The sequence below is a fragment of the Rhizobium sp. BIGb0125 genome, assembly GCF_024810055.1.
Classification (GTDB): domain Bacteria; phylum Pseudomonadota; class Alphaproteobacteria; order Rhizobiales; family Rhizobiaceae; genus Agrobacterium.
The window spans coordinates 115,343-230,685 of sequence record NZ_JANUDV010000001.1 but is presented as its reverse complement, the minus strand read 5'-3'; the positions used below and the strand labels follow the sequence as shown (position 1 = coordinate 230,685).

Genomic DNA, 115,343 nt, shown 5'->3' with positions numbered 1-115,343 from the left:
GCCCGCCGCGTTCTGGTGGTCGGTGATTTTCTAGCCAGCGGCATGGGTGACGAGCTTACCAAAACCTTTGCTTCATCACCGGCAATTGCCGTTGATGTCAGAGCAAATGGTTCGTCCGGCCTTGTCCGTACAGACTATTATGACTGGCTGTCCAACCTTCCGAATTTCATTCAGGAGGTCAAACCTGCCGCCGTCGTTATCATGCTCGGTTCCAATGACCGGCAGCTGATGATGATTGGCGACCTCAGGGAAAAATACGGCACCGATCTGTGGTTCAAGGAGTATGAGCGGCGCATCGATGCGCTGGCAACGATTGTCTCGCGGCAGAAGATACCACTTTTGTGGGTCGGCCTGCCCGCCTTCCAGTCCCCATCGCTCACCACAGATTTTGTCGGCTTCAACCGCCTGTATCGCAACCACACCGAAAAACACGGTGGCGAATTCGTGGATGTCTGGGACGGGTTTGTCGATGAAGGTGGCAAGTTCATCATCACCGGTTACGACGTCAACGGACAGCAGGCCCGCCTGCGTGAGGCGGACGGCATCGGCATGACGCAGGCCGGCAAACGCAAGCTCGCCTTCTATGTCGAGAAGTTCCTGCGTCGCCACGTCGATACCGCCGCCCCAGAACAGGATTTGAACGCAAGCAATCTGCCCGCTCTCACGTCCCTGCCTGCGCTTGGCATTGATGCCGGGCAAGTTAGAACGCAGCCGATCAGCTTGACCGACCCGGAACTGGACGGTGGCAATGCATTGCTGGGAGACAGGCCGGCACCGGCCACCATTCGCGAAACACCACGCGAACTGCTGATCAAGCGCGGTGAAATGGCCGATGCGCCGTTGGGCCGCGTCGACGATTATCGTATGCCAACGCCCGATACCGGCACTACGGAATAATATCCGGCCGCAAAAAGCAGGCCTGCAGTTCATCACATAATATTAAAACAGGAACGTTCCTGAAACGCTTTGGTTAAGCTTGGGGCAGAGCAACATTGCTTTGCCCAGATGATGGATATGAGGAGTAAACATCATGGCCCACCAAGGTGGCACGCATGACCAGCACAGCAAAGCTGGCCAGAAATCCGGAAAAGGCGGCAGCGACAAAACCCGCAGCGCATCATCCGGGGCAGCAACAGAAAACAAGACCGGAATGAAAGACAGCCCTCGCGACCAGTCGATGAAGGGCGGTCAGCAGGATCATAAAAACAAACACTGATCTTGGATTTGTCATGATCCCCGTGTTGATTCGGGGATCATTTCCTCAAACAAAAGGCGACCGAATGGCCGCCTTTTTTTAATGTTTTTAGCGCGGCAAAACCGTCGATCCCATCAACGCTTCGTCAATCGCATGTGCTGCCTGACGACCTTCACGGATCGCCCATACAACCAATGACTGGCCACGACGCACGTCGCCGGCCGCCCACAGCTTGTCGACCGAGGTCTTGTAGTCGGTTTCATTTGCAACAACGTTGGTCGAACCACGGCGGTCAGTGTTGAGCGTCAGCTTGCCGTCCATTTCCTTCAGAACGCTGTCGGTGAACGGACCGGAGAAACCGATGGCGATGAATGCCAGATCGGCCTTGATGATGAATTCGGTGCCCGCAATCGGCTTGCGCTTGTCATCAACCTGGCAGCATTTCACGCCCGTCAGAACACCATCTTCGTCACCGACAAATTCTAGGGTCGCAACCTGGAACTCACGCACCGCACCTTCAGCCTGCGAAGACGATGTGCGCATCTTTGTTGCCCAGTATGGCCAAACAGCGAGCTTGTCTTCCTTTTCAGGCGGCATCGGACGAATGTCGAGCTGCGTTACCTTCACAGCACCCTGACGGAATGCAGTGCCAACGCAGTCAGACGCCGTATCGCCACCACCAACAACAACGACATGCTTGCCCCCAGCCAGGATCGGGTCGGAAGGCCAGCCAACGCTATCGATGTTTTCACGGCCGACACGACGGTTCTGCTGCACCAGATAAGGCATAGCATCATGAACGCCATGGAAATCCGTACCGCCAATACCGGCCGGACGTGGGGTTTCGGAGCCACCGCAATACAGAACTGCGTCATGACCAGCGATCAGCTTTTCAACGGTCAGATCAACACCGATGTTGACGCCGTAATGGAAGGTCACGCCCTCACCCTTGATCTGCTCAACGCGACGATCGATGAAGTTCTTCTCCATCTTGAAGTCAGGAATACCGTAGCGCAGCAGACCACCAGCCTTGGATTCACGCTCGTAAACGTGAACTTCGTGGCCAGCGCGGCCGAGCTGCTGGGCAGCGGCCAGACCGGATGGGCCGGAACCGATAATCGCAACTTTCTTGCCGGTGTGAACGGTCGCAGGCTTTGGCACGATGAAGCCAAGCTCATAGGCCTTGTCGGCAATCGCCTGTTCAACGGTCTTGATCGCAACCGGTGTATCTTCAAGGTTCAGTGTGCACGCCTCCTCACAAGGCGCGGGACAGACGCGACCGGTGAATTCCGGGAAGTTGTTGGTGGAGTGCAGGTTACGGATCGCCTGTTCCCAACCGCCATTATAGACCAGATCGTTCCAGTCTGGGATCTGGTTGTGTACTGGGCAGCCCGTCGGGCCATGACAGTAGGGAATACCACAGTCCATGCAGCGTGCCGCCTGCTTCTGCACTTCGGCATCCGACATTGGAATGGTGAATTCACGGAAATGGCGAATACGATCCGACGCAGGCTGATACTTGCCCACCTGACGGTCGATTTCCAGAAAGCCTGTAACCTTACCCACTTTATATCCTCACATCAAAGCAGGGCGCCTGTCGGGCCCCAATACCAGTAAGCGAAACCAACGACCGCCCCCAGTATGATAAACTCAAATCTGACTTCGCCACTTGCAAGATAGGTTGCCGCGGGTGCGGCAACTGCAACGATTAGCGAAACCAGTCGGTGTAATGTCTTCACGCGGCGGATTACTCCGCCGCCACGCCTAGCCGCATCCGTTCCATGTCCTCAAGCGCACGACGGTATTCAACCGGCATGACCTTGCGGAACTTCGGACGGAACTCGGTCCAGCGGTCAAGAATGTCCTTGGCACGAGCCGAGTTGGTGTAGTGGAAGTGGTTCGAGATCAGCTGGTAAAGACGCTCCTCGTCGTGACGTGTCATGTCCTCGGAAACGTCCACACGTCCCTTGTGCATGAGGTCGCCGCCGTGGTGATGCAGCTTTTCCAGCATGTCGTCTTCTTCCGGAACAGGCTCCAACTCAACCATCGCCATGTTGCAGCGGGTTGCAAAATCACCGGTCTCATCCAGCACGTAAGCGACACCTCCCGACATGCCGGCTGCAAAGTTGCGGCCGGTTTCACCGAGCACAACAACGATACCACCGGTCATGTATTCGCAGCCATGGTCACCCACGCCCTCGACAACGGCGACCGCACCGGAGTTTCGAACAGCGAAACGCTCACCGGCTACACCGCGGAAATAACACTCGCCGGTGATCGCACCATAGAGAACGGTGTTACCGACGATGATCGAGTTTTCCGCAACGATACGGGCATTTTCCGGCGGACGAACGATGATGCGTCCACCCGACAGGCCCTTGCCGACATAGTCGTTACCATCACCCACCAGATCAAAAGTGATGCCGCGTGCAAGGAAGGCACCGAAGGACTGGCCGGCCGTCCCCTTGAGGGTGACGTGGATGGTATCGTCCTTGAGACCCTTGTGACCCCAACGCTTGGCAAGCGCGCCCGACAGCATGGCGCCGGCAGAACGGTCAACGTTCTTGATCGGCACTTCAAAGACAACCGGCTCGCGGTTTTCCAGCGACGGGGCAGACTTCTCGATCAGCTTGCGGTCGAGAATGTCGTCAATCGGGTGGTGCTGGCGTGCTGTCCAGAATGTCTCCGCTTTCGGTGCATCGACTTTATGGAAGATACGGCTGAAATCGAGACCCTTGGCCTTCCAGTGTGCCAGCATCTCATCCTTTTCGAGCATTTCGGAAGCGCCGATGATCTCATCCAGCTTGGCAACGCCGAGCGAAGCGAGAATTTCGCGCACCTCTTCAGCTACGAAGAAGAAGTAGTTGATGACGTGTTCCGGCGAACCCTTGAAGCGCTTGCGCAGAACAGGATCCTGCGTTGCAACGCCGACCGGGCAGGTGTTGAGATGGCACTTGCGCATCATGATGCAGCCGGCCGCAATCAGCGGCGCCGTTGCAAAACCGAACTCGTCTGCACCCAGCAGCGCGCCGATGATGACGTCGCGGCCGGTCTTCAGACCACCATCCACCTGCAGGGCGATACGCGAACGAAGGCCGTTCAGCACCAGCGTCTGCTGGGTTTCGGCAAGACCGATTTCCCATGGCGAACCGGCATGCTTGAGCGATGTCAGCGGCGATGCACCGGTACCACCGTCAAAGCCGGAAACAGTGATATGGTCCGCACGCGCCTTGGCGACACCGGCAGCAACCGTACCAACACCCACTTCCGACACCAGCTTGACGGAAACATCGGCTTCCGGATTGACGTTCTTCAGATCGTAGATCAGTTGTGCCAAATCTTCGATCGAATAAATGTCATGGTGCGGCGGCGGCGAAATCAGACCAACGCCCGGTGTGGAGTGACGGGTCTTAGCGACCGTTGCGTCGACCTTGTGGCCTGGCAACTGACCGCCTTCGCCAGGCTTTGCGCCCTGTGCGACCTTGATCTGCAGCATGTCGGCATTGACGAGATATTCCGTCGTCACGCCAAAACGACCTGAGGCGATCTGCTTGATGGCAGAACGTTCCGGGTTCGGCTGGCCGTTGAGCAGCGGCGTGTAACGATCCGCCTCTTCACCACCCTCACCGGTGTTCGACTTGCCGCCGATCTTGTTCATGGCAATGGCAAGCGTGGTATGTGCTTCACGGCTGATCGAACCGAAGGACATCGCACCCGTCGAGAAACGCTTGACGATTTCGACGGCAGGCTCAACCTCGTCAACCGAGATCGGCTTGCGGCCCAAAGCCTCGGCAGTCTTGACCTTGAACAGACCACGAATGGTGTTCATGCGCAGCGCCGTGTCATTCACCATCTCGGCAAATTCGCGGTAACGATCCTGGCTGTTGCCACGAACCGCGTGCTGCAGGGTCGCAACCGCATCCGGGCTCCAGGCATGGCTTTCACCACGCATACGGAAGGCATATTCGCCACCGATATCGAGCGTGTTGGCAAGGATCGGGTCCTTGCCAAAAGCCGCTGCGTGGCGCGAAACGGTTTCCTGCGCAATTTCCGTCAGGCCAACACCTTCGATAGTCGTGGCCGTGCCGAAGAAATATTGCTCGATGAACTCGGACGACAGGCCGATGGCATCGAAAATCTGCGCGCCGCAATAGGACTGGTAGGTGGAAATGCCCATTTTGGACATGACCTTAAGAATGCCCTTACCAACAGCCTTGATGTAGCGATAAACCACTTCATCATCAGACACTTCCTTCGGGAACGCGCCGTGCTTGTGCATGTCCAGCAGCGTATCGAAGGCGAGGTACGGGTTGATGGCTTCCGCGCCGTAACCGGCCAGAAGGCAGAAGTGGTGAATTTCACGCGGCTCACCGGTTTCAACCACAAGGCCAACCGAGGTGCGCAGACCCTTGCGGATCAGGTGATGGTGTACGGCAGCGGTCGCGAGCAGCGCTGGAATGGCAACACGGTCCGGTCCGAGCTGACGGTCTGACAGAACGATGATGTTGTAACCGCCACGCACGGCAGATTCTGCACGTTCGCACAGACGGTCAAGCATGTCCGGCATGCCTTCGGCGCCGCGCTCCACATCATAGGTGAAGTCGAGTGTCTTGGTGTCGAAACGGTCTTCCGTGTGGCCAATCGAGCGGATCTTTTCCAGATCGCCATTGGTCAGGATCGGCTGGCGTACTTCCAGACGCTTGGCACGGGCAGCCCCGGCATGGTCAAGAATGTTCGGGCGTGGACCAATGAAGGACACAAGGCTCATCACCAGCTCTTCGCGGATCGGGTCGATCGGCGGGTTGGTAACCTGCGCAAAGTTCTGCTTGAAATAGGTGTAAAGCAGCTTGGACTTTTCCGACATCGCAGAAATCGGCGTGTCCGTGCCCATCGAACCGACAGCTTCCTGACCCGTCGTTGCCATTGGCGACATCAACAGCTTGGTGTCTTCAATGGTGTAACCAAAGGCCTGCTGGCGATCGAGCAGCGACACATCGCGACGCAGCGCACGTGGCTCCACCGGCTTCAAATCTTCAAGGATCAGCTGTGTGCGATCCAGCCATGTGCGGTAAGGATGTTTTGCAGCAAGCTCGTGCTTCACTTCCTCGTCGGAAATGATTCGGCCCTTCTCCATATCGATCAACAGCATCTTGCCAGGCTGCAAACGCCACTTCTTGACGATACGCTCTTCCGGAACCGGCAGCGTCCCGGCTTCCGATGCCATGATGATACGATCATCATCAGTAACCAGATATCGGGCAGGACGCAGACCATTACGGTCAAGCGTTGCACCGATCTGCTTGCCATCTGTAAAGGCAACGGCAGCCGGGCCATCCCATGGCTCCATCAGGGCAGCGTGATATTCGTAAAATGCCTTACGCTCAGGTGACATCGACTGGTTACCAGCCCAGGCCTCCGGGATCAGCATCATAACGGCATGTGCCATGGAGTAACCGCCGCGCACCAGGAATTCCAGCGCGTTGTCGAAGCAGGCGGTATCCGACTGGCCTTCATAGGAAATCGGCCACAGCTTGGAAATGTGCTCGCCAAACAGCTCGGATGAAACCGAAGCCTGACGTGCAGCCATCCAGTTGACGTTGCCACGCAGCGTGTTGATTTCGCCGTTATGCGCCACCATGCGGTACGGGTGCGCCAGCTTCCAGGACGGGAAGGTGTTGGTCGAGAAACGCTGGTGAACAAGCGCCACGGCCGATTCAAAGCGCGGATCCGACAGATCCTTGTAATAGGCACCAACCTGGTAGGCGAGGAACATGCCCTTGTAGACGATGGTCGAGGACGACAGCGATACAGGATAGAAATCCTGCGCTTCCTTGCCGCCACGCTCATCATAGATGCGGTTGGAAATAACCTTGCGGATCAGGAAGAGCTGGCGCTCGAACTCGGCATTGGTGGCGGCGTCGCGCCCTGCACCGATGAAAACCTGCACGTGATGTGGTTCGGTCGCCGCAATATCCGCTGCCTTGGACAACGAAGCATTGTCGACAGGCACGTCACGGAAACCGAGGAATTGCTGGCCCTCTTCACCGATGACGTCGATGATGACCTTCTTGTAGTGTTCGATACGCTCGGCATCGGTCGGCATGAAGATGTGGCCAACCGCATATTCGCCAGCCTTCGGCAGCGTAATGCCCTGCTTTGCCATTTCCTCACGGAAAAAGCGGTCCGGGATCTGCACCAGAATGCCAGCGCCATCGCCCATCAGCGGGTCTGCACCAACCGCACCGCGGTGGGTCAGGTTTTCAAGAATGAACAGGCCATCTTTGACGATCTGGTGAGACTTCTGGCCCTTCATATGCGCGACGAAGCCGACGCCGCAGGCATCATGCTCATTGCGTGGATCGTAAAGACCCTGACGCTCGGGAATACCACGTGCAAAGCTCTTCTGAGCGACGACGGACGCGGCCCCGGCCGCGGTGGGACAGTCAGTCGTCATGCTTGCGGCAGCAAATTCGCTTTCCGGCTTGTTGGTCATTTTGGTCCCTCCTGCAAAACATTGCATAAAACGGCGGTAAAAGCCGGACTGACGAAGCCCCCTTTTTCAAGGAACCTCACAACCGGCTTATTCAATTTAGGACAGCAAGACTGTCTCAATTCTCGGTAATTTTGACAGAAACCCCCGCCGTTCGCAAGTGCGTGCTAACAAAATATAAACATGAGTTTCGCAGTGAAATTACGACAACATGCGGGAGCGAGAAATTTTGTTACGCAATACAGCGCTTGTGCGTTGCTTTCATTGCCCGATTTGCCAACATCGCCCCAACGCCATAAAAGATTCACACAGATCATTTCTTCTGGCTGCAATCCGCATCATCTCATCTGAAAGCGTAGATACATGTTTTTTGCTTCCGATAACTGGGCCGGCGCTCACCCCGCCATCAACGAACGGCTCATGAAAGAATCGACCCGCTTTGCGGCCGCTTACGGCACCAGCGAGCTCGACAAAGCCATTGAGCAAAAGTTCAACGAAATATTTGAACGGGAAGTTGCCGTATTTTTTGTTGGCACCGGAACGGCCGCCAATTCCCTGGCACTGGCCAGCGTTGCCCGCCCCGGCGGCATCGCCTTCTGTCACTCTGAAGCCCATGTCATCGAAGATGAATGTGGCGCGCCGGTCTATTTCTCCAATGCCTCGCGCTTGATGCCGGTTGCCGGTCCGGCTGGCAAAATGCTGCCAGACAATCTGAGCGCTGCCATTCGCCGCTTCCCACCCGGTTCCATCCATCAGGGCCAGCCAATGGCTGTGACCGTCACCCAAGCAACCGAGGTTGGAACGGTTTATTCACTGGATGAAATCGATGCTATTTCGGCGATTGCCAAGCAGCATAACCTGCCGCTGCATATGGATGGCGCACGTTTTGCCAATGCGCTGATGACGCTCGGCACCAACCCGGCAGAAATGACCTGGAAGCGCGGCGTTGACATCCTGTCGTTCGGCGCCACCAAAAACGGCTGCTGGTGTGCGGAAGCCATCGTTTATATGGATCCGAAAATGGCAAAAGACCTGCCGTTCATGCGCAAGCGTTCGGCACAGCTGTTCTCCAAAACCCGCTTCATCGCCGCACAATTCGACGCATATTTTAAGGACGGCCTTTGGCTGGCACTGGCCGGTCACGCCAATGCCATGGCAAACCGCTTGCGCACCGGCATCGAAGCCTCCAACAGCGCCCGCCTTGCATGGTCTACACAGTCGAATGAGTTGTTTGTGGTCCTGCAAAAGGAAACCGCGCTTGCCGCGAAACAACAAGGCGCGCATTTTTATGACTGGGCTGTCCCGCATGACATGGCCGAGCCAGTACAGGAAAACGAAACGCTGATCCGTCTAGTCACCAGCTTTGCAACCAGCGAAACCGATGTCGACAGCTTCCTAGCGATTTGCGGCGCCGCCTGATTATCCCAGACCTCGATCAACATCACCCCATGCGCTTAGGGCGTATGGGGTGCAATCGCCACCTTGGCAACAACACGTGCAGCCAGCGCCTCAACCAACTCCGGGCTGGCACCCTTTCGCGGCACCAGCACAAACTCCACATCTTCCAACGCTGGCAGACTGCCCTGGGTGATTTCACGCAAGGCCGCAGGTGTCATGCTGCGTGGCTGCACCAGCACACCCATGCCGGCTTGGGCCGCCGCGACCAACCCGCTCAAACTGCCGCAGGTACAGACAATCCGCCAAGCAATGCCTTTGCGATCCAGTGCTTCCTGCGCCACCTTCCGCGTTATGCTCGGCTGCGGAAAGGCAATAAGCGGCACAACACCGTCATGGGCTTTGAGAATTTCCGGATCACGTGCCAGCCACACCAGCGGTTCGCGATAGAGGAAACGTCCAAGTCGATCGCCCAGCCGGCGCTTGGCCAAGACGACATCCAGATCACCATTATCCTGCATCTGGTAGAGGACGCCACTCAAGGCAACCGTCAACTCAAGGTCGACCAGCGGGTAAAGCCGGATGAAGTCTTCCAGAATAACCGTCAGGCGGTTAGCGACAAAATCCTCGGAAACACCAAGTCGCAACCGCCCCCGCAGCCGATTTGCGGTAAAAAGCGACGAAACCTTGCCATTAATATCCAGCATGGAGCGTGCATAACCGAGCAGCGCTTCTCCTTCTGCCGTTAACCGAACCTGATGGGTATTGCGCTCAATGAGCCGTTGGCCAAGAAAGCTCTCAAGCCTTTGAATATGCTGACTGACGGTTGATTGACCGATACCAAGCTGCTCGCCAGCCAGCGTGAAACTTCCGGTCTGCTCCAGCGTTACAAAACTGGCGAGATGATGAAGATTGAGCATCGTTATCACAAATCACAATAACTGTTAGTCTTTGCATCCTGCTTCACGATAAGCGATATGTAAATTGAATTCCCTAAGAGACAAAGACCATGAGCCGATTTCTGCCTGACCGCTTCACTCTGATGCTGATCTGCACCGTCATTTTGGCCAGCCTCTTGCCGATCAGCGGCGAGCCCGCTGAATATTTCGGCCTGGCGACCAAGCTGGCAATTGCACTGCTGTTTTTCCTGCACGGCGCGCGATTGGCACGCGATGTGGTGATTGCCGGTATTCTGCATTGGCGCCTGCATCTCGCCATTCTTCTGGTAACCTTCGGGCTTTTCCCGCTGATTGGCGTAGGGCTTGGCTATATTCCCGAAAGCATCTTGCCAGCGCCGCTTTATATGGGCGTGCTGTTTCTATGCGTTCTGCCGTCTACCGTGCAGTCCTCCATTGCCTTTACATCCATGGCAGGCGGCAATGTTCCGGCAGCCATCTGCTCAGCATCAGCATCCAACATTTTCGGTATGTTTCTGACACCACTCTTGGTCGGCCTGCTGTTTACGGTCGGTGGTCATGGTGGCGGCTTTTCGCTTGATGCGTTCGGGCAAATCTTCCTTCAGCTGCTTTTGCCTTTCATAGCAGGCCAAGCCCTGCAGCCGTGGATCGGCGACTGGATCCGGTCGCGCAAGAAGCTGCTTGCGCCTGTTGATCGCGGCTCAATTCTGATGGTGGTTTATCTCGCCTTCAGTGAAGCGGTAATCGAAGGCATCTGGCAGCAGTTCACATTGCGCGACATCGGCGTCGTCGTTGCCATCAACATTGTTCTGCTGGCCGTCATATTGTGCGTGACCATGTTTGGCAGCCGCCTGCTGGGCTTCAACAAACAGGACGAAATCACCATCACCTTCTGCGGATCGAAAAAGAGCCTGGCAAGCGGTGTGCCTATGGCAGGCGCGATCTTTGCCGGCCAAAGCATCGGCGCCATCGTTCTGCCGATCATGTTGTTTCACCAGATCCAACTGATGGCTTGCGCGGTGATTGCGCAGCGTTATGCGAGAGCGGCAAAGGCTGCACAAGCGGAACCTGCAAACGCAAAAACGGCCCTCACTTGAGGGCCGTCCTGAATAGTACAAGTATATATGAAGCTTAGTTGACCTGTGTCGGCGTAATCTGCGCCTCGATGGTCTTTGCACCTTCAGCAGCATCCGAAACGATCGCAATCCGGCGCGGTTTCATTGTCTCTGGAAGATTACGCAGGAGGTCGATGTGGAGCAGACCGTTCTTCAACGAAGCAGATTGCACTTCCACATAATCGGCCAACTGGAAGCGACGCTCAAAGGCGCGCTTGGCAATGCCACGATACAGGAACTCGCCTTCATTCGCCTTGTCCTGCTCCGACTTCTCAGCCTTGACGGTCAGCACATGGGCACGCGCCTCAATGCTCAGCTCGTTTTCATCAAAGCCGGCAACAGCCATCGTTATACGATAGGTGTTATCGCCAGTGCGTTCGATGTTGTAAGGCGGATAGCTCTGCGCCTGTTCCGGCTGCCCAACATTATCAAGCAGATTGAAGAGACGGTCAAAACCGACAGTGGAGCGGTAGAGTGGCGAAAAATCCAAATGACGCATGGTGTCCTCCTTGAGAAGCGACTGTTTGCGGTTAAGGCTTTCATCCCGTATTGGCGATGAGGAAGCCGGGTCACGGCCCCGTTCTGGCGACCGTGACAAACAGATGGGAACAGTTTTGCCGCACTTCAAGAGGCAACGATAAAGTGAAGATTGTCGCTTGGTGACCTATCGTCGTTCACCTTCAACAGACATATCGAAATGCACGACATTGGAATAAATCGGTGTCCCGACATCCATGTCATAACGCGACCGAAAAACGTCCCCGCTCACATCAAAAGCAATCGACTTGCCGTTCCAGCGGGTCAATTTGACATTGAAACTTTCGCTACGCTGGTGACCCTTCGCGGATAGCTGACCGGTTACCGTTGCCGTGTCCGGCCCCGTCTGCTTGATAGCATTGGAGCGAAAGGTGATGGCATTGAAATTCGCCGCATCGAACACGGCCGTCGATTTCAGGAACGTATCAATCCGCTTTTCTCCCGCCTCCACACTGTCTGGCACCAGCGTGAAAGAAACCGTCGAATGTTGCAGATCGCCCGCCTCAAGTGTGAAGGAACCGGAGAATTTGCCAAATACACCCTTGATGCCGCCACCGCCAACCTGCGCCACCGAAAAGGCAATACGCGAGGACGGAGTTACAGTGTACTTGCCGGCGACCTCGCTCAACTCAGGGGCATTTGCCGCCCAGACCTGACCACTTGTGTTAGCGAGCAACAAAGCCGATGCGAATAAAAGTCCAGACCTGCTCATGAGCGTTTCTCCAAAGGCGGTGAACGACGGCGCCCCAGCATGCGCATCAACACATCATCACCACGCCAGAGGTGGTGATAAAATGCGGCCAGCGCATGAAGCACGATAAGACACAACAGCGTGTAGGCCAGCGTTGCATGAACCTCTGACCACAGGGTTTCTGCACCTTCCGACTGCGCAAGCGGCAGATGCGGCACCACAAAGAGATCAAACATAAATGTTGGAATTCCAAGCGGCGACACGGACGCAATGACCCATCCCGCAAGCGGTACAAGCACGCCAAGCACCAGAAGCAATTTATGTGTGATCGATGACAGCAATCGCTCCAGGGCAGACAGGGTGGCAACCGGCGCAACTTTCACCGACATGCACCACTGCACAGCCCGAACAAGAGCAAGTGCCAACACCAGCATGCCAAAAGATTTGTGCCACTGGAAAAGCGAAAACTGCAACGTCGGATCAATATCCGGCCTGGTCATGATGTAGCCAAGGGTCAGCAATGCAAGGATCAACAGTGCGATCAACCAATGCAGCAGGATAGCAAAAAATCCATAGGCATTCCCGGAACCACGTAACATCTGGAACCTCCCGGCTGGTACCAAAATCCTCCTTCGCCAGACATTAGGCAAGCAGCGAAAATATCACGTTGTCGCGATTGTCGGCGCCACAGAACGATGCCTTGCAACCGGCTTTGAAACTGAACTTAAAATGAACAGCCAGTTCCAAATCGGTTCATATTTCAGCCTTTAGAAAACAGCCATCGGGGGCAACTCCGCTGACTGAAGAGTACAACGTCCCTTCTTCTTCAGTCCTGTTGGCCGGGACCGTGACTGCGCACAACCGACGGTTCCGGCATTTTTTCTTTGACGAGATAAGCCACTCGACCTATCCCATTATTATCCACCAGGGAATCGGCCGGAAAAGGTAATGGACGACGTTATTTTACACGCCACACCCGGCAATCCATTGCCCGAGAATTACACGGCCGGATATTTCACCGGACACCGTAACAAAAAACTGCGCTACGCGGTTTTTCGCTGCCAACAATCGGTTGCCAAGGGTACCATCGTTCTGCTGCACGGCAGAAACGAGTGCATCGAAAAATATTACGAGACCATCATCAACCTGACAGCGATGGGCTTCTGGGTTGCGACGTTCGACATGCGCGGTCAGGGCGGATCGGATCGACTGATCAAAAATCCCGACGCCGGTCACGTCCATCGGTTCCGGGACTATGAGCAGGATGTCTCGCTGTTCATGGAACAGATCGTGCTGCCCGACACGCGCCTGCCATTTTATATGGTTGCACATTCCACCGGCGCGCTGATCGCCCTGTCCATGGCACCCAACCTGTCCAACCGCATCGAGCGCATGGCCTTGTGTTCGCCGTTCATCCAGCTGTCAGGGCAATCCATGCCAAGCCCTGCCGTTTTTACAATCGCAGCGACGTTGAGCCTAATTGGCCTTGGACGGATGAGACTGGGCAAGGACCAGCGTGAACGCAACTTCATTGGCAATCCGCTGACATCAGATGAACTGCGTTTTGCCCGCAATCTGACCCTGATGCAGAAAATGCCGGAATTGTTTGTTGGTTCGCCAACCGCTCGCTGGGTTTATGAGACCATGAAAGCGGCAAGTCGCGTCACAAAGCAGGAACACCTGACTCATATTCACGTGCCAACCTTGCTGCTGGCGCCGGTTCTGGACCCGATCACGCCCTATGGTGCGCAGGAAGAACTGTCACGCAATTTCCGTGCAGCGCAACTCATCCCTGTGACCGGCGCCCGGCACGAACTGCTGCACGAGCGCGATATCTTCAGAAGTCAGGCGCTTGCGGCCATAGAGGCATTTTTCTCACCGGAAGAGTAACCCTATCGGCACAATCGGCCCTTCAAAGGCCGGACAATATCTCCAATGCCTGCGCATGAACAGCTTTGCTGCCTGCCGCGATGATCCGACCCGCCGCTTCTGGTCTGCCGCCATCCCAGGTCGTTATCACGCCACCAGCCTGCTCGATGATTGGAATAAGCGCGCCGACATCATAGGGCTTGAGCGAGCTTTCAATCACCAGATCGATATGACCGGCTGCGAGCAACGCATAGGCGTAACAATCGACACCGTAGCGGAACAGACGCACCTTATCCTGCACCCTGTTGTAACGTGGTGCTTCCTCGGCATCGAAAATATGCGGTGATGTCGTGAACAATGTCGCGGCGGAAATGTCTTTGCAATCACGGGTCTTGATCTGACGGGTACCATCAGGGCCGCTGTACCAGGAGGCTTTGCCATCGGCGAAATAACGTTCGCCGGTAAAAGGCTGATCCATAACACCCATGACGGAGCGACCGTTGCTCTGCAGACCAATCAAGGTCCCCCAGACAGGAACGCCGGAAATGAAAGCGCGGGTACCGTCAATCGGATCAATCACCCAGACATGCTCGCGATCCAGACCGACGCTGCCATGTTCTTCGCCGAGAATACCGTGGTCCGGATAGGCCTTGCCGATAAGCGCTCGGATCGCCTGTTCTGCCGCCTGATCACCCTCGGTGACCGGATCATAACCTCCGTCCTGCTTGTTGGTGACATCGATGCCGGTACGAAAGCGCGGCAACGTCTCTGCTTTGGCAGCATCCGCGAGAGAAAAGAAAAAATCCCGATCCGGCAGCATGACATCTCCACTTGGCAAAACAATAGCTTCAGCCTTGTAAAGCACTGCCGGAAAAGAGGAACAGCTTTTGTAATTTTTTCGGAAAAATCATTTTGGTGAGCGCTTAGCGACCCCTCCACCAAAAGAGCCCTGCAATGCAAAACCAGCACACCATAGGTACAAATTGCATCCTTTTACATCGTAAAGCCGCATCTTCTGCCTAGGCTCAAGCAAATGGCACATTTATTAAGCAAAAATAAAAATGATTGACAATTGTGCATTATGACGTATCTTTTCCATACAGTCTTTGACTGTAAATACCCTCCTTGGGTGTTTCCTCCCTAGACTCAGCCGCGCCACGAGCGCGGTTTTTTTTTGCTCGAAACAAAGAAAAAATTCACCAAGCAACAGAAAGTAAAGAGAATTATTCGGCAGCCAAAGCCGAGTCGCCGCAGAATTCGGTGACGAAATCACCCATCTGGCGCATGAACACTGCAAGCACCGCAGAAAGTGCCGCAAAATCACTTCGTTTGAGAAGCGTCTTTTCATCCACATATAGTGCGCGGTTTATTTCAATCTGCAAGGCATGCAGAGAGCGCACGGGCCGCCCGTAATGTTCGGTGATAAAGCCGCCAGCATATGGCTTGTTGCATACGGCAACAAAACCGAGCTCTTCCAGGAAGTGCAGTGCGGCACGTGATATTTCGGGAGAAGCGCTGGTGCCATAGCGATCACCAATAATCACATCAGGTCGGACATTGGACCCGGCAACCCGGATGTTACCAGGCATCGAATGGCAATCGATCAGCACCGCCATGCCGAATTGCGAATGCGTGCGCGAAATCAGCCGGCGCAGGCAGGTGTGATACGGCTTGTAAATGCCCTCCACCCGCAGCAATCCCTCTTCCACGGGTATACGGTGGTTATAGATTTCCATGTTTTCCGCAACGATGCGCGGCACAGTGCCCAGCCCACCGGAGACCCGCATGGAGCCAATATTCGCATAAGGCGGCAACGAGCCCTCGAACATGCGCGGATCCAGTTCATATGGCTCGCGGTTCACATCCAGATAGGCGCGCGGAAAATTGGCAATCAGGAACGGCGCACCAAGTTCAGGCGCAGCAGAAAAAAGCTCATCAACGAAATGGTCTTCAGATCGCCTGATTTCTGACGAATCAAGGCGAGACGATTCGAGAAATGAAACAGGGTAGCAACGTCCACTATGAGGTGAATTATAGACGAACGGGATTCTGTGCGTATCCGGCTCGCGGACTTCGAACAGCTCATATTCACCCGTTATCCAGTCCATTCGATGATATTTACCATGTCACAAATATGCCAATAAACATATGTTGCCAGTTGCATGGCCACAAGTCCATACTGGCGCAACCATAACCGGATTCCTCAAACGCCATTCACGGGATATTTACCCAGAGCAGGCTATAATTGGGATACGGTATTCTCAATTTTACAGGCAGTTACGGTCACCTACATGAGTCAGAAAATTCTTCTCGCAGAAGACGACAACGATATGCGCCGCTTTCTGGTAAAAGCGCTTGAGAAAGCCGGTTACCAGGTATCTTCTTTTGACAACGGCGCAAGCGCATATGATCGGCTTCGTGAAGAGCCCTTCTCTCTGCTGCTGACCGACATTGTCATGCCGGAAATGGATGGCATCGAACTGGCGCGCCGCGCCACCGAGCTGGATCCAGACCTCAAGGTTATGTTCATCACCGGTTTTGCAGCGGTCGCTCTCAACGCCGATTCGAAGGCTCCGAAGGATGCAAAGGTGCTTTCCAAGCCTTTCCACCTGCGTGACCTTGTGGATGAAGTCAACAAACTCCTTGTGGCATAAGGCTTTCTAAAAACCTTTCACAAAACCGCAAAAAAGCAGTTGACGCGTCAATCGGTTTTGTGATCTATGCGCCACATCGGATGGGCGTGTAGCTCAGCGGGAGAGCACTACGTTGACATCGTAGGGGTCACAGGTTCAATCCCTGTCACGCCCACCATCCAAATTCCTTAAGTATCAAGGCCTTGCAGAACACTGCGAGGCCTTTTTACATTGTGCTGTTAGGTTCGATGAACCTGTCGAGACACCTCTTTCCGGTCTCCCACACAGCGTCATTTCGAAGCCCATGCACCCGCCACAAAATGCAGCGGGCACCGGTCCGGTTTGCTGTCACAATTCGATCACGCTGATGCTTTAGTCGGGCGCGGTGGCACCGGACGCGGATTACCATCGTCATCGACGGATACCATCACAAAAACCGCTTCGGTGACCTTCTCACGCGAATCCTGATAGTGCCTGCGTGTCCAGGCCTCGATCTTGAGTGTGATCGATGTACGGCCAACTTTCACGATGTCAGTATAGACACACAGCGTATCGCCAATCTTTACCGGCTTCTTGAAAACAATCTCGTGCACGGCAACTGTTACTGTGCGCCCACCTGCCACATCATTGGCACGAACAAAGGCCGCAAGGTCCATTTGCGACATGACCCAGCCACCGAAAATATCACCGGCCGGATTGGCATCCGCCGGCATGGCGAGTGTGCGCAGCGTCATTTCCATTGTGTCAGGAGGATTACCGTCCATCTTATGCATACCTTCATTCAAGAGCCTCCCACCCCTTGCTTAACAAAAGCAAGGGACTGCCGCCAAGAGCAAGCTGCCCCACCGTGCTGCAACCCTGTTATGCAAGGGTGCTGCGTCAGACACATTTGGTGAATTTCCATAGGTTTCATAATGCGACATAGACGGATCATTAACCATGATCGGCCAGTATACTTCATATATGAGGTGCTAAATGGCGTACGACTGGACTGGCAATAACGTCATGCAGAAGCGTGACGACAGGTTTCTTGCAGCATGCATCATTTCCGCTTTGTTTTTGACTGCGGTCACGATTGGCGCGCTTTTGCGAGAGCCAATCCCTGCACGACAGGACAACCCTTATCTTCTGACAACAGACAAATGGCAGTTGCGGCTGTAATCCGCTTTACCTCAGTGGCCATTTCCGTTGGTCGGCAGTGCCTCAAGATGCACGACCGTCGGAGCAAACTTGTTGAGGAATGTTTCAGAGCGCCCGAAATAGATCACCGCACTGTCTTTCAGCGTTAACAACGCGTCGGCAAGCAGGTTCTGTGTATCGGGCTCCAGCCCTTCCAAAATATCATCGAGAATGAGCCAGCGCGGCTGCAAGAGAATGGCATTCGCCACCCGCAGGCACATCTGGGCATCCGTATCTAGCTTCTTGTCCCAACGGGCATTTTCGTCAAGACGCGGCACCAGCTCATCCAGCCCACAGAGGGTCAAGACCTCGGAGCACTCCTCGTCGTTGAAGACTGCCGGAGAATGTGGGTAGGACAGAATCTCCCGCAGTGGGGCGACCGGAATGTAACCGCGTTGCGGCATCAGCAGCGCGTCTTCAAGCGGCGGCACGGAAATGCGTCCCTGTCCCCACAGCCACAGCCCGCCCATGGCAGCAAACAACAGACGCCGGTTCACGCCCTGATCGCCATTGACCAGCAAATGCTCGCCAGCTTGCAACTCGACAAACTCTTCCTTTAGACGAAAACCGCGCACCACCTGTTTCGCACCGGCTTCGCCGCAAATCATCACATTGGACAGGATAATCGACTTGGCGGCGGGATCGACTTCGAAGTCGATCGTCGCGCCTTGCTTTTCCACGGCGTCCATTTGCAAAAGCGCATTACGGAATGCCGAGACACGCAGCAGTGTCGCCTTCCAGCTGGCAATGGCACCAAAATTATCGATGTACCAGCGCAGGGCATTGTTGACCTGGTTGAAGGCACCAACCGCCATCATCAATCCGCCAAAGGTCAGATTGCCGGAGAAATACACCGGAGCGGCAATCAGGATTGGCGCGACAATCGCCAGCCAACCGTACCCCGAGGACACCCAGGTCAAATGCGTTAGAGCCATCGCTAGACCACGGATCACGGAAAGTACGGAATTGATGTCAACACCAAGCCTAGCCCGTTCGTTTCGCTCCCCCCGCGCCAGTGTAATTGCGGTCATGTTCTCATTGGCGCGCATCAGCGAAAACCGCAGCTCCGCCTCTTTCGAGTAACGTTCGGCATTCAGCCCGACCAGACGATGACCGACAAGATTGCTCAGCAGCGAGGCAGAACCGGCATAGAACATCGCTGCCCAGACCATGTAACCCGGTATTGCCACCTGCGATCCACCGATGGTCAGATAGAAACCGCTTGATAGACCCCACAAAACACCGATGAAGCTAACCAACAATATGGTGGAATTGACCAGACCAATGGCAAGTGACGTACTGCTTTCCGCCAGGTTTCGTGAATCCTCATGCAGACGCTGATCGGGATTAACAGCAATACTGCCAAAACCAGCCAGCTTGGCAGCCCGACCCGGCTTGAGCCACTGGTTAACCATGTCCTTGCTCAGACCTTCGCGCATATAGAGCGCGGTCATCTGATTAAGCCAGGTTTGAAACACGTTCAGCAACAATAAAGTGCCGGCTATAATGGTGAAAATCTTTAACTGGTGGATGAACCCGTCCATATCTCGTCGCTCAAGCGAGTTATAAAACGGTGCATACCACTCATTCAATCGAACCTGCCCGTAAGCAGTCACCAAGATGATGAACAGAAGCGCGAAGATAAGAGCAAGAAGCCTGTTTCGGACCGGCGAAATCCAGAACGCATTACCCATCATTCTCAACTGGTCCATAAAACCAAGTTCAAAATTCAATGGAGCTGCTGGATCAGGTTTCAAGTCAACCTGGCGGGTATATTCCATGCGTATCGTCCAAACAATAAGGCACAGCAGACGGCCAACTCATCGAGACTCAGCAACGCAAGCCGCCTGACCTATTTACCGTAAGCCCAAAAGATAAGGAACTGCTTACTCTTCGCTGCCCCGTAAAAACCATGACAAAGCCTGTATAATCCGCCTTGCTTTATTTACGTGCATTGCACAAAATCCTGATAATAACAGAGGGGGCGGCTAAGTCCGCAATAACCGGCTTGGCCGGAAAAAGGATAATATGTCTATTAAGGCAAGTATTTATCATCTCACCCATTACATCTATGACAAACCGGTCCGGCTCGGGCCTCAGATCATCAGGTTAAAACCGGCAGTTCATTCCCGCACCCGGGTTATCAGCCATGCACTGAAGGTCACACCTGCAAATCACTTCGTGAATTTGCAGCAGGACCCCTACGGCAATTACCTCGCCCGTTTTGTGTTTCCCGAACCGGTTACGGAGTTTAAAATAGAGGTCGATCTGGTGGCAGATATGACTGTCTATAACCCGTTCGACTTCTTTGTTGAGGAAGAGGCCCAAAAATGGCCTTTCGATTATCCCGAGACACTGCGCGAAGACCTGTCGATCTACATGAAGCCGGAACCCACCGGCCCTTACCTCTCCGCCTACATGCAGACTATCGATCGGTCTCCCGGCCAGCCAACGGTGGATATGGTTGTCGGCCTCAATGCGCGCCTGCAGCAAGAAACCGGTTACGTCATTCGCATGGAGCCAGGCGTCCAAACGCCAGAAGAAACTCTGCAGACCAAAATGGGCTCATGCCGCGACAGCAGTTGGCTTCTGGTGCAGATATTACGGCACTTGGGTTTTGCGGCCCGATTCGTATCTGGCTACCTCATTCAGTTGGCGCCTGATTTGAAGGCACTCGACGGCCCCTCCGGCACCGAAGTTGATTTCACTGACCTGCACGCATGGGCAGAAGTCTATCTGCCTGGTGCTGGCTGGGTTGGACTGGACCCGACATCCGGCCTTTTGACGGGTGAAAGCCATATTCCGCTGGCAGCCACACCGCATTACCGAAACGCCGCACCAATTTCCGGCGGTTATTACGGACAGGCCAACACCGAATTTGCCTTTGATATGCAAGTACGTCGTGTGGCGGAACATCCCCGCATTACCAAGCCGTTTTCCGACGAAAGCTGGGACAGGCTGAATGCTGTTGGCGAGGAGGTCGATACCCTCTTAAAAGAGCAGGACGTTCGCCTGACGATGGGCGGCGAACCGACCTTCGTTTCAATCGATGACTTTGAAGCGGAAGAATGGAACACCGGCGCTGTTGGCCCGACCAAACGGGAAAAGGCCGATATCCTTATCCGCAAACTCCGCGAACGTTTCGCCCCCGGCGGGTTCCTGCATTACGGCCAGGGTAAATGGTATCCCGGTGAAAGCCTGCCGCGCTGGACATTTTCGCTTTATTGGCGAAAGGACGGCAAACCGATCTGGCAGAACCCGGCACTGGTGGCACAGGAAGGCGCAGAAACCGGCGTGACGGCGACCGACGCGGAAAATCTCCTGAACACGATTGCGACAAATCTCGGCATTCCCAATGACATGGTTTTGCCAGCCTACGAGGATCCGGCAGAGTGGATTGTCAAGGAAGGCAATCTGCCCGAAAACGTCGATCCGTCGAACTCAAAACTGAAGGACCCGGAAGAGCGAAGCCGCATTGCACGGGTTTTCGAGCGCGGACTGACCACCCCAACCGGCTACATCCTGCCGGTGCAGGCTTGGAATGCCAAGGCATCAACACAACGGTGGATCAGTGAAAAATGGAAAACAAGGCGCGGCCGGGTTTTCCTCGTTCCCGGCGACAGCCCGGTCGGATATCGTCTGCCGCTTGGCACACTGCCTTACGTCCCCCCTGCAGCCTATCCTTACATTCACGAGGCAGACCCATCCGTTCCAAGAGGGCCATTGCCGGAGGTTACGGAACCAACCGGCCGCGTCATGCCGGAAGCATCATTTCATGCGGATGAGACGGTATCGCAGGACCGCATCGAACAGTCGATCGGTGAGCTTGGCGGCGCAGTGCGCACCGCAATGTCTGTAGAGCCGCGCGACGGCCGTCTTTGTGTATTCATGCCGCCGGTCGAGCGTATTGAAGACTATCTGGAACTGATCGCCGCGGCAGAAAGCGCGGCCAGCACGCTTGGCCTGCCCGTCCACATAGAAGGCTATGCACCACCCCATGACGAGCGGATAAATGTTATTCGCGTGGCACCCGATCCGGGCGTCATCGAGGTTAACATTCACCCGGCATCGAGTTGGCAAGAATGCGTCGATATCACCTCAGCCATCTATGACGATGCCCGCCAGTCGCGTCTGGGTGCCGACAAGTTCATGATCGACGGTCGTCACACTGGCACCGGCGGTGGAAACCATGTGGTCGTTGGTGGTGCAAACCCCAATGACAGCCCGTTTCTGCGCCGCCCGGATCTGTTGAAAAGTCTGATCCTCCACTGGCAGCGCCACCCGTCGTTATCCTACCTGTTTTCGGGCCTTTTCATTGGCCCCACAAGTCAGGCCCCACGTATAGATGAAGCGCGGCACGACAGCCTTTATGAGCTGGAAATTGCTATGGCGCAGGTGCCAGCCACCGGCGAAGGCGTACCTCCCCTGCCTTGGCTTGTCGACCGGCTGTTCCGCAACCTGCTGACCGACGTTACCGGCAATACGCACCGAGCCGAGATCTGCATCGATAAGCTGTTTTCGCCGGATGGTCCGACGGGCCGTCTGGGACTTGTCGAGTTTCGTGGTTTTGAAATGCCGCCAAATGCCCGCATGTCGCTGGCACAACAGCTTCTGGTGCGTGCACTGATTGCCCGCTTCTGGAAAAATCCAGCAAGTGGCAAGTTCGTCCGTTGGGGTACTGCTCTGGCGGATCGTTTCATGCTGCCACACTTCATCTGGCAAGACTTCATGGATGTGCTGGCCGATCTGAAGGCCAACGGTTTTGATATCCAGCCTGAATGGTTCAAGGCACAGCTTGAATTCCGTTTCCCGTTCTTCGGTGAAGTGGAATATGAAGGTGCGAAATTGGAACTGCGTCAGGCGCTGGAACCCTGGCACGTGATGGGTGAGCAGGGGGCAATTGGCGGCACTGTGCGTTATGTCGATTCCTCCGTCGAACGTCTGCAAGTCCGTCTGGAAACAGCAAATCCGGAGCGTTACACCGTTGCCTGCAACGGTCGGGCTGTGCCGTTGAAGCAGACAGAGGAATCAGGTGTTGCCGTTGCCGGTGTTCGCTTCAAGGCCTGGCAGCCATCATCAGGTCTTCACCCGGTATTGCCCGTCAACGCGCCATTGACCTTTGACATTTATGATACATGGTCAGGTAGATCGATTGGTGGCTGCATCTATCATGTTGCCCATCCCGGTGGCCGAAACTATGACACGTTCCCGGTCAATGGTAACGAGGCGGAGGCACGCAGACTTGCGCGTTTCGAACCTTGGGGCCATACCGCAGGAAATTATCCCTTGAGGCCGGAAACGGTTTCACCGGAATTTCCACTGACACTCGATTTACGTCGCCCTCTGGGAGTTTGAATTGGCAAGAACGCCGGCATCGCAGCGCAAAAAGCAAACAGACAAACATTCATTGTTTGCCTATAGCGCTTTGCCGGGCATTGCCGATGAAATGCTGGATACCAACGGCAATATTCGCCCCGTCTGGCAGCACATGGTATCGGCGCTGTCGCGCATGCCCGAAAGGGAACTGCACGACCGTTTTGCCAGAACCGACCGTTATCTGCGCGATGCTGGCGTCTTTTACCGTGACTACGGATCTGGCGCCAATATCGAACGCAGTTGGCCGATTTCACATATTCCGGTCCTCATCGATGGCAAGGAATGGGAAAGCGTTTCACGCGGTCTCATTCAGCGCGCCAACCTGCTGGAAGCAGTCGTCGCTGACATCTACGGAGAGAACCGTCTGGTGCAGGAAGGTTATATTCCACCTGCCCTGATTGCATCCAATCCGGAATTCTTGCGCCCCCTCGTCGGCACAAAACCGGAAGGTGGCCATTATCTGCACTTTTGTTCCTTCGAAATCGGCCGTGGTCCGGATGGCAACTGGTGGGTGCTGGCTGATCGCACACAGGCTCCATCAGGAGCCGGTTTTGCATTGGAAAACCGCGTGGCAACAACCCGCGCCTTCTCCGATATCTATGCAGAAACCCATGTGCATCGGCTGGCCTCGTTCTTCGGTGCTTTCCGCGACACGCTACAGGCACACCGCAAACACCCGGAAGAACGAATTGCGGTTTTGACCCCCGGCCCTGCCAACGAGACCTATTTCGAACACGCCTATATCGCCCGTTACCTCGGTTTCATGCTGTTGGAAGGTGAAGACCTGACGGTGGTCAACGGCCGTGTGATGGTACGCACAGTTGCCGGCCTGAAACCGATTGGCGTGTTGTGGCGGCGCCTGGATGCCTCTTATTCAGACCCGCTGGAACTGGACCAGAATTCGCGAATCGGCACACCGGGTCTGGTGCAGGCACTGCGTGATGGCTCTGTGACCATCGTCAACGCACTGGGTTCGGGCATTCTCGAAACACGTGCCCTGCTGTCGTTCCTGCCGACCATCAGCCGCCATATGCTCGGTGAAGACCTGCTATTGCCCTCTATTGCTACGTGGTGGTGCGGCCAGAAACAGGAGCGTGAACACGTCGCCCGTAACATCGAAAAAATGGTGATCGGCCCTGCCTATTCCCGCATGCCGTTCTTTGATGATAACGGCCAGTCGGTTCTGGGCGCCACCTTGCGCGACACGGCAAAGGATTCCATCGGCGAATGGCTTGCCACCGATGGCAATAAGCTGGTCGGTCAGGAAGTCGTGACGCTGTCCACCACCCCTGCCTTTGTTGACGGCAAGCTGGTACCGCGGCCGATGAGCCTGCGTGTTTTTGCTGCCCGCACACAAAATGGCTGGCAGATCATGCCGGGTGGCTTTGCCCGTATCGGCAGCAGCCCTGACGTGACAGCCATTGCCATGCAAAATGGTGGCACGGCAGCGGACGTGTGGATCGTCAGCGACAAGCCTGTTGAGCGCACGACACTGCTGCCAGCCGAGGAAACATTCAGCCGCAACATGCCAGGCAGCCTGCCAAGCCGTGCGGCAGACAATTTGTTCTGGCTTGGTCGTTACATTGAACGGGCTGAAGGGGCGTTGCGTATCCTTCGCGCCTGGAATGCGCGTTACGCAGAATCTGCCGATCCGCGCCAACCGCTGCTGGCCCATGTCACGAAATATCTCGCCACCACGGATATCGAAATGAGCGAGGCGGTACCCGCCAGCCTGATTGCCAACATCAACAGCGCCATATATTCGGCCAGCAACATCCGTGACCGTTTTTCACCGGATGGCTGGCTGGCGCTGAACGATCTCGCCAAGACAGCGCGTCGCTTCCACGACAATATTGGCCATGGCGATGACGCCACCCATGCCATGACCATTTTGCTGCGCAAACTCGCAGGCTTTGCCGGTCTGGTGCATGAAAACATGTATCGTTTCACCGGCTGGCGTTTCCTGACCATCGGTCGTTATCTTGAACGTGGTCTGCACATGACCCGCCTGCTAGGCCACATGACAGGTCCGGATGCACCGGATGGTAGTTTCGACATGCTGCTGGAAATCGGCGACAGCGTCATGACCCACCGCCGCCGTTATAACGTCAATACCGCCGGCCTGACGGTGACCGACCTTCTGGCGCTTGATCCGCTCAATCCGCGTTCCATCCTTTTCCAACTGAACGAAATCCGCACCGAAGTCGAACAGTTGCCCAACGCTCTGGTCAACAGCCAGATGTCGCCCTTCTACCGCGACGCCATGCGCATTCATTCCGGTCTTGCCGTCATGACGGCGGAGAAACTCGACGTGGCGCTTTACCGTCAGTTGGAAAAAGACCTCGAACGCCTGTCCGATCTTCTTGCCCAAACCTACCTTGGTTGATGTGTCATGCTTTATGATCTTTCCATGCACATGGGCTATGTCTACGACGCCCCGGCAAGCGGCGCCCGCCACATCATTCGTGTCATGCCGTTGTCGCTACCGAACCGCCAGCGGCTAATCGCCGGCTCACTGGCCGTAAGCCCGACACCGGATGAAAGAACGTCTTTCTCGGATTTTTTCCAGCAGACGGCAACATCTGTCTATCTGCGCGCCGCCCATGAAAAATTCGACATTCGCATGCAGGCCCGCGTGCAGGTGGAAACACAGCCGCAGCAAGCCGATCTGTCACCGCTGCTGGCACGTCTGCCGGATGACATTTTCAACCACTGGTCACTGGATGCATCATCCCCGCATCATCTGATTGGCACCAGTCCGCGCATTCCGCAGGATGAGGCCATCCATGCCTATGCGCTCGAGACTGTCAAACCTGGTATGACGGTGCAGGAAATTGCCAAGGTGCTGTGCAAGCGCATCCACACAGACTTTACCTATGACCCCAAGGCAACGACAGTCGACACCACCCCGAGCGAGGCCTTCGAGCTGAAGCGTGGTGTGTGTCAGGATTTTTCGCATGTGCTGATTATGGCGCTACGCAGCCTTGGCATTCCCGCAGGATATGTCAGCGGATTCCTCAGAACCATTCCTCCCCCCGGCAAGGAGCGGCTGGAAGGCGCAGACGCCATGCATGCCTGGGTGCGGATCTGGTGTGGCACGGTCACCGGCTACATCGAACTTGATCCCACCAACAATATTTATGCCGGCCATGACCACATCGTGGTTGGTTACGGACGCGATTACTCTGATGTATCGCCGGTTATTGGTGTTCTAAAAAGCTACGGCAACCAACAAACTGTACAGGCTGTTGACGTTATTCCGATCGCGGCCGTTTAAGTGTGTTTTTACAAGTCACGCCTGCATTATTTCATGCCAATAACAGCTTATTTTTGCACCAAAATGAGTATCTCTAAAATTTAACCTAACAACTTAAGCCTTCACGAAGACAGCTTGAATTATTTATGCCTCACTAATTAAGGGGCTGAACCATGACTGTGTTCTCGAAAACAATGCCAGTGCTCAATAAGCTGATTGCCAACAAAGATGGTAACTTCGGCATCCTGACTGCCATTCTCATTCCGGTGACGATTGCCACCGCGGGTGTTGCCCTTGAAATGACCAATGCCATGCAGACGAAGGCGGGCTTGCAGAGCGCTGTAGACGCCGCAACCCTCGCAGCCGCCACCGCTTTCATGCACGAAAACGAAAACCTCTCGCCAGAGCAGGCCTCCAAGCAGGCACTGGAATTTATCGCTGACGAAGCGACGAAACGCCTGTCCCCTGACGCCACTGACGAACAGAAAAAGAAGCAAAAAGAGGAGCTGATGAAAAGCTCCAGCGTCACCGCGAAGGTGGACGAAAGTGTTTCCGGCAAAAACTTTCAGATCACTGCAAATATGAGCTACGGCATGCAGCTCAACCCGCTGATCTCACTGATTTCATCCAAGACCGTCACCATCGGCGTTACCAGCACCGCAGTCAGCAGCATCAACAAGGGTTCGCCGTTGTCGATGTATCTGGTTCTCGACCGTTCGGGTTCAATGTCGTTCAAGACGGATACCATCGACAAATCAAAGTCGTCCTGCGCCAACTATACCGAAAGCAACTGGGGACAGAGCGAATCCAAGGTAACGTCTAGCCCTTGCTACATCAACAAGATAGCGTCGCTGAAAACCGCCGTCAGCTATCTCGTCGATACGCTCAACAAGGCTGACTACAGCTATGTCAAGAATGGCTCGCCTGAATCGAAGCTCGTTCGCACTGGCGCCATCGGCTACAGCGACACGACATATTCAGCACAAGCCATGAACTGGGGCACGACGAAAGCAAATGATTACGTCAAGGCCATCCCAGCCTATCCGACAGGCGGCACAAACGCGTACACCGCACTGAATAATGCCTATACAGCGTTGAGAAAATCGACTGCGACTGAAGCAGCAGCTCACAAGGGCAATGGCAGCACGTCGTTTGAACGTTACATTGTGTTTATGACCGACGGCGAAATGTCGAGCACTACCATCGACACCAACGTGCGCACCATGTGCCAGACGATCAAAAACGACGGCATCAAGATCTTCTCGGTTGCCTTCATGGCCCCGACCAAGGGTAAGTCTTTGCTGCAGACATGTGCATCGAGTGCCGAAAATTACTACGCACCTGAAAACATGGAAGAAATCGTTGAGGCATTCGGCGAAATCGCTCGCAAGATGAACGACGAGACCAGCCGCCTTACCAACTGATACAACAAAAAGCACGAACCACCTTACGGCAGCGGCATCTCCGCTGCCGTTTTCGTTTTGATCATTTATCAAAACGCAAATTGCGGGCTCGTGCCGACAAGCAGTTATACTTTTGACATAATAAAATAATCATCGCGAACTGCATTCTTCGCAAAAACGATTATTGCAACGGTTCCGTATCGGTGCATAAATTGCTTGGACTAAGTGTAAGCCAGATCGACAGAATCAGACCCTCCCTCCCTCTCAAGGTGCTGACCAAATAATGATCAATAACCTCTCGCCGGCCGATCTTCCTCTCCCCACTCCGCGCAGTTCCGATCCGGAAATTCTTGCTTCGGAAATCATTGAACGCCTGACATACAGAATCGGCAAAGACGTCAAGGTTGCCAAGCCGCATGACTGGCTGACCGCAACCATTCTCGTTGTCCGTGACCGTGTAATCGACAGGTGGATGGAGTCCACCCGCAAGGTATACAAAACTGGCAACAAGCGCGTTTATTACCTGTCGCTTGAGTTCTTGATTGGCCGCTTGATGCGCGATGCAATTTCGAACCTTGGCCTGATGCAGGAAATTCGTGATGCCCTGACATCGCTTGGTGTCGACATGGACGTCATAGCGGGGCTCGAGCCGGACGCCGCGCTTGGCAATGGCGGTCTTGGACGCCTTGCTGCCTGCTTCATGGAATCCATGGCAACAGTTGAAATCCCGGCCTATGGTTACGGCATCCGTTACGTTCACGGCCTGTTTCGCCAGCAGATGGCGGATGGCTGGCAGGTCGAGCTGCCGGAAACATGGCTCGCCCACGGCAATCCCTGGGAGTTTGAACGCCGCGAAAGTTCCTATGAAATCGGCTTCGGCGGCGCTGTCGAAACCATTGGCGGTTATGATGACGCCCAACGTTTTGTCTGGAAACCGGCCGAGCGTGTTATCGCCATGGCCTACGACACCCCGGTCGTTGGCTGGCGCGGCAAGCGCGTCAATACGCTGCGCCTGTGGTCGGCCCAGCCGATCGACCCTATTCTTCTCGATGCGTTCAACGCTGGCGATCACATTGGCGCCCTGCGTGAAAGCAACAAGGCTGAAAGCCTGACACGCGTTCTCTATCCGGCAGATGCAAATCCGGCCGGTCAAGAACTGCGTCTGCGGCAGGAATTTTTCTTCTCGTCTGCATCCCTGCAGGACATTCTACGCCGACATCTCCAGCAGTACCCGGATTTTACCAGCCTGCCGGACAAGGTCTCCATCCAGCTCAACGACACCCACCCGGCAATTTCGATTGCCGAAATGATGCGTCTGCTGACCGACATTCACGGCCTGGACTTCGATGATGCCTGGGAACTGACCCGCAACACATTCTCATACACCAACCACACCCTGCTGCCGGAAGCTCTGGAAAGCTGGCCTGTGCCGTTGCTCGAGCGTCTCTTGCCGCGCCATATGCAGATCATTTATGCAATCAACGCCAAAATCCTGTTCACCGCGCGCAAGGAAAAGAAGGTCGAAGATCAGCAAATCCGCTCGATCTCTGTGATCGATGAAAATGGCGAACGGCGCGTGCGCATGGGCAATCTTGCCTTCATCGGCTCACATTCCGTCAACGGTGTTTCGGCATTGCACACGGAGTTGATGAAGGAAACGGTATTTGCCGACCTGCATCGGCTTTACCCAGATCGTATCAACAACAAGACCAACGGCATTACCCCGCGGCGCTGGTTGATGCAGTGTAACCCGGGCCTCACCGGGTTGGTGCGTGAAGCTATTGGCGACGACTTCCTTGATGATGCCGAGAAACTGAAGGCACTGGATGGGTTCGCTCAGGACAGTGCATTCCGCGACAAATTTGCCGAGGTCAAGCGCCTGAACAAGGTGCGTCTCGCCAATCTCGTTGCGCAGCGCATGGGCATTCGTGTCGACCCTTCGGCGATGTTCGACATCCAGATCAAGCGTATCCATGAATACAAACGCCAGCTTCTCAACCTCATCGAGGCTGTTGCACTGTATGATCAGATTCGCTCCCATCCGGAGTTGGATTGGGCGCCACGCGTAAAATTTTTCGCGGGCAAGGCAGCACCAAGCTACCACAATGCCAAGCTGATCATCAAACTCGCCAACGACATTGCCCGTGTCATCAACAATGATCCGTCCGTGCGCGGTTTGCTGAAAGTTGTTTTCATTCCGAATTACAATGTTTCGCTGGCAGAAATCATGGTCCCCGCCGCAGATCTGTCGGAGCAGATTTCGACCGCTGGCATGGAAGCATCCGGTACCGGCAACATGAAGTTCGCACTCAACGGCGCGCTGACCATCGGCACGCTTGACGGTGCAAATGTCGAAATGCTGGAACATGTTGGCGACGAAAACATTGTTATCTTCGGAAAGACAGCTGAAGAAGTCGCTCAGGCCCGCGCGGATGGTCACAATCCACGCGCCATCATCGAAAGTTCGCGTGAATTGTCACAAGCCCTCTCGGCAATTGCCTCCGGTGTGTTCTCTCCGGATGACCGTTCACGGTTCGCAGGTCTGATGGATGGCATTTACAACAATGACTGGTTCATGGTTGCTGCGGATTTCGATTCTTACGCCAAGGCCCAGCGTGATGTTGACGCCATCTGGAGCGACCCGGCTTCCTGGTACTCCAAAACCATCTACAATACCGCGCGTATGGGCTGGTTCTCTTCCGACAGAACAATACGGCAATATGCCTCAGAAATCTGGAGAGCTTGATGAAAAAACCGCTCGATACGCCTGATCAAAAACAGAAGAGTGAAATATCTCAAGCAGAAATCGAGGCGATAACGGGCGGTCTGCATTCCAACCCCTTTGCAATTCTCGGCGTGCATCAAGTCGCGGACGGCTTCGTTGCGCGCTGTTTTATTCCTGGCGCGGAAGCGGTAACGGCTCTGACGATTGACGGCAACGTGGTGGGTGAATTGACTTGCCGCGATCCGGCCGGTTTCTTCGAAGGCCCGGTCAGCCTGACGTCGAGGAAAGCTCTGAGATACCGTGCACTGCGAGGTGATGCAGAGTGGGCAGTCACCGACCCCTACAGCTTCGGTCCTGTACTTGGTCCGATGGATGATTATCTGGTCCGTGAAGGATCGCATCTGCGCTTGTTCGATAAGATGGGAGCACACCCGCTCAAGTTCGAAGGGGTCGAAGGATTTCATTTCGCCGTCTGGGCACCAAATGCCAAGCGGGTGTCAGTGGTGGGCGATTTCAACAATTGGGATGGCCGCCGCCATGTCATGCGCAACCGCGCCGATACCGGCATCTGGGAAATTTTTGCACCGGACGTTTATGCCGGCTGCATTTACAAATTCGAGATTATTGGCGCCGATGGTACCCGCCTTCCATTGAAGGCAGACCCTTATGCCCGCCGCGCAGAACTGCGCCCTAAAAACGGCTCGATGACAACACCTGAACTGGTCCAGAAATGGGAAGATCAGGAGCATATGGAGCACTGGGCCAAGGTTGACCAGCGCCGTCAGCCAATCAGCATTTATGAGGTGCATGCCGGGTCGTGGCGCAGGCACAAAGACGGAGGCATGCTGAGCTGGGATGAAATGGCCGCAGAGCTCATCCCCTACTGTGTCGACATGGGTTTTACCCATATCGAGTTCATGCCCATTACCGAACACCCCTATGACCCTTCCTGGGGGTACCAGACCACCGGTCTGTTTGCGCCATCTGCACGATTTGGAGAACCGGAAGGATTTGCCCGCTTCGTAAACGGTGCCCACAAGGTTGGTCTCGGCGTTATCCTCGACTGGGTTCCGGCCCACTTCCCAACCGACGAACATGGCCTGCGCCAGTTTGACGGCACGGCCCTTTACGAGCATGCCGACCCGCGTCAGGGCATGCACCCCGACTGGAACACCGCAATCTATAACTTTGGACGCGTTGAGGTGATGTCATACCTCATCAACAACGCTCTCTACTGGGCGGAAAAGTTCCATCTGGATGGCCTTCGTGTCGATGCCGTGGCCTCAATGCTTTACCTCGACTACTCTCGCAAAGAAGGCGAGTGGATTCCCAATGAATATGGCGGGCGCGAAAACCTGGATTCGGTACGCTTCCTGCAAAAGATGAACGAGCTGGCCTACGCTGCCAATCCGGGCATCATGACCATTGCCGAAGAATCCACCTCTTGGCCCAAGGTCTCGCATCCGGTGCATGAGGGAGGACTCGGCTTTGGCTTCAAGTGGAACATGGGTTTCATGCATGACACGCTGAGCTACTTTGCACGCGAGCCAGTGCATCGCAAATTCCACCATCAGGAACTGACCTTCGGCCTTCTCTATGCTTTCACCGAAAACTTCGTGCTTCCTCTGTCTCACGACGAGGTTGTGCATGGCAAAGGGTCGCTGATTGCCAAGATGTCAGGCGATGACTGGCAGAAATTTGCCAATCTGCGCGCCTATTACGGCTTCATGTGGGGTTACCCCGGCAAGAAGCTGTTGTTCATGGGACAGGAATTTGCCCAGTGGAGCGAGTGGAGTGAAAGCAAGTCACTCGACTGGAATCTGCTGCAATATCACATGCATGAAGGCATCCGTCGCCTCGTCCGCGACCTTAACCTGACCTACCGATCAAAAGCGGCACTACATGCCCGTGACTGTGAGCCGGAAGGCTTCAACTGGCTGGTGGTCGACGATCAGGAAAACTCTGTTTTTGCCTGGCTTCGTTCGGCACCGGGTGAAAAGCCGGTTGCGGTGATTTGCAATCTTACCCCGGTCTACCGTGAAAATTATTATGTGCCGCTGCCAACGGCTGGCCGCTGGCGCGAAATATTGAATACCGATGCCGAGATTTACGGCGGCAGCGGCAAAGGAAACGGCGGCAAGGTACAAGCCGTCGATGCGGGAGGGGCCATTGGTGCGGTGCTGACATTGCCGCCCTTGGCCACAATCATGCTGGAACCAGAAAACTGACAGCACACACATGAAGGCCCATGAGGGAGGACGAACATGAGCGAAAAAAGAATACAGCCTCTGGCACGCGATGCTATGGCCTATGTGCTTGCCGGTGGGCGTGGAAGCCGTTTAAAGGAACTCACCGACCGACGCGCCAAGCCTGCGGTTTATTTTGGCGGCAAAGCCCGCATTATTGATTTTGCACTGTCCAACGCCTTAAACTCCGGTATCCGTCGCATTGGCGTAGCCACACAATACAAGGCCCATTCGCTTATTCGCCACCTGCAACGCGGCTGGGACTTTCTGCGTCCGGAACGAAACGAAAGTTTTGATATTCTGCCGGCCAGCCAGCGCGTGTCAGAAACGCAGTGGTACGAGGGCACCGCCGACGCCGTTTTCCAGAACATCGACATCATCGAGCCCTATGCACCTGAATACATGGTCATTCTGGCCGGCGATCACATTTACAAGATGGATTATGAATTGATGCTGCAACAGCACGTCGATTCAGGCGCGGATGTCACCATTGGCTGCATGGAAGTGCCGCGCATGGAAGCAACCGGCTTCGGTGTCATGCATGTCAATGACAAGGACGAAATCAGCGCATTCATCGAAAAACCGGCCGATCCGCCTGGCATTCCAGGCAACGAGGATTTCGCGCTGGCCTCGATGGGCATTTACGTCTTCCATACGAAATTCCTGATGGAATGCCTGCGTCGCGATGCAGACGATCCCAATTCCAGCCGCGATTTCGGTAAGGATATCATTCCCTACATCGTGGAAAACGGTAAGGCTGTGGCGCATCGTTTTGCGCAATCCTGCGTCCGTTCCGATTTTGAACGCGCTCCTTACTGGCGCGATGTTGGCACGATCGATGCCTACTGGCAGGCCAATATCGACCTGACCGATATTCTGCCGGAACTGGATATCTACGACAAATCATGGCCGATCTGGACCTATGCGGAGATTAACCCGCCAGCCAAATTTGTGCATGACGACGAAGGTCGTCGTGGTTCGGCCATTTCCTCACTGGTGTCAGGCGATTGTATCATCTCCGGTTCGTCGCTTTACCGCAGCTTGCTGTTCACGGGTGTTCGCGCCAACTCCTACTCGCGTCTTGAAGGTGCGATCATTCTTCCGAAGGTTACCATTGGCCGCCATGCCCGTTTGACCAATGTGGTCATTGACCATGGCGTGACCATTCCAGAGGGTCTGATCGTTGGCGAAGACCCGGAAATGGATGCAAAACGCTTCCGCCGTTCCGAGAACGGCATATGCCTCATCACCCAATCCATGATCGACAAGCTGGACGTGTAACACCTATGAAAGTTCTTTCGGTTTCATCCGAAGTCTACCCGCTCATCAAAACCGGCGGCCTTGCGGATGTTGCAGGCGCCCTGCCCCTTGCGATCAAATCGCTGGGGGTGGAAACCAAGACCCTTATTCCGGGCTATCCGCCGGTCATGTCGGCGATCAAGGATGCTCGCAAGATTGCGACCTTCGATAATCTGCTGGGTGAAACCGGCAACATTCTCGAAGTTACGCATGAGGGTCTGGACCTGCTGGTGCTGGACGCACCCAGCCTGTTTGCGCGCTCGGGCGGGCCGTATCTTGATGCGACCGGCAAGGACTATCAGGATAACTGGAAACGTTTCGCCGCACTGTCGCTGGCGGCGGCACAAATCGCCACCGGAAAAATGCCCGGCTGGCAACCGGACATTCTGCACGCCCATGATTGGCAAGGTGCCATGGCACCGGTCTATATGCGATATGGTGAGGCACCGGAAATTCCAAGCCTGCTGACCATCCATAATATCGCCTTCCAGGGCCAGTTCGACGCCACTATTTTCAGTCAGTTGGGTCTGCCAGCCCATGCCTTCATGGAGGCTGTCGAATATTACGGTTCCGTCAGTTTCCTGAAAGGTGGTCTGCAAACCGCGACTGCGCTGAGCACTGTCAGCCCATCCTATGCCGAGGAAATCCTCACACCAGAATTTGGCATGGGCCTTGAAGGGGTAATTGCCAGTCGCGCCGATGCCCTGTTCGGTATCGTCAACGGCATCGACACGCAGGTGTGGAACCCGGCCACCGATACTTTGATCGCGGACAATTTCAGCCAGGCAAACATCAAGGCGCGCAGCGCCAACAAAGCCGCCGTCGCGTCGCACTTTCGCATCGATGAAGACGACACGCCACTATTGTGCATCATTTCCCGTCTGACCTGGCAAAAAGGCATCGACCTGATGGCCGAAGTCGCCGATGAAATCGTTGATATGGGTGCACGGCTGGTGGTGCTGGGTGCTGGCGATATCGCACTGGAAGGTGCGCTGCTTGCGGCATCTTCCCGCCACAATGGCCGCCTAGGCGTCGCTATAGGCTACAATGAACCACTTTCACATCTCATGCAGGCAGGTTGCGACAGCATTATCATCCCTTCCCGTTTTGAGCCTTGTGGCCTGACCCAGCTTTATGCCCTTCGTTACGGTTGCGTGCCCGTTGTCGCCCGTACGGGTGGCCTGAATGACACGGTTATCGATGCTAATCCGGCAGCCCTTGCCGCCAAGGCAGCGACCGGCATTCAGTTCTCGCCCGTGTCGGCCAACGGTCTCCGCCAGGCATTGCGCAAGACATTGCGCTTCTACAGTGAACCGAAACTATGGACGCAAATCCAGAAACAGGGCATGAAATCAGACGTATCGTGGGAAAAAAGTGCAGGCCTTTATGCCGACCTTTATTCCCGTCTTGCTTCGAAAGGCAATTGAACAATGATCAAGACCGTCGCAACGACGCCATTTCAGGATCAGAAGCCCGGCACGTCCGGACTGCGCAAGAAGGTGAAAGTCTTCGCGCAACCAAATTACGCAGAAAACTTTATTCAATCCATTTTTGACTCACTTGAAAACTTCAATGGCAAGACACTGGTGATCGGCGGCGATGGCCGTTATTACAACCGCGAGGTCATCCAGAAGGCCATCAAAATGGCTGCAGCTGCCGGTTTCGGCAAGGTTCTGGTCGGCAAGGGTGGTATTCTCTCCACGCCGGCCGCTTCTAACATCATTCGCAAATACGGCGCCTTCGGTGGCATCGTTCTGTCCGCAAGCCACAATCCCGGCGGGCCGGATGAAGACTTTGGCATCAAGTACAATGTCGACAATGGCGGCCCTGCACCGGAAAAAATTACCGATGCGATCTTCGCTCGCACCAAGGTTATCGACAGCTACAAGATCGCCGATATTGCCGACATAGATCTGGATGCCATCGGCTCTGTCGATGCTGGCGGCATGACCGTCGAGGTCATTGACCCCGTTGCCGATTATGCCGAACTGATGGAGAGCCTGTTTGATTTTGGCGCGATCAAGACGTTGATTGCTGGCGGCTTCGGCGTGATCATCGACAGCATGAGCGCCGTCACCGGCCCTTATGCGGTCGAAATCCTCGAAAAGCGCCTTGGCGCACCAAAGGGTTCGGTACGCAACGCTGTTCCTTTGCCGGATTTTGGTGGTCACCATCCTGACCCGAACCTCGTGCACGCCAAGGAACTTTACGACGACGTAATGAGCGCAGAAGGTCCCGATTTCGGCGCTGCGTCGGACGGCGATGGCGACCGCAATATGGTGGTCGGCAAGGGCATGTTCGTGACACCATCCGACAGCCTCGCCATCATTGCCGCCAATGCCAAACTGGCACCCGGTTACGCTGGCGGCATTTCCGGTATTGCCCGCTCCATGCCAACCAGCGCCGCAGCAGACCGTGTTGCCGAAAAACTGGGCCTTGGCATGTACGAAACCCCGACCGGCTGGAAATTCTTCGGCAACCTGCTGGATGCTGGCAAGGTGACGGTATGCGGTGAGGAAAGCTTCGGAACCGGCTCCAACCACGTACGTGAGAAAGACGGCCTCTGGGCCGTGCTGTTCTGGCTCAACATCGTTGCCGTCCGCAAGGAAAGCGTCAAAGACATCGTGACGAAACACTGGGCCGAATATGGTCGCAACTACTATTCGCGTCACGACTATGAAGAGGTCGATGCTACCGCCGCCAACACGCTGGTAACGACACTGCGCGAAAAGCTGGCCACACTTCCGGGCACATCCTACGGCAACCTCAAGGTCGCCTCAGCCGATGATTTTGCCTATCACGATCCGATCGATCACTCCGTCAGCAAAAATCAGGGCATCCGTATTCTGTTTGAAGGCGGCTCACGCATCGTGCTGCGCCTGTCCGGCACCGGTACAGCGGGTGCAACGCTGCGCCTTTATGTCGAACGTTACGAGGCTGATCCGGCCCGTCACGCCATTGACACGCAGGACGCTCTGGCCGACCTGATTTCCGTGGCAGATACCATTGCCGGCATCAAGTCCCATACTGGCCGTTCCGAGCCAACCGTTATCACCTGATAATAGCGGGCACTGCACAGTAAGATGTGCGGTGCCGCACCCATGCGCGCCGGTCGAAACCTTCCTGTCAAAACCATGCAGGAAAAGCTGGGAAAATATCTTCCAATGGCAGATGACACCGCTTTCACCAACACCGGTAGTGCTTTGCATGGGGGAACCCAGCTTTTCCAGGATAGCGTCGAATTCGCGGTCCGCTCGCAATATGCATCGAAACTTGAACTGTGCCTATTTGACGAAACCGGCAACAAGGAAATCGCCCGCTTGGCGATGGAACGCGGCGATGACGATGTTCACCGCCTGTTTGTAGACGGCGTAAAACCCGGCGCACGGTATGGCTACAGGGCACACGGTGTTTATGCACCCGATCACGGCCTGTGGTTCGATCCAACAAAACTGCTGGTCGATCCTTACGCGACCGTGCTCGATCGTCCCTTTTCCAATCATCCAAGCATGTTCACCTTTGGTCTGGAAACAGCCTTCGTCACACCAAAATCGGTTGTGACACGGCACAAGCCCGTCACACTGGACAAACCGCGCTTCAATAAGGGCGGTTTCATTTATGAAATTGCCGTCAAACCTTTCACCATGCTGCATCCTGACGTGCCTGAACATCAACGGGGTACGATTGCAGCCCTTGCCCATCCGTCGGTGGTGGCCCACCTCAAACATATCGGCGTTGATGCCATCGAACTGATGCCGATCACCGCTTGGATTGACGAACGCCATCTGCCGCCTCTCGGCCTGACCAATGGCTGGGGTTATAACCCCGTTGCCTTCATGGCGCTTGATCCACGGCTTGCGCCCGGTGGTGTGAATGAGCTGCGCGACACCGTCGCCGCACTCCATGCACAGGAAATCGGCGTCATCCTCGATCTGGTGTTCAACCACACCGGTGAAAGTGATCGTCACGGAACAACGCTGTCACTGCGCGGGCTCGACAATCTCAATTATTATCGCCACGCAGCAGACAATCCCGGCGTGCTGGTCAATGATACCGGCACCGGCAACACCGTTGCCTGCGACAGCGAGCCGGTGCGTCGGCTTATTGTCGATAGCCTGCGCCATTTCGTTCAGCATGCGGGCATAGATGGTTTCCGCTTTGATCTGGCGCCGGTGCTGGGTCGCTCGGAAACCGGTTTTGAACGGCAATCACCGACAATGGCTGCCATTCACAACGACCCTCTGCTGAAAGATCGCATCCTGATTGCCGAACCCTGGGACATCGGACCGGATGGATATCAACTCGGCAATTTCCCGGATGCCTATCTGGAATGGAATGACCGAGCCCGCGATGATCTCCGCCGTTACTGGCGTGGCGACCAGTGGACAACCGGTGCATTGGCCGATGCGCTGGCCGGCTCGTCTGGCATTTTTTCACGCCATAGCGGAACGGAAACCCGCAGCGTCAATTTTCTCGCCGCCCATGATGGTTTCACCCTGATGGACATCGTCTCCTATGCCGGCAAGCACAATGAGCGAAACGGCGAAGAAAACCGTGATGGCCATAATGAAAACCATTCGTGGAACAATGGTGCAGAAGGCAGTACCGACGATCCGGAGATACTTAAAAGACGTGCCGCTGACGTAAAAGCCATGTTGTCCACACTGTTTGTCACTCATGGGACAATCATGCTGACGGCAGGTGACGAAGGTGGACGCTCGCAGCAGGGCAATAATAATGCCTATGCGCAGGACAATGAGCTTACCTGGCTCGACTGGAGAGGCCTGAACAGCGAACTGGTTGCCCACACCGCGTGCCTGTCTTCTGTGCGCAAACGCTTCGCTGTCTTTTCCTCGACGGATTTTTTCACCGGACGCGATCAGGATGTTGAATGGTTGAACCCTGAAGGCGTGACCATGAGCGTCGCAGACTGGGAAAGAGCCGAGGGAACACCCTTTTCCATGCTGTTAAAAACCAAAGACCTGAACACCGGAAAATCGACGCGTCTCGCCGTGCTGTTCAACCGCAGATATGAACCTCAGAACTTTATCCTTCCCGGCAGCGGTTGGAAGTCTGTTGGCGGTGATGCCGAGGAGGGTGGCGCTACCGTGCCTGCCCGCAGCGTCGGTTTCTATCATCAGCCATGACAAATCTTGTTATTGCCACACCAAGTGAACATTTATGATGTAGCAGCACGCCTCCCGAAATTGCATACCGCTGTTGGGAGATAGGCAACAAACATAGACTGAGGCATTGCAGTGCTTCACCTCACCATTTCTGGTAAAATCTTATGACCCGCGAAATTTCATTAAAAGACGTAAAAGACCTGGTAGGCAGCGAGATCGGTGTGTCGGACTGGATCCTCGTCGACCAGCCGATGATTGACGCCTTTGCCAAGGCCACTCTGGACGAACAGTTCATTCACACAGACCCGGACCGCGCCAAGGCTGAAAGCCCGTTTGGCGGCACCATTGCCCATGGTTTCCTGACACTGTCGCTGCTGTCTGCCATCAATTACAGCGCGCTGCCAAAAATCCGCGAACAGACCATGGGTATCAACTATGGCTTTGAAAATATTCGCTTTGTCAGCCCGGTTAAAAGCGGTGCTCGTATCCGTGGACATTTCACACTGGTTGAAGCACGCCTGCGCGGCGCGGCCATGATGATGACCAGCTACGATGTCTCGGTAGAAATCGAAAACGAAAAGAAACCTGCCTTGACCGCGCGATGGACAACCATCGTTCAGTTTGACCCCAAAGACAGACCGACCGACGATTGAAAAAATGAAATCGGCCACGCCGATTTTCATGTTCCTTCGGCAGAATGGCCGCTCGGAAGAATGGTTTGGCTGGCCCGGTATTTGACCGGAACAGCCCGTCGTGCTTTACACATCAACTCTCAGAATATGACTTCGGATGCCGCCTCACGCAGCAACCCGCCGACATATTCCGCAAATGAGCGCCAGCATTCTAGCCGGAACGTATCCTCGGTCACACGGAAGATCACCACTTCGGCCTTGCCAAACAGCGTGCGCGAAACCGCACCCACCGGGAAGGCCGCAAGCGACAGGTCCTGCGGGCAGCCTGCATTCAGCACATCGGCCGCATCCTCACCTGACACAATAAAGGCTGTGTTGCGGTGAGAAATATCGGCAGACGAATGTATGGCATCGACAGTCGCACACACGGCCATCAGATCTCCGCCTGATTGGTCGATCACCAGCCACTCATCCGGCCCGAGCCACAATGCTGAACGCAGTCCGGACACGCTGGATGTTTTGGGTCTGGTTGGCAGCACAAGACCAAGTGCATTAGACAGAGGACCAGCCGCATCTACCTTGGCACGCAGCGAAATGCGTGATGCAAATGCCGCCTGTTCGATGGAAACGCTGCCCTGAACACGCCGGAAGCTGGCATTCGGCTGTGTTCTTGTGGCTTCAATCGTATCAACCATGGATGCGGCCTCCTTCCTTGTCAAAGAACACCATATCGGTGACTTCGACGGCAATCGTTCTGTCTACGAGTGGGATATAAAGCGTCTCGCCCACCCGCTTATGGCCATCCACCACCAGGCCGAACGCGATGGAACGACCGAGATTTTCCGACCAGTAGGCAGAGGTGACATGACCGAGCATGGTCATCGGTTTGGGCTGGTTGGGATCGGCAACAATCTGACCGCCCTCTTCCGGTACGATGGTGGGTTCCTTGCTCAAGAGCCCGACCAATTGCTTGCGTCCGGACCGTAAAAGATCGGGTCGTTTCAACCCGCGAATACCGACAAAGTCCGTCTTCTTTTTGGAAACCGCCCAGGACAGACCCGCATCGTCAGGTGTCACTGTGCCGTCAGTATCCTGACCGACGATGATGTACCCCTTTTCGGCACGCAGAATATGCATGGTTTCCGTACCGTACAGGCAACCACCCACCGCTTCTGCCCGTTTACGAACGGCCTGCCAGACCGCCGGTCCGAAGTCAGCGGGAACGTTGATTTCGAAACCAAGTTCACCGGTGAACGACACACGGAACAACCGGGTTGGCACACCGCAGAACTTGCCTTCCGCAACACTCATATGCGGGAAGGCTTCGTTGGAAATATCAATGCCCTCAACAAACGGCTCAATCACCTCCCGCGCCTTTGGTCCCTGCACTGCAATGACCGCCCATTGTTCGGTGGTCGATGTCAGCCAGACATTCAGATGCGGGAATTCAGTTTGCAGATAATCTTCCATATGGTGCAACACGCGTGGCGCGCCACCTGTTGTCGTCGTCACATGGAAACGGTCTTCCGCAATGCGCCCGACAACACCATCATCATACACAAAGCCATCTTCGCGGGTCATAATGCCGTAACGGCATTTGCCCGGTTTCAGCGTGTCCCAGGCATTGGTGTACATCAGATTGAGGAACTTTGCGGCATCCGGCCCAACAACCTCGATCTTGCCAAGGGTTGAAGCATCAAACACGCCGACCTTGTCACGGGCGGTCTTGCATTCGCGGTTGACCGCTTCATGCATGTTTTCACCGGCTCGCGGGAAAAACCACGCACGTTTCCAGTTACCGACATCTTCAAACACCGCACCGGCAGCCTCTTCTAGCGCATGCATCGGTGTCTTGCGCGTCGGATCAAACAGATGGCCACGCGAGTGGTTGACCAGCGTGCCGAAGGTCACCGGCGTATAGGGCGCACGGAAGGTGGTCAGTCCCACTTTCGGCAAGTCCCGACCCAGCGCTTCCGCAGCAATGGCAAGACCATGCATGTTGGAGAGCTTGCCCTGATCCGAAGCCATGCCGTTCGTCGTGAAGCGCTTGATATGTTCGATGGAGTGCATGCCTTCACGCACCGCAAGGCGAATATCCTTGGCGCAGACATCGTGCTGGAAGTCGATAAAGGCTTTGAGGCCGCGATCTTCCCCTGCACCTTCCGCCGCCCCGATCATGCCACCGGTCCAATCGCGCGAGTTGCTGCCAGTGAAGTAGACATCGGCATCCTCGGCGGCACCGGCCGCTTTTGCGGCATTTTCACCGGCCGCAAGTGCCTCGGCAATCAGTGCTTCCAGATCATCCGTGCCATTGCAGGTACCAACGGAAATACAGTCCTGCGCGTGGATATCAGGCAGGAAACGATCATTCTGCGCATCGAACCGCAGCTTGCCGCGTGATTGCGAGAACAGATGTACTGAAGGCGTCCAGCCAGCCGAAACCAGCAGAGCATCAACCGAAATCTTGCGCTTGGACGCACCGCCGTTGCGACCGACCGTTATCGACGACACCCGCAGACGTCCCGATGTGTTGAAAACACTATGACCAGTCAGGACTGTGATGCCGAGCGAACGGGCCTCAGCCAACAGACTTTCAGCCGGGTTATCGCGGCAGTCGACAATAGCGGCAATCTCGACTCCAGCCTTTTTCAGATCAAAGGCCGTTTCATAGGCAGAATCATGGGCGGTATAGACGCCCACCTTTTGACCGACCGCCACACCATAATGGTTGAGATAGGTGCGCCCTGCCGATGCCAACATAATGCCGGGTCGGTCATTATTGGCAAACACCATATGACGTTCGATGGAGCCTGTCGCCAGAACCACCTGCTTGGCGCGAACCTGCCACAGACGCTCACGCGGCTGCGCCTTTTCCGGCAGCACCAAATGGTCGCTCAACCGTTCCGCAAGCCCAAGGAAGTTGTGATTGTAATATCCAAACACGGTGGTGCGCGGCAAGATCCGCACATTTGGCATGGCTCTCAACTTGGCGATGGTTGCCTGCGCCCAGTCATATCCTTCCATGCCATCGATAATTGCACCCTTGTCGAAATGCAGGGCGCCACCGGCCTCCGGTTGCTCATCCGCAAGGATCACATTGGCACCGGTGCGGGCAGCAGCAAGTGCCGCCGTCAGACCCGCAGCGCCACCGCCAGCCACCAGCACATCACAATGCGCGTAGCGGGTGGCATAGTGATCGGCATCCGCCTCATCTGGCACCACGCCAAGCCCGGCAGCCCGGCGAATGACCGGCTCGTAAATCTTGTGCCAGAAGCTCTTTGGCCACATGAAGGTCTTGTAGTAAAAACCAGCGGCAAAAAACGGTGAAAACAGATCGTTGATCGCTCCAACATCAAAAGACAGGGTTGGGAAGCGGTTTTGCGAACGGATAATGGCGCCGTCGAACACTTCCTGCACCGTGGCGCGCACGTTTGGCTGGCGACGGCCCGCGTCACGCGACACATCAATCAAGGCATTGGGCTCTTCCGGACCTGCCGAAAGAAAACCGCGTGGCCGGTGATATTTGAACGAACGACCAATCAGGTGAACACCATTGGCCAGCAATGCTGCGGCCACCGTGTCACCTTCAAGCGCCGTGTAAATCTTCCCGTCAAAGGTAAAACGGGCAGTGCGTGCAGGCGTTAGACGCCCCACTCCGGCAATACGATATGCGCCGCTCATTTCGACGCTCCTTTATCACTGGCAGTTTCAAGAATGGCATCGGCATCAGGCTTCGGTTCACCTGCTTTATAAGTCAGGTAAATTCTGTCACTGACCGTGTGCCGGGCTGCATTGAAAAAACGCCCGCAGCCATGAATGTGGCGCCAGCGCTCAAAAATCAGCCCCTTGGTGTTGTCACGCATGAAAAAGAACTCCGAAAAAGCCTCATCGGAAATCTCGGCAATGTTTTCAGGGCGCGCAATATGCGCCTCACCCGCCCAGCGAAACTCCAGTTCGGAACGGTCATCTTCGCAATAAGGGCAACGAATAATCAGCATGGTTTAGTCCTCAAGCCTTAGTGCGCAACAGCCGCAGCGGCAGCTTCATCGATCAGTCGGCCGGTGCGGAAACGATCCAGCGTCAACCCGGCGGCCAGACGGTGCGGTTCTCCCCGTGCAATAAGATGCGCAAACAGATGCGCTGAACCCGGCGTCGCCTTGAAGCCGCCGGTACCCCAGCCGCAATTGACAAAGAGGTTTGGCACCGGCGTCACGCTCTGGATGGCGGAGCGATCAGGTGTGTTGTCGGTAATGCCACCCCACTGGCGCATCATCTTGACGCGACGCAGAACCGGGAAAAGCTCACAAATGGCATCCAGTGTGTGGGTGATGATCTGCAATCCACCGGTCTGCGAATAGGATGTGTACTGGTCCGTTCCTGCACCGATTACCAACTCTCCCTTGTCGGATTGGGAGATATAGGCATGCACCGTATTGGACATGATCACGCATGGAATGATGGGCTTGAGCGGTTCGGACACCAGCGCCTGTAGCGGCTGGCTTTCCAGCGGCACGCGCACATCAGCCATCGACATGACGACAGAGGAATGCCCGGCCGCCGATACGCCAATCTTTTTCGCACCGATAAATCCACGGTTCGTCTCAACCCCGGTCACCGCGCCGTCGGGCCCGCGCCGGATGGCGGTCACCTCGCAATTCTGAATGATGTGGACACCCCGGTCGGAGGCAGCACGTGCATAACCCCAGTTGACCGCGTCATGACGGGCCGTGCCGCCACGGCGCTGCAAGGCGGCACCATTGATCGCATACCGGGCTGTGCCGGATATATCGAGCGGCGGGCAATAGGCCTTGGCCTGTTCCGGCGTCAGCCACTCATTATCAATGCCATAAAGACGGTTGGCATTGATGTGGCGTTTGAACGACTGCATGTCATGGATGTTATGCGACAACATCATCACGCCGCGTGGCGAATACATGACGTTGTAGTTCAATTCCTGGCTCAAGCCTTCCCACAGTTTCAGGGAATGCTCGAAAATGTCCATGCTCTCTTCGTAGAGATAGTTGGAGCGGATGATGGTGGTGTTACGTCCACTGTTGCCCCCACCCAGCCAGCCTTTTTCCAGAACGGCAACATTGGTAATGCCGTGCTCCTTAGCCAGATAATAAGCTGCCCCAAGACCATGCCCGCCGCCGCCGATGATAATGACGTCGTATTCACTGCGAGGTTCGGGCGACACCCACTGGGCGTCCCAGCCCTTGTGACCGCGTAATGCCTCGCGGGCCACGGCAAAAACCGAATATTTCCGCATGTGATTTCAGACTCCCTTGGAAGGACCGGTAGAGTTTTCGGCGCACCATACACATGACAAATCGCGACATGCCGTATCGTCCACTTTGCGACGCATGACACACGATGTTTTGACATGAAGCAACATATTCGTTGTATTAAGACAGCGCTGTTGATTTGCCCGATGTCGGCGCAGCCGGGCTTTTTGACGCGCCGTCAAGGTTAACGGCTAGACTTTCTGCAGATCATCTGATATTGCACCACACCAATCGCGTGGCCGTCTGGCCAACGAACGATATTTTGTTTGCCTGAGGATGCCATTCGTCTTCGGCTCTAAGAACCAAACAAAGGAACGGGATACACGTGCAGGTACTAGTCCGCGACAATAATGTCGATCAGGCGCTACGCGTTCTGAAGAAGAAATTGCAGCGCGAAGGCGTCTTCCGCGAAATGAAGATGCGCGACCATTTCGAGAAGCCATCCGAGAAGCGTGTTCGCGAAAAGGCTGAAGCAATTAGCCGCGTTCGCAAGCTCGCACGCAAGCGTGCACAGCGCGAAGGCCTGGTTGCTGGCGCCCGTGCGGCTCGCTAAGCGGTCGTCTTTTCGACGTTTTTGAATGCTTGTTGGGCGGGGGCGAATTTTCGCCGCCGCTTTTTCAGTTTACGGCCTCAAGCATAGTTGAGTGCCAGGCCTTTAAGGGAAAAGACACCAGATGATCGCCGACATGAATTGTGCAACCGCTCGTTCCAACACTCTGCGGCGCAACGTGGTTGATAAGCACAAGACATCGGCACTGTTCCCGATCATGGCCTGTTTGCTTGTTGCCGGCCTCTCCGGTTGCGCCACAACCACTCAGCCATCTGACGCCATTCGTCTGGATCGTGCTCAGGGCTCCAGTGAAAACATCGCCTCCCTGTCATCGGTTATCAGTTCGAACCCGCAGGATCCGGAAGGCTACAATGTGCGTGGCTCCGCTTACGGCCGCGCTGGTGATTTTCGCCGTGCGCTGGCCGACTTCGACCGCGCCATCCAGTTGAACCCACGCTTTTACCAGGCTTATGCCAACCGCGCGCTGGTCAACCGCAACATGGGGCAGCAGGCGCAGGCACTTGCCGATTACAACGCCGCCCTGCAGATCAACGCATCCTATGACGTGGCCTATATTGGCAGAGGCAACCTCTACCGCCAGACCGGCCGCACCAACGAGGCCTTCAACGATTTCAGCCGGGCGATCCAACTTGAAACCACGGATGGTCGCGCCTGGCATAACCGTGGTCTGATCTACCAGCTCCGCAACCAGCATGCGCAGGCGATCGAAGATTTCTCGAAGGCCATCTCGCTGTCGCCAAGCTCGCCAGAGCCCTATAACGGTCGCGGTATTTCCTACATCGCCCTCAACGACGATGAAAATGCATTTGCCGACTTCAACACAGCCATTGCGCTGGACGACAAGATCGCTGAATCTTGGGCAAACCAGGCTTTGGTCTATGAGCGTCGCAATGAGACGGCAAAGGCGGCAAAGTCCTATTCTCACGCAGCGCGTCTTGATCCCAAATATAAACCAGCACTTGACGGCGTTGCCCGTACTCGCGGCGGCGCATAAAGCTCGAGCCTGACATAATCATGATCGAAAGCCGGAAGGGAAACCTTCCGGCTTTTTGCATTCCATACTGTCGCTAACTCTGCACGACGCAAGACAAAACAAAAGGGCGCGTGCACTGCTGCACGCGCCCTTCAAAACAAACCTCAAGCCGATGATTAGTGGTTCATGGCCTTGACGATTTCTTCCGTCACCTTCTTGGCGTCGCCAAGCAACATCATCGTACCGTCCTTGTAGAACAGCGTGTTGTCGATACCGGCATAACCGGAACCAAGCGAACGTTTCACAAAAAGGCAGGTCTTGGCCTTGTCGACGTCAAGGATCGGCATACCGTAAATCGGCGAGGTCTTGTCGTCACGCGCAGCCGGGTTGGTCACATCGTTCGCGCCAATCACATAGGCCACGTCGGCCTGCGCGAACTCGGAGTTGATGTCTTCCAGCTCGAAAACTTCATCGTAAGGCACATTGGCCTCGGCCAGAAGCACGTTCATATGACCAGGCATACGACCGGCAACAGGGTGAATTGCGTATTTCACTTCAACGCCGTTCTTCTTCAGCGTATCGGCCATTTCACGCAGCGCATGTTGTGCCTGTGCAACCGCCATGCCGTAACCCGGCACGATGATAACCTTGGAGGCATTGGCCATCAGGTAAGCCGCATCGTCGGCAGAACCCTGCTTGACGGCGCGTTGAACGCCATCGTCAGCGGTGGCGGCAGCTGCTTCACCGCCGAAGCCACCCAAAATGACCGAGATGAACGAACGGTTCATACCCTTACACATGATGTAGGACAGGATTGCACCCGAAGAACCAACCAGTGCACCGGTGATGATCAGCGCCAGATTGCCGAGCGTAAAGCCGATACCGGCTGCAGCCCAGCCCGAATAGGAGTTCAGCATCGACACGACCACAGGCATGTCCGCGCCACCGATCGGGATGATCAGCAGAATACCGAAGACCAGCGACAGGGCAACGATCAACCAGAAGACAAAGTGGCTTTCGGTAGCAACCAGAATGCCGATCAGCACGACAATGGCAGCGAAGATCGATGCGTTGATGACATGGCGCATCGGCAGCATGATCGGCTTGCCCGACATGCGGCCATCAAGTTTCAGATAGGCAATGATCGAGCCGGTAAAGGTAATCGCACCAATTGCCACGCCAAGCGACATTTCAATCAGTGCCTGCGCATGGATCGAACCAAGTTCGCCAATGCCAAAGGATGACGGTGTGTAGATGGCAGCAGCAGCCACCAGCACAGCAGCAAGACCAACCAGCGAGTGAAAACCAGCGACCAGCTGCGGCATCGAAGTCATCGGGATTGTGCGGGCAATATAGGCACCGGCACCACCACCAATGGCAAGACCGAGAATGATCAGCACCAGACCGCCGAAGGACGGCGTTGCCAGAAGCAGCGTCGTGCCGATGGCGATTGCCATACCGACCATGCCGTACAGGTTACCCTTGCGGCTGGTGGCAGGATGCGAAAGGCCGCGCAGTGCCATGATGAACATCACGCCGGAAACGAGATAGAGGAAGGCGGCAAAATTTTGGGACATTCAGGCAGCCCTCACTTATCTTTTTTCTTGTACATGGCGAGCATGCGGCTGGTGACGAGGAAGCCACCAAAAATGTTGACCGATACGAGGACCAGCGCCACGAAACCAAAACCGGTCGCAAGACCGGAGGTGGAAATGCCAACGGCAAGCAATGCACCGACTACGATCACAGAAGAGATCGCGTTGGTGACAGCCATAAGCGGTGTGTGCAGTGCAGGCGTTACCGACCACACGACGTAATAACCGACAAAGATCGACAGCACGAAAATAGCCAGACGGAATACGAAGGGATCGATTGCGCCGCCTGATACACCGTGTGCTGCCAAACCGACAGCATCCACAACATCAGGCGTTTGCGCCGCTGCAGCCTTGACCGCTTCGACAGCCTGATCCAGCCCATCGAGAGCCTTGTTCAAAACTTCATTCGCCATCATGCGGCTCCTTCATTCTTGACGCCACCGAAATTCGGGTGAACGACGGCGCCGCCATGCGTCAGCATGGTTGCTTTGACCAGTTCATCTTCCGTGTTCAGGGCAAGTTGCTTGGTTTCCTTGGAGATCATCGTCTCCAGGAATGTCAGCAGGTTCTTTGCGTAAAGCAGCGACGCCGATGCAGCCACTCGGCCCGCGACGTTGCTGTAACCGATGACCTTGACGCCCTCGACATACGCAACCTTTCCGGCCTCGACGCCTTCCACGTTGCCGCCACGCTCGACAGCAAGATCAACGGCAATCGAACCGGAACGCATGGAGGCCAGCATCGCGCGCGAAACAAGCTTCGGTGCTGGACGGCCCGGAATAAGTGCTGTCGTGATGACGATATCCTGCTTGGCAATATGTTCGGCAACCAGAGCGGCCTGCTTAGCCTGATATTCAGCCGACATCTGCTTGGCGTAACCGCCAGCGGTCTCGGCGGCCTTGAACTCGTCGTCTTCAACGGCGATGAACTTGGCACCAAGAGACGCAACCTGCTCCTTAGCGGCAGGGCGCACGTCGGTTGCCGAAACCACAGCACCCAGACGGCGTGCCGTCGCGATGGCCTGAAGACCGGCAACACCGGCACCCATCACGAACACCTTGGCGGCTGGCACGGTACCGGCAGCGGTCATCATCATCGGCATGGCGCGGTCGTATTCACCAGCCGCATCAATAACCGCCTGATAACCGGCCAGGTTGGCCTGCGACGACAGAACGTCCATCGACTGGGCACGGGTGATGCGTGGCATCAGTTCCATGGCAAATGTCGTGGCGCCGGCCTTCGCCAGAGCAGCCAGCGCTTCTTCGTTGCCGTAGGGGTCCATGATGGCAATGACGATAGCACGCTGCTTGATGGACTTGATTTCCTTGTCCACCGGGCGACGAACTTTCAAAATGACATCGGCGGCTTTGGCGTCGGTTGCCTTGCCGATTTTCGCTCCGGCTTTTTCGTAGTCCGCATCGGGAATACGTGACAGCAGACCTGCCCCGGCTTCGACAACAACCTCAAGTCCGAGGCCGATCATCTTTTTGACGGTTTCCGCCGAAGCGGCAACACGCGGTTCGTCCGGCGAGGTTTCCTTCGCCACAAATACCACACTGCTCAACGCAGACTCTCCTTAGATCACTGGAAAATCCGGAGATGCGCCCGGCATGTTCCATCCATTAAATTTCACGGCAATACAGCCCGGTGGAGACGTTGATCTCCAGCAGGATGGCTTCGACCAATCAGATTGCTGACGAAATATCAGCGCAGGATAATTGTGCCCGCTACAAGCAGGACGACGAACACAATAAATCCGCCGAAAAAGCCGGCAGTGGTGAAGAACCCTGCGGCCATGGCGATCATCAATGCGCAAAGCGCAATGGTACCCAGTTTGGTCGCGCTTAGAAAAAGATTGTAGGTTTTTTCGTGCTCTGCATAGTTCATCGGCGCGCCGACTTCGACAGGTCCGGTATGATGTTCGCTCATGGTAATTTCCCTTCCAAAAATCCGTAAAGGAACAGACGCTTTTTGAAGCGCGATACGCAATAAAACGCCGGAATACGTGACCTTTACGGCTCTCTCTCCACGCCGAGACCTAACACAAAGCAACTAAACTGCGCAATGGACGTGATGCCGCATCAAATCGATATAAATGCACAAAGCACTACTATTGACGCATGTCCGGACCGTTGCATTTCAACAATACAACACATACAGAAATTTGAATGGCTTTTTCGCTGGCCCTTAAGGGCAGGATACGATGCGTGGCAAAATCAATAAATATAGCCTTGGAGTCGGATCAGGGACGAAAAGACGACAAGAGGGGGGAGAATAATGACAGCTCTATTGAAGCTGAGCACGGTGATCGATGCGATCAGTGAGTTTCTTGGCAAACTTTCAGGTTACCTCGTTCTGATATGCTGCCTCGTCAGCGCCATCAACGCCCTTGTGCGTTACATCTTCAACTACAGCTCCAACGGCTGGCTTGAAATCCAGTGGTACATGTTCGGGTTCATCGTGTTGATCGGGGCGTCCTATACACTGCGCATGAACGAGCACGTCCGTGTCGACATCATCTACGGTTCGATTTCATCGCGTGCCCGTATCTGGGTCGATATTATCGGCATCACGCTTTTCCTTCTTCCCGCCTGCTTCTACCTGATGTGGCTCAGCTGGCCGATGTTTGCCCTGTCCTTCCAACAGGGTGAAATGTCCTCGAATGCCGGTGGTCTTATCCGCTGGCCGGTCAAACTCATTATCGTTGCAGGTTTTGCGCTGCTGTTCCTTCAGGGTCTGTCGGAACTGATCAAGCGTTTCGGCGCTCTTGCCGGTTTGGTGGCTCTCGACACCAAATACGAAAAACCACTTCAATAACGGCGTCGGGAACGGGGACTTAAAACATGTTCGAATACGGTATTCTGCCGCCACTCATGTTCGTCAGCATGGTCATTTTCATGCTGTACGGTTTTCCTGTGGCCTTTTCGCTCGCAACCGTCGGCCTGATGTTTGGCGTCATCGGTATTTTCACCGAGCATTTTTCACCAGCGTTTCTGCAGGCTCTGCCGCTGCGCATCTTTGGCATAGTGTCGAACGATCTACTGCTGGCTATTCCGTTCTTCACCTTCATGGGAGCAATTCTCGAACGATGCGGTCTGGCGGAGGATTTGCTGGAAGGCACCGGAAAACTGTTCGGCGCCGTTCCCGGCGGTCTGGCCTACGCGGTTATCGTCGTGGGTGCCATTCTCGGCGCCATAACCGGTACGGTTGCTGCCTCGGTTATCACCATGGGTGTCATTTCACTGCCGATCATGCTGAAATACGGCTACAGCCCACGCCTTGCCACGGGTGTTATTGCCGCCTCCGGCACCATCACCCAGGTTATCCCGCCATCGCTCGTGCTGATCGTTCTGGCTGATCAGCTCGGCAAGTCGGTTGGCGACATGTATCTGGGTGCTATCGGACCATCCTTCCTTCAGGTCGGTATCTTCCTGCTGTTCATCTTCATCTTGTCGCTCGTTCGCCCGAAGGATGTGCCAGCCCTGCCTCCGGAAGCGCGTGGCGAGTTGAACCGCGCCCTCGTCCTCAAGGTGCTCGGCGGCATGATCCCATCCATCGTGCTGATCTTCCTGGTTCTGGGAACGCTGTTCCTCGGCCTTGCCACACCGACCGAAGCCGGTGCGCTTGGTGTTGTCGGTGCACTGGCACTGGCTGCAGGCCATCGCCGCCTGACCTGGGATCTCGTCAAGCAGGGCATGCACTCCACCATGCACATCACCTCCATGGTGGTGTTCATTCTGGTGGGTGCGACCTGCTTCAGCCTGGTGTTTCAGGGCATGGATGGTTCGTTGTGGATCGAACACTTATTGTCCGGCATTCCAGGCGGCCCGATCGGCTTCCTGATCTTCGTCAACATCTTCATCTTCTTCCTCGCCTTCTTCCTCGATTTCTTCGAGATTGCCTTTATCGTTATTCCGATGCTGGCACCGGTTGCACAGTCGCTCGGCATCGACCTGATCTGGTTCGGCGTCCTGATCTGCATCAACATGCAGACCAGCTTCATGCACCCGCCCTTCGGGTTTGCACTGTTTTACCTTCGCAGTATCGCGCCGAGATCGGTCAAGACGTCAGATATTTACATGGGGGCGATACCGTGGCTCGGCATGCAGCTGATCCTCGTCGCCATCGTGATCTTCTGGCCCGAATCCGTGACCTATTGGCTAGACAAGGCACCTGAAGTCGACCTGAATTCGATCAAGATCGAAGTGCCCGCCTTCGGCAATCAGGGTGGCAACACCATGCCGAACTTCGGCCTGCCGCCAATGGATGGTGCGCCAGCTCAACCGGGTGGCGGCCAGGGTGGTGGATTACCGGGAATGCCAAATCTTAGCGAACCACCCAAGATCCAATAATAATCAAAAACCCCGCCAGATCGCTCTGGCGGGGTTTTTACTTAGAACTGGTGGTGCTCGAGAAAAGTCCGCGACGATCCTACAGCTTGCCGCTGCGTTGCTGGATCATCATGAACGTATCGAAGGTATATTCGGACAGCTGCATCCAGAGATAACCTTCCCGCTTGAACGCCGCCTGATCTTCATAGATTTTCTTGAAATCAGCATTGGTAGCGGAAATCTCGCTGTAAACTTCCATCGACGCCTTGTAGCAAGCCTCTAACACTTCTTGGCTGAATGGCCGCAACACCGCGCCCTCCGCGACCAACTGCTTGATGGCCGTTGGGTTCTTGGTGTCGTATTTTGCCATCATATGGGTATTTGCATAAGCGCAGGCGTCTTGCAGTGCTGCTTGGTAGTGCTTTGGCAGATTGTTCCACTGGTCGAGATTAACAAAGGCGTGAATGGCAAGTCCGCCTTCCCAGAAGGCCGGATAATAATAATATTTCGCCACCTTCTGGAAACCAAGCTTGTGGTCGTCATAAGGTCCTATCCACTCCGCCGCATCGATGGTGCCTTTTTCAAGTGCTGGATAGATGTCGCCGCCAGCCACCTGCTGCGGCACGACACCAAGTTTCTCCACCACCTTGCCGGCGAGACCGGCAATACGCATCTTGACGCCCTTGAGGTCATCAACAGTGTTGATCTCCTTGCGGAACCAGCCACCCATCTGCGCACCGGTATTGCCCGCGACGATGCCGTAAATCTTATGCTTGGCATAGAACTCGTTCATCAGCGTGTTGCCATTGCCTTCATAGAACCAGGCGTTGGTCAGGCGGGCATTAAGACCGAAGGGAATGGCCGAACCAATCGCAAAAGTCGGATCCTTGCCAACGTAATAATAGGAGCAGGTATGCGCCATCTCCACCGTACCGGATGATACCGCGTCGGCAGCCTGCAGGCCGGGCACAATCTCACCGGCGGCAAATGTCTGGATCGTGAAGTTGCCATCAGTTGCCGCAGCAACATGTTTGGCAATGTCTTCCGCCCCACCAAAAATCGTATCCAGCGATTTGGGGAATGATGACGTCAGACGCCACGTGATCTTGGTCTTTTCCTGCGCAATTGCCGGTGCGGCCAACGACACAGCTGCGGCACCTGCACCCGCACCTGTCACTGCACTGTTTTTCAAGAATGAGCGGCGATCCATATTATCCTCCCAGATAATCGCGACAAAGCTTGACCGTTCTCCCCACGGCTACGCCTGGTTGAAAGTAAACATGAGCACTTTGGCGCTGGCAAGATCAGCCACGATTTTCGGTCACGCCAGAACCGGCCTGTTAGCCGCATTTACCGGCAAAAACCGGCGAAAACCGGCCTGCAGCACATAGTCTTAGACTAAAGAATGAGCCGCGTTCAGCAATTACTTCGTGGGTTTTGCGGACGCTTGACTTCCGTCACGAACAGGCATTTTTACAAGGCTTGAAAAGTTTCAAGTTCAGCCGGAGACATCATGCCAAGACCAGTCATTGCCATCCCAGCCGATATTAGGGAATTCGACGGCACAACATGGCATGCGGCACAGACACAATATATCAATGCAGCGCTCAAGGCCGCTGACGTCATGTCCTTCATTATCCCGGCACTTGTCGAAGGCAATGATATCGATGAAATCCTTGATCGTGTCGATGGGCTCTTGGTGTCCGGCTCTGCCACCAATGTGCATCCCTCACTCTACGGTATGGAAGCCAAGGAGAGCGACGGACCTTTCGATCCAGCCCGCGATGCCACCACCCTGCCATTGATCCGTCGTGCACTGGAACGCGGCATTCCGATGTTTGCCATCTGCCGTGGCATTCAGGAACTGAACGTGGCACTGGGCGGCACGCTGGCCAGTGAAATTCAGGAGCAGCCGGGCGTGTGGGATCATCGCAAACCGACCGATGTTGATCGGCACGAGGCTTATGCCATTCGCCAGCCAGTGATCATCCGCGAGGGTTCCTGCATCGCCCAGCATCTGGGTCTCACAGGCGAAATCCAGATCAACTCCCTGCATCGTCAGGCGATTGCCAAAACAGCGCCACGTCTGCAGGTGGAGGCAACGGCAGAAGACGGCACGATTGAAGCCGTGTCGGTTATCGATGCAAAGGGATTTGCCGTCGGTGTGCAATGGCACCCGGAATATTGGGCTGAGACGGACGCACCGTCTCGTGCCCTTTTTGAAGCTTTCGGCAAGGCTATCAGGGAATATCAGGCCAGCAAGGCCTGATACCAGCCCATCAATCTCGCCCGCCGAGGGAGAGATCAAATTTCAGCATGCCGGTACGCCCATCAACCCTTGGCAGGAGTTTCCGGCACCGGTGTCAGGACTGTCTTGTCCTTGAACCAGCCAAGAAGATTGTCGGCGACCAAATCTGCCATCGCATTGCGCGTCGGAACGGACGCCGAAGCCACGTGCGGTAACATCGAAATGTTGTCGAGGCTCAGAAACGCATCCGCAACTTGCGGCTCATTGTAGAACACATCAAGTCCAGCAGCACCGATCACCTTGTCCTGCAGCGCCTTGATCAGAGCATCCTCGTCAACGCTTGAACCACGACCGACATTGATGAACACGCCCTGCGGCCCCAACGCCTTGAAGATATCGGCATCGATAATCTTGTGGGTTGCAGCCGTGCCAGGCACGATACTGATCAAGGTATCGACCTTTTCAGCCATTTCCTTCAGCGAACCATAATAGGTGTAGGCCACATCATCACGCTTTGTGCGGGTGTGGTAGCCAAGATTGACCTTGAAAGGTTCCAAACGCTTGGCAATCTCCAGACCGATACGACCGAGGCCCAAAATACCGATGGTACGACCCTTGAGCGAAAACGGCGAAAGGCCAAACGCGCCTTCCTTGGCCCACCGGCCTTCACGCAAATAGTTCTCCGCCTGCGGCAGACGGCGCAGCGTATTGATCAGCAGCGCAATGGTGGTGTCAGCCACCTCATCGTTCAAAACATCCGGTGTATTGGTCACGACAACGCCACGCGATGCCGCATGTTTGGTGTCCACACCATCATAACCGACGCCAAAATTGGCAATGATTTCAAGCTTCGGCAAGGCATTCATCCAAGCCGCAGAAACAACGCCGGACACGGCAATACCACGTACGCGTTCAGCTACGCCCTCCGGCAGAACAAGCTCGCCACCGGCCGGAACGGTAATGATTTCAACATTGCCCTTCAGACGTTCGGTAACACGAGGGTTGATCTTGCCAGGAACGAGAACGGTCGCTTTGGTATCAGACATGCACTTCCTCCATAGGGTCAGGACCCACTAAATTCATCCATTCTGCGAGGAAATTTTCAGTCTGAAGGGCAAAATGAGCCATGCAAATGTAAAATTCATTTCAAGCTCAGCTTGTCTATCCATACGTCAAACGGCCCCGCGATGAAGGCTTTGAAGCCCTTGATCGCCTGTTGCAGGCAATGCATGACGGGATAAATCGCTCCCGACATGCCCTTGTCTGCCACCATACAATTCAAGACTTTAAAACAGAATAGTATGACTTTGAAAGGCCACGATGCCGATATCCGTTACTGTCTCGGGCGGACAGGGCCAGTTGATTGGCGAATACGCATTTCCGGCTTGATCAGATGGATACCATCCGGTTCATGACTACCTTCTAAGCGGTCAAGCAGCGCACGCGCTGCCATACGCCCAACCTCGGCCTGACCGTTGGACACGGTGGTCAAAGCTGGCGTTGCAATTGCCGCTTCCTCAAGGTCGTCATATCCGGTCACAGAAATATCGACACCCGGCACGAAACCGGCGCGTGAAATACCGTTCATCAGACCTATTGCGACCAGATCGTTCCAGCACACCGCCGCTGTCGGCTTTTGTGGCAGGGACAGGAAGTGAACCGCAGCCTCAAAGCCGCCCTGCTTGGAGCGTGGGCCGGGAATACGCAGGTTCGGATCAACTTCGATATTCGCCTTGCGCAGCGCATTGACGTAACCCTGATAACGGTCACGACCGGTCGAGGTCTGGTCAGTACCGCCGACCATTGCGATGGTACGATGGCCAAGACTGATCAGATGGTTGGTGGCCAGCGAGATGCCATAGCTGTCGTCACCGCGATAGGTCGGCATATCAACGCCGTCCATCGAGCGGGCAACCAGAATGGCCGGCATGCCGTTTTCTTCTGCCAGCTTCAGATCTTCGGTCGGCGTGCCGATGGCGGGCGACATGATGATGCCATCACTGCCCAACTGCAGCAGTGTCTCGATGAAATTGCGTTGTTTTTCAACGGAATCGTAGTGGTTCGACAGAATGAAAGTCTGGCGACTACGGTCGAGTTCACTCTCGATGGCCTTGAGAATTTCGCCGTAAAACGGGTTCATCACATCATGGAAAACCACGCCGACAATGCCGGATCTGGAGGTTCTGAGACTGGCGGCACGGCGGTTATAAATATAACCCAGCGTGCGGGCCTGTTCCTTGATTTTCTCGCGCGTATCGGCGGCAACCAGCGGGCTGTCGCGCAGTGCCAGAGAGATGGTTGCCGTTGATAATCCGAGACTTTCCGCAATCGTCGAAAGTTTGATTTTTTGAGCCAAAGGCTCCCCTCCACATCGGGCTTGATCAGGCCCTGCTATTCCCCATTTAAAATTATCTAAAGAATTTAAATAGATTTCGCAATCTGTTTAATCACGAAAATCTGATAAACCGGGAAATCCGCAATGGAGAGACATCAGGATGGCTTATTCTGCACTGCCATTGCTCTGCAGATTGGCATCAATCACCCGCAGCAACTTGACCACAGTTTTGACTTCCTTGTTGGAAAGCCCATCAATGGCACGTGCCGCGCACACCGAAAGCGAAGCATTGATGTGCTCGACGCTGCGCAGACCGGCATCGGTCAACTTGACCCTGGTCATGCGGCCATCACCGTCATCTTCACTGCGCTCGACAAAGCCCTGCGCCTCCATGCGCCCGATTGTGCGGGTCATCGTCGGTGCCTTTACCCCCAGCTTCTGGGCAATCTGGCCAGGGGTCATGCTGCCCTCATTGGCAAGTGCCAGTACAACACCGTCCTGACCAGCATAAAGGCCGCTGGTTGCAAGGCTGTGGCTAAGCGCTGTGCGCATGGACCGGGCGGCCTGGGCAATGGACTGCGCCAGAACTTCAGGGTTCAGCACCTCGTCCTTTTTCTTGCCGTCCTTGACCTTCTTTTCGCTCTTGTCTTTTTTGCCCATCGCCTTTGAACCTTTTACCGGATAGCGGATCGGATATAAGCTGTACGATATCCAATACAGAAAGCCGGATCGCACTGCCAGATGCCGAACACATACACGCACTTTTACGAAGATAATGTAACAGCATCAGGGGATAACCCGGCGAAGCGTATTATTGTGCTGCCTTTGGGAGCCCATGAGCAGCACGGCCCTCACCTGCCGTTTGAAACGGACACATTGATTGCGACTGGAATTGTCAGTCGTTTGCAACGGGCGCTTCCTCCATCCCTGCCCGTCAGCTTTCTGCCGGTAGAGCCGGTCGGGTATTCAATCGAACATATCGACGTGCAGGGCACAAGAACCCTGCGTTATGACGAAGCCGTGGAACGCTGGCTCGGCATTGCCGAAGAAGCAGCGTCTAGGGGCATCAAAAAGTTCGTTATGCTGAATGCGCATGGCGGCAATTCGCCGCTTATGACCATCGTCGCAACCGAAGCTCGTGTAAGGTTCGGCATGCTGGCCGTCGCCACAAGCTGGACTCGCTTTGGCGTGCCAACCGGTCTGATTACGCCGGAGGAAAAGGCCCTCGACATTCACGGTGGAGATATCGAAACGTCGGTAATGCTGGCGATGTATCCCGAGCTGGTTGACATGAAAAAGGCTGTCAATTTCTCCTCAAAGCAGCAAGATTTCGCCATAAATTACAAGCATTTACGCGCCTACGGCCCACATGCTTTCGGCTGGAAAATGAGTGATCTCAATACGCTTGGTGTGGCCGGAAATGCCAGTGCTGCAACGGCTGAAAAAGGAGAGGCACTGATAAACCATTCCGTCACCGGACTGGTTGAATTGCTGGAAGACATCAATTCCTTTGATATGGCGCAGCTTGCTGACGGGTAACAACCGGCCAACAGCATGGATCAAAAAAACTGAAGGCAGATTCTCTTTGAACTGCCCGCACACGCAGCCTATATGAACAGCAGATTTTATTTGGCGTTCCGACGCTTCTTTCTTATTCGAGGTTTCCCATGACCGAAACAGCCCCAATCAAGCCAATTCCCGTGACCGTTCTGACCGGCTATCTCGGTGCTGGTAAAACGACACTGCTCAACCGCATTCTCTCAGAGAACCACGGCAAGAAATATGCAGTTATCGTCAACGAGTTCGGTGAAATCGGCATCGACAACGATCTGATCGTTGAGTCCGATGAAGAAATCTACGAAATGAACAATGGCTGCGTCTGCTGCACCGTTCGTGGCGACCTTATTCGCGTTGTCGAAGGACTGATGCGCCGTCCCGGCCGCTTTGATGGCATCATCGTCGAAACCACAGGTCTCGCAGACCCTGTTCCTGTTGCCCAGACCTTCTTCATGGATGACGATGTTCGCGCCAAGACCGAACTCGACGCCGTTGTTGCGCTGGTTGATGCCAAGCACCTGCCTCTGCGCCTGAAAGATAGCCGCGAAGCTGAAGACCAGATCGCCTTTGCCGACGTTGTCGTCATCAATAAGACTGACCTCGTCAGCCCGGAAGAACTGGCCCGCATCGAAGATGTCGTGCATGCCATCAACCCATCCGCACGCGTTTACAAGACCACCCGCTCTGGCGTTGATCTTGCCCGCGTTCTTGATCAGGGTGCCTTCAACCTTGAGCGCGCTTTGGAAAACGATCCGCATTTCCTTGAGCACGGCCATGAAGATCATGTCTGCGGCCCGGATTGTGGCCATGACCATCATGATCATGCACATCATCATCACGACCATGATGGCCACGATCATCACCACCACGATCACGGTCATGGCCACCATCACCATCATGGCGATGTCTCGGCCATTCACGATGTCACGGTAAAGTCTGTCTCGCTGCGCGGCGGTGAAATGAACCCCGATCGCTTCTTCCCGTGGATCCAGAAGATTACCCAGACGGACGGCCCGAACATCCTGCGCCTCAAGGGCATCATCGCATTCAAGGGCGATGCCGAACGATACGTCGTTCAGGGCGTTCACATGATCATCGAAGGTGATCACCAGCGTCCGTGGAAAGACGGTGAAAAGCGTGAATCCCGCCTCGTTTTCATCGGCCGCGATCTTGATCGTGAAAAGCTGGAAAAGAGCTTCCACGCCTGCGAAGCAACGGCGTGATGCATGACATGTGCTTGAAGACCCGTTTTTCAGGCATGTCAGCGTAACCTCCAGACGTCCTCGGGCTTGACCTGGGGCGCCAGTCTCGAAATGTTGTCGATGGTCGGGCCAAACCCGACCATTACCATGATAGGGTAGCGTGAAAACGTCCCTGCAGGACCCAGAATACCAAACACAGAAAGACCGTTATTCAATGCCCACCGTTGCTCCATTTGATCTGGAAGGCCATGTCGTTTCCACGCATTTCCTTGGCGATATTCCTTTTTTCGCCACAGCGGCCGGCACAATTCACCGGCTTGATGGCGGTGAAAAAGTAACCGAAGCCCATCAGGGCCTGTTAACCTGCATTCGCGATCCTTACAGCGCCACACTGTTGACCGGCGGTGAAGATGGCAAGGTTCTGCGCGTGCTGCATGACGGCTCGGTCAATGAATTGGCCAATGTGCCCCGCAAGTGGATTTCAGTCGTCGCTGGCGGTCCGCAGAACAGCATCGCCTACGGTGTTGGAAAATCCACCTTCGTGCGCCTCGGTGATGGCAGCGTAAAGGAATTTATCGAAACCCGCACCGTTGAAGGCGTGGCCTTTGCGCCCAAGGGCATGCGCATTGCCGTTGCCCGTTACAATGGCGTTTCCCTGCATTGGGTTGGCATGGCTGGCGAGCCTGTCGATCTGGAGTGGAAGGGTGCGCATACCGGCGTCACCTTCTCGCAGGACGGCAAGTTCCTCGTCACCACCATGCAGGAAAATGCGCTGCATGGCTGGAAGATGGAAGCAACAAAGGGTGGTATGGAAGCGCGCCACATGCGCATGACCGGTTATCCCGCCAAGGTCAAATCGCTGTCCTGGTCCGCCAAGGGCAAGTGGCTGGCGTCGTCAGGTGCACCTGCTGCCATTGTCTGGCCCTTTGCTGGCAAGGATGGCCCAATGGGCAAAGCCCCGCAGGAACTGGGCACACGCGCCAATATCATGGCGACCTGCGTCAGCTTCCACCCGGCGGAAGATGTACTGGCCATTGGCTTTATCGACGGCATGGTGCTGGGTGTCAGACTTGCAGACGGCAAGGAAGCGCTGCTGCGCCGCCCCGGCAAAGGTGCCATCACCTCGATGTCATGGAGCAGCACAGGCAAACTGCTTGCTTTTGCCTCGGAAGCCGGAGACTGCGGCGTTATCGATATTTCCGGCTGACAGTCAGCGGCATAAAAAGACCAGACGAAAAAAGGGGACCTGGCGGTCCCCTTTGAGTTTTCGGTGCATTTTGTTGCTCTTATGAAGTTACGGCATAAAGAGCATCACCGTTGATGCAGCTCCAATGGTAGCCGCGAATGCCTATTATGCAAGCATATGCTAATGTTATAATAAAAAGTTAAGATTAACGTTTACAATTTTAACGAATACCGGAAGCCTAATAACGAAAATGCCCGGCCTCAACGAAGAGACCGGGCATCTTGGAAATCGATAATTAAATCGTCTTAGAACTTGTAGCCAACGCCGACGTTGACGACGTGTTCTCTGACTTTGAGGCTGTAGCTGTCAGCACCATCGGTGTAGGTGTTCTTGCCGAAGTCATTGTAACGATATTCAGCACGGGCAAAGATGTTATCGGTTACGGCGTAGTCAACACCAGCACCGATTGTCCAGCCGTGGAATGTGTCGCTGTCGCTGTAGCCAGGAACAGAAATCTTACCGTTAGTGGCAGCATAACCACCTGCAGCGTAAACCAGCGCCTTGTCCATGGCATAACCAACGCGTGCACGTACAGAACCATTCAGGCCAGCTTCGATCTTCGCGCCGCCAAATGTCTTGTCAGCCCAGTTGTAAGCGAGCTCACCTTCAGCACCGAGAATGATAGAAGGTGCGATTTCAGCGTTGTAGCCAGCAAAACCACCGAAGCGTGCACCATTGAAGGTGGTCGAACCGGAATCGGTGCCGTCGTCCAGCTTTACCTTGTCCCAAGCGTAACCACCGGTCACACCGCCGTAGAAACCGCCCCACGAAAATGCAGGTGCAGCGTAATCAGCAACAGGTGCAGCAGGCACCTCGTTCACAGCGTCAGCAGCATGGGCAACGCCCGACAAAGCAGATGCAGCAACTGCGGCGAGGATAAGATTTTTCAACATTAGTACATTCCTTGATATGATGGGCCTTGGCTACAACCTCTTCCTATGGTTGTCTATAACAAATATGTCACACTCGAAAATCCCCAGATGACTTTCGCGTTTAGGTTTATAAACGGTTACAAGGAGGGGACTTTAATTCACACTTGAGTAGCGTTTGCGTCACCGTTTAACAAACGCAGGCATGCAGGTGCTCGGGGAAGCCCTACGACCTTGCAATAAATTGCACCAAAACGCCCGAATTCGAATCAGATTACAAAACAAAGTATTAAGGCAGGCGTTTACAGGTTAACTAACCACCCCTGCCCCAAGTTTCCTGAGCTTTTAATCTGACTACCAGACCAGTTCCACCTGCGGCCGGCCATTCGATGTCTTCTCGGTCGTCCGGCCAGTGGCGTCGACGTTGCAATGCACGCGTTGCCTGAAAGCAGAGAAGCTCTCAAACGTCACGACATCGACAGGTTGATCAAAATGCAACGTTAACCTGTACCGCTCCGGACTGCCGCCAAGCGACTGCACGCCCAAAACCTCGGCCTCGAAAGCCTGTCCGAGATAAAAGCCACGCACCCTCGACCCCAACAGATAGGGATTGAACGCCGGGCGGTTGCCGACGCGCGCATGTAAGGTATTCCAGTCCCGAAACCCCATTTGTGCGGCAATCAGTTCCAGTGATTTTGAATGAGACATCTCCTGCCCCTCGGCCTGCAGCCGTGCGCGAAGACGTTTTGCCTGATCTTTCAAACTCTCAAGCGATGGCAGCGCCTGAGACACATGTGATTGTGATGCCGTATGAGCCACGACAGTTCTCCAACAAAAGCATGCTGTTCAGAAGGGGTCCGCGTTGCCATCGGATTGCATGCATAAATGCGGAAAACCGTGGTTCGACTAAGAGAGACTTCACCATGGCATATGCCTGCGGACGGCCGGTGCTCTCACCCGTGCTGCCGTTATACGAGATAAGGCCCGTCTTCGTCAAACGGGCCTCGCTAAAAGATGCATAAAATGGAACTGCTGCGGTTATGACTATGCAATAAACCGCTCCGCTTGGGAGCTAGGGCCTTAGAAGCGGTAAGTGATACCGGCACCAATCAGCCAAGGATCAATCTTTGCCTTGCCGCTGACAGGACCAAGCACGTCATGTGTGGCAGTCCATCTGGTGTCGAGGAAGATCTTCTTCACGTCGAAGTTCACACCCCAGTTTTTGTTGATCATGTAGTCGGCACCAACCTGCAGCGCGTAACCAAAATCGTTCTTAACATCGAGATTGGAGAAACCGGGCTTTTCAGACTGGTTGTAGAACAGCGAGTAGTTCACACCGGCACCGACGTAAGGCTTGAAGTTGCCGAAATTGGTGAAGTGGTACTGCAGTGTCAGTGTGGGTGGCAGCAGCCAGGATTTACCAACCGCTACGCCATCTAGACCGCCGGTGCCATCGATCTTGGCATAGGTCGTGCCAAGAATGAGTTCTGCAGCGATATTGTCGGTGAAGAAATAGCTGATGTCGAGTTCCGGAATAACCGTATCGGAATAGGAGAGACCAGCGCCGGGCAGTTGATCAACAGAACCGCTGTCATGTGTGATAACGCCAACGCCACGAACACGGATCATCCACGGGCTCGCGGCCTCAATGGCTTCTTCAACGGTTGGCGCAGGCGCTGGTGGCGCGAGATCTGCAGCCATGGCGTTGGCACCCATCAATGCCACCCCAGCCATCAACATGACCCGCATTGCGTTCTTCGTGTTCATTTCATCTCTCCTTGTACCAATTGAGCACCGAAACCTGCTTTGCTCCATCAGCGGCAGGTTTGGCACGACAACATCGCCTGCGGTTTTGGAATAGGTTTTCCTGTCAGCAGGGTTGTTGGGAGAGACTATGAGACCCGAAATCACCACGGCGGTTTGAGCCAGATCAAACACACAGGTTTAACACTGCGTTTTGAAACGCGGAAAAGCGGGTCGCGACAAAAATGTCACACAAATAATAGTTGCCCGATATGACAATGGCCCCGAACGGGGCCATCGCACGGAATTTCAGGGAATCAAATTCAGTAGGAGAGCTTGCGGCCACTGGCCACCAGCATGCCGGCGGCGCCATCCAGCCAACCGTCTTTCAACTCCAGCGCCAGAAAACGGTGACGCTCAAATGGACCTGGCATCACCAGATGCTGTGTTTTGGCTGCAAAGAAACCGAAACGTTCGTAATAGGGTGCATCGCCGACCAGCAGAACCGCACCATGGCCACGGTTGGCCGCTTCGGAAATCGCCGCACGCATCAAAGCTGCGCCAATACCCTTGCCTTCATGCAAGGAATCAACCGCAAGCGGGCCCAGCAGAAGCGCAGGTAGCGGACGACCTTCCGGCGTAACACCAGCTTCAACATTCCACAGGCGCACAGTGCCGATGACGTGACCATCATTGTCACGGGCAACAAGTGCCAAACCATCGGCCGGAATGCGGCCCTTGCGCAGCTTCTCGGAAGACTTGCGGCGACGGCCCGGGCCCATGGCACGGTCAAGCAGGTTTTCGCGCGCGACAACATCGCCCGGATTTTCAGCTTCGATATGGAATGTCTGCGGCGTGAAAAACGCCCGGACTGAATTGAGAACAGCGGCCATCACGGCCTCCCGTTACATAACCGCGCACAAGCGGCCCCAAAACAATATTGTGAATAAGCCGTCCCGGCCCCTCGTCCGCTCATCCTCACTGGAGGAGGTGCAGCAAGCAGGGGTTGCGCAAAGCGTGGCGCGAGGCCGGAACGGAAAGATCCGGGTTAATTGGCCGGAGCACTGACAGCCCGGCCAAAAAACACTCAGATCACATAGGCTTTGAGTGGCTCGAAACCGTTGAACGCCACCGCCGAATACGTGGTGGTGTATGCACCGGTACCTTCGATCAGAACTTCATCGCCAATCGTCAGGGATACGGGCAGCGGATACATGTTCTTTTCGTACAGCACGTCGGCGCTATCGCAGGTTGGGCCAGCCAGAACGCAAGGCTGCATTTCGTCCTGGTCACGCTCGGTGCGGATCGGGTAACGAATTGCTTCGTCCATGGTTTCAGCCAGACCACCGAACTTGCCGATGTCGAGGTACACCCAACGATGGTTGTCATTGTCGGACTTGCGCGAAACCAGCACGACTTCTGCCTTGATGACACCAGCGTTGCCGACCATGCCACGACCTGGCTCGATGATCGTCTGGGGGATCTGGTTGCCGAAGTGCGTACGAAGCGCAGCGTCGATTGCCTGACCGTAAGCTTCTGCCGATGGAATGTCGCGCAGATACTTGGTCGGGAAACCACCGCCCATGTTGACCATCTTCAGGTGGATGCCCTGCTTGGCAAGCGAGGAGAAAACCCGCTTTGCATCGGAAAGAGCAGCGTCCCATGCGTCAAGGTTCAACATCTGCGAACCGACGTGGAAGGACACACCGTGGGATTCAAGGCCAAGCTGATGTGCGTAAACCAGAACATCGACAGCCATCTGCGGTACGCAGCCAAACTTGCGCGAAAGCGGCCATTCGGCACCTTCACCGTCAGTCAGGACGCGGCAGAACACACGCGAGCCAGGTGCTGCACGGGCAATCTTTTCAACTTCTTCATGGCTGTCCACCGCAAACAGGCCAACGCCCAGTTCGAAAGCGCGGGAAATGTCCCGCTCCTTCTTGATGGTGTTGCCGTAAGAAATACGGTCAGCAGTCGCACCGGCGTCAAGCGCCATCTGGATTTCGGCAACCGAAGCGCAGTCGAAGTTCGAGCCGAGGGAGGCGAGCAGCGACAGGATTTCAGGAGCCGGGTTTGCCTTCACGGCATAATAGATCGAGCTGTTCGGCAGCGCGTGCTCGAAAGCATGGTAGTTGTCGCGCACGACCTCGAGGTCAACCACGAGGCATGGCCCTTCAGGACGGCGGGTCTTGATGAAGTCAAGGATGCGTGCAGTCGTCATCGTTATAATCCCTGTATAATCCGGCTCCGGAATTTCCGGAGGACAAAGAACGCTCGAGATATGCTTACCGATCAGCCGGTGGAGGCGCAGATCAGTTGCATACGCTCAAGGCGCAAATATGGACAAAACCCTGCCACGGGAATTATCCGGCTTTGTCTGCCATAGATTGGAGGGATTGGACCCAACCGCACTTCCGGCAATGATGGTGTGCCTCTTTAGTACCCCGGCTGATGGAAAGCCGGCAGAGAACCAGAAAGGCCCGCACCGTCGTTGCTTCAGATGTCCTCGCATTTTCCGGTTGGCCGGAATAGCGACTGGAGGGGTTAGTTCCAGGTACCTTACCGAACTCCTCACCACATCGAGGGACGGCGGACACCCATGGGCACGTGCGACTTTGGGCAAAACGGGAAATAAGAATATTCGCCGTCATAATCAAGAGGATTTTTTCATCGAATTGAGGTTTTTTTCACCATGTATTTTTCCATTGAACAGCGACGCCCGAACGTTCAATTATATGGAACAAACAGGAGAGAACGGCCATGGATACCCTCACCCGCATCCGCGCATTTATTGACGTTGTCGAAGCGGAAGGTTTCTCGGCTGCAGCCCGTAAAACCGGGCGCTCCAAGGCCTTGCTGTCCAAATATGTACGCGAGCTGGAAGACGATCTCGGCGCCCTGTTGCTGAACCGGACGACACGGCAGTTTTCGCTGACCGAAGCGGGCCATACCTATTACCGCACCGCCTCTGATATTCTGAAAGAAATTGACAACCTCGCCGACCTGGTGCGCGAGAACAATGCCGACCTGAAAGGCAAGTTGCGCATCTCGGTCCCACGCACCTTCATCGACGCTGAAATCGGTCAGAGCCTGATCGACTTCGCCAAGGAAAATCCGGAGCTTCAATTGGAGATCCTGGCAGAAGACCGTTTCGTTGACCTGATCGAGGAAGGTTTTGACCTTGCGGTGCGCATTACCAAGCTGGAAGATTCCGGCCTCATTGCTCGCAAGCTCTCCGATTTTCGCGTCTACGCCGTCGCCACAGCCGATTTTGTCGCCCAGTATGGCCCGCTGAATGAGCCGCAAGACATGTCCCGCGTGCCGTTCATTGTCGATACTAACTCACGCTTCCATAACAACATCCGTTATTTCGAACCGAATGGCGCCAATGCCTCGGTGGCTGTCAGCGGCCCGATTGAGGTCAACTCGCCACAGGCAACGCTGCGTGCGGCGCGTGCCGGACTGGGTGTTGCCATGGTACCGGACTTCATTGCCAAACCCTATATCCAGTCTGGTGAACTGGTAACCCTGTTCGATGACTACATCGCCAGAGACCGCGGCATCTATGCGGTTTACCCTCATCGCCGTTATCTGCCCGCCAAAGTGCGCAGCTTTGTCGACTTCTTGTCGAACTGGTTTCGCAAGAACGGATAAGTCACCGATAAATTGATCGTGAGCTGAGTCGAAATTCGGTCCCATTTTCCGCTAAAACTGGCTGACAGATTCGCGAAGGGCACATGGGTTGATGAAAAAGACAAGAACTGCAATTGCGGCTGGGCTGTTGCTCGCCCCTGCCCCGGCCTTTGCTCATCCGCATATCTTTGCAGAAGCACGTCTTGAGGTCATTGCCGGCTCCGACGGCAACATCAGCGAACTGCGCAACATCTGGCGTTTTGACGAAATGTTTTCTGCCAGTGTGATGCTGGATTTCGACAAGAACAGCGATCTGAAGCTCGACAAGGATGAGTTGGCCGAAGTGGGCAAGGTGGTACATGAATCGCTTGCCGACTTCGACTATTATACCTTCGTGACCGAAGACGGGAAAAAGACCGACCTTGCCAAACCGGATGCCATTCATGTCGATTACGATAACGGCCAGATCCTGATGTTCTTTTCGATCAAGCCCGCCAAGCCCATGCCAATGAAAGGCAAGATGAGCTTCGGTGTGTGGGATCCGACAATGTATACCGCGATCGATTTCGCAAATGATACGGATCTGGCCACCAAGGGAGACGGTTTTAACGCCTGTAAACGGGCTGTCATCCGCCCGGACGCCGACGAGGTGCTAGCGCAGAACCAGTCTACCTTGACCGACGCGTTTTTTAACGACCCAACCGGAACAGACATGTCGAAACTGTTTTCGACAAGGCTGGAGGTAACCTGCCCATGACAAGCAGATTGAACCGCATGGTGCCGCTTCTTGTGATCAGTAGCATCTTTCTGGCAACGGCTGCCCATGCGCAATCTCCACTTGGCATTGGCTCTGCGGAGCCATCCTTCTCAGTATCAGGTCCATTCGGTTCATTTTTCGCCTGGATCAACACGCACCAGCAAAGCTTCTATCGCGCACTGACCGGTGCATTGAAGGCGATGCGCGAAGATCCTTGGGCCCTGACCTCGCTGATCGGCCTTTCTTTCGCCTATGGTGTGTTCCATGCCGCCGGTCCCGGCCACGGCAAGGCAGTAATCTCCTCCTATATGATTGCCAATGAGACGGAGCTGCGGCGCGGTGTGCTCATCTCGTTCATTTCGGCGGTGCTGCAGGGCATCGTCGCCATTCTGCTGGTTGGTGCGGCCTATCTGGTACTGCGCGGCACGTCGATCACCATGACCAAGGCCACCCAAGCCATGGAGATTGCCAGCTTTGCGATGATCGCCCTGTTTGGCGCATGGCTGCTGGTGCGCAAATTGCGCAGCATTATGGTGCGTGAACCGGCCGCTGCCCCTGTTGGTGTTGAAAATGCTGGCGCCAGCGCCCTTGGAACCAAGGGCATGGGAACCGGCCTCAAATTTAAGGGACAACAAGTTTTCCCTGATCATCAGCACAGTGGCGCCGGCAATGTCTGCTCGACATGCGGTCACGCCCACGCACCGGATCCATCCATGTTGCGGTCTCGTGATTTCAGTCTGCATGAGGCATGGTCTGCCATCATTGCCGTGGGCCTGCGCCCCTGTTCAGGCGCGATCATCGTCATGAGCTTTTCGCTGTTGAACAGCCTCTATCTCGGCGGTGTCCTGTCTGTATTGGCAATGTCGATCGGCACGGCGATCACCGTATCCATCCTGGCCACATTGGCCGTCATGGCCAAGGACGTGGCTGTTCGTTACGCAGGTTCCGGCACCACCAAAGCCATGCGCGTCGCCACCGTCATTGAAATTGCCGGTGCGCTGTTTGTGTTGTTGATGGGCCTCGCCTTGCTCGGTGCTTCCCTGCAGTCGTGATGCGCCACGCAGTCAGGTGTCAGACTGGTCCTTGCGACGCTGGTACCGCCCGCGCAGCCAGAACAGAAGAAAGAATGACAGCACTGCCGCCGCGCCAAATGCCGCAGCCAGCCACGGCGAATAATCTGCCAGCCACAGCATGATGTTTGGCATCACAAAAAACAGCAGGGCAACGCCAACAAAAATCACGGCAGCAGCAAAAACAGGCGAACGCCCTTTTGGATCAGCACTGGTCATGCCGCCATCCCCGCACGAATATCTTCCAGTTTCCGTTTCTGTGAGCCGTCAGCATCGAAATTGTCAGGATCGAGCCATGCCTCAAAGGCATCACGGATTACAGGCCATTCGCTGTCGATGATCGAAAACCATGCGGTATCGCGGTTCGCACCCTTTGACACCATGTGCTGACGGAACACACCTTCGAAAGTAAAGCCGTAACGTCTCGCCGTGACCTTGCTCGGCTCGTTTTCATTATGGCATTTCCACTCGTAGCGGCGATAACCAAGATCCTCGAACACATGTTTGGCCATCAGATAATGAACTTCGGTGGAAAGCGGTGAGCGCTTCATCGCAGCACCATGCGCCACGGAACCAACCTCGATCACGCCATTGGCAGGATCTGGCCGCATATAGCTTGCCATACCAACAACGGTACCGCCGGCATTTTCGGTAAATACCAAAGTGACCCAGCCGAGTTTCTGCTGGGCGCCTTCGATCCAGTCACCAAATGCATCAGCATTCGGGAAGGCTTGCTGCGGGAAATATTTCAAAAGGGCGTTGGTTTCCAGACCGCCAAGGGCATCCCAGAGTTTCTGCAGATGTGATGCGCGGTCAAATGGCTGCGCGGTGACATACCGCCCGTTAAGCGTCACCGGTTTTGGATCCGGACATCCCTTGAAATCAGCAAGATCGCGCATTCTTTTCCTCACCATTTTGTTGAGAAAAGATGTAGGCCAGTCATTGCTCAAAAACAACAGCATATCGGGCAGTGGGGTTGCCACCTAACGCGCAACCCCACCGGAATCTTTATCAGGCCTTAGCGGCTGAAACCGTGGCTTCGATGTGATCTACCAACGCATCCGGCAAACCAAGACGGCCAGCAAGCAGGTCAAGATAACCGCGTTCTGCGCGTGTATCTGGATCGATCGTCAGGCGGGATGCCGTATAAAGCTCAACCTTCTGCTCTTCGGTCTTGGCAGCGGCCACAAGCGCATCGAGATCGAGCGGTTCAGCCAACTCTTTTTCAATGAAGCGTTCAGCTTCCGTATCGAGACCGGAAATCTGTACCTTTTCCATGATACGCACGCGTTCACCGGCATCAATGTGACCGTCAGCCTTGGCAGCAGCAATCATCGCCTGCACCAGCGTCAAGGCAAAGTCATTGGACAGTGTTGCCGCCTGCGGGTGGAAGGGCGAATCTGCCGGTGGTGGCAGAAGTTCGGTTGTCGGCTCAGGCTGCGGTGCGTTCTGCGGCGCCTGCCCGGATTTGTAGTTCTGATATGCGAGATAACCAAGACCGGCAATGGCAGCGATACCGCCCACGGTTGCCGCGTTGCCCGCCAGCTTGCGGCCGGTCTTTGTGCCAAGAATAGCTGCGGCAAGTGCGCCGGTTTTCAGCGGGTTGTTCTTAGCGATATCGGCAGCCTGACCTGCTCTGTCACGAACAGTCCCTGAAAGTCCCGGTACCTGGGAACCAAGGAATTGTTCAAGAAGCTTCTTGGCGTCGAACATCAAAATCTCCTGTATCGATCAAACTCGAAACAGGAGATAGGAACGGCAACCATCAAATACAAATTATAAAAGCCAGCGTGACGGGGACCACGCTGGCTCTCGAAATTTTGTGTTGGAGATTGACTTAAGCAGAAAGTGCTGCCGCTTCCGCTGCGAGCTTAGTAATGCCAGCCCAGTCGCCAGTTGCCACCAGTTCACGCGGCGCAACCCAGGAACCGCCAACGCAAACGACGTTTGGCAATGACAGATAGTCATTGGCGTTCTTCAGCGAAATGCTGCCGGTTGGGCAGAAGAAGGTGCCCGCCAACGGCGAAGACAGTGCCTTGAGGTAAGGTGCGCCACCAGCCTGCTCGGCCGGGAAGAACTTCAAGACCTTGTAACCTTCATCGCGCAGCGCCATGACCTCGCTGGCGGTTGCAGCACCTGGCAGCAACGGAACCTTGGAATTTTTGGCAGCATCCAGAACGCTTCTGTTAACGCCTGGGCTGACGATAAAGGTCGAACCAGCTTCAACAGCCGCGTCGAAATCCCGAGCATTGAGAATGGTGCCGGCGCCGACATGCGCGCCTTCAACTTCTGCGGCAACTGCGCGCACGGCTTCAAGCGCCGCAGGTGTGCGCATGGTGATTTCGATGGCCTTCAAACCACCGGCAACCAGTGCACGGGCCAGCGGGACGGCAGAGGCAACGCTGTCAACAATCAGAACAGGCACAACCGGCTGAAGTTTCAGGATGGAAAGAAGTTTTTCAGAGTCCTGCGCCATTACGGTGCCTCCCAGATATGAAACGATTGAATTACAGGTGATGAATTATCGCGTCGTGATTGTCCTGTCGAGACTAAAGCAAATATTTCAGGCAAATTGCTTTTTCCAAACGAAACCATGAGATAGTGTGCCACAAAATTGGACATGGGCTTGCATGGCAAAAGAAATAGAACGCAAATTTCTCGTTTCGGGCGATGGATGGAAAACCGACGTGTCCTCCAGCATGACCTTCCGTCAAGGATATGTCGTTTCCACAGAAAACCGCTCAGTCCGCGTACGCATCGTCAACGATGAAGACGCCACACTGACGATCAAGATTGGCGCCAGCAGTCTTGTACGCGACGAATATGAATATTCGATAGCGCTTGGCGATGCGCAAGAGATGATCGGCACCGCCATTGGCAATGTCATCCAGAAAACCCGCCACCTTGTCGAGCACAACAACTTTACCTGGGAAGTTGATGTCTTTGAAGGTGTGTATGGCGGTCTGGTCGTTGCCGAAGTGGAACTGACATCGGTCGACGACAATCCTGACCTGCCAACATGGCTGGGCCGTGAAGTCACCGGCGACAAACGGTACTCGAACCAATATCTGGCCACGGAAAACCTGCTCGGGGAACTGCCGGATGTCGTATCGTCTTGATCCTGCAAAACCATTTGCGGAAGAGGTGCGCAAACTAGGAAATGCGCTTCTGGCAGACGCCATTGCCATTTTGTCTGATACGACTGGCGATCGCCACGAAGCCATTCATGAGGCACGCAAGAAGTTCAAGCGTCTGCGTGGCCTCTACCGGCTGATCAGGCCGCTGGCGCCTGGTTTTTTCAAAACCGAAAATGCCCGCTTGCGTGACGTAGCCCGCTCGCTTTCCGGTGCACGCGATGCCGCCGCTCTGGTTGAAAACATCAATTACCTTCACCAGCACGCTCGTTCCGCCGCAGAAGCCGAAGCACTTGATATGGCACGCACCGCACTGACGCAAAGACGTGATCGCATTTACAGCGAAGAAGGTGATCTCTCAGGTGTCATCAACGCTGCCATAGCCGAGTGCGAAAAAGCGCTGATCGCCGTGCAGGGCCTGTCCTTGCCTGATAGCAGGCGTAGCGTCGCCAAAGGCATTGCCAGGGCGTGGCTGACAAATGGCAAAAAGGCCGCCCTTGCGCAGCAAGAATGCCGCAAGGGAGAGAAAGCGGAAGCTTTCCACGACTTGCGTAAATGTTGCCAGACCTACCGCATGTATCTCGCCTTGCTGCGAAAAATCTGGCCCTCAGCAATGCTGGCAAAGGAAAAGAACGCCTCAGCTCTCGCTGAACTGCTGGGTCACCAGAATGACCTTTCGGTGCTAGCCGCCTGTGCAGATCGCGAACCCGATATTTTCGGCAATGGCGATACACTGGCCCGGTTGCTGGACGCCATCATCAACCAGCAGCAGAAGCTGGAACAGACATCTCTCGAGCTGTCCGAGCTCGTTTTCCGCGATCGCCCAGACGCCGAAAGCAAGACCATCAAATCACTCTGGAAACGGGCATGCGCTGCATGAGAATGCCTGTACGCCAAGGGATTTGACAAAATTCAAAATCACCTGAACACTGTAAAAATCGTAGAATCCGCATTGCGTAGCGTGCCGTCTGGCTGTATTTCAGCGCCATGACCGACACAACAATTCTTCCGCGCCCGGAAGCCACTGGCGAATTTCTCGTGGCTGCCCTTTATCATTTCGCAAGCTTTCCGCAGTTTGAAAGCTTCCGCGAAACGCTGTTCCGCATCTGCCAGGAAAATGGCATCAAGGGCACGCTGCTGCTGGCCCATGAAGGTATCAACGGCACGATTGCCGGGACGGACGAAGGTATTGCCAAAATTCTAGCTTTCATCCGCTCGCAACCGGAATTTTCCGCGCTGGAACACAAGGAAAGCCGCGCTTCCAAAATGCCGTTCGTGCGCATGAAGGTGAAGCTGAAAAAAGAAATCGTCACCATGGGTGTGCCGGATATCGATCCGAAGAAGATTGTTGGCACCTATGTCGACCCGAAGGACTGGAACGCGCTGATCTCGGATCCTGAGACGATCCTGATCGATACGCGTAATGATTATGAAACGGCAATCGGCATCTTCAAGGATGCTGTCGATCCGAACACCAAGACATTTCGCGAGTTTCCAGACTGGGTGAAAAACAATCCCGGCCTGCACAACAAGCCGAAAATCGCCATGTATTGCACTGGCGGCATTCGCTGTGAGAAGGCCACGGCCTTCATGAAAGAGCAGGGTTTTGAAGAGGTTTACCACCTCAAGGGCGGCATTCTCAAATATCTGGAAGAAATCCCGCAGGAAGAAAGCCTCTGGGAAGGCGCATGTTTCGTGTTCGATGAGCGCGTTTCGGTGACCCACGGACTGGCCGAAGGCAACCACCAGCTTTGCCACGCCTGCCGCAATCCGATTACCCCAGACGTTCGCCTGTCTCCTATGTTTGAGGAAGGCGTATCTTGCCCAGGTTGTTATGAGGAACGCACGGAAGAAGACCGTCAGCGTTTTCGTGACCGTCAGCAGCAGATCATGTTGGCCAAGAAACGCGGTCAAAAACACATCGGCAGTTAAGCCTATCTAATCTAAGCCAACACGGCCTATATCAAAATGCTGGGGCATACTGATTTGAACGTCAGTGTGCCCTTATCTTTTGGAATTTGATTGTCCCGGAAACAGGCAGGCTGAATACATGCAAAGCCGTTCAGCCAAATGCCCTTTGCTCATCACGGGGCAAGGTTGCCTTCTGGCGTTCCAGCAGCAAAGTCACCTCTTCCGGCGAAACCGGCTTTGAGAACAGATATCCCTGCAATTCGTCGCAACCGCACAATTGCAGAATGGATGCCTGCTCGACGCTTTCCACGCCTTCGGCCGTAACAGGAATTTCCAGCGAGCGCGCCAACGCTACGGTCGCTTCGAGCATGTCAAGCGAACGGCCACCATTCTCCAGAGCCGCCACCAGAGAGCGATCAATCTTCATTCTATTAAAACCGAAACGGCGCAGATATCCGACACTGGCAAAACCTGCGCCAAAATCATCCAGCGCAATCTGAACACCAAGAGCCTTCAGCTTCTCGATGACAAAGCTGGCACGTTCAGGATGCTGGATGAAATAGCCTTCTGTCATCTCCAAGCGTAGCCGCTCCGGCTCCATCTGGGTTTGACGCAACACATCATGCACAGAGGTTGAGAAGGACGGATTTCTGAACTGAACCGGAGAGATATTCACTGACAGTTTGATCTCTGGCCAGCGCCGGGCGGTCATGCAGGCTTTGCGCAACACGATTAGACCCAGCTGATCGATCAGACCGCTGGTTTCCGCGACCGGGATAAACACCTCTGGAGACACAGGACCGTGCCCGTCACGGTTCCAGCGCACTAGGGCCTCAACCCCCGTGATGCGGCGGCTTTTTGCACTGACGACAGGCTGGAAAACGACCGTCAATTCGTCTTTTTCAATGGCACGACGCAAATCCGCTTCCAGCATGTTGCGGTCTTCACGTTCGGTATCCAACTGCTCATGATAGGAAACCCAGCGACCCCTACCATTTTCTTTGGCTTCATACATCGCCATATCGGCGCGTCGCAGCAATTCCTCGCCGTCAACCTCGCCGCGCTCGGAGGTCGCAACGCCAATGCTGCAGCCGATCGTTGCGACGCGCTCACCAATCACGAATGGTTCGGAAAACAGCAACAGACAGGCTTCACAGAGATCAAGGCACTGCTGCTTAGAATAGGGTCCGTTGATGGCAACAGCAAATTCATCGCCGCCCAAACGTGCAAGAACCGCTCCCTGCGGCACCAGCATCTTCAGGCCGGCAGCAACGCCCTTGATCAGACGGTCACCCGTTCCGTGTCCGTAGGAATCGTTGACTTCCTTGAAACCATCCAGATCGAGATAGAGAAGGTTGACCTCATCGGACCCTAGGCGGGCCTTGGCAACCATCTGCTCAAGCCGCTGGAAAAGTCCGGCGCGGTTATAAAGGCCGCTGAGACGATCCCGCAGCGCCTCTTCCTTGGCGTGCGCCTCATCAGTCTTGATACGGCCAATAATTTTTGAGCCGACAAAAAACAGCGTCAGGAAAAACAGGCCGGCAATTACCACAGCCAGAAGAACGGTCGGACGCACCTCCCGGAAGCTGACATCACCAGGAGCACGCGAACGCCAGGTCAATTTGCCAAGCACCTCACCTTGCGGGCTGAAGATGTTCACAAAATAGCGAGCGTCAAAGTTGGCTTTACGTAATTGCAGACCATCGACAACATAGGTTTTCGACAGGCGCTTGATCTTGGCAGTGTCCAGATGACGGGCGAACACCAGATAACGACGTGTCTCACCAGCGGGAACGTCAAGTGCCATCTTGGGGCGGATGAGTGCTACGCCGATAACGGTAATGCCGCGGTCCGATTGGACAAAGCCGGTCGCCTCTGGGTTCTGGCCGAAAGGTATCTGCCGCACAGTCTTGAGCAGCTCTGTCAGACCGGTCGGAAACAGTTCCTGCGGAGAACGCAGAACCGGCTGCCCAAACTGATAAAACATCTGAACACGGTCATTTTCGTCGATCACCAGCGCCGTATCAAACAACTCGCTGTTGACAGTCATATCGCCGTAGTTGCTGACAACCCAGTCGTGGCCATTGGCAGCATAAACAAACTGGGCAGCATCATCCCAGGCAGCATAGTCGTTTAGCGTTGCACCCAACTGCGCCTGAAACGTCTCCAACGCACCGGTAATGGTTTCGCGTGAACGTTCCTCATCCAGCTTGTTGGTGTTCTGGGCAACGTCGTTCAGAGCAGACAAAACGAGCATCGTGACGACTGTTACAATAACGGCCAAAGCAGCAAGGAGAGCAGTGACGATGCGACGCCACTCTCTTTGCGATGTATTCACGACGTCTCGCGGTTTGGTCCGCATGCAATTCCCTTCGAGAAAACAACACTTTCCGGGGAAATTGTTCAAAAGATATTAAATCTGCGACCGGCTACCCCCTTAAAAAGCACAGGTATGAAACTGTAGTCGGCTAAGGGGAGTTTTTCGGACAATAAAAAGCCTTCCTCGCTTTTGCGAGGAAGGCCCATAAACTCTAGGGTATTTCGCGGTAAAATGCTTACCAGGAAGGGATAACCGTGCCCTTGAATTCGTCGGTGATGTAAGCCTTCACTTCCGGGCTCTGGTAGGATTCAACCAGAGTTTTTACCCATGGCTGGTCCTTGTCGGCAGTGCGCACAACGATGATGTTGGCGTAAGGCGACTTTTCGCTTTCAATGGCGATAGCATCGGTCTTCGGATTAAGGCCACCCTGCGAAGCGTAGTTGGTGTTGATGACCGAAGCATCGGTATCATCAAGCGCGCGTGGCAACTGGGCAGCATCCAATTCTGCAAACTGCAGGTTCTTAGGGTTTTCAATAACGTCAGCTGGCGTTACCTTGAGACCAGCTTCTTCCTTGACCTTGATCAGGCCCTTGGAGGCCAGAACCAGCAGAGCGCGGCCGCCATTGGTCGGGTCGTTCGGAATGCCAATTGTCGCGCCGTCCTTCAGTTCGTCCAGGCTCTTTACCTTCTTGGAGTAAACGCCCATTGGAGTGGTGATTGTTGTGCCAACGCTGACGAGGTCGAACTTGCGGTCGGCAACTTGGTTGTCGAGGTATGGCTGGTGCTGGAAGGAGTTGGCGTTCAGTTCGCCATCGTTCAGCGCCTGGTTCGGAACAACATAATCAGAGAATTCGAGAATTTCCAGGTCGAGATCCTTCTTGGCAGCCACTTCCTTGACCACTTCCATGATCTTGGCATGTTCGCCCGGCGTTACACCGATCTTGATGGTTTCAGCCAGCGCGCTGCCGGTGGAAAACAGGGCAGCGAGGGAAGCTGCGATAATCAGTTTTTTCATGTCAGTCTCCTTGGGGTAGATTGTTATTGCTTGTTAGTTTTTACGATTACGCTTGTCGAAATGGCGGGCAAGCCTGTCGCCCGCACTTTGAACCAGCTGCACCAGAACGATCAGCACTGCGACAACGGCAAGCATCACTTCCGGCATAAAACGTTGATATCCATAGCGAATGCCAAGGTCACCAAGACCACCGCCACCGACAGCACCGACCATGGCCGAGTAACCGATCAAGCTGACCAGGGTCAGGGTAAGCGCCAGCGTAATGCCGGGCTTGGCTTCGGCCAGCAAAACCTTGGTAACGATCTGCACCGGTGTGGCACCCATGGCGCGCGCCGCTTCCACCAGACCCTTGTCGACTTCGCGGATCGCCGCTTCCACCAAACGGGCAACAAATGGAATGGTTGCAACCGTGAGCGGAACGATGGCTGCCGAAGTACCAATGGAGGTACCGGCAACAAGGCGGGTAAATGGAATGATGGCCACCACTAGAATGATGAACGGCGTAGAGCGGGCGGCATTGACGATCAAACCAACGATACGGTTGGTGATCGGCGCTTCAAAAAGCTCGCCTTTGCCGCTGGTCGCCAGGAAGATTCCGATCGGCAGGCCCACAAGCGACCCGACCAGACCGGAGATCGCCACCATGTGCAATGTCTGTAAAAGTCCCTTCCACAGAAGGATAAAGAGCATATCAGGCGACATAGCCGAGCACCTCCGTGGCAAGTCCGGTTTCCGCATAAAGACGGTCAGCGCGGGAAATTGTTTCAGGTGTTGCGGGGTAGGAAACCACAAGTGAACCAAATGGTTCGCCTGCAATTTCCTCGATCGTGCCGGCCAGAATATTCACATGTGCACCGATTTCGCTGACCAGTCTTGCCGTCAGCGGCTGGAAGGCTGTCGCACCGAAGAAGATCAATCGCACCAGAACGCGATCACCACTGTCGGGCTGCGGTTTCAGTACACCGCTGATCCATTCAGGCAGTTTGGCACCGATCGAAGATGACAGCAGGCTGCGGGTGGTTTCATGCTTTGCAGCCGTGAACACGTCAAAGGTACGACCGCTTTCGACGATCAGACCCTTGTCGATAACGGCAACCTGTGACGCGATTGTTTTCACCACTTCCATTTCATGGGTGATGAGAAGCACCGTAAGGTTAAGTTCCGAATTGATCTTCTGGAGAAGTTCAAGAATGGACTGGGTAGTCTCAGGATCAAGCGCCGAAGTTGCTTCATCTGATAGCAAAAGCTTCGGCTCGGTTGCCAGAGCGCGGGCAATGCCGACACGCTGCTTTTGACCGCCGGACAGTTCCGCCGGGTAGCGGTTGGCTTTGTCGCCAAGTCCGACAAGTTCAAGCAAAGGCTGAACTTTCTTTTTGATATCCTGGCGGCTGACACCGGCAATCTCCAGCGGCAGCGCCACGTTGTCGTACGCGGTGCGCGAAGCCAGCAGGTTGAAATGCTGGAAGATCATGCCGATCGAGCGGCGCAACTGGCGCAGACCCTGTTCATCCAGCCTGCTAACATCAACGCCATCGACCAGAACGCGACCGGATGTCAGCGTCTCCAGGCCGTTGACGAGCCGGATCAGTGTGGATTTACCAGCGCCTGAGCGCCCGATGATGCCGGTAATGGAGCCGCGCGGAACAGAAAGGTCCACACCGCCGAGTGCGGTAAACGCCGCTTCGCCGTTTTGGCCGCCAAAACGTTTGGTGACATTTTCAAACACAACCATGGCATCAGCATGTGCTGGTGGTTGCTGAGCGGTGCTGCCCGCTGTCAATTGGAAACTCATGGATAACTCTACGGATAATGTCTGTTGTGCGTATCTCTTTAAATCAATTCCGGCTGAAATAAAGGATTCTGCGTTTTTTGGTGTCTATCCTGCCATTTTTACAGCATCAACGATGCTCGCAAGATAAGTCACCCGTGCATTCAGTGCGTGTCGTTACGCAATCACGAAGCACATTCGATTACAGCACATAGTCCGTGTCATTTTATTCTGCTTTCACACCAAAGTCGTTATCGACTTTCTTAGGTGCCCCAAACATGCCTGTATGCGACACCTTTTGACAGGGAAAATTTTTCAACTGAAAGGCAGTTTCAGGAAAATTTTCCGCAGTTATGTCCTTAAAGCGATTACTTTACCGAAGAAATGAACTGATCGTTCGGACGACGGACCTTTTTGAGGTTCACCAGCCAATCACCATCTTCCTTGCGGTAGCCAAGCGGAAGGATGGTAACCGAGCGCAGGCCCTTCTCACGCAGGCCCAAAATCTCATCCAGCTTGTCCGGATCGAAACCTTCCATTGGTGTCGAGTCCACGCCTTCAAACGCAGCCTGAGCAAGCGCCATGCCGAACCCGATATAGGCCTGACGTGCAGCGTGTTCGAAGTTCACCTGAGCATCGCGCGGAGGATACATGTTCAGGAGCATCTGGCGATAGTTCTCCCAACCTTCGTTCTTGATGCCGCGCTCTTCATTGACGAGATCGAACATGCCGTTGATGCGCTCAGCGGTGTAGTTATCCCACGCTGCAAAAACGAGAAGGTGCGAACCATCGGTAATCTGAGCCTGGTTCCAGGCGATTTCCTGGATCTTCGCACGCACTTCCGGATTGGTAACGACGATAATTTCAAACGGCTGCAAGCCGCTTGATGTCGGAGCAAGACGGGCAGCCTCCAAAATACGGGCAACCTTATCTTCCGTTACCGGCTTGGAAGGGTCCATCTTTTTGGTGGCATAACGCCAGTTCAGTTTTTCAATAAGCAAAGTAGTCTCCTTGGGAGGATCACTGACGCTGCCATCAGGCAAGCGTGCAGGTTTCATTTTGAAACCCGCTACACATAGGGCGCCAGTCCACAACTGCAAGCAGACATCGCAACGTAACCACCCAAAACTACGAGGCAGCCTTTTTGTGATTGCCCTTCGGAAATTCGGCCGCCAGCGACGAGTACCATTTGCCGCTTTTTTTGACGGTCCGGACCTGAGTGTCATAATCGACATGCACAAGGCCAAAGCGCATGCGATAGCCCTGCGCCCATTCAAAATTGTCCATCAGGCTCCAGGCAAAATAACCACGCATCGGGTAACCGTCCTTGATCAGATCGGCAACCACCGACAAGTGGTCAACGTAATAATCAAGGCGCGGCTGGTCATCGACCTCACCATTTTCAACACCCATATTGTAGCAGGCACCGTTCTCGGTGATGTAGCAATCGGGCAATTCATAACGGCGATAAAGCTCCTCTACCAACGAATGCAGGGCCGGAGAATAGACCTCCCACCCGATATCGGTCGTCACATCGTTGACGAAAGGTGCTTCAACCGTGGCTGGGAATTCAGCTGAAGGATTTGGATCAGCGGCAACCCGCATCGGTGTGTAATAATTCAATCCCCACCAATCGAGTTTCTGGTTGATGATGGTGAGATCGCCATCTTCGACAACCGGCATGCGGTCACCCAGCGCCTCAACGAAATCCGAGGGATATTCACCCTTGAATACAGGGCCAAAAAACACACCATTATGGAACTGGAATGCCCGCTCGGCTGCGGCCTTGTCCGCAGCACTGTCGGAAGCAGCAATGACCGAATGTGCGTTCAGCACCAGACCAACCGGCACGTTGGGCGCGACATCCCGGCAGGTCTGTACGCCAAGACCGTGGGCAAGATTGGTGTAATGCATCGCCGCCAGTGCGGCGTCCATGTTGCGTTCACCCGGCGCGTGAATGCCATAGAGATGGCTAAGCCACACCGAGCACCATGGCTCGTTAAAGGTGGCAACAGCGTCCAGCCGGTCGCTCAAGCGTTCCATCACCGTGCGGGTGTAGCGCTGGAAGGCATAGGCGGTGGAACGCGCAGTCCAGCCGCCATCACCCATCAGGGTCAACGGCAGATCCCAGTGGTAAAGTGTGGCATAGGTTTTGATGCCCCTCGCCTTGCAGCCGTCAACCAGACGGTCATAAAAATCCAGCCCTCTTTCATTGATCGGACCGGTGCCATCCGGAATTATACGTGGCCATGCAATAGAGAAGCGATATGCCTCGACACCCATATTTTTTATGAGATCGAGATCGGCATCCAGACGGTTGTAATGATCGCAGGCAACGTCACCATTGTGGCGACCATAAACACGTCCGGGCATGTTGCAAAAAGCATCCCAAATCGAAGGTTTGCGACCATCTGCCTTGGATGCTCCTTCAATCTGGAAGGATGCCGTTGCGACACCAAACAGAAAATCACCGGGAAAGCGTGTTGCAAGCACCTTGGGATCGATCATTCCGTCTCCTCCTGAATAATTTGGCCCGTTAAGTATCGGGTTTGGGTCCTGCCCTGGACAGGTGTTTGCAAGGTATAAAGGCAAATCATCGCCTACTGCAACGTTTCAGTTAAATCATACAAAACTTTTACGACAGGGATTTGGTGCAAATGCAGCGAGTTAGCAACAGAAAAGGCGGGGTTTGATCCCCGCCTTTCATCAGCTTTTTTACATAAAGCTTTTCGGCCGTTTTAAACGTAACGATTTACGACATTTTCGAGATATTCCTGACGACCCGACTTCGGCTGAGGATTGATATTGTCACGCTCAACCAGAGCAGCAATCTCATCCAGCTTCAACTCGCCACGCAGCATCTTTTGCGCCGAAGGAGAATCCCACTTTGAATAACGGTCCGAAAGCGGCTTCGACAGCGCGCCATCTTCAATCATCTTGGCAGCAGCCTTCAGGCCACGGGCGCAGCAATCAATGCCGCCGATATGACCGATCAGAAGATCAGCCGGATCAAGCGACTGGCGACGCAGCTTGGAATCGAAGTTGGTGCCGCCGTTCTGGAAGCCACCACCGGCCAGAACATGATAATAGGCCAGCGCCATTTCCGGCACGTTGTTCGGGAACTGGTCGGTATCCCAGCCGGACTGGTAATCATTGCGGTTCATGTCGATGGAGCCGAAAATGCCGAAGGCGTTTGCCATGGCCAGTTCGTGCTCGAAGGAATGGCCCGCAAGGATCGCGTGACCCTGCTCAATGTTGACCTTGACTTCCTTTTCCAGGCCATGACGCTGCAGGAAGGCATAAACCGTTGCCACATCATAATCATACTGATGTTTGGTCGGTTCCTGCGGCTTCGGCTCGATCAGGATCGTGCCTTCAAAACCAATCTTGTACTTGTATTCGACAACAAGGTTCAGGAAGCGGCCCATCTGGTCGAGTTCGCGCGACAGGTCGGTATTCAGCAGGGTTTCATACCCCTCGCGTCCGCCCCACAGAACATAGTTGGCACCGCCCAGTCGCTTGGTAGCATCGAGGCAGGTTTTGACGGTCGCAGCCGAGAATGCAAACACATCCGGATCCGGATTGGTCGAAGCGCCCGACATGTAACGGCGGTGCGAGAACAGGTTGGCAGTACCCCACAGAAGCTTGACGCCGGTTTCCGCCTGCTTCTTCTCGAAGTGGTCAACGATCTCGTTGAGATTACGGGTGTTCTCCGCAAAGCTGTTGCCTTCCGGGCGAACGTCCGCATCGTGGAAGCAATAAAACGGTGTACCCAGCAGCGAGAAAAACTCAAAGGCAACATCAGCCTTCAGTTTTGCCGCATCCATTGTGTCGGAAAACCATGGGCGCTCAAATGTCTGGCCACCGAACGGATCCCCACCTGGCCATGTGAATGTGTGCCAGTAGGCCACCGCAAAACGCAGATGATCTTCCATGCGTTTGCCAGCCACGATCTCGTCCGCATTGTAATGACGAAACGCCAGCGGATTTGTGCTGTCCGGTCCTTCATATTTGATTTTGGTGATATCACCGAAAAAGCCTGTCGACATGGGTATTCCTCCTGAAATCTAACCTCTGTCAATGAAAGTAGACCCACCGGCTTGCGCCGGAAGAAAACGGGATGTTAGTGCGCGAGTTGGCGAATGGCCGGGTAGAGCTCGCGGTAACGCTGATAGGCAGCATCGTAGGCACCGCTAAGTGCCGAGACAGGCTCGATGGTTCTAGCGGTCTGCGGCGCCGTGCACACGGCAACCGGGTCGGCGCCCGTGGCCGCAATAAGACCAAGACGTGCGGCACCGAAGGCAGCACCAAAATCACCATCGGCGGGAATATCAACCGGCACATCAAGGGCCGTTGCAATCGACGCCAGCCAGTATTCCGAGCGTGAACCGCCGCCAATGGCCGTGACGCGAGAGATGCTTGTACCGGCCGATTTCAACGCTTCCAGATTGTCACGGATGGCAAAGCTGACACCTTCAAGCACCGCCTGCGTCAAGACCGAACGGTCACTTTCATGACCAAGACCGATAAAGGCACCACGAATGACCGCGTCATTGTGTGGTGTGCGCTCGCCAGACAGATAAGGGGCAAATGTCACGCCGCTTGGTGCCTTCAGGCTGTTGCCCAGCTCCGTGGTCAGTTCGGCTGCAGATTTGCCTGCAATGCCGGAATACCAGTTAAGGGCATCGGTTGCCGACAGGATCACGCCCATCTGGTGCCAGGTACTTGGCAAGGCGTGGCAAAATGCATGTACGGCACTTTCAGGCTTGGGCAGATAGCTGCTGTTGGCCGCAAACAATACGCCGGATGTCCCCAGCGAAACGAAAGCAGCGCCTTCCGATACCGTGCCCATGCCGCAAGCCGATGCAGCATTGTCACCGGCGCCACCGGCAACCACGACATCGCTCATGCCCCAAGCAGATGCAAGCTCGCCGCGCAGTTTACCAGCCTGCTCAGTGCCTTCCACCAGCGAAGGCATGTGGCTTTCGCTAAGACCGGTTGCATCCAGCAATTCTGCCGACCACTTGCGGGCACCGGTATCAAGCCAGGACGTTCCGGCAGAATCCGACATTTCGGAGATATATTCACCGGTCAGCCAGAGGCGCAGATAATCCTTCGGCAGCAAAACCTTGGCGACCTTGGCGAAAATCTCCGGTTCATGTTTGGCAACCCATGCCAGCTTTGGCGCGGTAAAACCTGGGAACACGATATTGCCGGTCAGCTTGCGGAACCTTGGGTCAGCATCCAACTTGGCAGCCTCGGCATAAGAGCGCGTGTCATTCCATAGAATGCAGGGACGAAGCACCGCACCGGCCGCATCAACAAGGGTTGCACCATGCATTTGCCCGGACAGCCCAATGCCTTTCACGGCAGCAAGTTCCTTGGCATGGGAGGCGTTCAGTCCGGCGATTGCCACTTCACTTGCCTTGATCCAGTCCGCAGGGTTCTGCTCCGACCAACCGGAATGAGGCCGGGACACCTCAAGTGCGCCATTGGCAGAACCGATAATACGCTGGTTGCCATCAATCAGCAGCGCCTTGACGCCAGACGTCCCCAAATCGAGACCAAGATACATGTTATTCCTCCATGAAAATACGGTGAGACGGATTTGCAATCACGGCAAATTATCTCGCATGAATATGTCGAGGCGAATGCGTTCTTGTGCCGCAATCACTCCCACCTTGTCAGCCTTGGCCTTGAGCACACGAATGCTGCTGCGCACCTCATGCCCGGCATCCTGATTGAGTACGGCGTCGATAAGCCCGGCCTTGAGCGCCGCAGTGGTGTGGGTGCTCAGCTCGTGTGCAATGACCGCCGGTCTGCCACGCGATTGCGGCAGGTTTTCCAGCGCCCGGATAAGACCTCTGTTACCGGCACCCAGGCTATAAACACCGCCAATATCTGCATGTTGGGCAAGTGTATCGCGCACCAGCTTTTCAACCGTCGCAACATCATCACGCCCTTCGAGAACCGGCAGAATTTCCAGCTGCGGAAACTCTGATCCCATCACCGACATGAAACCGTCGACGCGCTCGCGGTGATCGCGCACCATCAGCGAACCGGCCAGCACAGCGATCTTGTTGGCCGACGGATTGGCAAAACGCCCAAGCAGGCTGGCCGCCGTCTTGCCGGCAGCAATATTGTCGACACCGGCATAGTGGTCGCGTTTTGAACCGGAGAGGTCCGAAACGATTGTCACTGTCGCTATGCCGTCATCCGACAGTGCCGCAACCGCCTGACGCACCGCATCACCCTCAACGGCAACAAACGCAACGCCGGCCGGCATGTCGGCCCGCGCGGTTTCCAGCGCAGCAACAAGTGCGGCCGCATCAAATGGGGGAATTTCAAGCAGCGTAATTTCGGCGCGCTCCGAGGGGCCACGCGAAATCGCTGCACGCACCTCATCCCGCAATGCCTGCATGAAGGAGTTGTCATTGTTTGGCAAAATGAAAACCAGTGGATAAACGCGGCTGCGCGCCAGATTGGCAGCGGCAACATCACGCACGTAACCCAGCTCGGCGATGGCTGCTTCCACACGCGCCTTGGTCACTTCCCGTACACCGGAACGGAGGTTGACCACACGGTCAACTGTGGCAAGGCTCACACCCGCCTTCGCAGCAATGTCGTGAACTGTTGGCTTCATTTCCGTCCTCCGACAGCCCTTCTATTCCCAAATTTGAGGTACGTAAATCAAAAAATAGCGGACGGCAGCAATCATCTTTAAACGTAAAATGAAAAAGGCCGCCATTTCTGGCGGCCTCGGCGGTGGATAGGGAAAATCGTTAGTGGCCGCTGCCTGCAGGCGGTGCAGCAGATGGCTTGCGGATCAGCAACGTCAGCGTCACCAGGAAGCAGAACAGCACTGTCAAGGTCATGAACACATCGGCAAATGACAGCAGCCATGCCTGTTGCGTTACCATGCCCGCCAGCTTCTTGAAGGCGACTGAAGCGCCATCCAGACCGTAGCTGTCATAGTTCGCACCTACACTGCTCAACCAATCCAACGCTTCCGGATTTTTGAAGTTCACATGCTCCGACAGACGCGCATAATGTTCATCGGTGCGCTGTGTCAGCATGGTGTTGATTATGGCCAGACCAACCGCACCACCGAGGTTACGGGTGAGGTTGAACAGGCCCGACGCGTTCTTGATACGCTGCGGCGGCAACGTGCCGAGAGCAATGTTGTTGATCGGCACCATGCACATCATCAGCGAGCAACCGCGCAGGATCTGCGGAACGAGCAGTTCGTAGAAATCCCAGTCCGAGGTAATGCCAGTCATCATATAGGTGCCAGTGGCAAAACCGAGGAAGCCAATACCCATCATCACACGCGGATCGAGCTTGTTGGACAGCATACCGGCAACCGGAGCTGTGAAGAACATCGCAAGACCGGACACGAACATTGTCTCACCGATCATCAGCGAGTCGTAACCACGGATACGTCCGAGATAGAGCGGGTAGAGATAGGTCAGACCGTAAAGGCCAACCCCCATCACGAATGAGAACAGTGAACCAATCGAGAAGTTTCGGTCCATGAAGGCCCGCAAATCCACGATCGGGAATTCGACCTTGAACGCTCTCCAGAAAAACACAACAGCACCGATGGTCATGGCAATCGAACCGACAACGATATGTTCATCGTTGAACCAGTCCTTGTTGTTGCCTTCCTCGAGCACATATTCCAGCGAACCGAGGAACACGCCCATAGCCAGCAGACCCCACCAGTCAAACTTCTTCCAAAGTGACTTTTCGGGCTTGTCGAAGTCGATCAGGCTCCAGGTCAGCAAGGTGACGATGATACCCGGCACAACGTTGACGAGGAACAACCAGTGCCAGGACATGGCGTGGCTGAGATAACCACCCACCGTCGGACCGATGGTCGGCGCAAGTGTTGCCACCAGACCAATGATCGGAGACACGATGCTACGCTTGGACGGAGGAAAAATGGTGAATGCTGCGGCAAACACCGAAGGGATCATGCCACCACCGATAAAGCCCTGAATGGCGCGGTACACGATCATCTGGTCGATGTTGGTGGCCGTGGCGCACAATGCGCTCGACAGGGTAAAACCTGCTGCACACATGCTGAACAGCACCCGCGTTGACAGGATACGCGCCAGCGTGCCCGACAGCGGGATCATGATAACTTCAGCGATCAGGTAAGACGTCTGCACCCAGGCGATTTCATCCGAGCCGGCACCAAGGCCGGCCTGGATTTCCGCGAGAGAGGCAGACACAATCTGGATGTCCAGAATGGACATGAACATGCCCACGACCATGGCAAAGAAGGCAATGAGCCGCTTTTTATCCATGGGGGGATCGGACGCGGCAACTGCATTGCCGCCTCGGATGACCGCTTCCGTCATGATGCGAGCCTTTCGCGCTTACTTCTGCGCTACCGCATTGTTGTCAGGTGCAGTGCGTGTATCCACGTCCACGACAACACTCAAACCGGCACGAAGATTATGCTTGGCAAGATCTTCGGCAGAGAAAGCGATACGAACAGGCACGCGCTGGATAACCTTGGTGAAGTTACCGGTGGCATTTTCAGGTGGCAGCATGGAAAACACCGAGCCGGAAGCAGGCGAGATCGACTGGACCGTGCCGATAATATCCTGCTTACCAAGCGCATCCACATGGATACGCACCTTGGAACCCGGCTCGACCTTGGCGATCTGCGTTTCCTTGAAGTTCGCATCAATGTAGAGGTCGTTCATAGGCACCAGGGCTGCAAGCCGCTTGCCGCTTGAGACGAGATCACCCACCTGAACAGCCACATTGCCGATGACACCATCATACGGCGCCTTCAACACTGTAAAGCTAAGGTCACGTTGAGCCTTGTCCTTGGCCAGAACCAGCGAACGGATGGTGCTTTCAGCTTCGTTTCTCTGCGCTGCGAGCAGAGATATATTGGCTTTGGCGGATTCGATGCTGGCCGCACCGGCAACAGCATTTGCTGCAGCCTGATCAAGCGCGACCTGTGCATTATCTGCAGAGGCAACCGTACCAACATCCTTGGCTTGCAACTCGTTGGCGCGCTTCTGGTTGATTTCCGCGCCGCGCAGGGCTGCGTCAAGCGCACCCTTCTGTGCTTCGGCCTGCTGCAGAGCAGCCTTGGCACCTGCAAGCTGTGCATCGATACGCGACAACGACAGCTCCTGGGTACGAACCTGCGCTTCGGCTTGTTCAAGCGCGATTCGATAATCGCCATCATCCAGAGTGACGAGCGGATCACCAGCCTTGACTTCCTGATTGTCGACGACATGGACCTTGTTCACGTAACCGGAAACCTTAGGCGAAATGATCGCAATGTCACCTTCGATATAGGCATCATCGGTTGAGATGAGGAAACGGCCATCGGTCCACCACTGGTAACCATACCAGCCGGCACCGGCCAGCACGGCAATTGCCAACACAGGCAAAATAGGCGAGCGACGCTTTGCCTTCTTCTGCTGTGGCGCATCCTGTGGCGGCGCAGGTGTCTGAGATGTGGTTTCTACCGCATCATCTTTACGCGCCGTTTCATCTGCGCCCTCATTTGTATTGACCGCGCGTACCGCGCCTGTGTTCTGGGCAGACATGTGCTCACCACCATGTAGGATATAATTTTATTGAACTGAACCGTTCGGTTCGATTGACATAAAGCTTTTCATGACACATATCAAGAGGGCATCGAACCAAACAGTTCGATTTGACGGGAATCAAAATTTCAAACAGGGATAAGAGTGTGAGCACGCAAGAAGACATGGAGACATCTGGAACGCCGGTCACCACCGGGCGTTTCGCGGCGGGAGAAGATCCTGCAAAGCGCGAACAGATCCTCGATGGCGCCTGGATTGTTTTCCGCAAACTTGGCTTTGATGCTGCCAGCATGAACGATATTACCCGCGAAGCAGGCGTTTCCAAGGGTACGATCTATGTTTACTTCGCAAATAAGGAAGATCTTTTTGCGGCCCTGATCGACCGGCACCGTACCCGTTTTGCCGAAGCCATGCGTGATGTGCTGGCGGGGGAACAAGCGGTTGAAGAAGGACTCAAGAAGTTCGGCTTCACCTTTTCCCGACAGATGACCTGCTCTGAAGTCATACCTGCTATGCGTTCTGTGATTGGCGTTATTGACCGCATGCCAGGCCTCGCGAAGCGTTTTTTCGCCAGTTCACCAGTCAACATCAAAAGCGTGCTACAGGATTTCATCGAACATCATGTGAAGCTTGGAAACTTGCAGGTCGACGATATCGAATTGGCCGCCCGGCAATATATCGAACTGTCGTCAGGTCCGTTTTTCAAACTTCGCCTGTTTGGTGAAATTAATGGTGACGTGCCGCAGCAGGAACTGGACCGGGTGGTCAACAGCGCCGTGCGCGTATTCATGGCCGCTTACGGAACCAAAATCAGTTGAGCGCATTAGGCAAAATCTGCGCAGGCGTAATTTCGCGTTAAACGCGAAAATTGCGAATAATCAGGCATATCGTTGAAATAAATGCGCTTGTTTCTCGCGTTTTATAACGTACATGATTGCGTCGTATATTTGCCAGTGCTGCACAATTGAAAGGACAACACCCCCCGATGGAGACCATTCTCCCTCTCTTGAGCGACCCCACTGCCTGGGTGGCATTGATTACCCTGATCGTCATGGAGGTCGTGCTCGGCATTGACAACCTGATATTCATCTCGATCCTGACCAACAAGCTGCCACCGGAGCAGCGTGAAAAAGCCCGCAAGATCGGTATTGGCCTCGCACTTGTCATGCGCCTCGGCCTGCTTGGCACTGTAGCCTGGATCGTACAGCTTACCAACCCGGTTTTCGATGTTTTCGGTCACTCCTTCTCCTGGAAAGACATTATCCTGATCGTCGGCGGTCTGTTCCTGCTGTGGAAGGCGACCAAGGAAATTCACCACAATGTTGACCCTATCGACCACAAGGAAGACATGGTTGGCGGAACGGTCACCAACACGTTCTCATCTGCAATCATTCAGATTCTGCTGCTTGACCTCGTATTTTCGGTCGACAGCATTATCACGGCCGTTGGCATGACGCCGCATCTGCCGATCATGATCGTTGCTGTTGTGTTTGCTGTGACTGTGATGCTGGTAGCCGCGACGCCGCTGGCTAACTTCATTGAGCGCAACCCGACAATCGTCATGCTGGCTCTCGCCTTCCTGCTCATGATCGGCACCACGCTGATTGCCGAAGGTATGGGCATGCATGTGCCGAAGGGCTACGTCTATGCAGCTATGGCTTTCTCTGCCCTGGTCGAACTTCTCAACATGATGGCGCGTAACGCCCGTGCCCGTAAACGACAGGCCGCCAAGCATTAACCGCTGAATCGAATATTGAAAGACCCGCCTGACAAGGGCGGGTCTTTTGCATTTTGACGACGGAACGCGCTATGGTTTCATACGTTTAATACCGCATCTGATCGGCTGTTCTGGCCAATCACTCTCCTGCCGAAAGTGCATATCTGAATGACAACAGACCAGATTTTAGCCTTCGCCGTTATCGCAGCAATGATGGCAGCTTTCATCTGGGACAAGTTGCGTTATGATGTGGTTGCCTGCTCCGCCCTATTAGGCGCTGTTGCGGTGGGTATCGTGCCCTTCGACAAGGCATTCTCCGGTTTCAGTGACGATATTGTCATCATCGTCGCCAGTGCACTGATCGTCAGCACGGCGGTGGCCCGTTCCGGCATTGTCGATACACTGATCAAGAAATATTTCCCCGAAATGCGCTCGAAAGGGTTGCAGCTCGCTTTTCTGATGATTGTTGTGGCTGTCATGTCGGCCTTCATCAAGAATATCGGCGCATTGGCTATCATGATGCCAGTGGCTTTTCAGTTTGCCCGCAAGTCCGGCACCCCCGTGTCCTTCTACCTGATGCCGATGGCCTTTGCTGCCTTGCTCGGTGGATTGATGACGCAGATCGGCACCTCGCCCAACATCGTGGTCTCCAGACTGCGTGAGGAAATGACCGGTCAAAGTTTCTCGATGTTCGACTTCACGCCTGTCGGTCTTGGCCTGACAGTCATCGGCATCGTATTTTTGACATTTGGCTACCGGCTGCTGCCAGTGCGCACCAAGCCGGACGCCTCCGTCGAAGACATTATGGAAAAATCCGCCTACACAGCCGAGGCCTCCATAACAGCAGATTCACCGATTAAAGACAAAAGCCTCAATGAACTGCTGAAACAGGGCGATGGTGCGGTCATTGCGACAACCATTCTCAGAGGCCACCGCAGGATTTCCCCCTTCCCCGATGTTGTGCTTAAGGTTGGCGATACACTGCTGCTGGAAGGCAATGCCACTGATCTGGACAGGGTGGTCTCCAGTGCAAAGCTCACACTGTCAGGCAAGCCACTGACCGGCAGTGGCCAGAAGGAAAGCGATGTCATGGCCATGGAGGCGGTGATCGACAACACCTCGATCCTCAAAGGCCTTTCGGCGAAAGAATTGGCACTGTCCTACACACGCGGCGTCAATCTGATTGCCGTCAGTCGTCGCGGACATCGCCTGAACCAGCGTCTGAGTGACCTGTCATTGATGGCCGGTGACGTGATCGTTTTGCAAGGCAACAGCAAAAACATCTCACAGGTTTTGAAGGAATTCGACCTTCTGCCGCTCGCGCAACGTGAAATCCTGCTCGGCACCCGCAGACGCGCGATTTTGCCACTTCTGGTACTTGCAGCTGCCATGGCAGCTGCGGCCACCGGCATAGCACCGGTCGCGGTTGCCTTCTTTGCCGCCGCCTTCGCGATGATCGCTATTGGCGCTATCCCGTTGTCCGACATCTACAAATCAGTAGATGGCCCAATTCTTGTGATGCTGGCGGCACTTATCCCGGTCAGCGATACACTGCGCACGACAGGTGCGAGCGACCTTATTGCGACCTGGTTGGGCGAAACGGCCAAAGGCATGCCACCCTTCATGGCTCTTGGTCTTATTCTGCTGGCTGCGATGGCTGTCACGCCATTCCTCAACAATGCCGCAACGGTACTTGTCATGGGCCCGATCGCGGCAGGATTTGCCACCACACTTGGCTTCAAGCCGGAGGCATTTCTGATGGCTGTCGCGATTGGCGCCGGCTGTGATTTCCTCACCCCCATCGGCCACCAGTGCAACACTCTTGTCATGGGACCGGGCGGCTACAGGTTCAGCGACTATCCACGGCTTGGTCTGCCGCTATCATTCCTGATCATCATCACCAGCATTCCAATGCTGCTTTACGTCTGGCCGGCATCCTGATTTGACCTAATTTTCTTGACGCATGGGGCTGAATGTGGCCTAAGGCCATTCCAATGGAAAATTGCGGAATTGCGGGCATCCTAGATCCCCAAATCCCGTTTCCTCAATGCATGCTAAAACCAGTCGTCGCATACGGGAACTTCCCGTAACCCTTGCACGTCAATACGAGCGATCATCCAATGAGCACTTCCAACGTTCGCGTCCGTATCGCGCCCTCTCCTACCGGTGAGCCGCATGTCGGAACTGTCTACATCGCACTTTTCAACTATCTGTTCGCCAAGAAAACCGGCGGCGAGTTCATCCTGCGCATCGAAGATACCGATGCAACCCGCTCGACCCGCGAATATGAAGAGAAAGTGCTGGAAGCACTGAAATGGACCGGGTTGAAATGGTCCGAAGGTCCCGATGTCGGCGGTCCATACGGCCCGTACCGCCAGTCCGAGCGCAAGGACATGTACCAGCCCTATGCTCAGGAACTTCTGGATAAAGGCCATGCCTTCCGTTGTTTCTGTACGCCTGAGCGCCTGGAACAGATGCGTGAAGCACAGCGCGCCGCTGGCAAGCCACCGAAATATGACGGTCTGTGTCTGCATCTGAAAGCTGAAGAAGTAACAGCCAAGCTGGCGGCCGGTGAAACATCGGTTGTTCGCATGAAGATCCCGACCGAAGGTTCCTGCGACTTCACCGACGGCGTCTACGGCGAAGTGTCGATCCCGTGGGATTCCGTTGACATGCAGGTCCTGATGAAGGCCGACGGCATGCCGACCTACCATATGGCCAATGTCATCGACGACCATCTGATGAAGATCACCCACGTTGCGCGTGGCGAGGAATGGCTGGCTTCAGTGCCCAAGCACATTCTGCTTTATCGTTATTTTGGATGGGACCAGCCGGTATTCATGCATCTTTCGCTGATGCGCAATGCCGACAAGTCCAAGCTCTCCAAGCGCAAGAACCCGACGTCGATATCCTACTACTCGGCACTCGGTTACCTGCCAGAAGCCTTGATGAACTTCCTAGGACTGTTCTTCGTGCAGATCGGTGAAGGCGAAGAGCTTCTGAACATGGACGAGCTTGCAGACAAGTTCGACCCGGATGCATTGTCCAAGGCTGGCGCTATTTTCGACGTGCAGAAGCTGGACTGGCTGAACGGCCGCTGGCTGCGCGAAAAGCTGAGCCAGGAAGAGTTTCTTGCCCGTATTTTCGAATGGTCATCGGAAAATGGCCGTTTGACCGAAGGCCTCAAGCTGGCACAGAGCCGCATCTCCCGATTGAGCGAACTGCCGCAGCTGGCAGGCTTCCTGTTGTCTGGTGATGTTGGCCTGACACCAGCCTCCTTCGCAGGGCTGAAAAGCAAGCCGGAAGAAATTCATGAAATCCTGACCACCGTTGCTGCCGATCTGGAAAAAATGCCGGACTGGAACATTGAAAGCATCGAGGCAGAATTGCGTGACCTTGCTGAACGCACCGGCAAGAAACTGCGCGTGGTGACACCACCGCTGTTCGTTGCCATGTCCGGCACATCGCGTTCGCTGCCGCTGTTTGACAGCATGGCGCTGCTTGGCCGCTCCGTGGTACGCCAGCGCCTGAAGGTTGCCATTGCTGTGGTCGCTACCATGGTTGGCAGCGGAAGCTAAGGTTTACCGGGGCGGATTACCATTCGCCCCTCATTCCTGTGTTTGTCACAGGAAAACCAGCCACGGCGTATTTGCGCCGTGAATGAATGCAAGAAAATCTCCCGCGCCCAGAGACCTGTGCGCACTGGTATCCTGTGATAATCACAGGAATGAGGGAGAACCGGAAACTAATTGCCGCCGCGGTACCGCCGCAACAGGAATTGAACAATGAACGACAAGACAACCGAAACCGCTCTCTCCTCCGACGTCACGGAAGTGCGCCGCCAGAAACTGGCGCTGCTGCGCGAAAAGATCGGTGACGTCTACCCTGCGCATTTCCACCGCACGATGACCAATGCCGAGTTGGCGGAAAAATACGCCGATATCGAGCCGGACGTCGAAACCGGTGATACGGTCACCGTTGCTGGTCGTGTTTATTCCAACCGCAACTCCGGCATGTTCATGGACATCCATGACGCGTCCGGCAAGGTGCAGATCTTCAGCCACAAGGACACCACACCGGAAGCGGCCCGTGAGCTGCTGCCGTTGATCGACATGGGTGACATTATCGGCGTCACTGGCAAGGTTCGCCGCACCAAGCGTGGCGAGTTGACCATCAACGCTGAAGAAATCACCATGCTGACGAAGTCGCTGCTACCGATGCCTGAAAAGTGGCACGGCGTTTCCGACGTCGAAGTGCGTTACCGCAAGCGTCATCTGGACATTCTCTCCAATGAAGAGTCCAAGTTGCGCTTCCAGCAGCGTTCCAGAATTATCTCCGGCATTCGCCGCTTCATGGAAGCTGAAGGCTTCCTCGAAGTTGAGACACCAATGCTGCAGACGGTTTATGGCGGCGCGACTGCCGATCCGTTCAAGACCTTCCACAACACGCTGAAGCAGGACATGTACCTGCGTATTGCGCCGGAACTGTTCCTCAAGCGCACGCTGGTATCCGGCCTTGCCGACAAGGTATTCGAGATCAACCGCAACTTCCGTAACGAAGGCGTTTCCACGCGGCATAATCCTGAATTCACCATGATGGAGTGCTACTGGGCCTATTCCGACTACGAAGACATTATGGGTCTGGTCGAGCGCATGTTCCAAACCCTCGCTGTCGCCATCCATGGCACGACCGAGTTGGAGTTCCAGGGCCAGACGATCTCATTCAAGGGCCCGTTCAAGCGCGTTCCTATGCCTGATGCCGTCAAGGAAGCAACCGGTATCGACTTCCTGAACATCAAGACCGATGAAGAAGCCCGCGCCGCCGCCAAGGCTGCCGGTTTCGAAGTCGAGAAGGACTGGACATGGGGCGAGTGCCTGGCATTCATCTTCGAAGAGAAGGTTGAAGGCACGTTGATTCAGCCAAGCCACGTCACGCACTTCCCGAAGGACATCTCGCCTTTCGCCAAGGAAGTTCCCGGCGAACCACGTCTGGTAGAACGCTTCGAAAGCTACTGCAACGCCTGGGAGGTAGGCAACGCTTTCTCCGAACTCAACGATCCCGAGGAACAGCGCCGCCGTATGGTCGAGCAGCTGGAACAGGCTCACGCTCGCGGCGAAAAAGACAAGCAGCTTGACGATGAATTCCTTGATGCAATCGATCAGGGCATGCCACCAGCAGGTGGTCTCGGCATCGGCGTTGACCGTCTTATCATGCTGCTGACAAATGCACCGTCGATCCGCGACGTCATTCTCTTCCCGGCCCGTCGCCAGAAGGCCGACTGACGCTGCGGCATGTTTCACAGGACCGTTTAGCGGTTTTTGGCAGAAACATCTGATCGTCAAATAACAACAACACGCTGCGTGATAACCACCATCTGCAGCGTGTTACACAGGCAGAACATCAACAAAGCCGGAGAGCGAAAACGCCTCCGGCTTTTTTGTTCTCATCGAACTTTTGAAAAATTACCGAGATATCAGTGAGATGGCTGCGAATGACCTTCAGAAGCCTCGGCGCCTGTGCCTTCAGCCGCTGGTGCATCTGCAACGGGTGCGTGCTCTTGCTCCGCAGCTTCCGCGGTGGCGGAGCCTTTCCCGAAAATCAGGGATTTCAGATAGCTGAGGCTGAAAATGCTACCGCTGTCATGCACGGGCGTCGACGTCAGCAACTGTTCATCATCTGGCACAGGGTGCGCCTCTGCCGACGGGTCACCATGGCCTGTTTCACCCTCGCCGCCGTGCCCTGCCGGCTCCGCGGCTTTTTCTGTTGGCGCACCATGGCCATCGCTTTTTCCATGCGCACCCTCGGCATTCTCCGACACGCCACCTTCACAGCCGGTATTATCGGACAACGAATGTACAACCTGCTCAATGTCTTCAAGCGGAAGGTCAATTCTCAAGCCGTAGAAGAAACCCTGTGCGTTCGGCACGCCATCATAATAGAAGCCGGAATATTGCTTGCCATCCGTACCTTCGGGTATTTTGGCCATATCAGGGATATAAACTGCCTGCGCTGCAATCGCACGACCACGCATCTCGGAGCGCAGCTGCGGACCATTGGCGTCCAGAACCGACACCTGCACAAGATCAGGGTGCTGTTTTTCGTGAATAGCCTTGGCTACACGCACGGCGGTTTTCAGCCTGTCCGTACCATCACCACCGGTTGTGCGGATAAACTGCCTTATCCAGAATGTACCGTTTTTCTTGATGGTCACAGTCTGGACGGCCTGACATTCCAGACCATTGACTGAACGATAGGAAGGGCCAAGCAAACGTTCGGTACCCACGTAAACAGCAGCGAGACCAGCTGCTCCGCTGATAAGCAGAACACCGCAACTGATAAACACTACTTTACGGGAAAGCCGTATTCGGCTGAATACTGCTTTCACACTAGGCGCCCTGACATACCTACCCCGTCAATTACGCAATGCCCCAGCCCTAATGGGCCAACCAAAGACCATCCGGCATGGATCAAAAATCCACGTCCAGACTGGCTTTGATCCTGACGGTTTCTCCTTGACGAAGATTTAACCCGGAGTGTTATTCAGTGTTTTTAGTGAACCATTTTTGGACTCTGCCAAAAAATATTACTGCGCTTCATGTATAAAGCGTTGACGGGCGCAAACTGACAATAATCAAGCGCGTCCAGTATCCGCACATCCGTGATACGGCATTCTCAAAATGAAGCAAAAAAGACCCGCCGCAGCGGGTCTTTGTTTCATAATCAGGCAGTCCAGCCGCCATCGATCACATGGATTTGGCCCGTGGTGAAACCGGCCTCTTCCGACGCCAGATAGGTCACCAGAGCAGCAATTTCTTCGGGCTTTGCAATACGGCCCATGGGCTGACGCGCTATGAAGTCGCTCAATGCCTGCTCGTAGTTGCCGGTCTGCTTCAGACGTTCATGCAGGGACGGGCTGTCTACGGTGCCCGGGCAAATTGCATTACAACGAACGCCCTTGGTCACGAAATCAGCGGCAATCGCCTTTGTCAGACCTACAACAGCTGCCTTCGAGGCCGTGTAGGCAAAACGATTTGGAACGCCCTTAACGCTAGATGCCACCGACGACATGTTGACGATAGCACCCTTGCCCTTTTCCAGCATGCCTGGGAGGAATGCGCGGCAAGTACGGTACATGGCCTTGGCATTCAGATCGAACGAGAAGTCCCAGTCCTTTTCCTCGCATTCGAGGATAGTGCCAGCATGCACGTAGCCTGCACAATTGAACAGCACGTCGATTGGGCCAACTTCTTCCGCAAATGCCTTTACAGCGTCGCCATCCAGAACGTTCAGAACGCGTTTTTCAACACCCTCCAGTGTGGCCAGTGCCTGCTCATTGATATCGGTTGCGATAACGCGCGCACCGAGGCTCGCAAAACGTTCAGCCGTTGCGCGGCCAATACCCTGAGCGGCTGCCGTCACAACAACGGTCTGCCCTGCAAAATTCTGGGACATATGGTAATCCTCCCTGCCAATCCAGTTTACCGCGCCAATGACTGGCCTTCACAATGAGGACATTCAGATGCGGATTGATAATTCATATGTAAACAGTGTATTTATAAGCCGTCAAGCGCAACAGATAGACAAGAAGATGTTTGGCATAGGCAAAATGAGGTTAGTGGAGGGGTACCATGACGACCGAAGACAATAGTGATCGCTATCGTGCGCCCGCGCTCGACAAAGGGTTGGATATCCTCGAACTGCTGGCCCATACGGATGGCGGTCTGACCCAGGCCGAGATTGCCAAGTCGCTCGGCAAAAGCCCCAGCGAATTTTACCGCATGCTCGATCGTCTGGTACGGCGCGGGTACGTCTACCGTCAGGATGGCGACCGCTTTTTCCTCAGCCTGAAAATGTTCGGCCTTGCCCATTTTCACGCCCCTGTTCGCAGACTGGTATCGTTCGCCACGCCTGTCATGCGCGACTTCTCCAACAAGGCACAGCAGGCCTGCCATCTGACTGTGCACGACAGAGGCGCTGTCACTGTTATTGCCCAGCAGGATTCATCGACCTATTGGGCGCTGTCGGTGCGGGTTGGCGCGCATATGAGCCTGTTCAACACCGGCTCCGGTCATATCCTGCTCGCTTTCCAGACCGAAACACAACGCGAGATGATGATTGCCGAGCAGTTGCGTTTCAACGAGGGCATGTCGACACCTGACAATCTCAGTGAAACATTAAGCCGCATCCGGCACGACGGCTATGACATCATGAAAAGCATGCAAACCGCCGTGGTCACGACATTGTCTGCACCGGTGCTGACACTGGATGGCACCGCCATCGCGGCTTTGACCTGCCCATTCATTGAACCGCTCAGCGCCAGTGCGCCGACCCAGAAAGTATGTCTGAACCATATTGTAGAAGCAGCCGCACGCATTTCGGAAATCGTTGCTGGCAGCCGCACGCAATAAGAAAATAGATTGCACCATAGCAAATAAAAAAACGCGACCGGCAGGGAGACGGTCGCGTTTGGCACTGGAGTATTCTTGGAAATTAAACGGGTAAACGTTTCAAAAGTTCCAACAAACCTCAGGCTGCAAGTTCTTTTTTGACCATCGAGCGCAGTGCAACGAGGTCCTTGGCAAACAGACGGATGCCTTCCGACAGCTTTTCAGTTGCCATTGCATCTTCGTTCAGCATCCAGCGGAATGCCTTTTCGTCCAGCGACTGCAGGGGCTCTGCCGTGACATTGTCAGGAGACAACTTGCGCTCAAGCGTACCCTGGTCCTTGTCGAGTTCTTCCAGCAGCGCCGGGCTGATGGTCAGACGATCGCAACCAGCAAGCGCTTCGATTTCGCCTGCATTGCGGAAAGAAGCACCCATGACGATGGTCGAGATGCCGTTGGACTTGTAGTAGTTGTAGATGCCACGCACCGAGACAACGCCCGGATCGGTTTCAGACGTGTAGTCCTGACCGGTGGACTTCTTGTGCCAATCAAGAATACGACCAACGAATGGCGAAATCAGGAATGCCTTGGCTTCCGCGCAAGCAATCGCCTGAGCCTTGGAGAACAGCAGGGTCAGGTTGCAATCGATGCCTTCCGACTGCAGAACCTGCGCAGCACGGATACCTTCCCATGTGGAAGCCAGCTTGATGAGAATACGGTCACGCTCAATACCGCGTTCCTTGTAGGCAGCAATGATGCCATGCGCCTTGGCAATAGAGGCTTCGGTATCGAAGGACAGGTCGGCATCCACTTCGGTGGAAACGCGGCCCGGAACGAGCTTGGCAAGTGCGGCACCAACCGAAATGGCAAGGCGATCTGCAACGGCAGCAACAACGGCATCCTGATCGCCGCCCTGTTTTTTACCCCAGCTCACAGCTTCTTTGACCGCATCTGCAAACGCAGGCGTTCCCAATGCTTTAAGAACGATGGTCGGGTTGGTTGTGCAATCGACTGGCTTGAGGCGTGCAACCGCATCAATGTCGCCGGTATCAGCAACCACGGTTGTAATGGAACGGAGTTGATCGAGCTTGGACGTCATCCGGGTGATCCTTATGGATTGACTATAAAAGTGCTTCAGCCGCCGTTTCGTTCCCCCAAGAAAGCCATGGGAGTGCGGCCGAAATTACGGTCCTGACCTGATTAAAAGTATCGCTTGGCAGATCGATAAAAGTCAAGACATTTGCGCAACGCAATTGACATAAGTTTCACGAAAGTCATACTCGCTGCATAACAAACATTGGTGAAAAGCGTGGCGAAACTCAGACGCGAAACCCACACATCCATTTCCGAAGCCTCGTCCCTACGCCTCAGAGCCGCCTGGCTCTATTATAATCAGGGCATGACGCAGAAGGATGTCGCCGAAAAACTGGGGATCAGCCGGTCCACCGTCATTCGCCTGCTCGACGAGGCCATGAAACGGTCCGAAGTGCAGATCTGGATCAACGAAGGTATCGAAGATTTCATTGAGCTGGCGGGACAGCTCGAAAAAGCCTACGGGCTGGACGAGGCCATCATTGTTCCTTCGCCGGCCAACACGTCGGCACCGGCCATCGCAAAGGCAGTGGGCCTGGCGCTCGGGCAGTTTCTCTCTGAAGCCATCCCGGAAAATGCCACCATAGGCGTTGGTTGGGGGCGTACCATGACAGCCTCCCTTGCGAGCTTCCGCCCACCGCGTCGTGATAACTGCAAAGTGGTTTCTTTGCTGGGCGGTATCGTCGCCGTACACCAGACCAACCCTTTGGATTACACATGGCGACTGGCAAGCCAGCTTGGCGCCGAATGCTACATGTTCCTTGCGCCGCTGCTGGTCGATTCCGTCGAAACCCGCAAAACCCTGATTGAAAAATGCGGACTGAACACACTTTACGATCTGGCTGAAAAACTCGACATAGCCATTGTCAGTTGCGGCGATATCGGCCCGCAGTCCACGTCATTGTCCGAAGGTTTTATTAGCCGCCAGACGCTGGAAGAACTGATCGATGCAGGCTGCGTCTGCGATACAATGTTCAACTTCCTCGACAAGGACGGCAATTCCGTTGAACATCCAATCAACCAGCGCGTCATGTCGATCGACCTCGACACGCTGAAGAAAGCAAAGCACATTGTTCTGGCATCCGGTGGCGCGCAGCGTGCTGTCGCCATTCAGGCCACAATACGACGCATCGGCTGCAACACCCTTATAACAGATGAAACAGCCGCACGGGCATTGCTGGCCCTGTCAAACGACTGTTCCGCCGCCTGACATCTCAGGCGTGCGCGGATTCCCAGCCGAGCATAGCCCGTTTACGCGTCAGGCCCCAATGGTAACCGGTCAAGGCACCACTTTTGCCAAGCGCACGGTGGCAGGGCACCACGAATGACACCGGGTTTGCGCCGACAGCGGCACCCACCGCGCGGGACGCCGTGGGCTGGCCAATATCCTGCGCGATGTCGGAATAGGTAACCGCCTTACCAAACGGGATCTTCAACAGGCTTTTCCAGACACGGACCTGAAAATCCGTGCCCAGCAGCACCACGCGAAGCGGCTGGTCGCAACGCCATGCTTGCGGCTCGAAAATACGCGAGGCATAAGGCATGGTGGCAGCAACATCTTCGACGTAATTCGCTTTCGGCCAACGCTGCGCCATATCCTCGAAACAGGCGGCCTCTTCACCGGCATCGGCAAAGGCAACGCCCGCCAGACCACGGTCGGTGACCATGACGAGCGCCAGACCGAATGGAGAGACATGATAACCCCAGCGGATCGTTAGCCCTTCACCCTTGGCCTTCCATTCACCCGGCGACATGGCCTCATGTGTAACGAACAGATCATGCAACCTGCCCGGCCCGGACATGCCAACCTCGATAGAGGTTTCCAGTAGCGGCAACTGTTCCTGCCGCAACAGACGTTTCGCATGATCGAGCGTCACGGCCTGAAGAAACGCTTTCGGTGACAAACCGGCCCACCGCGTGAATGTCTTCTGCAACTGTGTTGGCGATCTGCCCATACGCGCCGCAATCATTTCCAGCGATGGCTGATCACGGTAGTCCACCGTCATGATTTCGATGACCTGCCGGACGGTCTCGTAATCGGAACCGTCAGGTGTGATATCTTCCTGCAAAATAAGATCGGCTTTCATGGCATGTCTCCTTGGGTAACAGAAGACCACGGACAGACGATCATCGCCACCCGTTTCTTGCGTCTGCAGACCATCACGTTAAATTCTGCGTCTTACTCTAGCCAGGGCACCCTTGAATGCTTTCGCAAAGCTTTCGCGATCATCCGGATTGAGAAAGGAGCCGACATCCGTCACGTGCCCCTGCCCTGAAACATGCATGGAGAGGATGCCAAATTCCTCGTGTCGACGCACCCGAAACCTTGTCCAGAACGGGTTGAAAACATGCTCTTCCATCCGCCCAGAAGGAGCGTATTTACGCACCGACAGGCGGGTGCGCCAGATGGTGACTTCCTCCCGTCTGCGCGCGGCCCGATAGTTCAGTTTGAAGGCTCCGTAGAGCAGCAGAAAATCAAGACCGAAGAACACGCCCACCAGCCACGCGCCGGTAACGACAAAAAACACCCCGTAGACGAAGCAGACCATGCCTGTCAGTAACAGCAGCACCCGAAACCCTTTTCGCCCCAGCGAACGGTGTGGCACCAACTGTGCAGCAAAAACCGGTTCATCGTTTATCGTATCCACGTTGCGTTCCCGCATTCCGGCTAGTCACCTGAATCTGAAGTTTGTCACACTGTTTGGCACGCGCAGAACGAACTTCAGATTCAAAAGGGTGACTAGAACTTATTTGATTCTCGTGTGGTTTATGGATTTTAAATACGCTCCCCACCTAGCCTCGAATGAGGCGTATTTAAAATCCACCACACGAGCTATAGATGAAGGCATGACAATAGCGAAGAAACGATCCAGCACCCAAACCTTGCAAAAGTCAAATCAGACTTCTGCGCGTAAAGGACGCACGCCCCGCTCCCTGTATTCGAAGGCAGATCTGGAAGAGATCTTCCGGCGTTTTTCGGTGCAACGACCTGAGCCCAAGGGTGAACTGGAACACACCAATCCCTTCACGCTGCTGGTGGCGGTTGCACTGTCAGCGCAGGCAACGGATATTGGTGTGAACCGGGCAACGCGTGCCCTGTTCAAGATCGCCGATACCCCACAAAAAATGCTCGACCTTGGTGAGGAACGGCTGATCGATCATATCAAGACGATCGGACTTTATCGCAACAAGGCCAAGAACGTCATTTCGCTGTCGCGCATGCTGATCGACAATTTCGGCGGCGAGGTGCCAAAAACCCGCGACGAACTTGTCACGCTGCCGGGTGTGGGGCGCAAAACCGCCAATGTGGTAATGTCCATGGCGTTCGGCGTACCAACATTGGCCGTTGATACCCACGTCTTCCGTATTGCCAACCGGCTCTGTCTGGCACCGGGCAAGACCCCGGATGACGTTGAAGACAAGTTGATGAAAATCATACCGGAACAATACCTGTTCCACGCCCATCACTGGTTGATCCTGCATGGACGATACTGCTGCAAGGCCCGCAAACCTGAGTGCGAGCGCTGCGTGATCGCTGATTTATGCAAGTCACCGGAAAAATCCTGCGATATTCCGGCTCCGCTGGTCGAGTTACCGGCCCAACTGTTGCGTGACTAACGGCGGTTCGCGCATGCTGATGGATTTGTGCAAATGCACCATCAGCGAGGCAGCAAACAGTGGCGTCAGCAGGTTCACAAACGGGATGGCCAGAAACAGCGCGATAACAAGGCCGGCGGTAAAGACCGTGGCCGCGTGTTTTGCGCGTAACTGGCGAGCTTCATCGGGCGTCCTGAACCGCATGGCAGCAAATTCAAAAAACTCTCGGCCCAGCAGGTAACCGTTGACCAGAAAGAAAGCGATCAGATTGACGCCGGGAACCAGTAGCAACAACAGCGCGATCAGGTTGCCAAGAATGATCACCCCAAAAAACTTGAGGGAAGCCCAGATGGCCTCACCCATCGGCATGGCACGACCCGGCGCATCCTGCGGATAATCGCGCTTCTCAAGCACTTCGGCCACATCGTCGAGAAACAGACCAGCAATGATGGCCGTTACCGGCGCAATCAGCAAGGCCAGTGCCAGCGCCAGTCCGATGCCTGCGAGAATGGCAAACACAAAACCGAGCCAACCTGCCCAGTCCGGAATACCCGGCAACAGCGTATCGATCCACGGCAGCGCCAGATAAATGAACAGCTGTCTGATGGCCACCCAAAGGCCAGCCAGCACCAGCAGGGTAAGGCCTAATACCTTCCAGAAAACCGAACGTGTCTCGGGCGAAAGAATGTTGGTCAAGGCCAAACGTGTCGCATCAAATATCATTTGGTCCCTCGCAAAGTCACAATTGTTTCCCACATAGGAAGGTAGTGCGGTTATCGCAATGGAGACCCGGGCAAGCATTAATAAAATGTAAATGCAACACCCAAGATTTGGCTTGAAAAAAAGCACTTTCTAATTTAATGTTTGTCACATGACAGCTTATGGGGGAAATAGTTTGCCAACTCATGCGGCACGCTCCCATAGGGGTCGCGATCAACAGGCAAACGGCGTTGGAAAATCTACTCCTGAAACTGACCCGGCTTTTGAAATTCGGAACGCCTTCCGAGCGTAGAATTGCAAAATACCTTTTGGAACATCTCGCGGAATTGCCATTCGAAACGGCTGCGACCTTAGCCCAGCGCCTTAACCTCAGCCCGATGACTGTCGGTCGCTTTATCCGTTCGCTCGGTTATCAGCAGTTCAGCGACATTCGCCAGCATTTGCGCGATCCAGCTTCGTTGCAGCTGCCGCAAACAGACATTGTGGCACCGAAACAACCGGACACGCCGGAAAACGCTCTTTCGGCGCTTTTGCTGCAGCAGGTTCAGTCCATTCAAAACGTCTACGACCTCTGTCGCCAGCCTGTCTGGCAACAAACGCTTGATGCCATCGCTTCCAGCGAAGACGTGTTCATCGTCTCCTGCTGCGATGCGTTTTGCATTTCCGATTACCTGCATTCAAAATTGCTGGAACAGCGTGGCAATGTGCATCACCTGAGAGAGAAAGGTGCGGGTTATGTCGCAGTTTTTGACGGCAAACCTGCGAACACCACGCTGATTATCGTGGATTGCGGCGGTAACCCGGCGCATGTCCAGCGTCTCGGACATGAGGCAGTCAAAGCCGGTTACACCGTCGTATTGATCACCGGTCGTTATTACGAATGGGGTCCGGGCAGTGCCAGTATCTGCCTGATGATCCCGCTGGTGCCGATGACCGATCATGGCAGTGCCATTCAGCTGCTGTCGATGATCGAGTTTCTGGCCTGTGCCGTCACAAAACAGCTGCAGAGCGAAAACGAGGATCGCAGCCAGCGGCTGATGGAATTAAGCCGGGCCCTAGCGTTCTGAAACGGTCAAACCCCTGGCATCGCAAAACATAGGGTGTCAAAGACTTTCGAGTTCTTCACGATGTCGCTGCATGGCCATAAACCGTCGATAATCACGGTCATAACCACCGGTCAGACCCGGATTGGGCCGTAACATCTCTCCTGCAGAATGCATGGCCTTACCGGCAGCAAAAAGATCGGCATGCACGCCACCGGCCGAGGCCGCCGTCATTGCCGTGCCGAGCAGCACGGCATCAACCGATTTTGACATCACGATATTGCGACCGGTCACATCGGCATAAAGCTCCATCAGCAACCCGCTGTGCACATGACCACCCGTCACATGCAGCGTATCGATGTGGTAGCCGGTGTCTTCCATCGCTTCGAGAATATGCCGCGTGCCAAGCGCGATGGACACGGCTGTTCGCCAGTAGAGGCGGCAGAGCCCGTCGAAGGACATATCCAGCGTCAGACCGCTGACAACACCCAACGCATGGGGATCCGCCAAGGGGGATCGATTGCCATGAAAGTCAGGCAGCACATGCAGCCGACTACCAAACTCCGCCCCCTCCTTCACCCGCAATTGCTGCACGCGTTGCTCTATACGCTGGTGCAAACCGGTCTCAGGTTTACCACCAGCTGCATGCATCTGCACGATGTAGTCGAGCAGGCCGCCACTGACCGATTGCCCACCCTCGACCAGCCAATGGCCGGGCAGCACACAATCCCAATACGGCCCCCACAGGCTGTGGCCCGGTTTGGGTTTTTCCGTAAAGGCAACAAGACAACTGGATGTGCCGGCAATCAGCGCGGCATGCTGCTCGATATCATCTTTCAGGCAACCGCCCAAAGCGCCAAGCGCGCCTGCATAGGCATCAATCATGCCTGCAGCCACCTTGCAGCCGGTATCAAGCCCAAGCTGCTGTGCGGCTTCGGCCGAGACAAATCCAACGCTTGTCCCCGGCCCAATGGCCGATGACGGCAAACCGCCGCGCGACAGCAAATCCTCAAGACCGGCCATTGCCAGATAATCTTCGGACCAGCCACCATCATGCGCCAGAAAATTCCACTTGGCCGTGAGCGTGCACAGTGACCGGTTGGCCGAACCCGAGGCTTTCCAGGTCAGAAAGTCTGCCAGATCAAAAAAGTAACCCGAACGCTGCCAGGTTTCCGGCATTTGTTGCTTCAGCCACATCAGCTTGGGGATTTGCATTTCCGGTGAAATTGACTGGCCGGAAAATTCCAGAACCGGATGGCCGGAAGCGGACAAAAAGTCACTTTGGGCCAGAGCACGGTGATCAAGCCAGACAATCGTGTCAAAACGGTCTTCACCCGTGACCGAAACAGTAACCGGCTCACCTTTTTTACCACGCACAACCAGCGAACAGGTCGCATCGAACCCGATGGCAGCAACTTGGCCCGCGGTTACCTTCGCAATATCAAGGGCTTCACGCACACAGCGGCAAACAACTTGCCAGATTTCTTCCGACTGGTGTTCCGCATGGTTTTCCTGTGGCCTACTCATGGAAATTGGATGTGCGACACGCGAAAGCAAGGCGCCCTTCACTGTGAACACGCCAACACGCGCGCTGCCGGTGCCCACATCGACCGCCACGAGAAACTCACGCATACGGATAATTCCCACCCCTTGGCATCATTCAAAAACCGGACCCTGAATCAGGCTTCAAGAACGCATCGGTCTTTCGTTGGTTGCATGACCGTTTTTTGTAAATTGACTGACAAGGTGGACCAAATCGTCCATGTCGTCAAACATGCCGTGCGGTTGCAGGATTTCAATTTTTTGACGAAAGGCTGGAAAGCGAGCGTGGCTTGCCCCGGTAAATGCAAGAACAGTCATACCAGCGGCCTTAGCAGCGATGATACCGGCAGGGCTGTCTTCCACGACAATGCAGTCCGACGGGCTGGTGTGCATGTTTTCAGCGGCAAACAGAAACAGGTCAGGTGCGGGCTTACCATTCTTGACCATGGTCGCACTGAAAATATGCGGCTCCAGCTTGTCCAGCAGACCAGTCAGGCCAAGGGAAAAACGAATGCGCTCCGGCTGGCTGGATGACGCAACACAACGGCGGCACTCAAGATTATCCAGTGCCTGTGCAACACCGGTGACAGGTTTGAGATCTGTGCGAAAGCGTTCATAAAGAAGGCTGCGCATGTGGTCGAGAAAGTCGATATCGGTTTCAACACCGTAATCATTCCACAGGGTTGAAATCATGCTCGCGACGCTGCGCCCGAGGAAACGATCATACGCGTCCTCTTCTGAAATATGCACGCCGAGATGGGAAAGCATCTCGATCAGAACGGCAATCGACAGCGGCTCACTATCAACAAGAACGCCATCGCAATCGAAAATCAGCAGAGGAGTGTTTTCGTTATGCATGGCGCATCTCTTTTGTCAGCTGGTGAGCTTGTTTTGCAGATAGAGTTCAAGTGTCTTTGCCGTACCTTGGCTCCACAGTGTCCGCAAGGCATGCGCGAAGCGTTTGCGGAAAAGTTCTGACTTGGCGACCTCGCCAAAGATGTCATCAAACACCAGGAATGCCGAGGGATCGTCCTTCGCCTTGATAGCTGCAGCTTGCAGGCGCTCGGCGCTGGAGTCGTTAAATACGATCTTCTGGCCGCTATCGGACGTGCCCTGGAAATACCGGCACCAGAGCGCCGAAACCAGCGACAGGCCAACAATATCCTCACCGCGCGCCAGACGATCAGCCGTCGATGGCAAAATGAATTTTGGCTGACGGTTGGAGCCATCCTGCGCCAGACGCGGAATGGTGTCGCCAATTTTCGGGTTGGAGAAACGTCGCTCGATCAGATCGAAATAGGCGTTGAGGTCAGTATCCGGCACCGGCGGGATAACCGGAATGATTTCGTCTTTTTCCAACTTGGCAAGGAAAGCCCGGATCAGCGGGTGTTCCATCGCCTCATGCACAAAGTGGATGTCCAGCAATGCTGCAGGATAGGCAATGGCGGCATGACCACCATTGAGAATGCGGATTTTCATATGCTCGTAAGGTGCGACTTCGGGCACGAACTGCACACCGGCCTTTTCAAGCTTCGGACGGCCCGCCGGGAAATTGTCTTCCATCACCCACTGTTTGAACTCTTCGCAGAACACCGGCCAGTTGTCCTCAATGGCAAAATCATCACGGGCAATTTTGATTTCCCGTTCACCGGTTGCCGGTGTGATGCGGTCCACCATCGAGTTGGGGAAGGAAACATTGGCTTTGATCCAGTCTGCGAACGCCGGATCGGACAGCTTCGCAAGACCAACCACTGCATTCTGGGTCACTTTGCCATTATGCGGAATGTTATCGCACGACATCACGGTAAACGGCTGAATGCCGCGCTCCTGGCGCGCCTTCAAACCGGCCACAATAAAACCGAACACCGTCTTGGGTGCGGCCGGATTGCGGCCATCCTCGACAATGGCAGGATGTGCCGGATTAAACGAACCGGACGCATCGATGAAATAACCACCCTCGGTAATCGTCATCGAGACGATACGAATCTTGGGATCGGCCAATGTTTCAACTGTCGTATTGATATCGCCGACTTTCAGGATATCGATCATCGGCCCCGTCACCCGGGCAGCCGTACGGTTGTTATCCTGTTCAACAACCGTCGTCAGGAAATCCTGCGCCGCCAGTTTTTCACGCATCGCGGTGTCGGATGGCAATACGCCCGCACCAATGATCGCCCAGTCATGATCATGACCTTCATTGAACAGATCATCCAGATAGACGGCCTGATGAGCGCGGTGAAAATTGCCAACGCCGAAATGCACAATACCAGCAGAGAGTTGCGAACGGGAATAGGCAGGAACAGAGGCGGTCGCTTTTACCTGATCGAGTGTTGCCAGAGAGAGTTTGCAGGTCATGGTACTATCCTCGATAGGAAACATTATTCGTGATGCCAGGAGCCTGAGCCAAGCTCAGGCAATGGCGATACCCCGCTCGTCGAAACGATGCAGTTTGCCTTCATCCGGCGTCAGGAAAACCGTGTCGCCGTGTTTGCATTGGAATTCGCCGCCAGCACGTGCCGTGATGCTGCCAATGCCTTCAACATCAAGGTGCAGGAACGTGTCTGAGCCCAGATGTTCCGCCACCACGACCTTGCCCTTCCAGACGCCGCTTTCATGCGACAGTGAAATGTGCTCAGGCCGCACGCCGACGGTCGCCGCATTCTTCGATTGGGCGTAAGCACCCTTGAATAGGTTCATGCGTGGTGAACCGATAAAACCTGCCACGAACAGGTTGGCAGGAGAACGGTAAAGCTCCATCGGAGAACCAACCTGCTCGATGTTACCGCGGTTAAGCACCACGATCTTGTCCGCCATGGTCATGGCTTCCACCTGATCGTGCGTGACGTAAATCATCGTTGTTTTCAGCGTGTTATGCAGCTGCGAAATTTCCAGACGCATGGTGCCGCGCAACGCCGCGTCCAGGTTGGAAAGAGGTTCGTCAAACAGGAACGCCGATGGCTCGCGCACAATCGCACGACCAATCGCCACACGCTGGCGCTGGCCACCGGAAAGCTGCGAAGGCCGACGCTCCAGATAGTCGGTCAGATTGAGGATACCAGCCGCATCGGTGACCTTCTTGTCGATGGCCGCCTTGTCCATCTTGGCCATTTTCAACGGAAAGCCGATATTGTTGCGCACACTCATATGCGGATAAAGCGCATAGGACTGAAACACCATGGCAAGACCGCGCTCGGCCGGCGCCGTTTCGGTGACGTCCTTGCCATCGATAATGATCTGGCCACCGGTCACATCTTCCAGTCCGGCAATCAGGCGCAGCAGCGTGGACTTGCCACAACCGGACGGTCCGACGAACACCACGAACTCACCATCGTTGATATCGAGATCGATGGAAGGAATAACCTTGGCCTCACCAAAGGCTTTCGAAACTTTTCTGAGAGAAATGCTGCCCATTGTTTTTATCCTTATTTGACCGCGCCGAAGGTGAGGCCGCGAACGAGTTGCTTCTGGGAAAACCAGCCAAGAACGAGGATTGGTGCAATCGCCATCATGGATGCTGCCGAAAGCTTTGCCCAGAATAGACCCTGAGGGCTGGAGAAAGACGCGATGAACGCCGTCAGCGGAGCTGCATTCGTGGTCGTCAGACGGATGGTCCAGAAGGACTCGTTCCATGCCAGGATGACATTCAGCAGAAGCGTAGATGCGATACCCGGCACCGCCATCGGTGTCAGCACATGCACGATTTCATTCCAGAGTGACGCGCCATCCATTCTAGCCGCTTCGAGAATTTCACCCGGAATTTCACGGAAGTAGGTGTAAAGCATCCACACCACGATCGGCAGGTTGATGAGCATCAGCATGACAGTCAGACCGATGCGGGAATCCAGCAGACCGGCATCACGGAACATCAGATAGATCGGCACCAGCACAGCAACAGCAGGCATCATCTTCGTGGAAAGCATCCACATCAGAATATCCTTGGTGCGCTTGGTCGGCGAAAATGCCATCGCCCAAGCCGCCGGAATGGCAACGATCAGCGCCAGGATGGTTGAGCCAACCGACAGGATGACCGAGTTCATGAACGGCTTAAAATAGTCCCGCTGCGTGTTGACGGTGACATAGTTTTCAAACGTTCCCGATGGCCAGAGGCTGAACCCGGCAATCGCTTCCGGCTCGGTCTTTATGCTGGTGATGAATGCGTAGAGAATGGGGAAAAAGATAATCAACGCAACAGCCCAAGCAGCAATTGTCAGACCGATTTTTCTTCCTTTGGTAATTTGGCGAGCCATGACAAAGCCTCCTATCGGTCCAGGTTCTTGCCAACGGCGCGCATCAAGAAGATGGCAACCACATTGGCCAGTACAACGGCGATGATACCGCCAGCGGAAGCTCCGCCTACATCGTAGCCCAGCAAAGCTGTGCGGTAGATGAGGAAGGCGAGATTGGTCGAAGCGTAGCCCGGGCCGCCATTGGTCGTGACAAGGATTTCCGCATAGACGCCAAGCAGGAAGATCGTCTGGATAAGGATGACGACGGTAATTGCGCGCGCCAGATGCGGCAGCACCAGATAAATAAACCTGTTTATGAAGTTGGCACCGTCCATTTCGGCCGCTTCCTTCTGTTCACCGTCAAGCGATTGCATGGCCGTCAACAGAATGAGCGTTGCGAAAGGCAACCACTGCCACGCGACGATGATAACAATTGATAGCAATGGAAACTGTGAAAACCAGTCGATCGGTTGAAACCCGAATAACCTGTTCAAGTCCGCCAGCACCCCATAACCGGGATGCATGATCATGTTTTTCCAGATCAGCGCGGCGACCGGCGGCATGACGAAAAACGGCGAGATAATCATAATACGCACGATGCCCTGACCGAAAATCGGCTGGTCGAGCAACAGTGCAATGGCGATGCCACCGATGACGGTGATCAGCAGCACGCCACCAACAATCACCAGCGTGTTCCAGATCGACTGAAAAAACGCCGGATCGGTGTAGAAGAATTTGTAATTGAACAGACCTGCGAAACTGACATTGGCCGGGTTCAGCAGGTTATAGTTCTGGAAAGAGAACCAGAGCGTCATTGCCAGCGGCACGATCATCCAGACCAGCAGCAGCAAAACGGAGGGCGCCATCATCACGCGCGCCAGATTTTTTGTATTTTGCGTAGCCATCGATGCGGCTCCCTCCCAATGACGTTCCTTGTTTGATCAGCAAACAACGTCTGGCATTTTCTTGTTTTGAATGGGTGTCAACGCAGGCCCATGCCCGACCAACTCAAGAAGTCAGTGCATCCCACTGCCCGGCACCAGGTGCCGGACAGTGGTCTTCAGGAGGATTACTTGATGTAACCGGAGCGGGTCATTTCGCGCGTGGCGGTGGACTGCGCGCCGGCAAGGGCGTCATCAACGCTGGACTGACCGGCAACCACAGCAGAGAAAAGCTGGCCAACCGTTGTACCGAGTGCCTGGAACTCAGGAATAGCCACGAACTGGCCACCTGTGTACGGCACTGGCTTCACCGTTGGTTTGGTTATGTCAGCCGCATCCATCGCTGCAAGGGTCGGCTCGGCAAATGGAGCCGCCTTCTTGTATTCTTCGTTCTTATAGAGCGAGGTGCGTGTACCCGGAGGAACGTTTGACCAGCCTTCCTTAGCGGCTACAAGCGCGGTGTAATCCTTGCTTGTTGCCCACGAAATGAATTTTTCGGCAGCTTCCGACTTCTGCGAGCTGGCAGGAATGGCAAGGTTCCAGGACCACAACCAGTTGCCGTGGTTCTTCAATTCACCCTGCGTTGGGAACAGCGCATAGCCGACCTTGTCAGCAACGGTAGAATCCTTCGGGTTGGACACGAAGGAGGCAGCAACCGTGGCATCAATCCACATGCCGCATTTGCCCTGCTGGAACAATGTCAGGTTTTCGTTGAAGCCGTTGGAGGAGGCACCGGAAGGACCGGCATCCTTCATCAGGTCTACGTAGAACTGAAGGGCATTTTTCCACTCAGGCTGATCGAACTGCGGTTTCCAGTTTTCATCGAACCAGCGACCACCGTAAGAATTGGCAAGAGCAGTGATGAACGCCATGTTCTCACCCCAGCCAGCCTTGCCGCGAAGGCACATGCCGTTGATGTCTGCAGAACGATCGGTAATCTTGCGTGCAGCATCGCCAATGAATTCCCATGTCGGGTTTTCCGGCATCTTCAGACCAGCTTTTTCGAACAGGTCCTTGCGGTACATGATCATCGCGGATTCGCCATAGAACGGCGCCGCGTAAAGTTTGCCCTCAACCGACAGACCACCGCGGATAGCAGGCAGAAGGTCATCAACGTCGTAGTTATCGCCCAGCTTCTCAAGAGGAAGAAGCCAGCCCTGCTTGGCCCAGATTGGAACTTCGTAGTTGCCAATTGTCAGGACGTCATACTGACCGCCCTTTGTGGCAATGTCCGTGGTGACGCGTTCACGAAGAACGTTTTCTTCAAGCGTGACCCACTCAAGCTGGATATCCGGGTTCTTGGACGTGAAGTCTTCCGTCAGACCCTGCATACGGATCATGTCGCCATTGTTGACGGTTGCGATGGTGAGGGTTTCAGCCGAAGCCAGGCCCGCAAAGGCGAGCGCCGAGCATGCGCCCAGCAAAATTGTTTTCAATGTCATATCTTCCTCCCAGAAGAAAATTGAGCATTCGCTTTGCTCCAGGGCAATTACTCACTTAAGGCAAGATAAAGTCAAGCCCCGACCTGTCACATTGATCCGACCGGCGATTAACGACATGAAAAGGAATAATTATTTTTTGCTCAGTGAGAGAGCAAATATTCGGCAGCACGTTCGTCGGTAATCAAACCATTGAGCAAACGTCCCCGCAAAGCGGCCAGCATGGGCAGTAATTTGCGTTGTCCCTGCGCGATGCCAATAACGACAGAAGTGTCGCGAGACGGAAGCGGCACACTCGCGACGCGCTGGTTAACGACGTTGTCGAGGATGTGGCCATTCTCATCATACATCCAGCCACAGATTTCCCCGGCTGCACCCTGAGCAACAAGTGCCCTCATCTCGTCAACACCAAGGAAACCGTCCAGACACAGAGGCGCGTTCTCACCCATTTCGCCAACACCGACGAAGGTCACGTCAGCGGCTGTGCCCAACGCCAGGGTCGAGCGGACAAGCGGTTGATCATGCAGCAGTTCGCGCTCCTCGGGCGAAGAACACAACACCGGCAGCGGCATTGGAAAGTGGCGCGCCTTGATGGCATCGGCCATGCTGAAGATGACGTTGTAATAGGCGGCGGAGCCATCTGGTCCGATATTACCGGTCAACGAAACGATCCGGTGCTGCGGGCACTCCATCGGCGGCAATTGATCCACTGCCGCTTTCAGCGTGCGGCCGGTACCCACCGCAAGCACGATAGGGTCTGGCCGTTTCAACCATCGCTCGATCTCTGCCGCTGCGGCCTCGCCAATACCGACCGTGCTCGAAATCCCCTCGGGGTCGCTCGGTACCACCTCAATATATCGAAGGTCGAATTTCTGACGCAGGGCTTCTGCCTTTTCAAGGCATGCAGCGATGGGATGATCCAGCCGGACTTTAATGAGACGCTCAGCCACTGCCAGCGACACGAGACGCTGCGCGGTCTGGCGCGAAATGCTCATGGCAGCAGCTATTTCATCCTGCGTACGTCCAGCAACATAATAGAGCCAGCCAGCACGTGCTGCATCATCCAGACGACTGCCAGTCTCGGACCGCTTTGCCATTCAACAGCGCCTTTCTCAAGAATCCCGCCCTGTTTTGCTGCCATTATTTGCCGGCCGCTGTCAAACAGTGCCTGTCAGGATACGCCTGAAAATCATGTTGCACCACGCATTAACGGCCAAATTGACAGTGGCAAAGACGGCCATCCTGAACAACAGACGTCAATTCGAAAATTAAAGCAAAAACACATAGATAAATGTCGCTACTATCGTCAGGGCGCCGATTTCAGGTTGAGCGCGAGCGAGGATCCAGCAAGTCTCGCAAACCATCTCCCAACATATTGAAACCAAGCACGGCAAGCGCAATGGCAATACCCGGC

Annotated in this window: 98 protein-coding genes and 1 tRNA gene (2 of these 99 running past the window's edge); 42 read left to right on the top strand and 57 right to left on the bottom strand. The window is 55.0% G+C overall.

Annotated elements, in window-relative coordinates; all coding sequences use genetic code 11:
- Together M2418_RS01000 and M2418_RS00995 are read left to right on the top strand one after the other, a co-directional pair.
- Positions 1-897, top strand: partial view of an SGNH family hydrolase gene (locus tag M2418_RS01000; protein WP_250982219.1) — the 3' portion only. Its footprint begins 324 nt before the window's first position; 897 of the gene's 1,221 nt are visible here — the last part of the coding sequence; its start codon lies beyond the left edge, outside the window; it ends in the stop codon at positions 895-897.
- 133 nt (positions 898-1,030) lie between these two features.
- On the top strand, positions 1,031-1,216 hold the full coding sequence (locus M2418_RS00995) for a hypothetical protein (protein WP_250982220.1): 186 nt from the start codon (positions 1,031-1,033) through the stop codon (positions 1,214-1,216).
- Positions 1,217-1,303: 87 nt separating this feature from the next.
- Here the strand turns inward: M2418_RS00995 and M2418_RS00990 are convergent, their stop codons facing one another.
- The gene (locus tag M2418_RS00990; RefSeq protein WP_259142914.1) at positions 1,304-2,761 is read right to left on the bottom strand and encodes a glutamate synthase subunit beta; all 1,458 of its coding nucleotides are present in this window, start codon (positions 2,759-2,761) and stop codon (positions 1,304-1,306) included.
- A 181-nt stretch (positions 2,762-2,942) separates the two neighbouring features.
- Positions 2,943-7,688 (bottom strand): glutamate synthase large subunit, encoded by a 4,746-nt coding sequence (gene gltB, locus M2418_RS00985; protein ID WP_250982222.1) that lies wholly within the window; start codon positions 7,686-7,688, stop codon positions 2,943-2,945.
- 360 nt (positions 7,689-8,048) lie between these two features.
- Between gltB and M2418_RS00980 the strand changes: the two genes are divergently transcribed.
- Positions 8,049-9,104 carry a low specificity L-threonine aldolase gene (locus M2418_RS00980; RefSeq protein ID WP_259142904.1) on the top strand — a complete coding sequence of 352 codons (1,056 nt, stop codon included), beginning with the start codon at positions 8,049-8,051 and terminating at the stop codon, positions 9,102-9,104.
- Between the two features lie 35 nt (positions 9,105-9,139).
- Here the strand turns inward: M2418_RS00980 and M2418_RS00975 are convergent, their stop codons facing one another.
- Entirely contained in the window at positions 9,140-10,000 is an 861-nt protein-coding gene (locus M2418_RS00975) for a LysR family transcriptional regulator (RefSeq protein WP_259142898.1), read from the bottom strand.
- A gap of 89 nt (positions 10,001-10,089) precedes the next feature.
- Here M2418_RS00975 and M2418_RS00970 point away from each other — a divergent pair, with 89 nt between their 5' ends.
- Positions 10,090-11,094: a bile acid:sodium symporter family protein gene (locus M2418_RS00970; RefSeq protein ID WP_259142895.1), complete on the top strand. Its 1,005-nt coding sequence runs from the start codon at positions 10,090-10,092 to the stop codon at positions 11,092-11,094.
- 34 nt (positions 11,095-11,128) lie between these two features.
- On the opposite strand, the gene M2418_RS00965 is transcribed toward M2418_RS00970, so the two are convergent.
- From M2418_RS00965 to M2418_RS00955, 3 genes are all read right to left on the bottom strand, one after another.
- Positions 11,129-11,611, bottom strand: a complete 483-nt coding sequence (locus M2418_RS00965) for an Hsp20 family protein (RefSeq protein ID WP_192488087.1) — start codon at positions 11,609-11,611, stop codon at positions 11,129-11,131.
- Between the two features lie 165 nt (positions 11,612-11,776).
- On the bottom strand, positions 11,777-12,361 hold the full coding sequence (locus tag M2418_RS00960; protein ID WP_259142876.1) for a YceI family protein: 585 nt from the start codon (positions 12,359-12,361) through the stop codon (positions 11,777-11,779).
- Entirely contained in the window at positions 12,358-12,939 is a 582-nt protein-coding gene (locus tag M2418_RS00955; protein ID WP_259142869.1) for a cytochrome b, read from the bottom strand. Before M2418_RS00955 ends, M2418_RS00960 begins: the two co-directional genes overlap by 4 nt.
- A gap of 349 nt (positions 12,940-13,288) precedes the next feature.
- Between M2418_RS00955 and M2418_RS00950 the strand changes: the two genes are divergently transcribed.
- Positions 13,289-14,230, top strand: a complete 942-nt coding sequence (locus tag M2418_RS00950) for an alpha/beta fold hydrolase (RefSeq protein WP_259142863.1) — start codon at positions 13,289-13,291, stop codon at positions 14,228-14,230.
- 22 nt (positions 14,231-14,252) lie between these two features.
- Here the strand turns inward: M2418_RS00950 and hisN are convergent, their stop codons facing one another.
- Together hisN and M2418_RS00940 are read right to left on the bottom strand one after the other, a co-directional pair.
- On the bottom strand, positions 14,253-15,029 hold the full coding sequence (gene hisN / locus M2418_RS00945) for a histidinol-phosphatase (protein WP_259142861.1): 777 nt from the start codon (positions 15,027-15,029) through the stop codon (positions 14,253-14,255).
- A 403-nt stretch (positions 15,030-15,432) separates the two neighbouring features.
- A complete protein-coding gene (locus M2418_RS00940) occupies positions 15,433-16,317 on the bottom strand; it encodes an N-formylglutamate amidohydrolase (RefSeq protein WP_259142835.1) in 885 nt (294 codons plus the stop codon).
- Positions 16,318-16,500: 183 nt separating this feature from the next.
- Here M2418_RS00940 and cpdR point away from each other — a divergent pair, with 183 nt between their 5' ends.
- Entirely contained in the window at positions 16,501-16,863 is a 363-nt protein-coding gene (cpdR, locus tag M2418_RS00935; protein WP_192488083.1) for a cell cycle two-component system response regulator CpdR, read from the top strand.
- 82 nt (positions 16,864-16,945) lie between these two features.
- Positions 16,946-17,020 (top strand) — tRNA-Val (locus M2418_RS00930).
- A gap of 181 nt (positions 17,021-17,201) precedes the next feature.
- Here M2418_RS00930 and M2418_RS00925 read toward each other — a convergent pair.
- Entirely contained in the window at positions 17,202-17,606 is a 405-nt protein-coding gene (locus tag M2418_RS00925) for an acyl-CoA thioesterase (protein WP_259144720.1), read from the bottom strand.
- Between the two features lie 211 nt (positions 17,607-17,817).
- Between M2418_RS00925 and M2418_RS00920 the strand changes: the two genes are divergently transcribed.
- Positions 17,818-18,003, top strand: a complete 186-nt coding sequence (locus tag M2418_RS00920; protein WP_192488081.1) for a hypothetical protein — start codon at positions 17,818-17,820, stop codon at positions 18,001-18,003.
- An 11-nt stretch (positions 18,004-18,014) separates the two neighbouring features.
- Here the strand turns inward: M2418_RS00920 and M2418_RS00915 are convergent, their stop codons facing one another.
- Positions 18,015-19,802 carry an ABC transporter ATP-binding protein/permease gene (locus M2418_RS00915; RefSeq protein ID WP_259142809.1) on the bottom strand — a complete coding sequence of 596 codons (1,788 nt, stop codon included), beginning with the start codon at positions 19,800-19,802 and terminating at the stop codon, positions 18,015-18,017.
- A gap of 247 nt (positions 19,803-20,049) precedes the next feature.
- Between M2418_RS00915 and M2418_RS00910 the strand changes: the two genes are divergently transcribed.
- From M2418_RS00910 to M2418_RS00860, 11 genes are all read left to right on the top strand, one after another.
- The gene (locus M2418_RS00910) at positions 20,050-23,376 is read left to right on the top strand and encodes a DUF2126 domain-containing protein (protein ID WP_259142793.1); all 3,327 of its coding nucleotides are present in this window, start codon (positions 20,050-20,052) and stop codon (positions 23,374-23,376) included.
- A 1-nt stretch (position 23,377) separates the two neighbouring features.
- Positions 23,378-25,783 (top strand): circularly permuted type 2 ATP-grasp protein, encoded by a 2,406-nt coding sequence (locus tag M2418_RS00905; protein WP_259142791.1) that lies wholly within the window; start codon positions 23,378-23,380, stop codon positions 25,781-25,783.
- Positions 25,784-25,789: 6 nt separating this feature from the next.
- Entirely contained in the window at positions 25,790-26,674 is an 885-nt protein-coding gene (locus tag M2418_RS00900) for a transglutaminase family protein (protein WP_259142789.1), read from the top strand.
- Positions 26,675-26,826: 152 nt separating this feature from the next.
- Positions 26,827-28,077 carry a TadE/TadG family type IV pilus assembly protein gene (locus M2418_RS00895; protein ID WP_259142786.1) on the top strand — a complete coding sequence of 417 codons (1,251 nt, stop codon included), beginning with the start codon at positions 26,827-26,829 and terminating at the stop codon, positions 28,075-28,077.
- A gap of 262 nt (positions 28,078-28,339) precedes the next feature.
- A complete protein-coding gene (locus M2418_RS00890; protein ID WP_259142783.1) occupies positions 28,340-30,802 on the top strand; it encodes a glycogen/starch/alpha-glucan phosphorylase in 2,463 nt (820 codons plus the stop codon).
- The gene (glgB, locus tag M2418_RS00885; RefSeq protein ID WP_259142781.1) at positions 30,802-33,009 is read left to right on the top strand and encodes a 1,4-alpha-glucan branching protein GlgB; all 2,208 of its coding nucleotides are present in this window, start codon (positions 30,802-30,804) and stop codon (positions 33,007-33,009) included. Before M2418_RS00890 ends, glgB begins: the two co-directional genes overlap by 1 nt.
- Positions 33,010-33,045: 36 nt before the next feature.
- Complete coding sequence (glgC, locus tag M2418_RS00880; protein WP_259142766.1) at positions 33,046-34,308, top strand: glucose-1-phosphate adenylyltransferase; 1,263 nt, start codon at positions 33,046-33,048, stop codon at positions 34,306-34,308.
- A gap of 5 nt (positions 34,309-34,313) precedes the next feature.
- Positions 34,314-35,753, top strand: a complete 1,440-nt coding sequence (glgA, locus tag M2418_RS00875) for a glycogen synthase GlgA (RefSeq protein ID WP_259142749.1) — start codon at positions 34,314-34,316, stop codon at positions 35,751-35,753.
- A 3-nt stretch (positions 35,754-35,756) separates the two neighbouring features.
- Positions 35,757-37,385, top strand: coding sequence for an alpha-D-glucose phosphate-specific phosphoglucomutase (locus tag M2418_RS00870; protein ID WP_259142731.1), 1,629 nt, complete (start codon positions 35,757-35,759; stop codon positions 37,383-37,385).
- 105 nt (positions 37,386-37,490) lie between these two features.
- Positions 37,491-39,473, top strand: coding sequence for a glycogen debranching protein GlgX (gene glgX / locus M2418_RS00865; RefSeq protein WP_259144713.1), 1,983 nt, complete (start codon positions 37,491-37,493; stop codon positions 39,471-39,473).
- Between the two features lie 143 nt (positions 39,474-39,616).
- Complete coding sequence (locus tag M2418_RS00860) at positions 39,617-40,105, top strand: MaoC family dehydratase (RefSeq protein WP_259142709.1); 489 nt, start codon at positions 39,617-39,619, stop codon at positions 40,103-40,105.
- A 119-nt stretch (positions 40,106-40,224) separates the two neighbouring features.
- Here M2418_RS00860 and M2418_RS00855 read toward each other — a convergent pair whose 3' ends face one another.
- Genes M2418_RS00855 through M2418_RS00840 form a run of 4 tightly spaced genes read right to left on the bottom strand, consistent with a single transcriptional unit; the run spans position 40,225 to position 45,353 of the window.
- Entirely contained in the window at positions 40,225-40,779 is a 555-nt protein-coding gene (locus M2418_RS00855; RefSeq protein ID WP_259142706.1) for a sarcosine oxidase subunit gamma, read from the bottom strand.
- The gene (locus M2418_RS00850; protein ID WP_259142703.1) at positions 40,772-43,765 is read right to left on the bottom strand and encodes a sarcosine oxidase subunit alpha; all 2,994 of its coding nucleotides are present in this window, start codon (positions 43,763-43,765) and stop codon (positions 40,772-40,774) included. Before M2418_RS00850 ends, M2418_RS00855 begins: the two co-directional genes overlap by 8 nt.
- Entirely contained in the window at positions 43,762-44,082 is a 321-nt protein-coding gene (locus M2418_RS00845; RefSeq protein WP_259142701.1) for a sarcosine oxidase subunit delta, read from the bottom strand. Before M2418_RS00845 ends, M2418_RS00850 begins: the two co-directional genes overlap by 4 nt.
- A gap of 17 nt (positions 44,083-44,099) precedes the next feature.
- Positions 44,100-45,353 carry a sarcosine oxidase subunit beta family protein gene (locus M2418_RS00840; RefSeq protein ID WP_250982246.1) on the bottom strand — a complete coding sequence of 418 codons (1,254 nt, stop codon included), beginning with the start codon at positions 45,351-45,353 and terminating at the stop codon, positions 44,100-44,102.
- Between the two features lie 341 nt (positions 45,354-45,694).
- Between M2418_RS00840 and rpsU the strand changes: the two genes are divergently transcribed.
- The gene (gene rpsU, locus M2418_RS00835) at positions 45,695-45,922 is read left to right on the top strand and encodes a 30S ribosomal protein S21 (RefSeq protein ID WP_192488065.1); all 228 of its coding nucleotides are present in this window, start codon (positions 45,695-45,697) and stop codon (positions 45,920-45,922) included.
- Positions 45,923-46,055: 133 nt separating this feature from the next.
- Complete coding sequence (locus M2418_RS00830; protein WP_371815298.1) at positions 46,056-46,934, top strand: tetratricopeptide repeat protein; 879 nt, start codon at positions 46,056-46,058, stop codon at positions 46,932-46,934.
- A 155-nt stretch (positions 46,935-47,089) separates the two neighbouring features.
- Here M2418_RS00830 and M2418_RS00825 read toward each other — a convergent pair whose 3' ends face one another.
- The 4 genes from M2418_RS00825 to M2418_RS00810 form a co-directional block, all read right to left on the bottom strand.
- Positions 47,090-48,490 (bottom strand): NAD(P)(+) transhydrogenase (Re/Si-specific) subunit beta, encoded by a 1,401-nt coding sequence (locus M2418_RS00825; protein ID WP_259142687.1) that lies wholly within the window; start codon positions 48,488-48,490, stop codon positions 47,090-47,092.
- 11 nt (positions 48,491-48,501) lie between these two features.
- Positions 48,502-48,921 carry a proton-translocating transhydrogenase family protein gene (locus tag M2418_RS00820; protein ID WP_192488062.1) on the bottom strand — a complete coding sequence of 140 codons (420 nt, stop codon included), beginning with the start codon at positions 48,919-48,921 and terminating at the stop codon, positions 48,502-48,504.
- Positions 48,921-50,072, bottom strand: coding sequence for a Re/Si-specific NAD(P)(+) transhydrogenase subunit alpha (locus M2418_RS00815; RefSeq protein WP_259142685.1), 1,152 nt, complete (start codon positions 50,070-50,072; stop codon positions 48,921-48,923). The genes M2418_RS00820 and M2418_RS00815 overlap by 1 nt, the downstream gene beginning before the upstream one ends.
- 140 nt (positions 50,073-50,212) lie before the next feature.
- Positions 50,213-50,437 (bottom strand): aa3-type cytochrome c oxidase subunit IV, encoded by a 225-nt coding sequence (locus M2418_RS00810; protein ID WP_192488060.1) that lies wholly within the window; start codon positions 50,435-50,437, stop codon positions 50,213-50,215.
- Between the two features lie 348 nt (positions 50,438-50,785).
- On the opposite strand from M2418_RS00810, the gene M2418_RS00805 reads away from it, so the two are divergent.
- Together M2418_RS00805 and M2418_RS00800 are read left to right on the top strand one after the other, a co-directional pair.
- On the top strand, positions 50,786-51,325 hold the full coding sequence (locus M2418_RS00805; protein ID WP_259142657.1) for a TRAP transporter small permease subunit: 540 nt from the start codon (positions 50,786-50,788) through the stop codon (positions 51,323-51,325).
- 26 nt (positions 51,326-51,351) lie between these two features.
- A complete protein-coding gene (locus M2418_RS00800) occupies positions 51,352-52,860 on the top strand; it encodes a TRAP transporter large permease subunit (protein WP_192488058.1) in 1,509 nt (502 codons plus the stop codon).
- Positions 52,861-52,939: 79 nt separating this feature from the next.
- Here M2418_RS00800 and M2418_RS00795 read toward each other — a convergent pair whose 3' ends face one another.
- Positions 52,940-54,049: a TRAP transporter substrate-binding protein gene (locus M2418_RS00795; protein WP_192488057.1), complete on the bottom strand. Its 1,110-nt coding sequence runs from the start codon at positions 54,047-54,049 to the stop codon at positions 52,940-52,942.
- A gap of 303 nt (positions 54,050-54,352) precedes the next feature.
- Between M2418_RS00795 and M2418_RS00790 the strand changes: the two genes are divergently transcribed.
- Positions 54,353-55,108, top strand: coding sequence for a gamma-glutamyl-gamma-aminobutyrate hydrolase family protein (locus tag M2418_RS00790; RefSeq protein WP_259142634.1), 756 nt, complete (start codon positions 54,353-54,355; stop codon positions 55,106-55,108).
- Between the two features lie 62 nt (positions 55,109-55,170).
- Here the strand turns inward: M2418_RS00790 and M2418_RS00785 are convergent, their stop codons facing one another.
- From M2418_RS00785 to M2418_RS00775, 3 genes are all read right to left on the bottom strand, one after another.
- The gene (locus M2418_RS00785) at positions 55,171-56,133 is read right to left on the bottom strand and encodes a 2-hydroxyacid dehydrogenase (RefSeq protein ID WP_259142624.1); all 963 of its coding nucleotides are present in this window, start codon (positions 56,131-56,133) and stop codon (positions 55,171-55,173) included.
- 287 nt (positions 56,134-56,420) lie between these two features.
- Positions 56,421-57,443 (bottom strand): LacI family DNA-binding transcriptional regulator, encoded by a 1,023-nt coding sequence (locus tag M2418_RS00780; protein ID WP_192488054.1) that lies wholly within the window; start codon positions 57,441-57,443, stop codon positions 56,421-56,423.
- 144 nt (positions 57,444-57,587) lie between these two features.
- Positions 57,588-58,082: a MarR family winged helix-turn-helix transcriptional regulator gene (locus tag M2418_RS00775; RefSeq protein ID WP_250982250.1), complete on the bottom strand. Its 495-nt coding sequence runs from the start codon at positions 58,080-58,082 to the stop codon at positions 57,588-57,590.
- An 81-nt stretch (positions 58,083-58,163) separates the two neighbouring features.
- On the opposite strand from M2418_RS00775, the gene M2418_RS00770 reads away from it, so the two are divergent.
- The 3 genes from M2418_RS00770 to M2418_RS00760 all read left to right on the top strand — a co-directional run bounded on the left by M2418_RS00770 (position 58,164) and on the right by M2418_RS00760 (position 61,388).
- Positions 58,164-58,961, top strand: coding sequence for a creatininase family protein (locus M2418_RS00770; protein ID WP_259142621.1), 798 nt, complete (start codon positions 58,164-58,166; stop codon positions 58,959-58,961).
- Positions 58,962-59,089: 128 nt separating this feature from the next.
- Complete coding sequence (locus M2418_RS00765; protein ID WP_259142619.1) at positions 59,090-60,202, top strand: GTP-binding protein; 1,113 nt, start codon at positions 59,090-59,092, stop codon at positions 60,200-60,202.
- Between the two features lie 193 nt (positions 60,203-60,395).
- The gene (locus M2418_RS00760) at positions 60,396-61,388 is read left to right on the top strand and encodes a WD40 repeat domain-containing protein (protein ID WP_259142617.1); all 993 of its coding nucleotides are present in this window, start codon (positions 60,396-60,398) and stop codon (positions 61,386-61,388) included.
- A 284-nt stretch (positions 61,389-61,672) separates the two neighbouring features.
- Here M2418_RS00760 and M2418_RS00755 read toward each other — a convergent pair whose 3' ends face one another.
- The 5 genes from M2418_RS00755 to odc2 form a co-directional block, all read right to left on the bottom strand.
- The gene (locus tag M2418_RS00755; protein ID WP_259142600.1) at positions 61,673-62,320 is read right to left on the bottom strand and encodes an outer membrane protein; all 648 of its coding nucleotides are present in this window, start codon (positions 62,318-62,320) and stop codon (positions 61,673-61,675) included.
- 330 nt (positions 62,321-62,650) lie between these two features.
- Positions 62,651-63,115, bottom strand: coding sequence for a glyoxalase superfamily protein (locus tag M2418_RS00750; protein WP_259142591.1), 465 nt, complete (start codon positions 63,113-63,115; stop codon positions 62,651-62,653).
- Positions 63,116-63,376: 261 nt separating this feature from the next.
- Positions 63,377-64,063, bottom strand: a complete 687-nt coding sequence (locus M2418_RS00745) for an OmpW family protein (protein WP_259142589.1) — start codon at positions 64,061-64,063, stop codon at positions 63,377-63,379.
- A 299-nt stretch (positions 64,064-64,362) separates the two neighbouring features.
- The gene (locus tag M2418_RS00740; RefSeq protein ID WP_192488046.1) at positions 64,363-64,932 is read right to left on the bottom strand and encodes a GNAT family N-acetyltransferase; all 570 of its coding nucleotides are present in this window, start codon (positions 64,930-64,932) and stop codon (positions 64,363-64,365) included.
- Positions 64,933-65,126: 194 nt separating this feature from the next.
- Entirely contained in the window at positions 65,127-66,260 is a 1,134-nt protein-coding gene (gene odc2, locus M2418_RS00735) for an ornithine/lysine decarboxylase (protein WP_192488045.1), read from the bottom strand.
- A gap of 539 nt (positions 66,261-66,799) precedes the next feature.
- On the opposite strand from odc2, the gene M2418_RS00730 reads away from it, so the two are divergent.
- From M2418_RS00730 to M2418_RS00720, 3 genes are all read left to right on the top strand, one after another.
- Entirely contained in the window at positions 66,800-67,693 is an 894-nt protein-coding gene (locus M2418_RS00730) for a LysR family transcriptional regulator (RefSeq protein WP_192488044.1), read from the top strand.
- A 91-nt stretch (positions 67,694-67,784) separates the two neighbouring features.
- The gene (locus M2418_RS00725; RefSeq protein ID WP_192488043.1) at positions 67,785-68,429 is read left to right on the top strand and encodes a DUF1007 family protein; all 645 of its coding nucleotides are present in this window, start codon (positions 67,785-67,787) and stop codon (positions 68,427-68,429) included.
- A complete protein-coding gene (locus tag M2418_RS00720; RefSeq protein ID WP_259142576.1) occupies positions 68,426-69,481 on the top strand; it encodes a nickel/cobalt transporter in 1,056 nt (351 codons plus the stop codon). Before M2418_RS00725 ends, M2418_RS00720 begins: the two co-directional genes overlap by 4 nt.
- A gap of 12 nt (positions 69,482-69,493) precedes the next feature.
- Here M2418_RS00720 and M2418_RS00715 read toward each other — a convergent pair whose 3' ends face one another.
- From M2418_RS00715 to M2418_RS00700, 4 genes are all read right to left on the bottom strand, one after another.
- Positions 69,494-69,718: a hypothetical protein gene (locus tag M2418_RS00715; protein WP_259142574.1), complete on the bottom strand. Its 225-nt coding sequence runs from the start codon at positions 69,716-69,718 to the stop codon at positions 69,494-69,496.
- Positions 69,715-70,398: a GNAT family N-acetyltransferase gene (locus tag M2418_RS00710; protein WP_250982260.1), complete on the bottom strand. Its 684-nt coding sequence runs from the start codon at positions 70,396-70,398 to the stop codon at positions 69,715-69,717. Before M2418_RS00710 ends, M2418_RS00715 begins: the two co-directional genes overlap by 4 nt.
- Before the next feature lie 112 nt (positions 70,399-70,510).
- Positions 70,511-71,212 (bottom strand): tellurite resistance TerB family protein, encoded by a 702-nt coding sequence (locus M2418_RS00705; protein WP_192488039.1) that lies wholly within the window; start codon positions 71,210-71,212, stop codon positions 70,511-70,513.
- 124 nt (positions 71,213-71,336) lie between these two features.
- Positions 71,337-71,975, bottom strand: a complete 639-nt coding sequence (locus M2418_RS00700; RefSeq protein ID WP_250982261.1) for a 2-dehydro-3-deoxy-phosphogluconate aldolase — start codon at positions 71,973-71,975, stop codon at positions 71,337-71,339.
- A 154-nt stretch (positions 71,976-72,129) separates the two neighbouring features.
- Between M2418_RS00700 and M2418_RS00695 the strand changes: the two genes are divergently transcribed.
- The 3 genes from M2418_RS00695 to M2418_RS00685 all read left to right on the top strand — a co-directional run bounded on the left by M2418_RS00695 (position 72,130) and on the right by M2418_RS00685 (position 74,565).
- Complete coding sequence (locus M2418_RS00695) at positions 72,130-72,618, top strand: CYTH domain-containing protein (protein WP_192488037.1); 489 nt, start codon at positions 72,130-72,132, stop codon at positions 72,616-72,618.
- A complete protein-coding gene (locus M2418_RS00690; protein ID WP_259142560.1) occupies positions 72,602-73,513 on the top strand; it encodes a CHAD domain-containing protein in 912 nt (303 codons plus the stop codon). The genes M2418_RS00695 and M2418_RS00690 overlap by 17 nt, the downstream gene beginning before the upstream one ends.
- 107 nt (positions 73,514-73,620) lie before the next feature.
- On the top strand, positions 73,621-74,565 hold the full coding sequence (locus M2418_RS00685) for a rhodanese-related sulfurtransferase (protein ID WP_259142551.1): 945 nt from the start codon (positions 73,621-73,623) through the stop codon (positions 74,563-74,565).
- Positions 74,566-74,695: 130 nt separating this feature from the next.
- On the opposite strand, the gene M2418_RS00680 is transcribed toward M2418_RS00685, so the two are convergent.
- From M2418_RS00680 to M2418_RS00630, 11 genes are all read right to left on the bottom strand, one after another.
- Positions 74,696-76,906: a bifunctional diguanylate cyclase/phosphodiesterase gene (locus tag M2418_RS00680; RefSeq protein WP_259142549.1), complete on the bottom strand. Its 2,211-nt coding sequence runs from the start codon at positions 76,904-76,906 to the stop codon at positions 74,696-74,698.
- A gap of 193 nt (positions 76,907-77,099) precedes the next feature.
- Positions 77,100-77,879 (bottom strand): MetQ/NlpA family ABC transporter substrate-binding protein, encoded by a 780-nt coding sequence (locus M2418_RS00675; protein WP_259142546.1) that lies wholly within the window; start codon positions 77,877-77,879, stop codon positions 77,100-77,102.
- Between the two features lie 33 nt (positions 77,880-77,912).
- A complete protein-coding gene (locus M2418_RS00670; protein WP_259142544.1) occupies positions 77,913-78,581 on the bottom strand; it encodes a methionine ABC transporter permease in 669 nt (222 codons plus the stop codon).
- Positions 78,571-79,671, bottom strand: a complete 1,101-nt coding sequence (locus M2418_RS00665; protein ID WP_310503169.1) for a methionine ABC transporter ATP-binding protein — start codon at positions 79,669-79,671, stop codon at positions 78,571-78,573. Before M2418_RS00665 ends, M2418_RS00670 begins: the two co-directional genes overlap by 11 nt.
- A gap of 344 nt (positions 79,672-80,015) precedes the next feature.
- Positions 80,016-80,648: an NAD(P)H-dependent oxidoreductase gene (locus tag M2418_RS00660; RefSeq protein ID WP_250982268.1), complete on the bottom strand. Its 633-nt coding sequence runs from the start codon at positions 80,646-80,648 to the stop codon at positions 80,016-80,018.
- 127 nt (positions 80,649-80,775) lie between these two features.
- Complete coding sequence (locus M2418_RS00655; protein WP_259142542.1) at positions 80,776-82,155, bottom strand: GH1 family beta-glucosidase; 1,380 nt, start codon at positions 82,153-82,155, stop codon at positions 80,776-80,778.
- A 230-nt stretch (positions 82,156-82,385) separates the two neighbouring features.
- Positions 82,386-83,696 carry a xylose isomerase gene (xylA, locus tag M2418_RS00650; protein WP_259142532.1) on the bottom strand — a complete coding sequence of 437 codons (1,311 nt, stop codon included), beginning with the start codon at positions 83,694-83,696 and terminating at the stop codon, positions 82,386-82,388.
- A gap of 74 nt (positions 83,697-83,770) precedes the next feature.
- Entirely contained in the window at positions 83,771-85,222 is a 1,452-nt protein-coding gene (xylB, locus tag M2418_RS00645; protein ID WP_259142522.1) for a xylulokinase, read from the bottom strand.
- A 39-nt stretch (positions 85,223-85,261) separates the two neighbouring features.
- On the bottom strand, positions 85,262-86,290 hold the full coding sequence (locus M2418_RS00640; RefSeq protein ID WP_250982272.1) for a LacI family DNA-binding transcriptional regulator: 1,029 nt from the start codon (positions 86,288-86,290) through the stop codon (positions 85,262-85,264).
- Between the two features lie 139 nt (positions 86,291-86,429).
- Positions 86,430-88,013 (bottom strand): DHA2 family efflux MFS transporter permease subunit, encoded by a 1,584-nt coding sequence (locus M2418_RS00635; protein WP_259142513.1) that lies wholly within the window; start codon positions 88,011-88,013, stop codon positions 86,430-86,432.
- A gap of 18 nt (positions 88,014-88,031) precedes the next feature.
- Positions 88,032-89,228, bottom strand: a complete 1,197-nt coding sequence (locus M2418_RS00630; RefSeq protein ID WP_259142494.1) for an HlyD family secretion protein — start codon at positions 89,226-89,228, stop codon at positions 88,032-88,034.
- 164 nt (positions 89,229-89,392) lie between these two features.
- Between M2418_RS00630 and M2418_RS00625 the strand changes: the two genes are divergently transcribed.
- The 5 genes from M2418_RS00625 (at position 89,393) to lysS (ending at position 96,227) form a co-directional block, all read left to right on the top strand.
- A complete protein-coding gene (locus M2418_RS00625; protein WP_259144703.1) occupies positions 89,393-90,046 on the top strand; it encodes a TetR/AcrR family transcriptional regulator in 654 nt (217 codons plus the stop codon).
- Positions 90,047-90,213: 167 nt separating this feature from the next.
- Positions 90,214-90,966 (top strand): TerC family protein, encoded by a 753-nt coding sequence (locus M2418_RS00620; RefSeq protein ID WP_259142492.1) that lies wholly within the window; start codon positions 90,214-90,216, stop codon positions 90,964-90,966.
- 147 nt (positions 90,967-91,113) lie between these two features.
- Positions 91,114-92,886: an SLC13 family permease gene (locus M2418_RS00615; RefSeq protein WP_250982276.1), complete on the top strand. Its 1,773-nt coding sequence runs from the start codon at positions 91,114-91,116 to the stop codon at positions 92,884-92,886.
- 179 nt (positions 92,887-93,065) lie between these two features.
- On the top strand, positions 93,066-94,523 hold the full coding sequence (gene gltX / locus M2418_RS00610; RefSeq protein WP_192488023.1) for a glutamate--tRNA ligase: 1,458 nt from the start codon (positions 93,066-93,068) through the stop codon (positions 94,521-94,523).
- A 207-nt stretch (positions 94,524-94,730) separates the two neighbouring features.
- Positions 94,731-96,227, top strand: coding sequence for a lysine--tRNA ligase (lysS, locus tag M2418_RS00605; protein ID WP_259142474.1), 1,497 nt, complete (start codon positions 94,731-94,733; stop codon positions 96,225-96,227).
- Between the two features lie 191 nt (positions 96,228-96,418).
- Here the strand turns inward: lysS and M2418_RS00600 are convergent, their stop codons facing one another.
- Both M2418_RS00600 and M2418_RS00595 read right to left on the bottom strand, forming a co-directional pair.
- The gene (locus tag M2418_RS00600; RefSeq protein ID WP_259142466.1) at positions 96,419-97,330 is read right to left on the bottom strand and encodes a hypothetical protein; all 912 of its coding nucleotides are present in this window, start codon (positions 97,328-97,330) and stop codon (positions 96,419-96,421) included.
- A gap of 335 nt (positions 97,331-97,665) precedes the next feature.
- A complete protein-coding gene (locus M2418_RS00595) occupies positions 97,666-98,397 on the bottom strand; it encodes an SDR family oxidoreductase (protein WP_192488021.1) in 732 nt (243 codons plus the stop codon).
- 176 nt (positions 98,398-98,573) lie between these two features.
- Between M2418_RS00595 and M2418_RS00590 the strand changes: the two genes are divergently transcribed.
- Positions 98,574-99,353, top strand: coding sequence for an IclR family transcriptional regulator (locus M2418_RS00590; RefSeq protein ID WP_259142463.1), 780 nt, complete (start codon positions 98,574-98,576; stop codon positions 99,351-99,353).
- Positions 99,354-99,471: 118 nt separating this feature from the next.
- Here the strand turns inward: M2418_RS00590 and tal are convergent, their stop codons facing one another.
- A complete protein-coding gene (gene tal, locus M2418_RS00585; protein WP_192488019.1) occupies positions 99,472-100,428 on the bottom strand; it encodes a transaldolase in 957 nt (318 codons plus the stop codon).
- A 210-nt stretch (positions 100,429-100,638) separates the two neighbouring features.
- On the opposite strand from tal, the gene M2418_RS00580 reads away from it, so the two are divergent.
- Complete coding sequence (locus M2418_RS00580; RefSeq protein WP_250982280.1) at positions 100,639-101,631, top strand: sugar-binding transcriptional regulator; 993 nt, start codon at positions 100,639-100,641, stop codon at positions 101,629-101,631.
- Between the two features lie 4 nt (positions 101,632-101,635).
- Here the strand turns inward: M2418_RS00580 and M2418_RS00575 are convergent, their stop codons facing one another.
- Together M2418_RS00575 and M2418_RS00570 are read right to left on the bottom strand one after the other, a co-directional pair.
- Positions 101,636-102,508: a bifunctional helix-turn-helix domain-containing protein/methylated-DNA--[protein]-cysteine S-methyltransferase gene (locus tag M2418_RS00575; RefSeq protein ID WP_192488017.1), complete on the bottom strand. Its 873-nt coding sequence runs from the start codon at positions 102,506-102,508 to the stop codon at positions 101,636-101,638.
- Between the two features lie 78 nt (positions 102,509-102,586).
- A complete protein-coding gene (locus tag M2418_RS00570) occupies positions 102,587-103,084 on the bottom strand; it encodes a DUF2244 domain-containing protein (protein WP_250982281.1) in 498 nt (165 codons plus the stop codon).
- Between the two features lie 184 nt (positions 103,085-103,268).
- Between M2418_RS00570 and nth the strand changes: the two genes are divergently transcribed.
- Positions 103,269-104,039 carry an endonuclease III gene (gene nth, locus M2418_RS00565; protein WP_192488015.1) on the top strand — a complete coding sequence of 257 codons (771 nt, stop codon included), beginning with the start codon at positions 103,269-103,271 and terminating at the stop codon, positions 104,037-104,039.
- Here nth and M2418_RS00560 read toward each other — a convergent pair.
- A complete protein-coding gene (locus tag M2418_RS00560; RefSeq protein WP_250982282.1) occupies positions 104,013-104,741 on the bottom strand; it encodes a sulfate transporter family protein in 729 nt (242 codons plus the stop codon). The two genes, nth and M2418_RS00560, sit on opposite strands and share 27 nt — an antisense overlap.
- 227 nt (positions 104,742-104,968) lie before the next feature.
- Between M2418_RS00560 and M2418_RS00555 the strand changes: the two genes are divergently transcribed.
- The gene (locus tag M2418_RS00555; protein WP_250982283.1) at positions 104,969-105,805 is read left to right on the top strand and encodes a MurR/RpiR family transcriptional regulator; all 837 of its coding nucleotides are present in this window, start codon (positions 104,969-104,971) and stop codon (positions 105,803-105,805) included.
- Positions 105,806-105,841: 36 nt separating this feature from the next.
- Here M2418_RS00555 and M2418_RS00550 read toward each other — a convergent pair whose 3' ends face one another.
- The 9 genes from M2418_RS00550 to M2418_RS00510 all read right to left on the bottom strand — a co-directional run.
- Positions 105,842-107,413 (bottom strand): FGGY-family carbohydrate kinase, encoded by a 1,572-nt coding sequence (locus M2418_RS00550; RefSeq protein WP_250982284.1) that lies wholly within the window; start codon positions 107,411-107,413, stop codon positions 105,842-105,844.
- A 54-nt stretch (positions 107,414-107,467) separates the two neighbouring features.
- The gene (locus tag M2418_RS00545) at positions 107,468-108,181 is read right to left on the bottom strand and encodes an HAD-IA family hydrolase (RefSeq protein WP_250982285.1); all 714 of its coding nucleotides are present in this window, start codon (positions 108,179-108,181) and stop codon (positions 107,468-107,470) included.
- A 15-nt stretch (positions 108,182-108,196) separates the two neighbouring features.
- Entirely contained in the window at positions 108,197-109,678 is a 1,482-nt protein-coding gene (locus M2418_RS00540; RefSeq protein WP_250982286.1) for a mannitol dehydrogenase family protein, read from the bottom strand.
- 54 nt (positions 109,679-109,732) lie between these two features.
- Positions 109,733-110,734, bottom strand: a complete 1,002-nt coding sequence (locus M2418_RS00535; protein ID WP_250982287.1) for an ABC transporter ATP-binding protein — start codon at positions 110,732-110,734, stop codon at positions 109,733-109,735.
- 11 nt (positions 110,735-110,745) lie between these two features.
- Positions 110,746-111,570, bottom strand: coding sequence for a carbohydrate ABC transporter permease (locus M2418_RS00530; protein WP_192488008.1), 825 nt, complete (start codon positions 111,568-111,570; stop codon positions 110,746-110,748).
- An 11-nt stretch (positions 111,571-111,581) separates the two neighbouring features.
- A complete protein-coding gene (locus tag M2418_RS00525; protein WP_192488007.1) occupies positions 111,582-112,454 on the bottom strand; it encodes a carbohydrate ABC transporter permease in 873 nt (290 codons plus the stop codon).
- Positions 112,455-112,618: 164 nt separating this feature from the next.
- Complete coding sequence (locus M2418_RS00520) at positions 112,619-113,932, bottom strand: sugar ABC transporter substrate-binding protein (RefSeq protein ID WP_250982288.1); 1,314 nt, start codon at positions 113,930-113,932, stop codon at positions 112,619-112,621.
- Positions 113,933-114,072: 140 nt separating this feature from the next.
- Positions 114,073-115,026, bottom strand: coding sequence for a sugar-binding transcriptional regulator (locus M2418_RS00515; RefSeq protein ID WP_250982289.1), 954 nt, complete (start codon positions 115,024-115,026; stop codon positions 114,073-114,075).
- Positions 115,027-115,249: 223 nt separating this feature from the next.
- Positions 115,250-115,343 carry the 3' end of an ABC transporter permease gene (locus M2418_RS00510; protein ID WP_259142405.1) on the bottom strand. The gene runs 731 nt beyond the window's last position, so only the last 94 of its 825 coding nucleotides appear in the window; its start codon lies beyond the right edge, outside the window; the stop codon is at positions 115,250-115,252.

Coding starts and splice junctions, on each gene's coding strand:
- M2418_RS00560 (WP_250982282.1), bottom strand. CDS start 104,741: ATGATATTTGATGCGACACGTTTGGCCTTGACCAACATTCTTTCGCCC.
- M2418_RS00550 (WP_250982284.1), bottom strand. CDS start 107,413: ATGCGTGAGTTTCTCGTGGCGGTCGATGTGGGCACCGGCAGCGCGCGT.
- M2418_RS00745 (WP_259142589.1), bottom strand. CDS start 64,063: ATGAACACGAAGAACGCAATGCGGGTCATGTTGATGGCTGGGGTGGCA.
- M2418_RS00670 (WP_259142544.1), bottom strand. CDS start 78,581: ATGTCGCCTGATATGCTCTTTATCCTTCTGTGGAAGGGACTTTTACAG.
- M2418_RS00850 (WP_259142703.1), bottom strand. CDS start 43,765: ATGAGCGGCGCATATCGTATTGCCGGAGTGGGGCGTCTAACGCCTGCA.
- M2418_RS00845 (WP_259142701.1), bottom strand. CDS start 44,082: ATGCTGATTATTCGTTGCCCTTATTGCGAAGATGACCGTTCCGAACTG.
- M2418_RS00755 (WP_259142600.1), bottom strand. CDS start 62,320: ATGTTGAAAAATCTTATCCTCGCCGCAGTTGCTGCATCTGCTTTGTCG.
- M2418_RS00860 (WP_259142709.1), top strand. CDS start 39,617: ATGACCCGCGAAATTTCATTAAAAGACGTAAAAGACCTGGTAGGCAGC.
- M2418_RS00925 (WP_259144720.1), bottom strand. CDS start 17,606: ATGGACGGTAATCCTCCTGACACAATGGAAATGACGCTGCGCACACTC.
- gltX (WP_192488023.1), top strand. CDS start 93,066: ATGAGCACTTCCAACGTTCGCGTCCGTATCGCGCCCTCTCCTACCGGT.
- M2418_RS00665 (WP_310503169.1), bottom strand. CDS start 79,671: ATGAGTTTCCAATTGACAGCGGGCAGCACCGCTCAGCAACCACCAGCA.
- M2418_RS00770 (WP_259142621.1), top strand. CDS start 58,164: ATGCCGAACACATACACGCACTTTTACGAAGATAATGTAACAGCATCA.
- odc2 (WP_192488045.1), bottom strand. CDS start 66,260: ATGACGACTGCACGCATCCTTGACTTCATCAAGACCCGCCGTCCTGAA.
- M2418_RS00720 (WP_259142576.1), top strand. CDS start 68,426: ATGACAAGCAGATTGAACCGCATGGTGCCGCTTCTTGTGATCAGTAGC.
- M2418_RS00700 (WP_250982261.1), bottom strand. CDS start 71,975: ATGGCGCAGGACTCTGAAAAACTTCTTTCCATCCTGAAACTTCAGCCG.
- M2418_RS00820 (WP_192488062.1), bottom strand. CDS start 48,921: ATGGCGAATGAAGTTTTGAACAAGGCTCTCGATGGGCTGGATCAGGCT.
- glgB (WP_259142781.1), top strand. CDS start 30,802: ATGAAAAAACCGCTCGATACGCCTGATCAAAAACAGAAGAGTGAAATA.
- M2418_RS00825 (WP_259142687.1), bottom strand. CDS start 48,490: ATGTCCCAAAATTTTGCCGCCTTCCTCTATCTCGTTTCCGGCGTGATG.
- glgX (WP_259144713.1), top strand. CDS start 37,491: ATGGCAGATGACACCGCTTTCACCAACACCGGTAGTGCTTTGCATGGG.
- M2418_RS00655 (WP_259142542.1), bottom strand. CDS start 82,155: ATGATCGATCCCAAGGTGCTTGCAACACGCTTTCCCGGTGATTTTCTG.
- M2418_RS00800 (WP_192488058.1), top strand. CDS start 51,352: ATGTTCGAATACGGTATTCTGCCGCCACTCATGTTCGTCAGCATGGTC.
- M2418_RS00895 (WP_259142786.1), top strand. CDS start 26,827: ATGACTGTGTTCTCGAAAACAATGCCAGTGCTCAATAAGCTGATTGCC.
- M2418_RS00870 (WP_259142731.1), top strand. CDS start 35,757: ATGATCAAGACCGTCGCAACGACGCCATTTCAGGATCAGAAGCCCGGC.
- xylA (WP_259142532.1), bottom strand. CDS start 83,696: ATGTCGACAGGCTTTTTCGGTGATATCACCAAAATCAAATATGAAGGA.
- M2418_RS00765 (WP_259142619.1), top strand. CDS start 59,090: ATGACCGAAACAGCCCCAATCAAGCCAATTCCCGTGACCGTTCTGACC.
- M2418_RS00775 (WP_250982250.1), bottom strand. CDS start 58,082: ATGGGCAAAAAAGACAAGAGCGAAAAGAAGGTCAAGGACGGCAAGAAA.
- M2418_RS00595 (WP_192488021.1), bottom strand. CDS start 98,397: ATGTCCCAGAATTTTGCAGGGCAGACCGTTGTTGTGACGGCAGCCGCT.
- M2418_RS00615 (WP_250982276.1), top strand. CDS start 91,114: ATGACAACAGACCAGATTTTAGCCTTCGCCGTTATCGCAGCAATGATG.
- M2418_RS00995 (WP_250982220.1), top strand. CDS start 1,031: ATGGCCCACCAAGGTGGCACGCATGACCAGCACAGCAAAGCTGGCCAG.
- glgA (WP_259142749.1), top strand. CDS start 34,314: ATGAAAGTTCTTTCGGTTTCATCCGAAGTCTACCCGCTCATCAAAACC.
- M2418_RS00570 (WP_250982281.1), bottom strand. CDS start 103,084: ATGCGGGAACGCAACGTGGATACGATAAACGATGAACCGGTTTTTGCT.
- M2418_RS00965 (WP_192488087.1), bottom strand. CDS start 11,611: ATGCGTCATTTGGATTTTTCGCCACTCTACCGCTCCACTGTCGGTTTT.
- M2418_RS00950 (WP_259142863.1), top strand. CDS start 13,289: ATGGACGACGTTATTTTACACGCCACACCCGGCAATCCATTGCCCGAG.
- cpdR (WP_192488083.1), top strand. CDS start 16,501: ATGAGTCAGAAAATTCTTCTCGCAGAAGACGACAACGATATGCGCCGC.
- M2418_RS00890 (WP_259142783.1), top strand. CDS start 28,340: ATGATCAATAACCTCTCGCCGGCCGATCTTCCTCTCCCCACTCCGCGC.
- M2418_RS00625 (WP_259144703.1), top strand. CDS start 89,393: ATGGAGACATCTGGAACGCCGGTCACCACCGGGCGTTTCGCGGCGGGA.
- M2418_RS00810 (WP_192488060.1), bottom strand. CDS start 50,437: ATGAGCGAACATCATACCGGACCTGTCGAAGTCGGCGCGCCGATGAAC.
- M2418_RS00970 (WP_259142895.1), top strand. CDS start 10,090: ATGAGCCGATTTCTGCCTGACCGCTTCACTCTGATGCTGATCTGCACC.
- M2418_RS00520 (WP_250982288.1), bottom strand. CDS start 113,932: ATGACATTGAAAACAATTTTGCTGGGCGCATGCTCGGCGCTCGCCTTT.
- M2418_RS00960 (WP_259142876.1), bottom strand. CDS start 12,361: ATGAGCAGGTCTGGACTTTTATTCGCATCGGCTTTGTTGCTCGCTAAC.
- M2418_RS00830 (WP_371815298.1), top strand. CDS start 46,056: ATGAATTGTGCAACCGCTCGTTCCAACACTCTGCGGCGCAACGTGGTT.
- glgC (WP_259142766.1), top strand. CDS start 33,046: ATGAGCGAAAAAAGAATACAGCCTCTGGCACGCGATGCTATGGCCTAT.
- M2418_RS00590 (WP_259142463.1), top strand. CDS start 98,574: ATGACGACCGAAGACAATAGTGATCGCTATCGTGCGCCCGCGCTCGAC.
- M2418_RS00975 (WP_259142898.1), bottom strand. CDS start 10,000: ATGCTCAATCTTCATCATCTCGCCAGTTTTGTAACGCTGGAGCAGACC.
- M2418_RS00680 (WP_259142549.1), bottom strand. CDS start 76,906: ATGCGGACCAAACCGCGAGACGTCGTGAATACATCGCAAAGAGAGTGG.
- M2418_RS00525 (WP_192488007.1), bottom strand. CDS start 112,454: ATGGCTACGCAAAATACAAAAAATCTGGCGCGCGTGATGATGGCGCCC.
- M2418_RS00515 (WP_250982289.1), bottom strand. CDS start 115,026: ATGGCAAAGCGGTCCGAGACTGGCAGTCGTCTGGATGATGCAGCACGT.
- M2418_RS00940 (WP_259142835.1), bottom strand. CDS start 16,317: ATGGACTGGATAACGGGTGAATATGAGCTGTTCGAAGTCCGCGAGCCG.
- M2418_RS00920 (WP_192488081.1), top strand. CDS start 17,818: ATGGCGTACGACTGGACTGGCAATAACGTCATGCAGAAGCGTGACGAC.
- M2418_RS00530 (WP_192488008.1), bottom strand. CDS start 111,570: ATGGCTCGCCAAATTACCAAAGGAAGAAAAATCGGTCTGACAATTGCT.
- M2418_RS00705 (WP_192488039.1), bottom strand. CDS start 71,212: ATGTTCGACGCCAAGAAGCTTCTTGAACAATTCCTTGGTTCCCAGGTA.
- M2418_RS00725 (WP_192488043.1), top strand. CDS start 67,785: ATGAAAAAGACAAGAACTGCAATTGCGGCTGGGCTGTTGCTCGCCCCT.
- M2418_RS00630 (WP_259142494.1), bottom strand. CDS start 89,228: ATGTCTGCCCAGAACACAGGCGCGGTACGCGCGGTCAATACAAATGAG.
- M2418_RS00690 (WP_259142560.1), top strand. CDS start 72,602: ATGTCGTATCGTCTTGATCCTGCAAAACCATTTGCGGAAGAGGTGCGC.
- M2418_RS00715 (WP_259142574.1), bottom strand. CDS start 69,718: ATGACCAGTGCTGATCCAAAAGGGCGTTCGCCTGTTTTTGCTGCTGCC.
- M2418_RS00915 (WP_259142809.1), bottom strand. CDS start 19,802: ATGGAATATACCCGCCAGGTTGACTTGAAACCTGATCCAGCAGCTCCA.
- M2418_RS00640 (WP_250982272.1), bottom strand. CDS start 86,290: ATGAAGCCAACAGTTCACGACATTGCTGCGAAGGCGGGTGTGAGCCTT.
- M2418_RS00695 (WP_192488037.1), top strand. CDS start 72,130: ATGGCAAAAGAAATAGAACGCAAATTTCTCGTTTCGGGCGATGGATGG.
- M2418_RS00535 (WP_250982287.1), bottom strand. CDS start 110,734: ATGGGCAGCATTTCTCTCAGAAAAGTTTCGAAAGCCTTTGGTGAGGCC.
- M2418_RS00955 (WP_259142869.1), bottom strand. CDS start 12,939: ATGTTACGTGGTTCCGGGAATGCCTATGGATTTTTTGCTATCCTGCTG.
- M2418_RS00790 (WP_259142634.1), top strand. CDS start 54,353: ATGCCAAGACCAGTCATTGCCATCCCAGCCGATATTAGGGAATTCGAC.
- M2418_RS00980 (WP_259142904.1), top strand. CDS start 8,049: ATGTTTTTTGCTTCCGATAACTGGGCCGGCGCTCACCCCGCCATCAAC.
- M2418_RS00620 (WP_259142492.1), top strand. CDS start 90,214: ATGGAGACCATTCTCCCTCTCTTGAGCGACCCCACTGCCTGGGTGGCA.
- M2418_RS00740 (WP_192488046.1), bottom strand. CDS start 64,932: ATGGCCGCTGTTCTCAATTCAGTCCGGGCGTTTTTCACGCCGCAGACA.
- M2418_RS00545 (WP_250982285.1), bottom strand. CDS start 108,181: ATGCATAACGAAAACACTCCTCTGCTGATTTTCGATTGCGATGGCGTT.
- M2418_RS00685 (WP_259142551.1), top strand. CDS start 73,621: ATGACCGACACAACAATTCTTCCGCGCCCGGAAGCCACTGGCGAATTT.
- M2418_RS00795 (WP_192488057.1), bottom strand. CDS start 54,049: ATGGATCGCCGCTCATTCTTGAAAAACAGTGCAGTGACAGGTGCGGGT.
- M2418_RS00635 (WP_259142513.1), bottom strand. CDS start 88,013: ATGACGGAAGCGGTCATCCGAGGCGGCAATGCAGTTGCCGCGTCCGAT.
- M2418_RS00540 (WP_250982286.1), bottom strand. CDS start 109,678: ATGACCTGCAAACTCTCTCTGGCAACACTCGATCAGGTAAAAGCGACC.
- xylB (WP_259142522.1), bottom strand. CDS start 85,222: ATGTATCTTGGTCTCGATTTGGGGACGTCTGGCGTCAAGGCGCTGCTG.
- tal (WP_192488019.1), bottom strand. CDS start 100,428: ATGACGTCCAAGCTCGATCAACTCCGTTCCATTACAACCGTGGTTGCT.
- M2418_RS00910 (WP_259142793.1), top strand. CDS start 20,050: ATGTCTATTAAGGCAAGTATTTATCATCTCACCCATTACATCTATGAC.
- M2418_RS00675 (WP_259142546.1), bottom strand. CDS start 77,879: ATGAAAAAACTGATTATCGCAGCTTCCCTCGCTGCCCTGTTTTCCACC.
- M2418_RS00900 (WP_259142789.1), top strand. CDS start 25,790: ATGCTTTATGATCTTTCCATGCACATGGGCTATGTCTACGACGCCCCG.
- M2418_RS00855 (WP_259142706.1), bottom strand. CDS start 40,779: ATGGTTGATACGATTGAAGCCACAAGAACACAGCCGAATGCCAGCTTC.
- lysS (WP_259142474.1), top strand. CDS start 94,731: ATGAACGACAAGACAACCGAAACCGCTCTCTCCTCCGACGTCACGGAA.
- M2418_RS00760 (WP_259142617.1), top strand. CDS start 60,396: ATGCCCACCGTTGCTCCATTTGATCTGGAAGGCCATGTCGTTTCCACG.
- hisN (WP_259142861.1), bottom strand. CDS start 15,029: ATGCTGCCGGATCGGGATTTTTTCTTTTCTCTCGCGGATGCTGCCAAA.
- M2418_RS00840 (WP_250982246.1), bottom strand. CDS start 45,353: ATGCGGAAATATTCGGTTTTTGCCGTGGCCCGCGAGGCATTACGCGGT.
- M2418_RS00575 (WP_192488017.1), bottom strand. CDS start 102,508: ATGAAAGCCGATCTTATTTTGCAGGAAGATATCACACCTGACGGTTCC.
- nth (WP_192488015.1), top strand. CDS start 103,269: ATGACAATAGCGAAGAAACGATCCAGCACCCAAACCTTGCAAAAGTCA.
- M2418_RS00785 (WP_259142624.1), bottom strand. CDS start 56,133: ATGTCTGATACCAAAGCGACCGTTCTCGTTCCTGGCAAGATCAACCCT.
- M2418_RS00730 (WP_192488044.1), top strand. CDS start 66,800: ATGGATACCCTCACCCGCATCCGCGCATTTATTGACGTTGTCGAAGCG.
- M2418_RS00710 (WP_250982260.1), bottom strand. CDS start 70,398: ATGCGCGATCTTGCTGATTTCAAGGGATGTCCGGATCCAAAACCGGTG.
- M2418_RS00805 (WP_259142657.1), top strand. CDS start 50,786: ATGACAGCTCTATTGAAGCTGAGCACGGTGATCGATGCGATCAGTGAG.
- gltB (WP_250982222.1), bottom strand. CDS start 7,688: ATGACCAACAAGCCGGAAAGCGAATTTGCTGCCGCAAGCATGACGACT.